At 70.1% G+C, this 112,905-nt stretch carries 105 protein-coding genes (1 of these 105 running past the window's edge); 60 read left to right on the top strand and 45 right to left on the bottom strand.

Features of this window, described 5'->3' with window-relative positions; translation table 11 throughout:
* The 7 genes from scpB to ACYVO6_RS02320 form a co-directional block, all read left to right on the top strand.
* Positions 1 to 326, top strand: the 3' portion of a protein-coding gene (scpB, locus tag ACYVO6_RS02350; RefSeq protein WP_033324012.1) for an SMC-Scp complex subunit ScpB. The gene continues 325 nt to the left of window position 1, outside the view; 326 of the gene's 651 nt are visible here — the last part of the coding sequence; the start codon falls outside the window, past its left edge; its stop codon occupies positions 324 to 326.
* Positions 326 to 1,399 carry a pseudouridine synthase gene (locus ACYVO6_RS02345; RefSeq protein ID WP_461056686.1) on the top strand — a complete coding sequence of 358 codons (1,074 nt, stop codon included), beginning with the start codon at positions 326 to 328 and terminating at the stop codon, positions 1,397 to 1,399. The genes scpB and ACYVO6_RS02345 overlap by 1 nt, the downstream gene beginning before the upstream one ends.
* Positions 1,400 to 1,516: 117 nt before the next feature.
* Positions 1,517 to 2,488: a sigma-70 family RNA polymerase sigma factor gene (locus ACYVO6_RS02340; protein ID WP_461056685.1), complete on the top strand. Its 972-nt coding sequence runs from the start codon at positions 1,517 to 1,519 to the stop codon at positions 2,486 to 2,488.
* Positions 2,485 to 3,039, top strand: coding sequence for a TIGR03086 family metal-binding protein (locus ACYVO6_RS02335; RefSeq protein WP_461056684.1), 555 nt, complete (start codon positions 2,485 to 2,487; stop codon positions 3,037 to 3,039). Before ACYVO6_RS02340 ends, ACYVO6_RS02335 begins: the two co-directional genes overlap by 4 nt.
* Positions 3,040 to 3,093: 54 nt before the next feature.
* Complete coding sequence (locus ACYVO6_RS02330; RefSeq protein ID WP_461056683.1) at positions 3,094 to 4,521, top strand: MFS transporter; 1,428 nt, start codon at positions 3,094 to 3,096, stop codon at positions 4,519 to 4,521.
* An 82-nt stretch (positions 4,522 to 4,603) separates the two neighbouring features.
* On the top strand, positions 4,604 to 5,356 hold the full coding sequence (locus ACYVO6_RS02325; protein WP_461056682.1) for an NUDIX hydrolase: 753 nt from the start codon (positions 4,604 to 4,606) through the stop codon (positions 5,354 to 5,356).
* Positions 5,353 to 6,372: an ADP-ribosylglycohydrolase family protein gene (locus ACYVO6_RS02320; protein WP_461056681.1), complete on the top strand. Its 1,020-nt coding sequence runs from the start codon at positions 5,353 to 5,355 to the stop codon at positions 6,370 to 6,372. The genes ACYVO6_RS02325 and ACYVO6_RS02320 overlap by 4 nt, the downstream gene beginning before the upstream one ends.
* Positions 6,373 to 6,796: 424 nt before the next feature.
* Here ACYVO6_RS02320 and ACYVO6_RS02315 read toward each other — a convergent pair whose 3' ends face one another.
* The 4 genes from ACYVO6_RS02315 to ACYVO6_RS02300 are packed head-to-tail and all read right to left on the bottom strand — an operon-like array spanning position 6,797 to position 9,257.
* On the bottom strand, positions 6,797 to 7,489 hold the full coding sequence (locus ACYVO6_RS02315) for a nucleotidyltransferase domain-containing protein (protein WP_461056680.1): 693 nt from the start codon (positions 7,487 to 7,489) through the stop codon (positions 6,797 to 6,799).
* 22 nt (positions 7,490 to 7,511) lie between these two features.
* A complete protein-coding gene (locus tag ACYVO6_RS02310; RefSeq protein WP_461056679.1) occupies positions 7,512 to 7,967 on the bottom strand; it encodes a Rieske (2Fe-2S) protein in 456 nt (151 codons plus the stop codon).
* Positions 7,964 to 8,545, bottom strand: a complete 582-nt coding sequence (locus ACYVO6_RS02305; RefSeq protein ID WP_033324025.1) for a DUF6529 family protein — start codon at positions 8,543 to 8,545, stop codon at positions 7,964 to 7,966. The genes ACYVO6_RS02310 and ACYVO6_RS02305 overlap by 4 nt, the downstream gene beginning before the upstream one ends.
* A 37-nt stretch (positions 8,546 to 8,582) precedes the next feature.
* Positions 8,583 to 9,257 carry a hypothetical protein gene (locus ACYVO6_RS02300; RefSeq protein WP_461056678.1) on the bottom strand — a complete coding sequence of 225 codons (675 nt, stop codon included), beginning with the start codon at positions 9,255 to 9,257 and terminating at the stop codon, positions 8,583 to 8,585.
* Between the two features lie 258 nt (positions 9,258 to 9,515).
* Between ACYVO6_RS02300 and aroH the strand changes: the two genes are divergently transcribed.
* The 5 genes from aroH (at position 9,516) to der (ending at position 13,988) form a co-directional block, all read left to right on the top strand.
* Positions 9,516 to 9,878: a chorismate mutase gene (aroH, locus tag ACYVO6_RS02295; protein WP_461056677.1), complete on the top strand. Its 363-nt coding sequence runs from the start codon at positions 9,516 to 9,518 to the stop codon at positions 9,876 to 9,878.
* Positions 9,875 to 10,960, top strand: coding sequence for a prephenate dehydrogenase (locus ACYVO6_RS02290; protein WP_461056676.1), 1,086 nt, complete (start codon positions 9,875 to 9,877; stop codon positions 10,958 to 10,960). The genes aroH and ACYVO6_RS02290 overlap by 4 nt, the downstream gene beginning before the upstream one ends.
* A 114-nt stretch (positions 10,961 to 11,074) precedes the next feature.
* Entirely contained in the window at positions 11,075 to 11,770 is a 696-nt protein-coding gene (cmk, locus tag ACYVO6_RS02285; RefSeq protein WP_461056675.1) for a (d)CMP kinase, read from the top strand.
* A gap of 53 nt (positions 11,771 to 11,823) precedes the next feature.
* A complete protein-coding gene (locus tag ACYVO6_RS02280) occupies positions 11,824 to 12,441 on the top strand; it encodes a lysophospholipid acyltransferase family protein (protein WP_461056728.1) in 618 nt (205 codons plus the stop codon).
* 77 nt (positions 12,442 to 12,518) lie between these two features.
* Positions 12,519 to 13,988, top strand: coding sequence for a ribosome biogenesis GTPase Der (gene der / locus ACYVO6_RS02275; protein ID WP_461056674.1), 1,470 nt, complete (start codon positions 12,519 to 12,521; stop codon positions 13,986 to 13,988).
* Between the two features lie 74 nt (positions 13,989 to 14,062).
* Here der and ACYVO6_RS02270 read toward each other — a convergent pair whose 3' ends face one another.
* Positions 14,063 to 14,386, bottom strand: coding sequence for a hypothetical protein (locus ACYVO6_RS02270; protein ID WP_461056673.1), 324 nt, complete (start codon positions 14,384 to 14,386; stop codon positions 14,063 to 14,065).
* Between the two features lie 88 nt (positions 14,387 to 14,474).
* Positions 14,475 to 15,269 (bottom strand): hypothetical protein, encoded by a 795-nt coding sequence (locus tag ACYVO6_RS02265; RefSeq protein ID WP_461056672.1) that lies wholly within the window; start codon positions 15,267 to 15,269, stop codon positions 14,475 to 14,477.
* A gap of 539 nt (positions 15,270 to 15,808) precedes the next feature.
* Here ACYVO6_RS02265 and ACYVO6_RS02260 point away from each other — a divergent pair.
* Both ACYVO6_RS02260 and ACYVO6_RS02255 read left to right on the top strand, forming a co-directional pair.
* Positions 15,809 to 16,429: a transglycosylase family protein gene (locus ACYVO6_RS02260; protein ID WP_461056671.1), complete on the top strand. Its 621-nt coding sequence runs from the start codon at positions 15,809 to 15,811 to the stop codon at positions 16,427 to 16,429.
* A 116-nt stretch (positions 16,430 to 16,545) separates the two neighbouring features.
* Positions 16,546 to 17,172 carry a transglycosylase family protein gene (locus ACYVO6_RS02255; RefSeq protein ID WP_461056670.1) on the top strand — a complete coding sequence of 209 codons (627 nt, stop codon included), beginning with the start codon at positions 16,546 to 16,548 and terminating at the stop codon, positions 17,170 to 17,172.
* Here the strand turns inward: ACYVO6_RS02255 and ACYVO6_RS02250 are convergent.
* Genes ACYVO6_RS02250 through ACYVO6_RS02240 form a run of 3 tightly spaced genes read right to left on the bottom strand, consistent with a single transcriptional unit; the run spans position 17,114 to position 21,236 of the window.
* On the bottom strand, positions 17,114 to 17,791 hold the full coding sequence (locus ACYVO6_RS02250) for an ATP-binding cassette domain-containing protein (protein ID WP_461056669.1): 678 nt from the start codon (positions 17,789 to 17,791) through the stop codon (positions 17,114 to 17,116). The genes ACYVO6_RS02255 and ACYVO6_RS02250 overlap by 59 nt on opposite strands.
* Positions 17,788 to 20,739 (bottom strand): ABC transporter permease subunit, encoded by a 2,952-nt coding sequence (locus ACYVO6_RS02245; protein ID WP_461056668.1) that lies wholly within the window; start codon positions 20,737 to 20,739, stop codon positions 17,788 to 17,790. The genes ACYVO6_RS02250 and ACYVO6_RS02245 overlap by 4 nt, the downstream gene beginning before the upstream one ends.
* A complete protein-coding gene (locus ACYVO6_RS02240) occupies positions 20,739 to 21,236 on the bottom strand; it encodes a hypothetical protein (protein ID WP_461056667.1) in 498 nt (165 codons plus the stop codon). The genes ACYVO6_RS02245 and ACYVO6_RS02240 overlap by 1 nt, the downstream gene beginning before the upstream one ends.
* A gap of 173 nt (positions 21,237 to 21,409) precedes the next feature.
* Here ACYVO6_RS02240 and ACYVO6_RS02235 point away from each other — a divergent pair, with 173 nt between their 5' ends.
* From ACYVO6_RS02235 to ACYVO6_RS02220, 4 genes are all read left to right on the top strand, one after another.
* Entirely contained in the window at positions 21,410 to 21,937 is a 528-nt protein-coding gene (locus tag ACYVO6_RS02235; RefSeq protein WP_461056666.1) for a hypothetical protein, read from the top strand.
* A complete protein-coding gene (locus ACYVO6_RS02230; protein ID WP_461056665.1) occupies positions 21,912 to 23,204 on the top strand; it encodes an ABC transporter substrate-binding protein in 1,293 nt (430 codons plus the stop codon). Before ACYVO6_RS02235 ends, ACYVO6_RS02230 begins: the two co-directional genes overlap by 26 nt.
* A 181-nt stretch (positions 23,205 to 23,385) precedes the next feature.
* The gene (locus tag ACYVO6_RS02225) at positions 23,386 to 24,651 is read left to right on the top strand and encodes a glycosyltransferase family 4 protein (protein WP_461056664.1); all 1,266 of its coding nucleotides are present in this window, start codon (positions 23,386 to 23,388) and stop codon (positions 24,649 to 24,651) included.
* Complete coding sequence (locus ACYVO6_RS02220) at positions 24,648 to 25,478, top strand: hypothetical protein (RefSeq protein WP_461056663.1); 831 nt, start codon at positions 24,648 to 24,650, stop codon at positions 25,476 to 25,478. The genes ACYVO6_RS02225 and ACYVO6_RS02220 overlap by 4 nt, the downstream gene beginning before the upstream one ends.
* Here the strand turns inward: ACYVO6_RS02220 and ctaD are convergent.
* The gene (ctaD, locus tag ACYVO6_RS02215) at positions 25,462 to 27,156 is read right to left on the bottom strand and encodes an aa3-type cytochrome oxidase subunit I (protein ID WP_461056662.1); all 1,695 of its coding nucleotides are present in this window, start codon (positions 27,154 to 27,156) and stop codon (positions 25,462 to 25,464) included. The two genes, ACYVO6_RS02220 and ctaD, sit on opposite strands and share 17 nt — an antisense overlap.
* Positions 27,157 to 27,569: 413 nt before the next feature.
* Between ctaD and ACYVO6_RS02210 the strand changes: the two genes are divergently transcribed.
* Positions 27,570 to 27,785 carry an I78 family peptidase inhibitor gene (locus ACYVO6_RS02210; RefSeq protein WP_461056661.1) on the top strand — a complete coding sequence of 72 codons (216 nt, stop codon included), beginning with the start codon at positions 27,570 to 27,572 and terminating at the stop codon, positions 27,783 to 27,785.
* A gap of 99 nt (positions 27,786 to 27,884) precedes the next feature.
* Here the strand turns inward: ACYVO6_RS02210 and ACYVO6_RS02205 are convergent, their stop codons facing one another.
* A complete protein-coding gene (locus ACYVO6_RS02205; RefSeq protein WP_461056660.1) occupies positions 27,885 to 28,979 on the bottom strand; it encodes a phosphatase PAP2 family protein in 1,095 nt (364 codons plus the stop codon).
* A 240-nt stretch (positions 28,980 to 29,219) separates the two neighbouring features.
* On the bottom strand, positions 29,220 to 30,548 hold the full coding sequence (locus ACYVO6_RS02200; protein ID WP_461056659.1) for a mannosyltransferase family protein: 1,329 nt from the start codon (positions 30,546 to 30,548) through the stop codon (positions 29,220 to 29,222).
* A gap of 260 nt (positions 30,549 to 30,808) precedes the next feature.
* Between ACYVO6_RS02200 and ACYVO6_RS02195 the strand changes: the two genes are divergently transcribed.
* On the top strand, positions 30,809 to 32,419 hold the full coding sequence (locus ACYVO6_RS02195; RefSeq protein ID WP_461056658.1) for an MFS transporter: 1,611 nt from the start codon (positions 30,809 to 30,811) through the stop codon (positions 32,417 to 32,419).
* Positions 32,420 to 32,654: 235 nt separating this feature from the next.
* Positions 32,655 to 33,845: an acyl-CoA dehydrogenase family protein gene (locus ACYVO6_RS02190; RefSeq protein WP_461056657.1), complete on the top strand. Its 1,191-nt coding sequence runs from the start codon at positions 32,655 to 32,657 to the stop codon at positions 33,843 to 33,845.
* A gap of 40 nt (positions 33,846 to 33,885) precedes the next feature.
* Here ACYVO6_RS02190 and ACYVO6_RS02185 read toward each other — a convergent pair whose 3' ends face one another.
* Complete coding sequence (locus tag ACYVO6_RS02185; protein WP_432954035.1) at positions 33,886 to 34,329, bottom strand: cell division protein SepF; 444 nt, start codon at positions 34,327 to 34,329, stop codon at positions 33,886 to 33,888.
* A 593-nt stretch (positions 34,330 to 34,922) separates the two neighbouring features.
* Between ACYVO6_RS02185 and ACYVO6_RS02180 the strand changes: the two genes are divergently transcribed.
* On the top strand, positions 34,923 to 35,825 hold the full coding sequence (locus ACYVO6_RS02180) for a S1 family peptidase (protein WP_461056656.1): 903 nt from the start codon (positions 34,923 to 34,925) through the stop codon (positions 35,823 to 35,825).
* Positions 35,826 to 35,921: 96 nt separating this feature from the next.
* Here the strand turns inward: ACYVO6_RS02180 and ACYVO6_RS02175 are convergent, their stop codons facing one another.
* Complete coding sequence (locus ACYVO6_RS02175; protein WP_461056655.1) at positions 35,922 to 36,797, bottom strand: alpha/beta fold hydrolase; 876 nt, start codon at positions 36,795 to 36,797, stop codon at positions 35,922 to 35,924.
* Between the two features lie 98 nt (positions 36,798 to 36,895).
* Between ACYVO6_RS02175 and ACYVO6_RS02170 the strand changes: the two genes are divergently transcribed.
* From ACYVO6_RS02170 to ACYVO6_RS02160, 3 genes are all read left to right on the top strand, one after another.
* On the top strand, positions 36,896 to 37,921 hold the full coding sequence (locus ACYVO6_RS02170) for a slipin family protein (protein WP_461056727.1): 1,026 nt from the start codon (positions 36,896 to 36,898) through the stop codon (positions 37,919 to 37,921).
* Positions 37,922 to 38,207: 286 nt separating this feature from the next.
* Complete coding sequence (locus ACYVO6_RS02165; protein WP_461056654.1) at positions 38,208 to 39,290, top strand: S1 family peptidase; 1,083 nt, start codon at positions 38,208 to 38,210, stop codon at positions 39,288 to 39,290.
* Positions 39,291 to 39,414: 124 nt separating this feature from the next.
* Positions 39,415 to 39,540 carry a hypothetical protein gene (locus ACYVO6_RS02160; RefSeq protein WP_461056653.1) on the top strand — a complete coding sequence of 42 codons (126 nt, stop codon included), beginning with the start codon at positions 39,415 to 39,417 and terminating at the stop codon, positions 39,538 to 39,540.
* A 17-nt stretch (positions 39,541 to 39,557) separates the two neighbouring features.
* Here the strand turns inward: ACYVO6_RS02160 and ACYVO6_RS02155 are convergent, their stop codons facing one another.
* Positions 39,558 to 39,932 (bottom strand): cupin domain-containing protein, encoded by a 375-nt coding sequence (locus tag ACYVO6_RS02155; RefSeq protein ID WP_461056652.1) that lies wholly within the window; start codon positions 39,930 to 39,932, stop codon positions 39,558 to 39,560.
* Between the two features lie 93 nt (positions 39,933 to 40,025).
* On the opposite strand from ACYVO6_RS02155, the gene ACYVO6_RS02150 reads away from it, so the two are divergent.
* Together ACYVO6_RS02150 and ACYVO6_RS02145 are read left to right on the top strand one after the other, a co-directional pair.
* The gene (locus ACYVO6_RS02150; RefSeq protein ID WP_461056651.1) at positions 40,026 to 40,472 is read left to right on the top strand and encodes a MarR family winged helix-turn-helix transcriptional regulator; all 447 of its coding nucleotides are present in this window, start codon (positions 40,026 to 40,028) and stop codon (positions 40,470 to 40,472) included.
* Positions 40,473 to 40,645: 173 nt separating this feature from the next.
* A complete protein-coding gene (locus ACYVO6_RS02145) occupies positions 40,646 to 41,506 on the top strand; it encodes an esterase/lipase family protein (protein ID WP_461056650.1) in 861 nt (286 codons plus the stop codon).
* A gap of 41 nt (positions 41,507 to 41,547) precedes the next feature.
* On the opposite strand, the gene ACYVO6_RS02140 is transcribed toward ACYVO6_RS02145, so the two are convergent.
* Positions 41,548 to 42,234 (bottom strand): response regulator, encoded by a 687-nt coding sequence (locus ACYVO6_RS02140; RefSeq protein ID WP_461056649.1) that lies wholly within the window; start codon positions 42,232 to 42,234, stop codon positions 41,548 to 41,550.
* 164 nt (positions 42,235 to 42,398) lie between these two features.
* Here ACYVO6_RS02140 and ACYVO6_RS02135 point away from each other — a divergent pair, with 164 nt between their 5' ends.
* From ACYVO6_RS02135 to ACYVO6_RS02120, 4 genes are read left to right on the top strand one after another with little or no spacing between them, the layout of a single operon-like run.
* Complete coding sequence (locus tag ACYVO6_RS02135) at positions 42,399 to 43,382, top strand: Bug family tripartite tricarboxylate transporter substrate binding protein (RefSeq protein WP_461056726.1); 984 nt, start codon at positions 42,399 to 42,401, stop codon at positions 43,380 to 43,382.
* Positions 43,379 to 43,915, top strand: coding sequence for a tripartite tricarboxylate transporter TctB family protein (locus ACYVO6_RS02130; RefSeq protein WP_461056648.1), 537 nt, complete (start codon positions 43,379 to 43,381; stop codon positions 43,913 to 43,915). Before ACYVO6_RS02135 ends, ACYVO6_RS02130 begins: the two co-directional genes overlap by 4 nt.
* A 1-nt stretch (position 43,916) precedes the next feature.
* Positions 43,917 to 45,413, top strand: a complete 1,497-nt coding sequence (locus tag ACYVO6_RS02125; protein ID WP_461056647.1) for a tripartite tricarboxylate transporter permease — start codon at positions 43,917 to 43,919, stop codon at positions 45,411 to 45,413.
* A 19-nt stretch (positions 45,414 to 45,432) separates the two neighbouring features.
* Positions 45,433 to 45,894, top strand: coding sequence for a GNAT family N-acetyltransferase (locus ACYVO6_RS02120; RefSeq protein WP_461056646.1), 462 nt, complete (start codon positions 45,433 to 45,435; stop codon positions 45,892 to 45,894).
* Positions 45,895 to 45,930: 36 nt separating this feature from the next.
* On the opposite strand, the gene ACYVO6_RS02115 is transcribed toward ACYVO6_RS02120, so the two are convergent.
* Positions 45,931 to 47,352 carry a GH39 family glycosyl hydrolase gene (locus ACYVO6_RS02115; protein ID WP_461056645.1) on the bottom strand — a complete coding sequence of 474 codons (1,422 nt, stop codon included), beginning with the start codon at positions 47,350 to 47,352 and terminating at the stop codon, positions 45,931 to 45,933.
* Positions 47,353 to 47,516: 164 nt separating this feature from the next.
* On the opposite strand from ACYVO6_RS02115, the gene ACYVO6_RS02110 reads away from it, so the two are divergent.
* Entirely contained in the window at positions 47,517 to 48,611 is a 1,095-nt protein-coding gene (locus tag ACYVO6_RS02110) for a DUF5925 domain-containing protein (protein ID WP_461056644.1), read from the top strand.
* Positions 48,612 to 48,663: 52 nt separating this feature from the next.
* Complete coding sequence (locus ACYVO6_RS02105) at positions 48,664 to 49,434, top strand: DUF72 domain-containing protein (protein ID WP_461056643.1); 771 nt, start codon at positions 48,664 to 48,666, stop codon at positions 49,432 to 49,434.
* A 436-nt stretch (positions 49,435 to 49,870) separates the two neighbouring features.
* On the opposite strand, the gene ACYVO6_RS02100 is transcribed toward ACYVO6_RS02105, so the two are convergent.
* Positions 49,871 to 50,251, bottom strand: a complete 381-nt coding sequence (locus tag ACYVO6_RS02100; protein WP_461056642.1) for a GntR family transcriptional regulator — start codon at positions 50,249 to 50,251, stop codon at positions 49,871 to 49,873.
* A 69-nt stretch (positions 50,252 to 50,320) separates the two neighbouring features.
* Here ACYVO6_RS02100 and ACYVO6_RS02095 point away from each other — a divergent pair, with 69 nt between their 5' ends.
* A complete protein-coding gene (locus ACYVO6_RS02095) occupies positions 50,321 to 51,241 on the top strand; it encodes a GNAT family N-acetyltransferase (protein ID WP_461056641.1) in 921 nt (306 codons plus the stop codon).
* Entirely contained in the window at positions 51,222 to 51,722 is a 501-nt protein-coding gene (locus ACYVO6_RS02090; protein ID WP_461056640.1) for a ribonuclease FAU-1 family protein, read from the top strand. The genes ACYVO6_RS02095 and ACYVO6_RS02090 overlap by 20 nt, the downstream gene beginning before the upstream one ends.
* 23 nt (positions 51,723 to 51,745) lie before the next feature.
* Here the strand turns inward: ACYVO6_RS02090 and ACYVO6_RS02085 are convergent, their stop codons facing one another.
* Positions 51,746 to 52,360, bottom strand: a complete 615-nt coding sequence (locus tag ACYVO6_RS02085; RefSeq protein ID WP_461056639.1) for a class I SAM-dependent methyltransferase — start codon at positions 52,358 to 52,360, stop codon at positions 51,746 to 51,748.
* Positions 52,361 to 52,533: 173 nt separating this feature from the next.
* Between ACYVO6_RS02085 and ACYVO6_RS02080 the strand changes: the two genes are divergently transcribed.
* On the top strand, positions 52,534 to 52,668 hold the full coding sequence (locus ACYVO6_RS02080; protein WP_106972494.1) for a hypothetical protein: 135 nt from the start codon (positions 52,534 to 52,536) through the stop codon (positions 52,666 to 52,668).
* Positions 52,669 to 52,740: 72 nt separating this feature from the next.
* Here the strand turns inward: ACYVO6_RS02080 and ACYVO6_RS02075 are convergent, their stop codons facing one another.
* The 7 genes from ACYVO6_RS02075 to ACYVO6_RS02045 form a co-directional block, all read right to left on the bottom strand.
* Entirely contained in the window at positions 52,741 to 56,694 is a 3,954-nt protein-coding gene (locus tag ACYVO6_RS02075) for a lipopolysaccharide biosynthesis protein (RefSeq protein WP_461056638.1), read from the bottom strand.
* Entirely contained in the window at positions 56,687 to 57,484 is a 798-nt protein-coding gene (locus ACYVO6_RS02070; RefSeq protein WP_461056637.1) for a polysaccharide deacetylase family protein, read from the bottom strand. Before ACYVO6_RS02070 ends, ACYVO6_RS02075 begins: the two co-directional genes overlap by 8 nt.
* Positions 57,481 to 58,470 carry a glycosyltransferase family 2 protein gene (locus ACYVO6_RS02065; protein WP_461056636.1) on the bottom strand — a complete coding sequence of 330 codons (990 nt, stop codon included), beginning with the start codon at positions 58,468 to 58,470 and terminating at the stop codon, positions 57,481 to 57,483. The genes ACYVO6_RS02070 and ACYVO6_RS02065 overlap by 4 nt, the downstream gene beginning before the upstream one ends.
* A complete protein-coding gene (locus tag ACYVO6_RS02060) occupies positions 58,467 to 59,282 on the bottom strand; it encodes a glycosyltransferase family 2 protein (RefSeq protein WP_461056635.1) in 816 nt (271 codons plus the stop codon). Before ACYVO6_RS02060 ends, ACYVO6_RS02065 begins: the two co-directional genes overlap by 4 nt.
* A gap of 341 nt (positions 59,283 to 59,623) precedes the next feature.
* A complete protein-coding gene (locus ACYVO6_RS02055; RefSeq protein WP_461056634.1) occupies positions 59,624 to 60,745 on the bottom strand; it encodes a GNAT family N-acetyltransferase in 1,122 nt (373 codons plus the stop codon).
* A 1-nt stretch (position 60,746) separates the two neighbouring features.
* Positions 60,747 to 61,097, bottom strand: coding sequence for a hypothetical protein (locus tag ACYVO6_RS02050; RefSeq protein WP_352374515.1), 351 nt, complete (start codon positions 61,095 to 61,097; stop codon positions 60,747 to 60,749).
* A gap of 238 nt (positions 61,098 to 61,335) precedes the next feature.
* The gene (locus tag ACYVO6_RS02045) at positions 61,336 to 62,544 is read right to left on the bottom strand and encodes a S8 family peptidase (protein WP_461056633.1); all 1,209 of its coding nucleotides are present in this window, start codon (positions 62,542 to 62,544) and stop codon (positions 61,336 to 61,338) included.
* 314 nt (positions 62,545 to 62,858) lie between these two features.
* Between ACYVO6_RS02045 and ACYVO6_RS02040 the strand changes: the two genes are divergently transcribed.
* Positions 62,859 to 63,668 (top strand): SGNH/GDSL hydrolase family protein, encoded by an 810-nt coding sequence (locus ACYVO6_RS02040; RefSeq protein ID WP_461056632.1) that lies wholly within the window; start codon positions 62,859 to 62,861, stop codon positions 63,666 to 63,668.
* A gap of 21 nt (positions 63,669 to 63,689) precedes the next feature.
* Here the strand turns inward: ACYVO6_RS02040 and ACYVO6_RS02035 are convergent, their stop codons facing one another.
* The 4 genes from ACYVO6_RS02035 to ACYVO6_RS02020 form a co-directional block, all read right to left on the bottom strand.
* Positions 63,690 to 65,336 (bottom strand): serine/threonine-protein kinase, encoded by a 1,647-nt coding sequence (locus ACYVO6_RS02035; RefSeq protein WP_461056725.1) that lies wholly within the window; start codon positions 65,334 to 65,336, stop codon positions 63,690 to 63,692.
* A gap of 31 nt (positions 65,337 to 65,367) precedes the next feature.
* Positions 65,368 to 67,137 (bottom strand): urease accessory protein UreH domain-containing protein, encoded by a 1,770-nt coding sequence (locus ACYVO6_RS02030; protein ID WP_461056724.1) that lies wholly within the window; start codon positions 67,135 to 67,137, stop codon positions 65,368 to 65,370.
* 83 nt (positions 67,138 to 67,220) lie between these two features.
* Positions 67,221 to 68,723: a tetratricopeptide repeat protein gene (locus tag ACYVO6_RS02025; protein WP_461056631.1), complete on the bottom strand. Its 1,503-nt coding sequence runs from the start codon at positions 68,721 to 68,723 to the stop codon at positions 67,221 to 67,223.
* Between the two features lie 239 nt (positions 68,724 to 68,962).
* On the bottom strand, positions 68,963 to 70,516 hold the full coding sequence (locus ACYVO6_RS02020) for a DUF4331 domain-containing protein (RefSeq protein ID WP_461056630.1): 1,554 nt from the start codon (positions 70,514 to 70,516) through the stop codon (positions 68,963 to 68,965).
* A 262-nt stretch (positions 70,517 to 70,778) separates the two neighbouring features.
* On the opposite strand from ACYVO6_RS02020, the gene ACYVO6_RS02015 reads away from it, so the two are divergent.
* The 4 genes from ACYVO6_RS02015 to ACYVO6_RS02000 all read left to right on the top strand — a co-directional run bounded on the left by ACYVO6_RS02015 (position 70,779) and on the right by ACYVO6_RS02000 (position 74,586).
* Positions 70,779 to 71,321 (top strand): sigma-70 family RNA polymerase sigma factor, encoded by a 543-nt coding sequence (locus ACYVO6_RS02015; RefSeq protein ID WP_461056629.1) that lies wholly within the window; start codon positions 70,779 to 70,781, stop codon positions 71,319 to 71,321.
* Positions 71,318 to 72,133 carry an anti-sigma factor gene (locus tag ACYVO6_RS02010; RefSeq protein WP_461056628.1) on the top strand — a complete coding sequence of 272 codons (816 nt, stop codon included), beginning with the start codon at positions 71,318 to 71,320 and terminating at the stop codon, positions 72,131 to 72,133. Before ACYVO6_RS02015 ends, ACYVO6_RS02010 begins: the two co-directional genes overlap by 4 nt.
* Positions 72,134 to 72,260: 127 nt before the next feature.
* Positions 72,261 to 72,527 carry a hypothetical protein gene (locus tag ACYVO6_RS02005; RefSeq protein ID WP_461056627.1) on the top strand — a complete coding sequence of 89 codons (267 nt, stop codon included), beginning with the start codon at positions 72,261 to 72,263 and terminating at the stop codon, positions 72,525 to 72,527.
* Between the two features lie 316 nt (positions 72,528 to 72,843).
* Positions 72,844 to 74,586 (top strand): amidohydrolase, encoded by a 1,743-nt coding sequence (locus tag ACYVO6_RS02000; protein ID WP_461056626.1) that lies wholly within the window; start codon positions 72,844 to 72,846, stop codon positions 74,584 to 74,586.
* 3 nt (positions 74,587 to 74,589) lie between these two features.
* On the opposite strand, the gene ACYVO6_RS01995 is transcribed toward ACYVO6_RS02000, so the two are convergent.
* The gene (locus ACYVO6_RS01995; protein ID WP_461056625.1) at positions 74,590 to 75,372 is read right to left on the bottom strand and encodes an ABC transporter permease; all 783 of its coding nucleotides are present in this window, start codon (positions 75,370 to 75,372) and stop codon (positions 74,590 to 74,592) included.
* Positions 75,369 to 76,325, bottom strand: a complete 957-nt coding sequence (locus ACYVO6_RS01990) for an ATP-binding cassette domain-containing protein (protein WP_461056624.1) — start codon at positions 76,323 to 76,325, stop codon at positions 75,369 to 75,371. The genes ACYVO6_RS01995 and ACYVO6_RS01990 overlap by 4 nt, the downstream gene beginning before the upstream one ends.
* A gap of 63 nt (positions 76,326 to 76,388) precedes the next feature.
* On the opposite strand from ACYVO6_RS01990, the gene ACYVO6_RS01985 reads away from it, so the two are divergent.
* Positions 76,389 to 77,102 carry a TetR/AcrR family transcriptional regulator C-terminal domain-containing protein gene (locus tag ACYVO6_RS01985; RefSeq protein WP_461056623.1) on the top strand — a complete coding sequence of 238 codons (714 nt, stop codon included), beginning with the start codon at positions 76,389 to 76,391 and terminating at the stop codon, positions 77,100 to 77,102.
* A gap of 22 nt (positions 77,103 to 77,124) precedes the next feature.
* Here ACYVO6_RS01985 and ACYVO6_RS01980 read toward each other — a convergent pair whose 3' ends face one another.
* From ACYVO6_RS01980 to hmgA, 3 genes are read right to left on the bottom strand one after another with little or no spacing between them, the layout of a single operon-like run.
* Positions 77,125 to 78,333, bottom strand: coding sequence for a type ISP restriction/modification enzyme (locus tag ACYVO6_RS01980; protein WP_461056622.1), 1,209 nt, complete (start codon positions 78,331 to 78,333; stop codon positions 77,125 to 77,127).
* A gap of 51 nt (positions 78,334 to 78,384) precedes the next feature.
* Positions 78,385 to 79,134, bottom strand: a complete 750-nt coding sequence (locus ACYVO6_RS01975) for a GntR family transcriptional regulator (RefSeq protein WP_461056621.1) — start codon at positions 79,132 to 79,134, stop codon at positions 78,385 to 78,387.
* Between the two features lie 28 nt (positions 79,135 to 79,162).
* Positions 79,163 to 80,479 (bottom strand): homogentisate 1,2-dioxygenase, encoded by a 1,317-nt coding sequence (hmgA, locus tag ACYVO6_RS01970; RefSeq protein ID WP_461056620.1) that lies wholly within the window; start codon positions 80,477 to 80,479, stop codon positions 79,163 to 79,165.
* A 197-nt stretch (positions 80,480 to 80,676) separates the two neighbouring features.
* On the opposite strand from hmgA, the gene ACYVO6_RS01965 reads away from it, so the two are divergent.
* From ACYVO6_RS01965 to ACYVO6_RS01925, 9 genes are all read left to right on the top strand, one after another.
* Complete coding sequence (locus tag ACYVO6_RS01965; RefSeq protein ID WP_461056619.1) at positions 80,677 to 81,291, top strand: hypothetical protein; 615 nt, start codon at positions 80,677 to 80,679, stop codon at positions 81,289 to 81,291.
* Positions 81,291 to 81,911 (top strand): TetR family transcriptional regulator, encoded by a 621-nt coding sequence (locus tag ACYVO6_RS01960; protein WP_461056723.1) that lies wholly within the window; start codon positions 81,291 to 81,293, stop codon positions 81,909 to 81,911. The genes ACYVO6_RS01965 and ACYVO6_RS01960 overlap by 1 nt, the downstream gene beginning before the upstream one ends.
* A gap of 256 nt (positions 81,912 to 82,167) precedes the next feature.
* Complete coding sequence (locus ACYVO6_RS01955; RefSeq protein ID WP_461056618.1) at positions 82,168 to 84,423, top strand: molybdopterin oxidoreductase family protein; 2,256 nt, start codon at positions 82,168 to 82,170, stop codon at positions 84,421 to 84,423.
* Between the two features lie 122 nt (positions 84,424 to 84,545).
* Positions 84,546 to 86,012 (top strand): CitMHS family transporter, encoded by a 1,467-nt coding sequence (locus tag ACYVO6_RS01950; protein WP_461056617.1) that lies wholly within the window; start codon positions 84,546 to 84,548, stop codon positions 86,010 to 86,012.
* A gap of 36 nt (positions 86,013 to 86,048) precedes the next feature.
* The gene (locus tag ACYVO6_RS01945; protein WP_461056616.1) at positions 86,049 to 87,284 is read left to right on the top strand and encodes an MFS transporter; all 1,236 of its coding nucleotides are present in this window, start codon (positions 86,049 to 86,051) and stop codon (positions 87,282 to 87,284) included.
* Positions 87,285 to 87,457: 173 nt separating this feature from the next.
* On the top strand, positions 87,458 to 88,795 hold the full coding sequence (locus ACYVO6_RS01940; RefSeq protein WP_461056615.1) for an ABC transporter ATP-binding protein: 1,338 nt from the start codon (positions 87,458 to 87,460) through the stop codon (positions 88,793 to 88,795).
* Between the two features lie 81 nt (positions 88,796 to 88,876).
* Complete coding sequence (locus ACYVO6_RS01935; protein ID WP_461056614.1) at positions 88,877 to 90,268, top strand: aldehyde dehydrogenase family protein; 1,392 nt, start codon at positions 88,877 to 88,879, stop codon at positions 90,266 to 90,268.
* Positions 90,269 to 90,288: 20 nt separating this feature from the next.
* A complete protein-coding gene (locus tag ACYVO6_RS01930; protein WP_461056722.1) occupies positions 90,289 to 91,368 on the top strand; it encodes a Zn-dependent alcohol dehydrogenase in 1,080 nt (359 codons plus the stop codon).
* A gap of 109 nt (positions 91,369 to 91,477) precedes the next feature.
* Positions 91,478 to 92,827 carry an MFS transporter gene (locus ACYVO6_RS01925; RefSeq protein WP_461056613.1) on the top strand — a complete coding sequence of 450 codons (1,350 nt, stop codon included), beginning with the start codon at positions 91,478 to 91,480 and terminating at the stop codon, positions 92,825 to 92,827.
* On the opposite strand, the gene ACYVO6_RS01920 is transcribed toward ACYVO6_RS01925, so the two are convergent.
* From ACYVO6_RS01920 to ACYVO6_RS01910, 3 genes are all read right to left on the bottom strand, one after another.
* On the bottom strand, positions 92,816 to 93,772 hold the full coding sequence (locus ACYVO6_RS01920) for a DMT family transporter (protein WP_461056721.1): 957 nt from the start codon (positions 93,770 to 93,772) through the stop codon (positions 92,816 to 92,818). The genes ACYVO6_RS01925 and ACYVO6_RS01920 overlap by 12 nt on opposite strands.
* Positions 93,773 to 93,847: 75 nt before the next feature.
* Positions 93,848 to 94,582 (bottom strand): ArsR/SmtB family transcription factor, encoded by a 735-nt coding sequence (locus ACYVO6_RS01915; protein WP_461056612.1) that lies wholly within the window; start codon positions 94,580 to 94,582, stop codon positions 93,848 to 93,850.
* Between the two features lie 67 nt (positions 94,583 to 94,649).
* Positions 94,650 to 95,291: a TetR/AcrR family transcriptional regulator gene (locus ACYVO6_RS01910; RefSeq protein ID WP_461056611.1), complete on the bottom strand. Its 642-nt coding sequence runs from the start codon at positions 95,289 to 95,291 to the stop codon at positions 94,650 to 94,652.
* A gap of 140 nt (positions 95,292 to 95,431) precedes the next feature.
* Here ACYVO6_RS01910 and ACYVO6_RS01905 point away from each other — a divergent pair, with 140 nt between their 5' ends.
* Positions 95,432 to 95,719, top strand: coding sequence for a YiaA/YiaB family inner membrane protein (locus ACYVO6_RS01905; protein WP_461056610.1), 288 nt, complete (start codon positions 95,432 to 95,434; stop codon positions 95,717 to 95,719).
* Positions 95,720 to 95,833: 114 nt separating this feature from the next.
* The gene (locus ACYVO6_RS01900; RefSeq protein ID WP_461056609.1) at positions 95,834 to 96,460 is read left to right on the top strand and encodes a TetR family transcriptional regulator; all 627 of its coding nucleotides are present in this window, start codon (positions 95,834 to 95,836) and stop codon (positions 96,458 to 96,460) included.
* A gap of 28 nt (positions 96,461 to 96,488) precedes the next feature.
* Here the strand turns inward: ACYVO6_RS01900 and ACYVO6_RS01895 are convergent, their stop codons facing one another.
* Complete coding sequence (locus tag ACYVO6_RS01895) at positions 96,489 to 96,950, bottom strand: MaoC family dehydratase (protein ID WP_461056608.1); 462 nt, start codon at positions 96,948 to 96,950, stop codon at positions 96,489 to 96,491.
* Between the two features lie 122 nt (positions 96,951 to 97,072).
* Between ACYVO6_RS01895 and soxR the strand changes: the two genes are divergently transcribed.
* On the top strand, positions 97,073 to 97,582 hold the full coding sequence (soxR, locus tag ACYVO6_RS01890) for a redox-sensitive transcriptional activator SoxR (RefSeq protein ID WP_461056607.1): 510 nt from the start codon (positions 97,073 to 97,075) through the stop codon (positions 97,580 to 97,582).
* Positions 97,583 to 97,718: 136 nt separating this feature from the next.
* On the opposite strand, the gene ACYVO6_RS01885 is transcribed toward soxR, so the two are convergent.
* Positions 97,719 to 98,321: a hypothetical protein gene (locus ACYVO6_RS01885; RefSeq protein WP_461056606.1), complete on the bottom strand. Its 603-nt coding sequence runs from the start codon at positions 98,319 to 98,321 to the stop codon at positions 97,719 to 97,721.
* A 285-nt stretch (positions 98,322 to 98,606) separates the two neighbouring features.
* Between ACYVO6_RS01885 and ACYVO6_RS01880 the strand changes: the two genes are divergently transcribed.
* A complete protein-coding gene (locus tag ACYVO6_RS01880; RefSeq protein WP_461056605.1) occupies positions 98,607 to 101,468 on the top strand; it encodes a penicillin acylase family protein in 2,862 nt (953 codons plus the stop codon).
* 89 nt (positions 101,469 to 101,557) lie between these two features.
* On the opposite strand, the gene ACYVO6_RS01875 is transcribed toward ACYVO6_RS01880, so the two are convergent.
* Positions 101,558 to 102,811, bottom strand: a complete 1,254-nt coding sequence (locus tag ACYVO6_RS01875; RefSeq protein ID WP_461056604.1) for an exo-beta-N-acetylmuramidase NamZ family protein — start codon at positions 102,809 to 102,811, stop codon at positions 101,558 to 101,560.
* A gap of 387 nt (positions 102,812 to 103,198) precedes the next feature.
* On the opposite strand from ACYVO6_RS01875, the gene ACYVO6_RS01870 reads away from it, so the two are divergent.
* Together ACYVO6_RS01870 and ACYVO6_RS01865 are read left to right on the top strand one after the other, a co-directional pair.
* Positions 103,199 to 103,963: an SDR family oxidoreductase gene (locus ACYVO6_RS01870; protein ID WP_461056603.1), complete on the top strand. Its 765-nt coding sequence runs from the start codon at positions 103,199 to 103,201 to the stop codon at positions 103,961 to 103,963.
* 199 nt (positions 103,964 to 104,162) lie between these two features.
* The gene (locus ACYVO6_RS01865) at positions 104,163 to 104,756 is read left to right on the top strand and encodes a TetR/AcrR family transcriptional regulator (protein WP_461056720.1); all 594 of its coding nucleotides are present in this window, start codon (positions 104,163 to 104,165) and stop codon (positions 104,754 to 104,756) included.
* Positions 104,757 to 104,761: 5 nt separating this feature from the next.
* Here the strand turns inward: ACYVO6_RS01865 and ACYVO6_RS01860 are convergent, their stop codons facing one another.
* From ACYVO6_RS01860 to ACYVO6_RS01845, 4 genes are all read right to left on the bottom strand, one after another.
* Positions 104,762 to 105,976: an acyl-CoA dehydrogenase family protein gene (locus ACYVO6_RS01860; protein ID WP_461056602.1), complete on the bottom strand. Its 1,215-nt coding sequence runs from the start codon at positions 105,974 to 105,976 to the stop codon at positions 104,762 to 104,764.
* A gap of 6 nt (positions 105,977 to 105,982) precedes the next feature.
* The gene (locus ACYVO6_RS01855) at positions 105,983 to 107,005 is read right to left on the bottom strand and encodes a phosphotransferase family protein (protein WP_461056601.1); all 1,023 of its coding nucleotides are present in this window, start codon (positions 107,003 to 107,005) and stop codon (positions 105,983 to 105,985) included.
* Between the two features lie 176 nt (positions 107,006 to 107,181).
* Positions 107,182 to 107,520, bottom strand: coding sequence for a DUF202 domain-containing protein (locus ACYVO6_RS01850; RefSeq protein WP_461056600.1), 339 nt, complete (start codon positions 107,518 to 107,520; stop codon positions 107,182 to 107,184).
* 7 nt (positions 107,521 to 107,527) lie between these two features.
* Complete coding sequence (locus ACYVO6_RS01845) at positions 107,528 to 107,920, bottom strand: YidH family protein (RefSeq protein ID WP_461056599.1); 393 nt, start codon at positions 107,918 to 107,920, stop codon at positions 107,528 to 107,530.
* A gap of 527 nt (positions 107,921 to 108,447) precedes the next feature.
* Here ACYVO6_RS01845 and ACYVO6_RS01840 point away from each other — a divergent pair.
* The 3 genes from ACYVO6_RS01840 to ACYVO6_RS01830 all read left to right on the top strand — a co-directional run.
* Positions 108,448 to 110,103: an FAD-binding dehydrogenase gene (locus ACYVO6_RS01840; RefSeq protein WP_461056598.1), complete on the top strand. Its 1,656-nt coding sequence runs from the start codon at positions 108,448 to 108,450 to the stop codon at positions 110,101 to 110,103.
* A gap of 366 nt (positions 110,104 to 110,469) precedes the next feature.
* Entirely contained in the window at positions 110,470 to 111,660 is a 1,191-nt protein-coding gene (locus ACYVO6_RS01835) for a glycosyltransferase family protein (RefSeq protein WP_461056597.1), read from the top strand.
* Positions 111,650 to 112,905, top strand: a 1,256-nt coding sequence (locus tag ACYVO6_RS01830) for a glycosyltransferase family 4 protein (protein WP_461056596.1), incomplete at its 3' end; no start/stop codon positions are given. The genes ACYVO6_RS01835 and ACYVO6_RS01830, both read left to right, overlap by 11 nt.

The following is a 112,905-nucleotide window of genomic DNA, read 5'->3' as shown; positions in this document are numbered from 1 at the left end:
CGCTCGCGGTCGTGGCGTACCGGCAGCCGGTCAGCCGTTCCCGCGTCTCGGCCGTACGAGGAGTGAACTGCGACGGCGTGATGCGCACCCTCCTGCAGCGCGGTCTGGTCGAGGAGGCGGGCGCGGAACCCGAAACAGGTGCGATCCTGTACAGGACGACGAACTACTTCCTGGAGCGGATGGGCCTGCGCGGCCTGGACGAGCTTCCGGAGCTCGCGCCCTTCCTCCCCGAGGCGGAGGCGATCGAGGCCGAGACGCAGGAAGGCGTACCGTCGTTCGATCCGGATGCACCGGACCCCGATGACGACACGACGACGGAACTTTGATGCGAAGCAGCGGCAGCGGCAAGAGCGGCGGGCGCGGTAACTACCGCGGCGCCGGCAACAGCAGGGACCAGAAGCAGGGGCAGGAGCAGGGCCGCCCTCGCAAGCCCCGCCCCGAGGAGCGCCGCTACGACGTGGGCCCTGACGCCACCAAGGACGGCCCCAAGTCCGGGCGTGGCAGCTCCGCGCGCGGCGGGGCCAAGGGCGGCCCGAAGAAGAGTCAGCAGGGCGGGCGCGGTCGTACGGCTCCCGCGCGCTCCCGCGAGTTCGAGACGCGGGTCGAGGAGCGCAACCGCGACCGGTACGCCGGCAAGAAGGACGTCAAGCCGCCTAAGACCTTCCCGGGCGCCGAGCAGGAGGGCGAACGGCTCCAGAAGGTGCTCGCGCGCGCGGGATACGGTTCGCGGCGCGCCTGCGAGGAGCTGATCGAGCAGGCCCGTGTCGAGGTCAACGGCGAGATCGTGCTCGAGCAGGGACTGCGTGTCGACCCGGAGAAGGACGAGATCAAGGTCGACGGGCTGACGGTCGCCACACAGGCGTACCAGTTCTTCGCGCTGAACAAGCCCGCCGGTGTCGTCTCGACGATGGAGGACCCGGAGGGGCGCCAGTGCCTCGGGGACTATGTCACCAACCGTGAGACGCGGCTCTTCCACGTGGGACGGCTCGACACCGAGACCGAGGGCGTCATCCTGCTCACCAACCACGGCGAGCTGGCCAACCGGCTGACCCACCCCAAGTACGGCGTCAAGAAGACCTACCTCGCACACATCGTGGGCCCGATCCCGCGTGACCTGGGCAAGCAGCTCAAGGACGGCATCCAGCTGGAGGACGGGTACGCGCGCGCGGACCACTTCCGCGTCGTTCAGCAGACCGGCAAGAACTACCTCGTAGAGGTCACTCTTCACGAGGGCCGCAAGCACATCGTGCGGCGCATGCTCGCCGAGGCGGGCTTCCCGGTCGACAAGCTCGTGCGCGTCGCCTTCGGCCCGATCACGCTCGGCGACCAGAAGTCGGGCTGGCTGCGACGGCTGTCCAACACGGAGGTCGGGATGCTGATGCAGGAGGTCGACCTCTAGGTCCTCGTCCTTGCCCGTACTCGCTACTCGTAGCGGCCGGTTCCGGAATTCGTCCGGGACCGGCCGATGCGTTTTCGCCGCTCCTCCGGTCTGTACCCGTGAACGAAGGGAGCGGGCATGGCTGTGACGACGGATCGCGACGAGTTCGTACGGCTGACGGGGATGTACCGGCGCGAGCTGCTGGCGCACTGCTACCGGATGCTCGGGTCGGTCGACGACGCCGAGGACCTGGTGCAGGAGACGTATCTGCGGGCCTGGCGGTCGTACGACGGATACGAGGGCCGTGCGTCCTTGCGGACCTGGCTCTACCGGATCGCCACCAATACGTGTCTGACGGCGCTGGAGGGACGTGAACGGCGTCCGCTGCCCTCCGGGCTCGGTGGGCCGTCAGACGCCCCCGAGGAGCCGCTGAGGACCCCTCCGACGGATATCCCGTGGCTCCAGCCGGTGCCCGACACGCTCGTGGACCCGGCGACCGTCGTCGCGGCGCGCGGCAGTCTGCGGCTCGCGCTCGTCGCGGCGCTGCAGAATCTGCCCGCGCGGCAGCGGACCGTACTCATCCTCAGGGACGTACTGGCCTGGCGGGCGCAGGAGGTGGCCGCCCTTCTCGGGACCACCACGGCGGCGGTGAAAAGCAGCCTCCAACGCGCGCGTGCCCGACTCGACGAGGTGGCGCCCGACGAGGATCTGCTGGCGGAGCCGGACAGCACGGGCGACCGCGAGCTGCTCGACCGGTATGTGGCCGCCTTCGAGGACGCCGACATGGACGCGCTCCTCGGGCTGCTCCAGGAAGGCGTTGAGCTGGAGATGCCGCCGTACCTGGAGTGGTTCAGCGGGAAGAAGGACGTCATGCGGTTCCTGGAGGCGCTCGAGCACGAGAAGGGGCATCTGCGGATGATCCCCACGCGGGCGAACGGGCAGCCGGCCGTGGTGGCGTACACACGCGGTGCGGACGGCGTGCACCGGGCGCACTCGGTGCAGGTGCTCACCATCGAGGGATCAGCCGAGGACCGGGAGATCGCGCGGATCACCGTCTTCCTGGAACCGGGGCTGGCCTGGCGCTTCGGGATGCCGGAGGTGTTGTCATGAACTCCGGGGAGCTGCTCGAGCGTTCGCTCGCGTACACCCTGGGAAGCGTCGCCGCCGTGGCACCTGGAAGTCTGCGGCGGTCCACGCCGTGCGCGCGGTGGGACCTGGGGGAGTTGCTCGGCCATCTCGACGACGGGCTCGACGCTCTGCACGAGGGGCTTACGGGCGGGCGGATCGGTCTCTTCCCGGCGGCGAGGGGCAGCGCGGATCCCGCGTGCGACTTCCGGCGGCGTGCCTGCGCGCTGCTCGGCGCCTGGATGGCCCTGCCCGGGGAGGGACGCTCCGTGACCGTGGGGGACCGGCCGCTGGACGTCCGTGTGATGGCCGCCACCGGCGCCGTCGAGATCGCCGTGCACGGCTGGGACGTGGCGCAGGCCTGCGGGCGGCCGCGGCCGATTCCGTCCGCGCTCGCGGCCGAGCTGCTGTCCGTCGCGCGATGCGTGGTCGGGGACGAGGACCGGGGAGTGCGCTTCGCCGAGCCGGTCGGCGTGCTGCCCCGGGCCGCTGCCTCCGACCGGCTCCTCGCGTTCCTCGGGCGCGATTCCTTTTAGGGGCGGGGCTGGTCTGCCTTCCGTGAGTGACTCTCACGGAAGGGCTTATCCCTCATGGCTGACATCGACATCGCAGAAACCCTGCTCGCCCCCACCCGCAAGCCACCGACCACTGCGCCCCCACGGCGCGCCTGGACGGTGGTTCTTGCCGGGCTGGGGGCGCTCCTGTGCGCGCTGGACGTGGTGGTCGTCGCCACCGCGCTGCCCGCGCTGCAGGCCGACTTCGGCGCGAGCCTGTCCCAGCTGGAGTGGACGATCAACGCGTACAACCTCGTCTTCGCCTGTCTGACCCTGACGGGCGCCGCGCTCGGCGACCGGTTCGGGCGGCGGCGGATGTACGTAGTCGGTCTCGCAGTCTTCACGCTGGCCTCCGCGTGGGCCGCGCTCGCCGGCGGCGCCGGTGAACTCATCGCCGCACGAGCGGTTCAGGGCGCCGGAGCGGCCGTACTGCTGCCCCTCACGCTGACCCTGATCAGCGAGGCGTTCCCGGCCGAGAAGCGGGGCGTGGCGATCGGCCTGTGGGGTGGGGTGAGCGGACTCGGGGTGGCCGCCGGGCCAGTACTCGGCGGGGCCGTCACGGATGGTCTGTCCTGGCAGTGGATCTTCTGGCTGAACGTGCCTCTGGGGCTCGTGATGCTTCCGCTCGCCGCGATGAAGCTGCGCGAGAGCTACGGTCCGCGGCCCCAACTGGACATCGTGGGGCTGGCGTTGGCGGCCGTGGGCCTGACCGGGCTCGCCTGGGCGCCGGTGCGGGCGCCGGAGGCCGGCTGGGGGAGTGCCGAGGTGCTGGGCGCCCTGGCCGTCGGGGTCGTGTTCGTGGCGGCCTTCCTCGGCTGGGAGCGGTCGGGGGCGAAGTACCCGATGCTGCCGCTCGCGCACTTCCGGCTGCGCGGCTTCTCCACCGCCAACGGTGCGGTCTTCCTGATGTTCATGTCGCTGCTCGGCGCGCTGTTCATGATCTCGCAGCTCTTCCAGGTCGGCCTGGGCAACTCCCCGTTGGAGGCGGGCCTGCGGATTCTGGTGTGGACCGGTACGCCGCTGCTCGTCGCGCCGGTCGCGGGCGCGCTCGCGGACCGGTTCGGGAACCGGCCCTTCATGCTGACGGGCCTCGTTCTCCAGGCGGTGGGGCTCGGGCTGATGGCCTGGCAGGTGGAACCCGGGGTCGGCTACGACCGCCTGGTCGTGCCGCTGATCGTCGCCGGAGTCGGCATCTCCATGGTCTTCCCCACCGTCGCGAACGCCGTGAGCTCGTCGGTGCCGCCCGCTGAGGTGGGCGTCGCGTCGGGCGTCAACAACGCGCTGCGTGAGCTGGGCGGGGTCTTCGGAGTCGCCGTCGCCGCGGCCGTGTTCGTCCAGTACGGGGGCTACGACTCGGCGGAGAGCTTCATCGACGGATGCGCGCCCGCGCTGTGGGTCTCGGCGGCGGTCTCGGCCGCCGGGGCGGTGGTGGCGTCGTTCGCGCCGTCCAAGCACGGGAGTTGAGGTCCAGGGACGGGAGTTGAGGGGTTGCCACAGCCCGCTCGCCTCTTTATAGTCTTAGTGACTATTAAGGAGGTGGGCGGGCGTGACCGCAGCAGAGGGCACTGCACCCGAGGCTCCCGACGGCTACGACAAGCACGCCTTCGAGCCCTTCGCCGTCACCGTCGATCTCGCGGTGTTCACGATTCGGACGGCCGTACTCCAGGTGCTGCTGATCGAGCGCGGGCAGGAGCCGTACGCGGGCCGCTGGGCACTGCCCGGTGGCTTCGTCCTGCCCGACGAGTCAGCGGAGACGGCCGCCCGGCGCGAACTCGCAGAGGAAACCGGTCTGTCGGACATCTCCGGGCTGCATCTGGAGCAGCTGCGGACGTACAGCGAACCGGACCGCGATCCCCGGATGCGGGTCGTCTCCGTCGCGTACACCGCGCTGCTGCCCGACGCTCCGGAGCCGCACGGCGGCGGAGACGCGGCACGCGCCCAGTGGCTCCCGTACGACGGGCTCGGGCCGCTCGCCTTCGACCACGACCGGATCCTCGCCGACGCCCACGAACGGGTCGGCGCCAAGCTCGAGTACACCTGTCTCGCCACGGCCTTCTGCCCGCCCGAGTTCACGCTCGGGGAGCTCCAGCAGGTTTACGAGACGGTGTGGGGGACGGTCCTGGACCGGCCCAACTTCCGGCGCAAGGTCCTCGCCACGCCCGGCTTCGTCGAACCGATCCCCGGCGCCGCGCGCCTGACCGGCGGGCGGGGCAAGCCCGCGGCGCTGTATCGCGCGGGCAGCGCCACCACCCTCCACCCGCCCCTGCTCCGCCCGACCCGGGAAGGACACCCCGCATGACCACCACCGTGAGGAAGCAAGCCGCCACCGGAGCGCTCAACGGTCTCGCGCTCGGGGACGCGCTCGGCTACCCGACCGAGTTCCGCGACGTGCCGTCGATCCTCGCCAAGTATGGGCCTTGGCGGGAGATGGAGCTGCCGACGCCGGCGCTCGTCACCGACGACACGCAGATGACGCTGGCGTTGGGGCGGGGGCTCAGGACGGCGACGGACCGCGGGGTGCTCGAACCCGAGGGGATGGCCGAGGCCGTACGGCATGAGTTCATCGCCTGGAACCGCTCCCCGGAGAACAACCGGGCCCCGGGCAACACCTGCCTCAGGGCGTGCGCCTTGCTGGAGCGGATGGACCGGCTCTGGCAGGACGCCAGCCAGATCGACTCCAAGGGCTGCGGCGCCAACATGCGCGTCGCGCCCATCGGCCTTGTCCCCGGTCTGAGCGACGAACAGCGCGCGGGCGCCGCCCAGTTGCAGGCCGCGCTCACGCACGGCCACCCCACGGCGCTGGCCGCGTCCGACCTCACCGCGCATGCGGTACGGCTGCTGGCGCAGGGCACCGAGCCGACGGGGCTCGTCGGTCTGCTGCGCTCGTACGCGTACGAGAACCGGGACCGGTACCACGAGCGGTGGCTCGGCGACCTGTGGACCCGAAGCCAGGATCCGACACCCGGGAATTTCATCGCGCGGGGCTGGGACGAGTGCCTGGCGATCCTGGACCGGCTTCAGGAGGCCGTACGGTCTCCGTCGCCCGAGACGGACCCATGCCTGGCCACCGGCGAGGGCTGGATCGCCGAAGAGGCCCTCGCCACCGGCCTGCTCTGCTTCCTGCTCTTCCTCGACGAGCCGCTCACAGCGCTGCGCCGAGCGGCCTGCACCTCGGGCGACTCCGACTCGATCGCCTGCCTGACGGGCGCGTTCGCCGGGGCATACATCGGGGCCGACGCATGGCCCTCGGAGTGGGCAGACAGGATCGAGTACCGGGGTGATCTCATGGCCCTGGGAGCACTCTGGGATTCCTGAGCCGCTTGCCTCCGGCGGTTGGGCAGGTTGCCTACGGGGGTGGTGGGTTCGTTTCGTTGGCGACTGCCGGTGCGTCGTGGCTGGTCGCGCAGTTCCCCGCCCCCCTAAAAAGCCTGCGGCTGCCCGCACCCCAGAAATCACAAGCCCGCGCTCGCCCAAACGCCCCGCCCAGGGAAAGCCCGCACCCCCAACTACCCGCTCCCTCCCCCCGGCGGGAGGGGCCGTGGGCCGGTGCGTCGTATGCCCGTCGCGTAGGTTCTGTCTCAGGCCACCCGCACCGTGTACCAGCAAAGGGCCGTACGCCCGGCCTGCGACGGGCTGACGCACCGGCCCACGGCCCCGACCCACCCACCGGACCCAAAGGGGCGCGGGGAACGGCGCGAGCAACCACCACGCACCCGCACCCGACAACGAACCCCACCGCTCAACCGCCGGAGGCAACGGCGCCGCCGCGTCGGACGCGGATCAAGAAGTCCTCGACCCGAGCCCGGTCCGGCTCGGGCGGGAGCGGGGTGCGGGCAACTGCCTCGTCCGCTTCCGTGGCGAGGCGGGCCATGCGGGACTCGATGGCCGGCCAGGAGACCTCGCCGCGTTTCACCGCGAGCAGGGGCTCTCGCTGGTCGCCGACGTCGAGGGTCAGGGTGCCCGTGCGGAGCAGGTCGCGGCAGCTCGTCAGGAGGCGCAGCAGGTGCATGGCGTGCTTCCAGCGGGGCGCGCCGTGGGTGCGGACGTCCGCTTCCAGCTTCTTGCGCTGGCCCAGTGCGTAGCGCGCGAAGGTGTCGTGCGCCTGGCGGGAGAGGAACGCCTCACGCAGGGCGAGGAGTTCGCGGCCCGTGTCGTCCGCGTGCGTGACGAGCGGGGAGTGCAGGCACTCCAGGATGTTCGGGTTGGCGCGCAGGGCGAGTGCGCAGAAGCGCTCCAGTTCCCAGCTGAACTGTTCGTCCGCGGGGCCGTCGACGTGCGTCGGCGGTTTCTCGAAGCGCCAGAAGAGCGGGGTGGGGGCCAGGAACACGCCCCGGACGTCTGTGTCACTGGTGTCCGTGGCCAGACCGAAGGCACGGGAGCCCATGACGCAGGAGTAGATCGTGTGATCGTTTACCAGGTCCTCGGGGCTCATGCGGACGAGCGTAAGGGCCGGTTCACGCCAGGCGAATCGAATTTCCCGTGACCGTGATCTTCTCCTCGGGGAGGGGTCTTGTCGCCGGGCCGTCGGCCACCGAGGCGTCGGCGACACGGAACTTGCTGCCGTGGCAGGTGCAGTTGATGGTGCCGTCCGAGACGTTGGCGACCGTGCAGCGCTGGTGTGTGCAGATGGCCGAGAAGGCCTTGAACTCGCCCTGTTCGGGCTGGGTGACGACGACCTGCTCGTCTTTGAAGATCTTGCCGCCGCCGACCGGGATGTCGGCAGTCTTGGCCAGTTCCTCACCGGCCGGGGCCTCGCCGGGGGACTCGCCGGACGTCGGCTCCTCCGGAGCCGGCGACTCCGCCTCGCCCCCGCCGTTCTCGTTCCCGTACTCGCTGCACCCCGCGAGCAGCGCAGCCGCGCCGGCCGCCCCCGCCGCGAGAACCGTGCGACGCGTCGAGCGGATCGTCATGTCGTCACTCCGAATGTGCGGAAGAACCAGAGGGCGGACGTCAGCCAGACCACCGTGAGCGCGGCGAAGACGAGCCCGCCGACGATGGGCAGCAGCCACCCGGGCAGTCGCTCCGAGCGAAGAAGCAGCATCTTGGCGCTGAAGGCACCGAAGAAGAAGCAACCCAGGAGCGAATGCCACAATACGCGCGGTTCGTATGTCTGGTAGCCCAATGCGTACAAACAGTGCACGGCGACCGGTACCGCGGCCAGGAACGCGACCCGCCCCGACCAGCGATGCAGCACCCCTGCCCAGCTGGGGCCCGGCAGCTTCCCGTACACCATGAGCGCCGAGACGAACTGCACCACCGCGAAGCCCATCGCCCCCGTGGCCAGCCAGGACTTGACGGCGCCCGTGCTGCTGAACCCGGCCAGGTTGAAGGCCGTGCCCGCCGGTTCGTGCACCTTGCCGTACGCGCCGAGGGCGAGGGCGACCGCCCCGGCGACCAGGGCCGGGACGAGGTAACGGGAGGCCTGTGGACGGCGGGCCGGTTCGGGCGAGGGGAAGTCCTGGGTGGCGGCGTTCGGGTCGACGGTCATGGTCGGCTGCTCCCTGCGGTCAGGGCTGAACGGAGGACTACGGCTGCACGGGCCGGGCGGTGAGCTGCTGTCCGTCGACCGTCACGGCGCCGGTCTCGGGGTCGATACGGGGCGCGGCCGAGGGTGTGCCGCCACGCTTGAGGATGCCGACCTGCTGACCGTCCGGCAGCACGATCCAGCCGCCGTCGATCTCGGCGCCGCGTACGGACTCGGTGGCCCGGTACAGCCCCGAGGGCTTGAGCGCCTTGTCGGCGGTGAACCCGTACTCCTGCTGACCCATGTCCACCGTGCCGCTGATCCGGCTGCCCTTCAGCTCGCCGTTCAGCACGCCGCCCTGCTGGCTGGTCAGGCGCATACTGCCGTCGGCCTTGACGTCGCCCTTCAGCCAGGACTCCTGGTCCCGGCCGTCGCAGAAGTACGCGATCGCCCTGCCGTCGCGCAGTGAGACCGCGACCGCGGAGGAATCGTCGTCCGTACGGCCCGCGTAGTCGGCGTTGCCCGGTGCGCTCGGCGACGGTGTGTTCTTCGACGGGCTCGGTGACGCGGTCGTCTTCGTCGGCTCGGGCGTCGGGCTGGGCGACACCTTCGTGGCGGGCGTCTCGCCCTCGCCCGACGAGGTGGTGCTCGTCCCTGTCGTCGCGTTGAGCGACAGCATCAACAGGGCCAGCAGGAGTCCCCCGAGAAGCGTGAAAAGTGGTCCGGAGCGCTTCATTTGTGCCTCCCCCGAGGCGTCGCGGACAGCATCCCCATGCAAGCGGACGCGCGGGGCAGCGTCCAGAGGCGGACCCGGACCGTTTCGCCCCAATTGGCGGGACCGTACGGTTCCGTGACATTGGCAGGGGCTGCGGCCGGGCCGTGACAGGGCGCTCATCGCTCGTCTCGGCAGGCGGGCGCCGCGTACCCGCGTACCGCGGGCTGACTACGCTGGATGTGCACAGAGCCGATACGTACATCAGCGAGGAGCGACACCGTGGCGGTACGAGCGGTCCGCGGCGCCGTCCAACTGGAGCGGGACGAAGCCGGGCACATGGACGAGCAGGTCAGCGAGCTGCTCACCGCCATCCTGGAGCGGAACGGCCTGACCACCGAGGACCTCATCAGCATCTGGTTCACGGCGACGCCCGACCTGCACAGCGACTTTCCGGCAGCCGCCGCGCGCAAGCTCGGCATCGCCGACGTACCGCTGATCTGCGCTCAGGAGCTGGACATCGAGGGCGCGATGCCCCGGGTCGTACGCGTCCTCGCGCACATCGAGTCCGATCTGCCGCGCTCCGACATCGCGCACGTCTACCTCGGCGCCGCGGCCGCGCTCCGCAAGGACATCGCCCAGTGAGGACCGCACTCGTCATCGGTACGGGGCTCATCGGCACATCGGCGGCGCTGGCCCTGGTGGGGCGTGGCGTCGTCGTGCACCTCGCCGACCACGACCCGGAGCAGGCCCGTACCGCCGCCGCGCTCGGCGCCGGCACGGACGAGGAGCCCGCGGGTCCCGTCGACCTCGCGATCGTGGCGGCGCCGCCCGCGCACGTGGCCGCGACGCTCGCCGACGCGATGCGGCGCAAGGTCGCGCGCGGCTACCTGGACGTGGCCAGCGTCAAGGGCGGGCCGCGTCGTGAGCTGGAGGCGCTGGGGCTCGACCTCTCCGCGTACATCGGTTCGCATCCCATGTCGGGCCGTGAGAAGTCGGGTCCCCTGGCCGCGACCGGGGACCTCTTCGAGGGGCGGCCCTGGGTGCTGACGCCGACCCGGGACACCGACACCGAAGTGCTCAACCTCGCCCTGGAGTTGGTGTCGCACTGCCGTGCCGTACCGGTCGTGATGGACGCCGACGCCCACGACCGCGCGGTGGCGCTGGTCTCCCACATGCCCCACCTGGTGTCCAGCATGGTCGCCGCGCGTCTGGAGCATGCCGAGGAGGCCGCCGTACGTCTCTGTGGCCAGGGCATCCGTGACGTGACCCGGATCGCGGCCTCCGAGCCCCGGATGTGGATCGACATCCTGTCCGCGAACCCGGGCCCGGTCGCCGACCTCCTCGCGGACGTCTCCGCCGACCTGGACGAAACGGTGCAGGCCCTGCGCGCCCTCCAGTCCTCCGACGAGGCCAAGCGCCGCGAGGGCGCCTCCGGCATCGAGGACGTCCTGCGCCGCGGCAACGCCGGCCAGGTCCGCGTCCCCGGCAAACACGGCGCCGCCCCCACGGTGTACGAGAGCGTCGTCGTCCTCATCAACGACCAGCCGGGCCAACTGGCCCGCATCTTCGCGGACGCGGGCCAGGCGGGCGTCAACATCGAGGACGTACGCATCGAGCACGCGACCGGGCAGCAGGCGGGCCTGGTGGAGCTGATGGTGAAGCCGACGGTGGCGCCTGTGCTCACGGCTGCGCTGCGGGAGCGGGGCTGGGCGATCCGGCAATAGGCGCGGGTCGGCCGGAGGCCAGTAATACCGGGCTCGGGGAGACAGTAACCTTGTGCGGGGCGCGATCGTGCCCGTCCCAGCCCACCACCCCGTACCAGGAAGGTGCCCGCACCCGTGGAAACCAGCGCCGCCCGGACCGCACCGGCAGTGATCGTCGCCATTGACGGCCCCTCCGGCACGGGCAAGTCGAGCACCTCGAAGGCCGTCGCGGCCCAGCTCGGTCTGAGCTACCTCGACACCGGCGCTCAGTACCGGGCGATCACGTGGTGGATGGTGAACAACGGCATAGACATCAGCGACCCCTCCGCGATCGCCGCCGTGGCCGCGAAGCCCGAGATCGTGTCCGGTACGGACCCCTCGGCGCCGACCATCACGGTGGACGGCACGGACGTCTCGGGCCCGATCCGCACCCAGGAGGTCACCTCCAAGGTGAGCGCGGTCAGTGCCGTGCCCGAGGTGCGCGCCCGGATCACCGAGCTGCAGCGTTCGGTCGCCGCGGCGGCCGAGCAGGGCATCGTCGTCGAGGGCCGGGACATCGGGACGACCGTGCTGCCCGATGCCGACCTGAAGATCTTCCTCACCGCGTCCCCGGAGGCCCGCGCCGCCCGCCGCAGCGGTGAGCTGAAGGGCGCCGACCTCCACACGACCCGCGAGGCCCTGCTGAAGCGGGACGCGGCCGACTCCACCCGTAAGACCTCGCCGCTCGCCAAGGCGGACGACGCGGTCGAGGTGGACACCTCCGACCTCACGCTCCAGCAGGTCATAGAGTGCGTCGTCACCCTTGTCGAGGAGAAGCGGGCAGCGAAGTGACGGCACCGTCGGAGCGGGGCGCGGAGGTCGGGCGGCGCATCGGCGTCGGCTTGATGTACGGGCTGTGGAAGCCGCGCGTGCTGGGCGCCTGGAAGGTCCCCACGACGGGCCCGGTGATCCTCGCTGTCAACCACTCCCACAACATCGACGGTCCGATGGTCATCGGCGTGGCGCCCCGACCGTCGCACTTCCTGGTCAAGAAGGAGGCGTTCGTCGGCCCGCTCGGCCCCTTCATGCGCGCCGTCGGCCAGCTGAAGGTGGACCGCTCGACCGCCGACCGGGCGGCGATCACCCAGGCGCTGGGCGTCCTGGCGGCCGGCGGTGTGCTCGGCATCTTCCCGGAGGGCAGCCGCGGCGAGGGCGACTTCGCCTCCCTGCGCGCCGGGCTCGCCTACTTCGCCGTACGCAGCGGAGCGCCGGTCGTTCCGGTCGCCGTGCTGGGAAGTACGGAGCGGCGCGGACGGTTGATAAAGGGGCTGCCTCCGCTGCGCAGCCGCGTCGACGTCGTCTTCGGCGACCCCTTCGAGGCGGGCGACGGCAGCGGGCGGCGTACGCGCAAGGCGCTCGACGAGGCGACCGGGCGCATCCAGAAGCAGCTCAGCGCGCACCTGGAAGATGCCAGGCGTCTCACGGGGCGCCTGGAAAACGCCGGGCGCCCCACCGGGCGCTAGGCGACACTTGAGTAGTGGATCACCCGATATCGGGGCGTTCCACCGATCACCACGATGAACGACGAGGTACGGACTTCATGAACGACCACATCCAGCCCGACGGCTCGGAGCACGAGCACGGGGCGCTTGGCGATGCCGAGTACGCGGAGTTCATGGAGCTCGCCGCGGAAGAGGGCTTCGACGTCGAGGACGTCGAAGGCGCGATCGAGGCGGCCGGACACGGCCCGCTCCCGGTCCTCGCCATCATCGGCCGCCCGAATGTCGGCAAGTCGACCCTGGTGAACCGCATCATCGGCCGCCGCGAGGCGGTCGTCGAGGACAAGCCCGGTGTCACCCGTGACCGCGTCACCTACGAGGCCGAGTGGGCGGGCCGCCGCTTCAAGGTCGTCGACACCGGCGGCTGGGAGCAGGACGTCCTCGGCATCGACGCGTCCGTGGCCGCGCAGGCCGAGTACGCGATCGACGCGGCCGACGCGGTCGTCTTCGTCGTGGACGCCAAGGTCGGCGCGACCGACACCGACGAGGCGGTCGTACGGCTGCTGCGCAAGGCGGGCAAGCCCGTCGTGCTGTGCGCCAACAAGGTCGACGGCCCGAGCGGCGAGGCCGACGCGGCGTACCTCTGGTCCCTCGGCCTCGGCGAGCCGCACCCCGTCTCCGCGCTGCACGGTCGCGGCACCGGCGACATGCTGGACGCCGTACTGGAGGCGCTGCCGGACGCCCCGGCGCAGACCTTCGGCGTCGGCGTCGGCGGACCGCGCCGTATCGCCCTGATCGGCCGCCCGAATGTCGGCAAGTCGTCTCTGCTCAACAAGGTGGCGGGCGAGGAGCGCGTGGTCGTCAACGAGGTCGCGGGCACCACCCGTGACCCGGTCGACGAACTCATCGAACTCGGCGGCATCACCTGGAAGTTCGTGGACACGGCGGGTATCCGCAAGCGTGTCCACCTCCAGCAGGGCGCCGACTACTACGCCTCGCTGCGCACGGCCGCCGCCGTCGAGAAGGCGGAGCTCGCGGTGATCCTCATCGACGCCTCCGAGTCCATCTCCGTCCAGGACCAGCGCATCGTGACGATGGCCGTGGAGGCCGGCCGTGCGATCGTCCTCGCCTTCAACAAGTGGGACACCCTCGACGAGGAGCGCCGCTACTACCTGGAGCGGGAGATCGAGACCGAGCTCGCCCAGGTGGCGTGGGCGCCGCGCGTGAACGTCTCGGCGCTCACGGGCCGCCACATGGAGAAGCTGGTCCCGGCCATCGAGACCGCACTGGCGAGCTGGGAGACCCGGGTCCCGACGGGCCGGCTGAACGCCTTCCTCGGTGAACTGGTCGCCTCGCATCCGCACCCGATCCGGGGCGGCAAGCAGCCGCGGATCCTGTTCGGTACGCAGGCGGGCACGAAGCCGCCGCGGTTCGTGCTCTTCGCGTCCGGCTTCATCGAGCACGGCTACCGGCGCTTCGTGGAGCGGCGCCTGCGCGAGCAGTTCGGCTTCGAGGGGACGCCGATCCATATCTCCGTACGCGTGCGCGAGAAGCGCGGCAAGAAGAAGTAACGGGCGCCGTCCGGGCGTTGGAGAGGGCCCCCTGCTGGTGCTGGGGGCCCTCTCCGTACGTACGAGCTGCCGCGTCAGCGTTCCTTGCGCGGCCGGGGCGGCTGCGCCGGGATCAGCCCCGAGGCGTGCTGCCGCGCGACCGGCTGCCAGGTGCCGGTGGTGGTGCGGCCGCGCGAGGCCGGGCGTCCGCTCGCGTGCTGCACGGTGCCGAAGGCGGTGAAGCCCAGCTCCTCCTCGCCGCTGCGATCGCCCGGCAGGGTCCGGAACGACCGGCGGAACTCCGCGTAGAGCGCGTCGTAGATCGGCGTGGCCGAATGACCGGAGGAGTCCTGCGCCGACCGCATGGCCGGGATCGGTGACGTGTACGGCAGGCGGCGAGGGGCGTCGTAGGTGTGCACGTACGTGCCAACGACCCCGGGCCTCAACGGATGCGCCCGACCTGGGCTGATGCCTGGGCCGGGCGCATTCGGGAACCGGTGCTCACCCTCAGGTTCCGGCCAGCGGCATCGCGCACGCCACCAGCTTGCCGTCGGCCGCCGCCTTGTCGAGGGCCTCGCGGAGCAGGTCCTCGCGGGGCTGGCGGCCGATCGAGCCGACAGGGGCCGCGAACAGCAGCACCTGCTGGTGCTTGTTGGCGGCCTGCCGCCAGCTGTCGGTGACATGGAGCGGCTGGTGGGCCTGCCACCAGGCGACGGGCGAGCCGCCGCCGGTGCCGGGCTGCAGGACCGCGTGCAGCTGGCCCATGGCGAGCAGCACGGACCAGCCGTGCAGCACGGGCGGCACCTCGGTCAGCTGGGGCAGCGGCATGAAGCCCTGCTCGATGAGGAGCGGCAGGAAGTCGTCACCGCCGTCTCCCGTCGTGCCGGGGCGCGCGATGGGCCCGGTCGGCTCGACGACGAGGGCGGGGTGCAACTCGTCGCCGAGCAGGACGAGTCCGCTGGTGACACCGAGGACGGCCTGCTCGGGCATGGCCTCGGTGAGGGGCTCGTGCCCGGTGGCCGACTCCTGGCCGGTGATCGAGCGGACGGCCCCCTGCAGCTGCTCCTCGGTGACCTGGACGACCTGCGAGGGCAGGCAGGTGGCGTGGGCGAAGGCGAGGACGGCGGTCTCCTCGCCGATGAACAGGACGGTGCTGGTGCGCTCCTGTTCCGAGTCGCCCGGGGTGCGGCAGGACGTGCAGTCGTAACTGCCCGGGGCGTTCTCTCCGGCGAGCAGCCGGTCGGCTTCTTCGTCGCCGATCTCGGCGCGTACGTCGTCGCTGACGTCGAGCATGCGCGGCACGGGTGGCTCCTCGGGATGTGGTGCGTGGCGTCGCCGGGCGGCTCCCGGCTCATGAACCGGGTGGGTTCCCGGTTCATGAAGAAGACAACGGGCGATCTGTGGCCGGAGTCACGCCCGGGAGCAAACGGAATCGAACCATCCTGCGCGCACGGTGAAATCCGATGCGGAATCTGCTACTCCATGCCAGCTTCTCGGATGTCCAAGGAAGTTGATCCGGTGAGGTGAGTCACAGATCGTCAGTGCGTCAGGTCGACAAATCATAATATCGGCGAATGAAGTGGGTGGCCGGAATTCGCCGATACTGCTGGTAACGGCGAACTGGCCTGGAATGACAAGCATTTGGTTGATATCGGACCGCGTGACTCCCTAGATTCCTCGGCCGTGTGCAACGAGCACCGCTCGGGTACGTCCGCCGGCCGCACCACAGCCAGCTCGAAGCACCACCGTCGGCGGACGGGGCGGACCGGAACGACCGCGGCCAAAGGGCGGCGAGTTCCGTCCCGCCTTGGGGGACCCCGAGTCCTTCGAGAGGGAAATACATGTCCGATTGTGCCGACAACACTCGCAAGGTTCGTACCACCGCGGTCTTCGCCGGGGCGGCACTGCTCGCCCCGCTCGGGCTGCTCGCCGCGAACGGCAACGCCGCAGCGGCGGACAGCGGAGTGTGGGATCGCATCGCCCAGTGCGAGAGCGGCGGCAACTGGCACATCAGCACCGGTAACGGCTACTACGGAGGACTCCAGTTCTCCGCGGCCACCTGGCGGGCGTACGGCGGCACGGCCTACGCGTCGACCGCCGACAAGGCCTCCAAGGCGCAGCAGATCGCTGTGGCCACCAAGGTGCAGCGCGCGCAGGGCTGGGGCGCCTGGCCCACCTGCTCCTCGCGTGCCGGCGCGTCCGGCAGCGCGCCCGCGGCGTCCACGCCCAGCACCAAGGCCGCCCCGTCCAAGCCCGCGAAGCCGTCGAAGACGCCGGCCCGCTCGACGAGCCACACCGGCCGCGACACGTCCCGCGGCGACTACACCGTCCGCACCGGCGACACGCTGAGCGGCATCGCCGCGCGACACGGGACCACCTGGGAGCGGATCTACGCCGCCAACAAGGCCGCCATCGGCGCCGATCCCAACATGATCGTCCCCGGGCAGCGGCTCAACCTCTGAGCCCTTACTCCTGCCCTCGGGCCTCGGGCCCCGTCCGGTCCTCCGACCGGGTGGGGCCCCACCCGTCTCAGGCGCGGCTCAACGGACCGCCGTGACGGCCTGCTTAGCGTGGCCCGATGCTGATCAAGCGCACGTGGTACGCGGCTGTCGTCGCCGTAGCCCTGACCCTGCTCGCCCCCGCCGAGGCTGCCCCGGCGCCACCGCCTCCGGCGCCCGGACCTCCCGGCGTGGCCCGGGCGGCGTACGACTGTGAGAAGGACCAGTGGCCCTGGGGCTGTCTCGCCCAGTGCGAGAGCAGTGGCCGCTGGGATGTGAACACCGGAAACGGTTACTACGGAGGGCTGCAGTTCCGGCAGTCCACCTGGGAGCTGTTCGGCGGGCTGAAGTACGCGCCGCGCGCGGATCTGGCCACCCGTCAGGAGCAGATCACCGTCGCCGAGGGGGTGCTGAGCGTCCAGGGATGGGAGGCGTGGCCCGTCTGCTCCAAGAGGTACGGGCTCAAGGGCCGGGCGCATGTGGTGAAGCCCGGCGAGACGCTCTCGTCGATCGCCCGCCGCTACAGGATCCAGGGCGGCTGGCAGGCGCTCTACCAGCTCAACAAGCAGATCGTCGGGAAGGATCCGAACCGGCTGACTACCGGCATGATGCTGAGCCTCCCCAGGGGAACCGCCTCCGGCCGGGCGATCACTCCCGCTCCGGTGCTGATGGGTCCGCCGCTGCCGGCTCCGCCGCCTCGCCGCTGAACACGACCTCGCCACGCCGGAGTTCGTACACGACTGCCGCCCTGCCGCCCAGGCCGGGCGGCAGTCGCTGTTCGGCCACGATCACACAGGCGTCGAGGCCGCCGAGCAGTTCGTACGTGCGGGCCGCGACCGGCGGTGACATGCCCTGCGCGGGTTCGTCGACGAGCACCACGCGCGCGCGTGCCAGGAGGGCGCGGGAGAGGGCGAGCATGCGTTGCTCGCCGCCGGAGAGGGTGCCGGCCTTTCTGGCGAGCAGGGGGCGCAGTGCGGGGTAGGCGTCGAGGGCGGGCTCGAAGTGGCCGCCGGTGGACGCGAGTTCCAGGTTCTCGCGGACGGTGAGCGAGCCGAAGACGGCCTGCCGCTCCGGCACCAGGCACAGTCCGCGGCGGGCCCGTTCATATGCGGGCATCCGCGTCACGTCGGTGCCGTCCCACACCACGGCGCCACGGGACAGGGGGACGGTTCCGGCGAGGGCGCGCAGTGCGGTCGTACGGCCCGAGCCGTTGCGGCCGAGCAGGACGGTGAGGCCGGGGGCGGGCGCGAGGAGGGTCACTCCGTGCAGGGCCTCCAGCGGGCCGTACCGCACGCGCGCGTGGCGCAGCGAAATGCCGGTGTTCATTGTTCGACCGCCGTGTCGAGTCCTTCGAGGTGGTCGAGTACGTGACCGGCGGGGCCGGAGGCCACGATGCGGCCCGCCGTCATGACGTGCACGGTGTGGGCCAGGTCGGCCACCAGGTCGAGGTCGTGCTCGACGACGAGCAGGGCCATGCCGTCGGCGGCGAGGGCCCGCAACACGCGGGTCAGCGCGGCCACTTCGCCCGTGTCGAGGCCCGCCGCGGGCTCGTCGAGGAGCAGGACACGCGGGCTGCCCGCCAGGGCCCGGGCGAGTTCGACACGCCGCAGGGTGCCAGTCGGCAGCCCCGCCGCGGGCAACGCCCGTACCGCCCCGTCGAGTCCGAGCAGCCGCGACACGCGCTCCACGGCGCCCGGATCCACGACGCGCCCCTGCTCGGCCCCGACCCGCACGTTCTCGGCCACCGTCAACGTCGGGAAGACGGCGAGCTGTTGAAACGTCCGCGCCACGCCGAGGCGCGTGTGGGCGTGCGCCGGAAACCGGGTGACATCCCACTCCCCGAACGTGACACGCCCCGCGTCCGGCCGCACGGTCCCGGCGAGACAGTGGAACAGGGTGCTCTTTCCGGCCCCGTTGGGGCCGACGACCGCGGTGACCGTGCCCGGGGGGAGATCGAGGTCGACACCGTCGAGGGCGGTGAAGCCGTCGTAGGTGACACGAAGTCCGCGGGCGCGGAGGAGACGCTCGGCCGGCGCACCCCGCGGTTTCGGGGGAGACGCAGGGCCGCGGCCGGTGGGGGTCCCGGCCGACTCGGACGCGGCGTTTCGGTCAGGTGCCGCGTGGTCGGGGCTGGGGGGCGTTGTGCCCGGGCGGGGCGTGCCTTCTGGGCCGCCTGCCCTGGCGGGGCCGGGTGTCCCTGCCGCCCCTGGCTCTTCGGTTCGGCCAGGTGCCGCGCGGCTCGGGCCGGCGGGTGTTCTGCCTGGCTCGCGCGTCCCGCTCGGGCCCTGGGCCGTGCCCTGACGGGGCGTGCCACCCGGGTGACTCGCCCCGGCGGGACCGCCTTCCCCGGCGGGACCGGGTGCCCCCGCCGAGACCCCCGTCGCCCCCACCGCCACCCGCGCCCTGCGCCACGCAGGCGGCTTCGGGCGGAGCCTTCTCCGTACGGCGGCCCCCAGCGGCGTGAGCGTCGCCTCGCGGCGCAGCCGGAGGCGGCCCGCCGCCAGACGCAGCGCCTCGTAGGGCCCGCCGGGGAAGCGGCCCACCAGCACCGCCAGGAAGCCGATCAGGGCGGCGGCCACGCCGCCGCGGGTGCCCGCGTCCAGGCCCACCAGGAGTGCCGCCGCGGCCAGTGCGCCCAGGACGCTGTCGGCGCCGAGGACGACGATCGCGGCGAACCAGAGGAGGCCGCGCACGGGGTCGTACGCGGCGGGGTCGAAGGCGCGCAGGCCCATGCCGAGCATGCCGCCGCCGAGGGCGGCCAGGGCCGCGCCCGCCACGAAGGCCGTCAGCTTCAGTGCGGGCACGCGGACGCCCGCCGCCGACGCGCCCGCCTCGTGGTCGCGCATCGCGGCCAGGGCGCGGCCGGTGCGGCCCCGGCGCAGTGCGTGCGCGGCGAGCAACGCGCCTGCCAGGAGGACGAGTTCGAGTACGTAGTACGCGCGGTCGTTCTCGAAGCCCGCCGGGCGGCCCAGCGTCAGGCCCGCCGTCGCGTACGGCTGCGCGAAGACGAAGCGACTCACGCCGACGCCCACAGCGAAGGTCGCCAGGGCGAGGGCCAGACCGTGCCGGCTGATGGCGGGCCAGCCGGTCAGCAGGCCGAGGGGAGCCACCAGCAGGACGGCGACGGCCAGCGCGGCCAGTTCGGGAAGCTCCGGCAGGCCCGGGAAGCGGCCCGCCGCCAGCAGTGCCGTGAAGAGGGCGCCGAGACCCGCGTACGCCGCCTGGCCGAGCGAGATCTGGCCGCCGCGACCCGTCACCACGACCAGCGAAAGCAGCACTACGCCCAGCGCCGGGACCTGCACGGACGTATGCAGATCCCGGCCCGCGAAGCCCAGGGGGATCAGGAAGAGGACCACGGCCACTATCCACGCGCCCGGCGGTGTCGCCACCCGCGCGGTCGCGGTGCGCGGCAGCGCGTCCCGGGCGCCGATCCCCGGCAGCACCAGCGCCGCGATCAGCAGGGCGACGACGAAGAGGTTCGCCCCCAGCGCCTGCACCAGCGGCTCGCGCCAGCCCGACGGGTGCAGCCGCGTCAGCTGGCTCTGGGCGACCCCGATGCCCAGCGCCACCACGACGGCCACGGGCAGGCTGCGCATCCGGGCGGCCACGGCGACCGCCACCACCTCCATGACCAGCAGCGGCAGGCCATACGGATCCAGCCGTACGTAGGGCGCCAGGAGCACCCCGGTCAGTCCCGCCGTGAACGAGCCGAAGGCCCAGCCCGCCGCGGCCACCCGGTCCGCGTCGATGCCGCCGAGCACGGCGAGCGAGCGGTCGTCGACGACGGCCCGCAGCTCCCGGCCGAAGCGCGTCCAACGGGTAAGCGCCCCCACACCCACGGCCAGCACCAGCGTCACGGCCAACTGCCCCCAGGGATCCGCCGATACGAGGGTCGGCGCGTCCGAGTGGGCGCCCGGCCCCCAGATCAGCGCCGCGCCGCCGACCAGCAGTACGAACACGCCGATGGAGGCGACCAGCGTCTGCGCCGGATCGCTGCCGAGGACGGACAGCGGACGGAAGACGAAGCGTTCCAGGGCCATGCCGATGCCCGGTGCCACCACGAGCAGGGTGAGGGCGGCGGCGAGCGGGAGCGGCCAGTCCCACTCGACCGTGAGCTGGCGCAGCAGATAGGCGCACACCATCGCGATCGCGCCGTGCGCGAAGTTGAGCACGCCTGTCGCCCGGTGGGTGACGATCAGCCCGATCCCGGTGAGCGCGGCGGCAGCGCCGACGGAGAGCCCGGCGAGCGTGAGGTCGTACGTCAGTGACGCCATCAGTCGCCTGCCTCGGACGACCGGTCGTCCGAGACGGCGGGCTCACAGATCGGGCAGGGATCCAGCTCCCCGCGCGCGAGGACCCGCGAGTCGACCGGCAGGGCGTCCGCCTTCCCGGCGACCAGCGGGCAGTCGGCCCGATGCCACAGTGTGCCGCCCGGCACCATCAGCAGCTCGCCGCTGACGGCGACGGGCGCGGCGGCGGCCTGCCCGGACTCGTCGGCGTCGGCGGGCTCGGCAGCCACCAGGAGCGCGTACAGCTCCTCCACGCGCGCCGCCGCGAGGGCGTTCCTGCCGTGGGTGAGCAGCACCGCACCCGCGATGATCAAGGCGGCACCGGGCACCGTGCAGGACGCGAGATAGGGCAGCTGCCGTTCGGCGAACCGCTCGCCCGAGATCCCGTACCAGCCGATGACGCACAGCACCGCTCCGGCAGCGAGCGCCGCCCACCCGGCCCAGAGGACGGGGTGCACAGTCCGCAGTCGAGCAGTCCGCATCGGAGCTCCCACGTCATGTGTCTGTCACGTATCTGTCCATGCCGACCAATGGCTTGCACTATGCCCTGTGGAAGCTGACCCTGAAAGAACCGGGCGTTGATGGCCCGGACCGACACCCGGTGGTGAGCCAGATGGTTCTCGGCAGCGACCTCAGGCGGGGGAGCGGCAGGCGGATGCGTGGTCCTGGACGGCGTACGGCGGCGTGGCTGGCAGCCGCGGTCCTGGTGGCGGGCGGCCCGGCCCTCACGGCCTGCGGGGACGACAGCGGCGGCGGCGACGCGGCGCCGCCCTCGCCCACGGTGGAGGAGCCCACCCGCGCTGAGGAGACTGCTACGGCGCCGGAGGACGCCGCGGCGGCGGAGCGGGAGATCAAGGAGAACTGGGTGAAGTTCTTCGACCCCGCCACCCCCCTGAAGGACAAGCAGGCCTACCTGGAGAACGGCGACCGGATGGCCCCGGTCCTGCAGGCCTTCAGCGGTGACGAGCGCGGCGGGCAGGTGCAGGCGGAGGTCAACAAGGTCGAGTTCACCTCGGCGACCGAGGCGAACGTGACGTACACACTCACCCTGAAGGGCGCCACGGTCATGCCCAACGCCACGGGGACGGCCGTAGAGCAGGACGACGTGTGGAAGGTCTCCGTCAAGACGCTGTGCGGCCTTGTCGGGCTGAGCGGCAATGCGTCGCCGCTTCCGGGCTGTTGAGGTCGCCGTCGCGGGCCTGCTGCTCCTGCTGAGCACGGCCTGCGGTAGCCGCCTCCCGGAGAGCGACTTCGAGAACCGGCCCGACGGCAACGCCCCCACACGGGCTGGCGGCGAGCCGATCCGCGTCGGCATCATCACCAGCGCCACCAGCCCGGTCGGCGGTGACGCGTTCACCGGCCCGCGCGACGGCGCGAAGGCCTACTTCGAGCGGCTGAACGCACGCGGCGGCATCGACGGCCGCCAGGTCGAGGTCCGTACGTGTGACGACGGCGGCAGCGGCGTCGGCAACAACGAGTGCGTGCACAAGCTCGTCGACGAGGAGAAGGTCGTCGCCCTCGTCGCCGGCTCGTCTCTCGACTACGCGGGCGCCTCCCGTGTCTCACGCGCGCGCGTGCCCGACATCGGCGGCCAGCCCATCGGCCCGGCGTACGACACGTATCCACACCTCTACAGCATCTACGGCAGCCTCGCGCCACGGGACGGAAAGCCCGGCTGGGACGGCAAGCTGTACGGCGGTACGGAGGTCTACCGCTACTTCAAGCGCGAGCAGGGGGCCCGTACGGCGGCAGTCGTCTCCTACAACCAGCCGGCGTCGGCCGCGTACGCGCGGCTCGTCACCCGGGGCCTGGAGGCCGAGGGCTACGAGGTGACCACCGAGCAGGTCGACTTCTCGCTGCCCAACTTCCGCGCCGTGGCGGCCGACCTGAAGGAGCAGGGCGCCGATCTGGTCTTCGACGCCATCGACTCCTACGGCAACGCCCAGCTGTGCAAGGCCATGGACGACGTGGGCGCCGAGGTCCTCGCCAAGGTCACCAACGTGCAGAACTGGACGTCCACCGTCCGCGAGGACTACAAGGACTCGCCGCGCTGCCGCAACGCCCTGTGGGCGACGGGCTCCAGCCGCAACTACGAGGACACGGACCACGAGGCCGTACGGGAATTCCGGGACGCCACGAAGGACTTGAAGACCCATTCCCAGTGGCAGCTGGAGGGCTGGGCGGCGGCGATGTGGTTCACGGACGCGGCCCAGTCCTGTGCGCGGACGGGCATCACGCGCGCGTGTGTCGACCGCTTCATGGCCGAGGGCAAGCCGTACACCGCCGACGGTCTGCTGCTGCCGGTCACCTACGAGCGCCTGTCCGAGCCCCCGAAGACCCGCAGGACCTGTGTGTCCGTGGCCCGTTGGGAGGACGCCGAGGGGTGGGTGAGCCAGGGCGACATGAACAGCAACTGTTTCGAGGTACCGCAGTTGTCTTACGAACCCTGAGACGGCACGACCCCTGCGAGGCCCTCTACTGGCCCGGATGCGTGAAAATTACGAAATGTTCCGTACATCAGTTATCAAAAGGGAAACTTTTCGGGAACAAGATGGTGATGGAGCCCAACCATCCCCCAGGGGCTCGGGTCTAACCACGCGGTAGCGGACGAGACAGGGGATTCGGGAACGCATGCATATTTCTTTCCTGATACACAACGCGTACGGGATCGGGGGGACGATCCGGACGACGTACAACCTCGCCGGTACCCTCGCCGAGCAGCACGACGTCGAGATCGTCTCGGTGTTCCGCCACCGAGACGAGCCGGTCTTCGCGCCCGACCCCCGCGTCCGCCTGCGCCACCTCGTCGACCTCCGCAAGGAGAGCCCGGGATACGAGGGCGAGGACCCCGAGAACAAGCGTCCGGCCCGGGTCTTCCCGCATGCGGAGGGCCGCTACGGCCAGTACAGCGCCCTCACGGACCGGCGTATCGCCTCGCACCTCTCGACGGTCGACGCCGATGTCGTGGTGGGCACCAGACCCGGCCTGAACGTGCATCTGGCCCGGGAGACCCGGCGCGGCCCGATCCGGGTCGGCCAGGAGCACCTCACGCTCGACAGCCACTCGACCGCCCTGCGCGAGGAGCTGCGCGGCGTCTACCCCAGGCTTGACGCGCTCACGACCACGACCGAGGCCGACGCCGGGGCGTACCGCAAGAAGATGCGGCTGCCCGGCGTACGCGTCGAGGCCGTGCCCAACTCCGTGCCCGCGCCCGGCATCCAGCCCGCGGACGGCTCCGGCAAGTGGGTCGTGGCAGCCGGGCGGCTCGCCCCGGTCAAGCGGTACGACCTGCTGATCAAGGCCTTCGACCGGGTACGCGACCAGCGGCCCGACTGGCGCCTGAGGATCTACGGCGGCGGCAAGCAGAAGGACAAGCTGCGCGCCCTCATCGACGACCTCGGCCTCTACAACCACGTGTATCTGATGGGCCCCGCCCACCCCATCGAACCCGAGTGGACCAAGGGCTCCATCGCCGCCGTCACCTCCAGCCTGGAGTCCTTCGGCATGACGATCGTCGAGGCCATGCGCTGCGGACTGCCCGTCGTCTCCACGGACTGCCCGCACGGCCCGCGGGAGATCATCGACAACGGCGTCGACGGACGCCTCGTCAAGGTCGGCAGCGTCAAGGCCATCGCCGACGGCCTCCTCGAACTGATCAACGACGACCCGCTCCGCCACGAGATGGCGAGCGCGGCCCTCAAGGACTCCGAGCGCTTCGACCCGGCCCGTATCGCCGAGCGCTACGAGTCGCTGTTCGCCGGGCTGGTCCCGCGCGGTGGCTCGGGGTTCGGGCGGATGCGCGGGTCACTGCACCGCACCCGGGGGGCGCTGCTCGGTGGCGCGTATGCCGTTCGGGATGCCGGATGCACGGTATTCAAGAAGGGGCACACCGCATGACGACGCTGGCTCCGCAGCCCGCGCCCCGGCACACCGACGAGGACGCCGCCATGCCCCCGCGCGCCGACTGCATCGCCGACTCCGCGGGCGGGCTCACCTTCGACATCACCCAGTCCGCTCAGGCCGGAGCCGCGTACCTGCTGCTGCGCCGCCGCGGCAGCGAAGACGAGGTCAGCCTGCCGCTCACGCCGGCCGCCGACGGCCGGCTGCGGGCCGCGCTGCCCAGCGGCGTCGAACTGCCCGAGGGCCGCTGGGACGCCTACGCCCAGTTGGCCGACGGCGAGCCGCAGCGCCTGATGCCCGGCGTCAACGACCTGCGCTCGCTCGTCGACCGCGTGCCCGACGCCGGCGGCGGCCATGTCGCCGTCCGTATCCCGTACGCCACCAAGCACGGCAACCTCACCGTCCGCAGCTGGCTGCGCGCCCCGCACGCCGAGGCGGGCGAACTGTACGTGAAGGAGGGGGAGTTGAGCCTGCGCGGCCGGCTGTACGGGGACACGCTCACACCGGACGCGTACGCCGAAGTACGCGCCCGTCACGCACCGGCGACCGCGCTGAGAGCCGACATCACCGCTGACGGGACGGAGTTCCGCTGCACGGTCGACTACGGCGCCCTGACGGAGGGCGTCTGGGACCTGTGGCTGCGCCCGGCGGGGGAGGCCGGGCCGCGCGTACGGATCGCCCGGCTGCTCGACGACATCGCCGACAAGAAGCCGATCTTCGCCTACCCGAAGGTCACGCTGAAGACGGAGCAGGGCCCGGCGCTGGCGGGACCGTACTACACGGCGGACAACGACCTGTCGGTGACGGTCACTGCGGTGAGCTGAAGCCACGCTCCTGACCTGACCGGGTCTGGGGCGGGGCGATCGCCGCGAACTGCGGGTGGTGGAGGTCGAAGGCCGGGGATTCGGAGCGGACCTTGGGCAGCGTGAGGAAGTTGTGCCGGGGCGGCGGGCAGGAGGTCGCCCACTCCAGGGAGCGGCCGAAGCCCCATGGGTCGTCGACCTCCACCTTCTCGCCGTACCTGGCCGTCTTCCAGACGTTGTAGAGGAACGGCAGCGTCGACAAGCCGAGCAGGAACGAGCCGATCGACGAGACGGTGTTGAGCGCCGTGAACCCGTCGGCGGCCAGATAGTCCGCGTACCGGCGCGGCATGCCCTCCGCGCCGAGCCAGTGCTGCACCAGGAACGTGACGTGGAAGCCGACGAAGAGCGTCCAGAAGTGGATCTTGCCGAGCCGCTCGTCGAGCAGTTTCCCGGTGAACTTCGGCCACCAGAAGTAGAAGCCGGCGAAGGTCGCGAAGACCACGGTGCCGAAGACCACGTAGTGGAAGTGCGCCACCACGAAGTAGGTGTCCGTGACGTGGAAGTCCAGCGGCGGTGACGCCAGGATCACGCCGCTCAGCCCACCGAACAGGAAGGTCACCAGGAAGCCGGTGGACCACAGCATGGGTGTCTCGAAGGACAGGGATCCCTTGAGCATCGTGCCGGTCCAGTTGAAGAACTTCACGCCCGTCGGTACCGCGATCAGGAACGACATGAACGAGAAGAACGGCAGCAGCACCGCGCCCGTCGCGAACATGTGGTGCGCCCACACGACCACCGACAGACCCGTGATGGCCATCGTCGCGGCCACCAGCGTCAGATAACCGAAGATCGGCTTCCGGCTGAACACCGGCAGGATCTCGGTGACGATGCCGAAGAACGGCAGGGCGATGATGTAGACCTCCGGATGCCCGAAGAACCAGAAGAGGTGCTGCCACAGCAGCGCCCCGCCGTTGGCCGAGGCGAAGACCTGCGAGCCGAACCGCCGGTCCGCCTCCAGGACCAGGAGCGCCGCGGCGAGCACCGGGAACGCCATCAGGATGAGGATCGAGGTGAACAGCGTGTTCCAGGTGAAGATCGGCATCCGGAACATCGTCATGCCGGGGGCGCGCATCCCGACGATGGTCGTCAGGAAGTTCACCGCACCGAGGATCGTGCCGAAACCGGCCAGCGCGAGCCCCATGATCCACATGTCGGCACCGATGCCGGGCGACCGTTCCAGGCTGTTGAGCGGGGCATAGGCGAACCAGCCGAAGTTGGCGGGCCCTTCCGGCACCAGCAGCGAGCCCAGCACGATCAGCCCGCCGAAGAGGAACAGCCAGTACGAGAGCATGTTCAGCCGGGGGAACGCCACGTCGGGTGCGCCGATCTGCAGCGGCATGATCTCGTTCGCGAAACCGGCGAAGGTGGGCGTCGCGAAGAGCAGCAGCATGATCGTGCCGTGCATGGTGAACATCTGGTTGAACTGGTTGTTGTCGATCAGCTGCGTGCCCGGACGGGCGAGCTCGGCCCGCATCAGCAGCGCCATCAGACCGCCGACCAGGAAGAACGCGAATGACGTGATCAGATAGAGATGGCCGATCTTCTTGTGATCGGTGGTGGTGAGCCAGTCGACGATCAACCGCCCGGGCTGCTTCACCACTACGCCCCGGACCGGTGCCTGCGCGGTATCAGTACCCATCGCTGCCCCCTCGCTCATCGCGCCCTGGGCCTCCCGAAGCTCACACCATGATGCTCACGTCGCGCGGCGCTCCGACAGGGGGCGTACGTCGGTTCTGTGCTTGAACCATGTATTTCCTGTGGTGTGTCACCTTTCGGGACGCACCGCTTATTCGGAACGGAAAGGCGTGCGCGTCGAGTACGCGCCACGCATTCCGCCGGGCCCCTCGGGCTTATTCGGATCGCCGTCAAGCTAGTCAGGAATTACGTTCGACAGTGCGCGAAACGCGTCGGGAACCGCCCGTTCGTGTGACGGAGTTCGGCCAAATCGAGTGTCGTGGTCCTGTGACAGAAGTGTGACCGGAGAGGTACCGGTGACGGATCGTGGCGGGTATCGGGCTTCCCCGTCCGCATTCCGGCGCCTAACGTGGCGGCATGGCACCGATTCCCACACCTTCCGCAGAGCCTCAGGACAATCCGGACGCGTACGTCGGTCTGGAGGCGAGTGGCGCGGAGCAGCGCGCGCGCGAGCACGGCTGGTCCACCGTGAGGTCGCTGCCGCCGGGCGCGATCATCACCATGGAGTACAAGAGCGGCCGCTTGAACTTCGAGGTCAGCGACGGCGTCGTGAAGCGCTGCTGGAAGGGCTGAACGTTCCCTGCTGTCCACTGCGAAGGCCCTCGGCTCCGGGAGCCGAGGGCCTTCGCATGCGAGGAGCCGTGTGTGCGTACCGGCCCCGCTGTCTGCTGCTCAGCCGCCCGTCACGGGGCGGGGCTGGTTGGTGTGGGAGGTGCCACGTGTCACTCGCTCCGAGTGCGGGGGTCTGCGGCTTCCGGCGGGCGTCACCGGCGTACGCTCCGCGCGGCTCGTGTGCGGGCCGGGCGCCAGGTAGAGAGGTGCGACGGGCGTCCGGGACGTGCGCGGCGCGCTGACCGGCTCGCGGGGCGCGGACGCCGGCTCCTCCTCGTCGACGGAGGCGGGAGAAGCCGGAGAGGCGGAGGCGGCGCTGTCGGCGGGCACCTCGTGCGGCGAGAGCATCGCGGGGGCGCCCATCGGGGCGGTGGCCGGCACCGGTGCCGTACCGGCGCGGCGGCTGCGCCAGGCGTCCCGCAGGGCGAAGATACGGGCCTCGGCGCGGGCGATCAGCGGCTCGAACCAGGGCAGCGCCAGCAGGATCAGCAGACCCGCGGCCCAGCCCAGGACGACATCGCTCAGCCAGTGCGTACCGATGTAGACGGTGGTCAGGCCGACGCCCAGGGAGATCACGGCGGAGACGGCCGACAGCCAGCGGCGGGCGCGCGGCGTCGAGGCCAGATAGGCGAGAATGCCCCAGGTCACGACGGCGTTGGCGGTGTGACCCGAAGGGAATATATCGCCGCCCAGCCACATCTCGTTCGAGCCGATCGTGGTCGCGTAGTGCGGGCCCAGCCGGCCCATGCCGATCTTGGCGGCGCCCACCGTGACGTTCAGCAGCAGCAGTGAGACGCCGAGCGCGAGCAGCGGGCGCAGTGTGTGCATCCGCCAGGAACGCCAGCCCAGCCAGGCCGTGACCATCACGGCGGTGGGGCCGCGCTGGCCGAGCACCACGTAGTAGTCGAGGAACGCGTGGATCTCCGGCCACTGCTGATAGGGCCGGAAGAACATGACCTGCCAGTCGAGCGTGACCAGCCAGGAGTTGATGATCACGGCCCACACGATGGCCGCGTAGAAGGCGAGTGTGGCCGCGAGGAGAACCACCCTGTGCCGGCTCATCCTGGGCACGTCGATATGGGCCGGTCGTTCCGGCTCACGGTCCAACCGGGCGAAGACCCGGTCCAGACGAGTCAGCTTTCGTTCGGTACGCACGTATTCGACGTTACAGCGAGTGAGCTGTGTGCAACGCCGGAGCGCGCTCTTTGTGATGACGATGTGATGTGGGATTCCTCTCAAGAGGGGGTTTATCGCCGGGGATTATGGATTCCTCGGGTGCGTCCTTCCTGTAATTCCATTGCTCCGTTCAGCGAGTTGTTTTTGGGCGCGTCTGAATTTGTTCACCAAAAGCTTGCACGCAATTCCCCGGCTGCTCACCGAGCGCCAGGCAGGCGGTCAGGGCGGACCGGAGCCGTTCAGCCAGAACGCGCCGTACACCGCCGACACCACCGTCACGCTCCCCAGCACCCACGCCGACCTGGGCGTTCGCAGCCGGGCCAGGGCCAGTGCCGGCGGCAGCAGCAGAGGGAAGGCGGGCAGCAGCAGGCGCGGTTTCGAGCCGAAGTAGCTCGACGCGCACAGGGCGAGCGCGGTGACGATCCCCGCGTACACCAGCAGCGGCAGCGGCTGACCCTGTCGTACGCAGATCACATACAGCCAGATCACCAGGGCGACCCCGACGATCAGCCCGACCCCGGCGAGGGCGGAGGGAAACGACGTGAACTTGTCGGCCACGAACCGGCCGAAGGCGTAACCGCCGTCGAAGCCGTTGCCCCACCCCGCCTGGACGTCGAGATAGCCCAGCGGGCCCATGCCCGTGTGCTGCCCGACCCACAGGACGTAACCGGCGGCGCCCAGGGGCGCGAGGAGCATGCCCAGGGCGCGTCGCCAGAGGGGCGCACTGTCCGATGCCAGAACACTCCGTTCCCGTACGGACGAATCACGTGCGGGCGACTTCCGTACGGACGAATCACGTGCGGGCGACTTCCGTACGGACGAATCACGTGCGGGCGACTTCCGTACGGACGAGTCCCGTACGTACGAGGCGATCGCCGCCACCCACACCGCGGCGACCACCGCGGCGCCCACCGGGCGGGTCAGGCCGGCGAACGAGGCGAGCAGGCCCGCCGTCAGCCAGCGGCCGGTCAGGACCGCGTACAGCGACCAGGCCGCGAGCGCCGTGAACAGCGACTCGCTGTACGCCATCGACTGCACGATCCCGACGGGCAGCACCGCCCACAGCAGCACCGCGCACACGCCTGCCCGGATCCCGCCCGTCTCCCGCCACCGCCCTTCCAAGGCCGCGCTTCGCGCCTTTTTTTCTGTGTAGACATGGTCCGCGACCGCGAAGATGCCCCAGGCCGCGGCGAGTGACGCCAGCGTGCTGATCAGCAGGCCCGCGTCCGCGTACGACAGCGGAGTCACCGCCGAGACCGCCCGCTCCAGCCACGGCAGCAGAGGGAAGAACGCGAGATTCGAGTGCACGTCGCCGTTGGGGAGACGTACCTCATAGCCGTAACCGAGCTCCGCGACCCGCGTGTACCAGAGCGAGTCCCAGCGTGCCGTGAGCAGCTGGTGCGGGCTCTTGTCGCGGGCGGCGCTCCACAGGGCGAGCGCCACCAGGCCCAGCGCACGGACCGCCGCGTACCCCAGCAGGGCAGGGGCGACGCGGCGCGGCCACGGTCCCGGACGGGCCGGCGCGACGGGCGTTTCAAGATCGGTCACGGGCTCGATTATGGGCCGGACCCGGAACCGGGCGGCCCGGCGGGGCGTGCTCGGTCACGTGGGAGCGTGGCGCACGCCACACGCTTTCTGAGAGTTACGTGAGAGGCCCGCCACTGGCCACCGGAGGGATCTCGCGTACTCTGGCGACTCACTCGCCTTTGTTGCGTGAGACCGGGACACCGCTCCTCCCGGCCGCAACCGCAGGGAGTCCCCACCCCGCGGATCCGCCGAACGCGAGGGAACATCTGGGAGGTACGTGCATGTCCGGGACGACCACGGCCGCTTCGCGTTGCCGTCGGGAGGCCGGGGCCGGTGCAAACCGATGGGTTGTCCTCGTCGTCCTCTGCGTCAGCCTGCTGCTGGTCGCCGTCGACGCCACCGTGCTGCATGTCGCGGTGCCCGCCGTCACCGAGGATCTCAGGCCCGGCGCGATCGAACTCCTCTGGATCGTCGACATCTATCCGCTGGTCTGCGCCTCGCTGCTGATCCTCTTCGGCACGCTGGGCGACCGGGTCGGCCGCAGACGGATCCTCCTGATCGGGTACGCCCTCTTCGGCGTCGCCTCCGCCCTGGCGGCCTGCGCCGACAGCGCGCACGTCCTGATCGCGGCGCGCGCCCTGCTCGGCGTCGGCGGCGCGATGATCATGCCCGCGACGCTCTCGATCCTGCGGCAGGTCTTTCCCGACCGGCGTGAGCGGGCCATGGCGATCGGCGTGTGGAGTGCGGTCGCCGCAGTGGGGGCGGCCGTCGGTCCGCTGCTCGGCGGGTTCCTGCTGGAGCACTTCTGGTGGGGTTCGGTCTTCCTCATCAACATCCCGCTGATGCTGGTCAGCCTGCCCGTCGGGCGGTTGCTGCTGCCCGAGTCGACCGGGGACGGCAAGGGGCCGTGGGACGTCGTCGGCGCACTGCTGGCCGCGGCCGGGCTCTTCGGTGTCGTCCTCGGCGTCAAACGGCTGGGCGCCGGGGAGATGCCGCTGAGCGTCTACACGGTGGCGCCGCTGCTCGTGGGAGCCGGGCTGCTCGTCGCCTTCGTACGGCGGCAGCGGCGGCGTAAGCATCCGCTCGTCGATCTGCGGCTGTTCGCCAGGCCCGCCTTCAGTACGTCCGTCGGGTGCATCGTGCTCGCCCTGCTCGCGCTGGTCGGTCTGGAACTGATCGCCGCGCAGTATCTCCAGCTCGTGCTGGAACTGTCGCCGCTTCAGACCGGGCTGCGGCTGGTGCCGCTCACCGTCGCCGCGATGGCCGCGGGTCTTGTCGGGGCGAAGCTGCTGCACCGCTTCGGACCGCGGACCATGGTCAGCCTCGGCTTCTGTCTCACCGCCGCCGCGGTCATCATGCTCACGGGAATGGGCCGCCACGACAACGCTCCGCTGCTGCTGACCGGGTTCGTGCTGCTCGGGTTCGGGCTCGAGGTGACGCTGTTCGGGGCGTACGAATCGATGCTCAGTGAGGCTCCGCAGTCGCAGGCGGGTGGGGCCGCCGCGATCGGGGAGACCTCGTACCAGCTGGGTGCGGGGATCGGGGTCGCGCTGCTCGGGAGCGTGATGAACGCGGCGTACGCGCCGGGGCTGGCCTCTGTGCGAGGGGTGCCCGCCGCGGATTCGGCTGCGGCGAGTCATTCGCTGGGCGAGGCGTACGAGGTCGCTGCGCGACTGGGCGGGGGGCCGGGGGAGGCGTTGCGGCATGCTGCCCGGGACTCGTTCGTGCACGGGCTGCATGTGACGTTGCTCGTCAGCGCCGGGCTGTTGCTGCTCGGGGCCGTTATGGCGTTGCGGTTGCCGCGGGCCATGGAGTGCGAGTCGCCTGCGGCGGGCTCGGCGGAGGTGCCTGCGCCTCGGGATACGCCGGTGCGTGCGGAGTCGTCCGTCTGATCGCGCGTTGTGGTTGCGGTCAGGCGCTTTTCCCACCCACGCACCGCCCGTTTCAACTTCGCTGACCTGTGCGGGTTTCCTGTGGGGGTGCAGCGCCGTGGGCGGCTGCGGGTTCGCGGTTCCGGTCCGAGGTTCGTGGGAGGGAACAGGCCCTCGACTTGCGTGACACTGCGTCGTAACGTCAGCCGTGCGTTGTGGTTAACAGTGCTAGTTTTCGTCGCCGGAGGCCCCCCCCATGTCCGTACCCTCGAAGCTGCCCCCCTTCGACCCCGCCGACCCCCTCGGCCTCGACGAGCTCCTCGAACCGGAGGATCTGGCGATCCGGGACACCGTGCGGGACTGGGCCGCGGATCGGGTGATGCCGTACATCGCCGAGTGGTACGAGTCGGGGGAGCTGCCCGGAATCCGGGAGCTGGCACGGGAGTTGGGGGAGATCGGGGCGCTGGGCATGTCGCTCAGCGGGTACGGGTGTGCCGGGGCGAGTGCTGTGCAGTACGGACTTGCCTGCCTGGAGTTGGAGGCCGCCGACACCGGGATCCGGTCGCTGGTGTCCGTGCAGGGGTCGCTCGCCATGTACGCGATCCACCGGTTCGGGTCCGAGGAGCAGAAGCAGCGGTGGCTGCCGCCGATGGCCGCCGGCGAGGTCATCGGGTGCTTCGGGCTGACCGAGCCCGATCACGGGTCCGACCCCGGGGCGATGCGTACGTACGCCAAGCGGGACGGGACCGACTGGGTCCTGAACGGGCGGAAGATGTGGATCACCAACGGCTCGGTCGCCCAGGTCGCCGTCGTCTGGGCGCAGACCGACGACGGGATCCGCGGCTTCGTCGTGCCCACCGACAGCCCGGGCTTCTCCGCGCCCGAGATCAAGCACAAGTGGTCCCTGCGGGCTTCGGTCACCAGTGAGCTCGTACTCGACGATGTACGGCTGCCCGCCGATGCCGTACTGCCCGAGGTCAGCGGGCTGAAGGGGCCGCTCAGCTGCCTCTCGCACGCCCGCTACGGGATCGTGTGGGGTGCGATGGGCGCCGCGCGGTCGAGTTTCGAGGCGGCGGTCGAATACGCGAAGACGCGTGAGCAGTTCGGGCGGCCCATCGGCGGTTTCCAGCTCACCCAGGCCAAGCTCGCCGACATGGCGGTCGAACTGCACAAGGGGATTCTGCTCGCCCACCATCTGGGGCGGCGGATGGACGCGGGACGGCTGCGTCCCGAACAGGTCAGTTTCGGCAAGCTCAACAACGTACGAGAAGCGATCGACATCTGCCGCACCGCGCGCACGATCCTGGGCGCCAACGGCATCTCGCTCGAATACCCCGTGATGCGGCACGCCACGAACCTGGAGTCGGTGCTGACCTACGAAGGCACTGTCGAGATGCACCAGCTGGTGCTGGGCAAGGCGCTCACCGGACTCGACGCCTTCCGGTAGCCCTCAGGCTCCGGAAGGCGGGGCCGGTGAGCGGCCTTGCCTAGCTCTGGTTGAAGAAACCGTCGGTCCGACGGCCCACCGGCTCCCCGCTGACGATCTCCGTGTCGGCGGGGGTCAGCAGGAAGACACGGTTCGACACGCGCTCGATCGAGCCGCGCAGGCCGAAGATCAGGCCGGCCGCGAAGTCGACCACGCGCTTGGCGTCGGCGGGCTCCATGGCCGTGAGGTTCATGATGACGGGGACGCCGTCCCGGAAGAGCTCGCCGATACCACGGGCGTCCCGGAAGCTGTCCGGGGTGACCGTGCCGATCCGGCGGCCCTTCTCCTCGGCCGCCTCCGACGCCACCTTCACACGCGGATCCGTGACCCAGGCATCCCGGGGCTCGGAACCTTCGGCGTAGTTGTCGTCGTCGTAGTAACGCTCGTCATCGTTGTTGTCGTCGACGAGGCCAAGCCAGGCACTCGCCTTGCGCACCGATCCCATGGACGCCTCCTCTCACAGCGGTCTTTCTGCTTTCCGCATCCCTATGGTCGTCCATGATGCGGATGTCGCGCCAAGGGGATAGACGCCGCGCGGGGGTTTCGTGACGGTACTGGTGCACAACGAATTAGTCGAGGGCCCACTTTCCCAAGGGCCTTGCTGTGTACGGCTGCTGACTATGAGTGAAATATGATTCTTCACGGCGCATGGGTGACGATCGGGGCGTACGGGTGAACGGGGTGGCCGATCCGGCTCCGTAACTCGACGTCTGACGGCGACTCAACGTCTGACGGTGACTCGGCGCCTGTCGGGGGTCTGTCTGACGGTGGGTTCCGAGGAATAACCTGGGCATGTCGATTGCCGCGGGGGAGCAGCAATCCATGCTCTGACCTGAGCAACCTTCGCGGAACGTACGCAAGTTGAACGCTGCACGGCCGAAAGGCACCCTTGCGCAGGTCGGCCGGGCGGTCGAATATTCCCTCCAGCGCCTGTCAGGGGCACAGCGTGTTCGGAATCCGGACGCCTGGCTTCTGGCTGCGCCTCACGGGCCCCGACCCCACGCGGGCCCCCGACTTCCCATGTGGAGGAACGTAAAAGTGAGGACCAAGCGCACCACCCCCCGCAGCGGTATAGCGAGACGCACCCGGCTGATCGCCATCGGTGCCGGACTCGTGGCCGCGGCCGCCGTCACCGTCCCCAACGCGAACGCGAGCGACGCACAGACCTTCAGCACGACCGAGCTCAAGAAGGCCGGCGCCTCGGTGCTCCAGGCCGATGTGCCGGGCACCGCCTGGGCGGTCGACTCGAAGACCGGCAAGGTCATGGTCACCGTCGACAGCACCGTCTCCGACGCGGAGATCGCGAAGATCAAGGAAGCGGCGGGCGGCAACGCCGACGCCCTTCAGATCAAGCACACCCCGGGCAAGTTCAACAAGCTCATCCAGGGCGGCGACGCCATCTATGCGAGTAGCTGGCGCTGCTCCCTCGGCTTCAACGTCCAGAACAGCAGCGGTGTGCAGTCCTTCCTGACCGCCGGTCACTGCACCGACGGCGCCGGCACCTGGTACTCCAACTCCGGTCGCACCACGGTCATCGGCTCGACCGCCGGCTCCAGCTTCCCGGGCAACGACTACGGCATCGTGCGGTACTCCGGGTCCGTCAGCAGGCCCGGCACCGCGAACGGCGTGGACATCACCCGCGCGGCCACGCCGAGCGTGGGCACCACCGTCATCCGTGACGGCTCCACCACCGGTACGCACAGCGGCCGGGTCACCGCCCTCAACGCGACCGTCAACTACGGCGGCGGCGACGTCGTCTCCGGTCTGATCCAGACCAACGTCTGCGCCGAGCCCGGCGACTCCGGCGGCTCGCTCTACGGCAGCAACGGCACCGCGTACGGCCTGACCTCAGGCGGCAGCGGCAACTGCTCCACCGGCGGCACCACGTTCTACCAGCCGGTCACCGAGGCCCTGAGCGCCTACGGGGTCAGCGTCTACTGATCGGCGCGCAAGGCACGAAGGTACGAAGCTCGTAAGAGCAGCCAGCAGTGGACGAGCCTCCGCATGCACGTGTGTGCGGAGGCTCGTCCTCCTCGTTCAGGCGGACGCTCGTGGAACCAGCCAGTCGAGTACGTCCGGAAGGGCCTCCAGGGCCGCGAAGTGACCGGCCTCCGGGTCCAGTACGGGCCGGGCGCGCGGGATGCGCTCGGCCAGCCACTCGAAGTGGCTCACCGGGGAGAGGGTGTCCTGGGCGCCGTGCCACAGCAGTACGGGCCGGGTGATCGCCGCCGGGTCGAAGCCCCAGTTGCTCAGCAGGGCGAGATCGTCGTCGATCCAGCCGTACGCCGAACTGCGCAGCGCCTCGCGGAAGGTGCGCAGCAGCATCTCGCTGATGGCTGGTTCGGCGATGATCCGCCGGTCTGAGTCGGTGAGGCCGTCGCGGATCGACACGAGGAGCTGGGCCGGGTCCTTGCGGATCGCGGCGGCCCGCGCGGAGAGACTCTCGGCGAAGTCCAGCGGGTCGGTCAGCGCCTGGGTGAACTCCTCGATGTTGGACTGGGCCATCCCGTCGAACCAGCGCAGCCCTTCGGCGTCCGGCGGGGCGAGACTCATCATCGCCGCCGCGCGCCGCACCCGGTTCGGCAGCAGCGCCGCGCAGGCCAGTGCGTGCGGGGCACCGCCCGAGCGGCCGAGCACCGCGAACCGGCCGAGCTTCAGCGCGTCGGCCACCGCGGCCACGTCCCGCGCCGCGTGCGCTACCCGGCGCCCCGGGCCACGGTCCGAATCCCCGTACCCCGGGCGGTCGTACGCGATGAACCGCACCCCGGGGCGCGCGTCCACCAGATCCCGCGGCACCGCCCCGGAGCGGCAGCCCGGTGTGCCGTGCAGTAGCACCACCGGCGTACCACCCGGGTCGCCCCACTCCTCGATCGCCAGCCACCGTCCGTCCCGCATCCGAATGCCGTTCGGCACCTGCGTCCTCCATCTCCCCTTCGCGTCCGCGCCGGAGTTACCGTCGAAGTACCTGAAGTACACACCTGATGCGCCCGATACGGACCCTGGGGGTCGTAATGATCGAGGAGCTGGTGACGGCCGGACTGACTCTCGGATCCGTCGGAGCGGTGTACGTGGCGGCGGCGGCCCGGGTCGTCAAACAGTACGAGCGGGGCGTGGTCCTCCGGCTCGGCAAGCTGCGATCCGAAGTACGCGGGCCCGGATTCACCATGATCGTGCCCTTCGTGGACCGGCTCCAGAAGGTCAACATGCAGATCGTGACGATGCCGGTGCCCGGGCAGGAGGGGATCACCCGGGACAACGTCACGGTGCGCGTGGACGCCGTCGTCTACTTCAAGGTGGTGTCCGCCGCCGACGCGGTGATCCGGGTCGAGGACTACCGGTTCGCGGTCGCGCAGATGGCGCAGACGTCGCTGCGCTCGATCATCGGCAAGAGCGATCTGGACGATCTGCTCTCCAACCGCGAAAAGCTCAACCAGGGCCTGGAGTTGATGATCGACAGCCCGGCCGTGGAGTGGGGCGTCACCATCGACCGGGTCGAGATCAAGGACGTATCGCTGCCGGAGACGATGAAGCGGTCCATGGCGCGGCAGGCGGAGGCCGACCGCGAGCGGCGGGCCCGGATCATCAACGCCGACGCCGAGTTGCAGGCCTCCAAGAAGCTGGCCGAGGCGGCCAAGGAGATGGCCGATACCCCCTCCGCCCTCCAACTGCGGCTGCTGCAGACCGTGGTGGCGGTCGCGGCCGAGAAGAACTCCACGCTCGTGCTGCCCTTCCCGGTGGAGCTGCTGCGCTTCCTGGAGCGTGCGCAGCAGCCGGCGCCGCCCTCCCAGGAGCAGCAGCCTTCGCTGCCCTCCCCGGAGTTGTTCGCCCAGCTTCAGAAGCTGTTGTCGCAGCCCCAGCAGCAGTTGGCCCAGGCGAAGGAGTCGTCGGCCGAGTCATCGCCCGCGCCTTCGTACGAGTCGGAGCGGTCGGTGCCGTCAGCGCCATCGATGGCGGAGCAATCGCTGCGGGAGCAACTCCCGCCGGTTCCCGAGCCGTTCGATCCGGACTCCGGAGGGGCGAAATCCGGACAGGTGTAGACCTCACGGAGCGCCGATAGTTACTCGCACGTAGTGTTTGCTACGGGAATTGACGTGGTGTTTATTCCGGACAGTCAACGCGCGTCAACCTGCGGGGGGCGCACGCTCGTTGCGGTATGCGCGTCCTGAAGTAGACCTTGTGTGCTCCCCGTAAGGATCGGAATAGTGGGTGGCGTCCGCTGGCGTGGACGTGGCTTTTGCTGTTTGTCGTGTCCATGCCCGTACGCCTTCCGGTCGCGACGGCCCCCACAGTCGCCGCGGCCGACCCCCCACAGGAGGACGTAAGTTGAAGCACCGACGCATACCCAAGCGGCGTGCCGCCGTGGCAGGTGCGGGCATCGCCGCACTCGTGGCCGCGGGAGTCACCTTCCAGTCCGCGAACGCGAGTGAGACCACGGCCGCACCCAAGCCCGAGACTCTCTCGGTCACCGCGGCCGGAAAGCTCGCCTCTACGCTCGGCAAGGACCTCGGTGCCGACGCGGCGGGAACGTACTACGACGCGAAGGCCAAGAACCTCGTCGTGAACGTGCTCGACAAGGCCGCGGCCGAAGCCGTCGAGTCGGCGGGAGCCAAGGCCAGAATCGTCGAGAATTCCCTCGCCGAGCTGAAGAGCGCCCGTACGACGCTGAAGCAGGACGCGACGATCCCCGGCACCGCGTGGGCGACCGACCCGGCCACCAACAAGATCGTCGTCACCGCTGACCGCACGGTCAAGGGCGCGAAGATGGCCCAGCTGACCAAGGTCGTCGAGAAGCTCGGCGCCAAGGCCGAACTCAAGACCACGAAGGGCGAGTTCAAGAAGTTCATCGCCGGCGGTGACGCCATCACCGGTGGCGGCAGCCGCTGTTCGCTCGGCTTCAATGTGCTCCAGGGCGGCGAGCCGGCCTTCCTGACCGCCGGGCACTGCACCGAGGCGATCACCAGCTGGTCGGACGCGGACGGCAACGTGATCGGTGAGAACGTCGAATCCAGCTTCCCGGGTGACGACTACGGCCTGGTCAAGTACACCGCGGACGTGGAGCACCCGAGCGAGGTGAACCTCTACGACGGCACCGCCCAGGAGATCACGGGCGCGGCCGAGGCCACCGTCGGCATGGAGGTCATCCGCAGCGGTTCCACGACCCAGGTGTCCGACGGCACGGTCACCGGCCTGGACGCCACCGTGAACTACGGCGGCGGCGACATCGTCGAGGGGCTCATCCAGACCAACGTCTGCGCCGAGCCCGGTGACAGCGGCGGTTCGCTCTTCTCGGGCACCAACGCGATCGGCCTCACCTCCGGCGGCAGCGGCGACTGCACCTCCGGCGGCGAGACCTTCTTCCAGCCGGTCACGGAGGCCCTTGAGGCCACCGGCACCGAGATCGGCTGACAGCTCCACACAGCTCCACCAACTCGCTCCATCGCCTCGAAGGGTCCCGTCCCCGCGCAGCTTCTGCGGGGGCGGGACCTTTCGCGTTTTCGGCGTTTGCGCGGGTGAGAGCGGAGCCGGGCCGATGTTCGCCTACATGGCCCTGTGCGGCACCAGGCCGGGAGAGACCCGCATAGAGGAGGTGGCGGACCAGGCGCGCGCGAAGGCCGGGCCGCGGGCGGCGATATCGGGGACGCCGGCCTTCGCGTAAGTCGCCTTGCGGAGCGGTCAGTTGGCCCAGGGCGGGGTGATCCGACTGCCGTCGGCCAGTACCGCCTCCAGGCCGATGGAGGTGGTGACCCAGGAGATCGCGGTCCGGTCGGTGGGGTTCTCGACGCGGAGGGTGGCGCCCGGGTTGATGATCACGGTGTCGCCCGTGGTGATGCGTTCGGTGTGGCCGTCGAGGGTGATGAGGAGTTCGCCTTCGAGCAGGTGGAAGATCTCCTCGCGGTTGACGGTGTGCGCGGGGGCTTTGGTCCCGGCGGGGATCTCGCCTCGCCAGGCGCAGAGTTCTTTGCTTCCGGTGCGGGGAGTGGCGTACGAGATGAATCGGGCGCCGTGGATCTCGTGGGTCATGGCTTCGGACGAGCGGACTACGGGCATGGCGGCCTCCGGCCAAGATGGTCAACCTGCTTGACTATTCGTCCTCATGGTCAAGGAGCTTGACCAGTCCGTCAAGGGTGTTTCAATGCAGGCGTGCAGAACTCCGAGGCCATGGCCCTGTCCGCCGCCCTGCTCGCCGTCGCGGGCGAGCTCACGCAGCGCATCCATGACGGGGTGGAGGCCCGCGGCTTCGAAGGGCTGCGGCCCGCGCACGGGTTCGCCTTCACCCGGCTCGCCCCGGACGGTGCGACGGTCACCGAGCTCGCCGCCCATCTGGGCGTGACCAAGCAGGCCGCGAGTCAACTCGTCGACGAGATCGTGCGCAAGGGATACGCCGAGCGGCGGCCCCATCCCGGTGACGCGCGCGCCCGGCTGGTTGTGCTGACCGAGCAGGGGTGGGCCTGTACGCGGGCCGCGGAAGAAGCGGCGGCGGAGGCCGTGCAGCCGTGGGTCGAGTTGCTCGGGGAGGGTGAAGTCCGGGCGCTGCGGGAGCGGTTGGTGCGTATCGCGCCCTACGGGCCCATCAAGCCCGTCTGGTGACGATTCGTCAGTACGCGTCCGTGTCGTCGTCGGCTATCACTGGAAGTTTTTGCTGACGCGTACTTCACAGTTGCACTACTCGATCGTAACTTGACAAGTGAACAGCATCCTCGTGATCCGGATCACAGGGCGTACGTCGTCGCAACTCCCTTGAGCCGCAAGGAGATCACTCGATGCTGCCCTGGAAGCGAGTGGCCAGATCCCTGGCCGCGCTGCTGCTGACCGCCGCCGTCCTCGTCACCCCTGCCGCCACCGCACAGGCAAAGGCCGTCCCCAGCTCGGGCTGGAACAACTACTCCTGCAAGCCCTCCGCCGCCCACCCCCGCCCCGTTGTCCTCGTCCACGGCACCTTCGGGAACTCCGTCGACAACTGGCCGGCCCTCGCTCCGTATCTGAAGAAGCGCGGCTACTGCGTCTTCTCGCTCGACTACGGCCAACTGCCCGGCGTCCCGCTCTTCCATGGCCTTGGCCCGATCGACAAGTCGGCAGAGCAACTCCGGGCCTTCGTCGACAAGGTGCTCGCCGCGACCGGCGCCGCCGAGACCGACCTCGTCGGCCACTCGCAGGGCGGCCTGATGCCCCGCTACTACCTCAAGTTCCTTGGCGGAGCCGCCAAGGTGAACGCCCTCGTCGGCCTCGGGCCCAGCAACCACGGCACCACGCTGAACGGTCTCACCAACCTGCTGCCGTACTTCCCCGGCGTGGGCGACCTGCTGTCCAAGGCCACGCCGTCCCTCGCCGAGCAGACGGCCGGCTCCGCCTTCCTGGCCAAGCTCAACGCGGGCGGCGACACGGTGCCGGGTGTCGACTACACGGTCATCGCCACCAAGTACGACGAGGTGGTCACGCCGTACCGTTCGCAGTTCCTCGACGGCCCGAACGTACGCAATGTCCTGCTCCAGGACCTGTGCGCGACCAACCTCTCCGAGCATGTGGCGCTCGGCCTCTTCGACCGCATCGCCCACCACGAGGTGGCCAACGCCCTCGATCCGGCACACGCCACCCCGACCACCTGCGCCTCCGCCTCGGGATAGCCGATCACCGACCGGGGCGGTGGCCCGTCGCTGCGATCAGGTCAGCCCACCCAGCGATAGCGCCGCTCCGGCCGCCCCGCCCCTCCGTACCGGAGTGTCACCTCGGCTCGGCCCGTGTCCGCGAAGTACTCGAGATAGCGGCGGGCGCTCACCCGCGACAAGGTGCCCTCCTGGGCGCACTCCGAGGCGGACAGGCCCTCCGGGTGGGCGCGCAGGGTGCGCTCGACCAGCTCCGCGGTGTGGGCGGCGAGGCCTTTGGGCAGCTCGCGGGAACCGGGCGGACGGGTGCCGAAGATCTGGTCGACGTCCTGCTGGCGGGCCTCGTCGAGCCCGTCCAGGCGGGCACGCAGCGCGGCGACGTGGCGCAACTGCTCCTGCAAAGCAGCCCGGTTGAACGGCTTGAGCAGATAGTGCAGGGCTCCCGCGCGCAGCGCCGCCCGCACGATCTCGGCGTCCCGGGCCGCCGTGATGAACAGGACGTCCACCGGCTCGCGTTCGGGATCGCGTTCCTCCGCGGCGCGCAGCTCGCGCAGTACGCCGATGCCGTCCATGTCGGGCAGATAGACGTCGAGGAGTACGAGATCGGGGCGCAGCCGCTCCACTGCGCGCAGCGCTTCGGCGCCGCTGTGCGCCACCCCGACGACCGTGAACCCGTCCGTCGCGGACACATACCGGCTGTGCAGCTTGGCGACCATGAAGTCGTCATCCACGACCAGCACCTTTGTCACGGCCGAAGGCTAAGCGCGCGACCACAAGGACCACAACGTTCCTTGGTTCCGGAAGGGAGACAGCTCGTTAACACACGGGCAACATGTGGGCCACCTCACATCCCCACAGGGCTCTGACGTACTGAACCGTACTCAAACCGACGTACCGACAGGTGGTGGCTCACGTGCGCCTGCGCACTCCCCTGGCCCTGCTCGGGGCCGCTGTTCTCCTGCTCGCGGGACCGCCGCTGCTCACCACGGGCAGCGGCGCCGAGACCGGCACCCAGATCCCGGGCCTGCGCTTCATGGTCCCCAACACGCCCGGCGGCGGCTACGACATCACGGCCCGTACCGCCGCCAAGAACGCCGAGGACGCCGGACTCACCCACAACATCGAGGTGTTCAACCTGCCCGGCGCCGGCGGCACCGTCGGCCTCACCCGGCTCGTCGGCGAGCACGGCAACGGAAAACTCGCCATGTCCATGGGCCTCGGCGTCGTCGGGGCCGCCCGCTCCAACGACGCGCCCAAGACCCTCGGCGACACCACCCCGATCGCCCGGCTCACCGAGGAGCAGGACGTCGTCGTGGTCGCCAAGGACTCCCCGTACAAGACCATCGACGAGCTGATCGAGGCCTGGAAGAACGACCCGGGCAAGCTGCCCGTCGGCGGCGGTTCCTCACCCGGCGGGCCCGACCATCTGGCGCCGATGCTGATGGCGCGCGCGGCCGGGATCGCTCCGAAGGACGTCAACTACGTGCCCTTCGACGGCGGTGGCGAGCTGCTCGCCTCGATCCTCGGCAACAAGGTCGCGTTCGGCGTCTCGGGCGTCGGCGAGTACCTCGACCAGATCAAGTCGGGAGAGCTGCGGCTGCTCGCGGTCACGGGACCCAAGAGGGTCGACGACCTCGACGCGCCCACGCTCAAAGAAGCCGGCTACGACGTGAACTTCACCAACTGGCGCGGCATCGTCGCCCCGCCCGGCCTCTCCGAGGCCGAGCGCGACAAACTCACCAGCCTGATCAGCGAACTGCACGACTCCCCGGAGTGGCAGGAGTCCCTGAAGAAGAACGGCTGGGACGACGCCTTCCTGACCGGCGACAAGTTCGGTGCGTTCCTGAACGCCGAGGACAAGCGCGTGGTGTCCGTACTGAAGGAGCTGGGGCTGTGACCGCCACCACCGAGACCAAGGAGACCGAGGCTCCGGAGCGCAGGTCCTGGCTGCGCGAACACTCCGAACTCGGCGTCTGCGTCCTGCTGCTGGCCCTCGGCGTGCTCGTCCTGACCGACGCGCTCACCATGGACGTCGACATCGCCCAGCGCGGCCCCATCGGACCCAAGACCGTACCGATCGTCGTCGGCATCGGCCTGCTGGTCATCGCCGCCCTGCTCGCCGTCGACGTACTGCGCGGCGGACGCGGCCAGGCCGAGACCGGCGAGGACATCGACCTCTCCGAACCCGCCGACTGGCGCACGGTGACGCTCCTGGCCGGGATCTTCCTCGCCACCGCCGTCCTCATCGAACCGCTCGGCTTCCCCATCGCGGGCGCCCTGCTCTTCTGGGGAGCCGCCTTCGCGCTCGGCAGTCGGCGCATCGACCGCGACCCGCTGATCGCCGCCGGACTCTCCTTCGTCACCTACGCCGTCTTCAACAACCTGCTCGGAGTGCCGCTGCCCGGCGGCCCCCTGATGGGAGTGCTGTGACATGGATGCCCTCAACTCCCTGCTGGACGGCTTCGGTACGGCCCTCACCCCGCTGAACCTGCTGTGGGCGGCCATCGGCGTGCTCCTCGGGACGGCCATCGGTGTGCTGCCGGGCATCGGGCCCGCGATGGCGGTCGCGCTGCTGCTTCCCGTGACGTACGGGCTCGAACCGATCGGCGCGTTCATCATGTTCGCGGGCATCTACTACGGCGCGATGTTCGGCGGCTCCACGACCTCCATCCTGCTCAACACCCCTGGTGAGAGCGCCGCCGTGGTCGCGGCCATGGAGGGCAACCCGATGGCCAAGTCGGGGCGCGGCGCACAGGCGCTCGCGGCCGCCGCCATCGGCCACTTCGCGGGCGGCATGATCGGCACGATCCTGCTGGTCGCGCTCGCCCCGACCGTCGCCGACCTCGCCGTCGACATCGGCGCGCCCGACTACTTCGCCATCATGGTCCTCGCGTTCATCGCCGTGACCTCCGTGCTCGGTTCATCGCGTATCCGCGGTCTCGCGTCCCTGCTGATCGGGCTCACCCTCGGCCTGGTCGGCCTGGACCAGATGACCGGACAGCAGCGCCTCACCTTCGGCTCGCTCCAACTCGCCGACGGCATCGACGTGGTGATCGTCGCGGTCGGACTCTTCGCGATCGGCGAGGCCCTGTGGGTGGCCGCCCACTTGCGGCGCAGGCCGCCCGAGCCGATCCCCGTGGGCCGTCCGTGGCTGGGGCGCGCCGATGTGAACCGCACCTGGAAGTCCTGGCTGCGCGGCCCGGCCATCGGCTTCCCGTTCGGCGCCATCCCGGCGGGTGGCGCAGAGATCCCCACCTTCCTCTCGTACGTCACCGAGAAGCGGCTGTCGAAGCACAAGGACGAGTGGGGCAAGGGCGCCATCGAGGGCGTCGCGGGACCGGAGTCGGCGGCATCGGCCTCGGCGGCGGGCACGCTGGTGTCGATGCTCACCCTCGGCCTGCCGACCACGGCGGTCGCGGCGGTGATGCTGGCCGCCTTCCAGCAGTACGGCATCCAGCCCGGGCCACTGCTCTTCGAGCGCGAACCCGACCTGGTGTGGGGCCTGATCGCCTCCCTGTTCGTCGGCATGGTGCTGCTGCTCGCGCTCAACCTGCCACTGGCTCCGGTGTGGGCGAAGCTGCTGCGCATCCCACGCCCGTACCTGTACGCGGGGATCATGTTCTTCGCGGCCGTCGGTGCGTACGCGGTCGGCGGCGAGGTCATCGATCTCGTCACCCTGCTGATCATCGGCCTCATCGGCTTCGGCATGCGGCGCTACGGCCTGCCGATCCTGCCCGCAGTCATCGGCGTCATCCTCGGCCCCAACGCCGAGCAACAGCTGCGCCGCGCCCTGCAGATCAGCGACGGCAGCGTCAGCGGACTGGTCAACACGCCCTTCGCGATCACGGTGTACGCCGTGATCCTGCTGATCCTCGGCTGGCCACTGCTGAGGAAACTGGTCGTACGGCGGCGTAGCGTTCAGGCATGACCGCAGGTATGACGCAGGTATGACCGCAGGCACGACTGACGACATCCGCCTCGCCGAAGCCGGCGACGAGCCCGCCGTGAAGGCCGTGATCGACGCGGCGTTCCAGCCCTACATCGAGCGCATCGGGGTCGTACCCGTGCCGATGGAGGCGGACCACGCGGCGAACATCGCGGCGAGGCGGGTGTACGTCACCGGGGATCCGATCGTGGGCCTCCTGGTCCTGGAGGCCCACGAGGATCATCTGTACCTCGACATCATCGCCGTCCACCCGGACGCCCACGGGCAGGGCGTCGGGCGGCGGCTGCTCGCGTTCGTGGACGCACGCGCGCGTGCGCTCGGCCTGGCAGAGGTCAGGCTCTATACGAACGCGATGATGTGGGAGAACCAAAAGCTCTATCCGAGGTACGGGTACGAGATCATGGAGCGTCGTGTGGAAGGGCCGTACGACCGGCTCCACTACCGCAAGCGGCTGGCGCCCTGACAGTTCTCATCGCTTCGGCGCTGGAGACCTGGTGGTTCAGCGGGTCAGCCACTTCACCTCGTACGCGCCCAGGTCGAACCGCTCGCCGTCGACCTCGGTACTGATCTTCCGGTCGAGAGTGTTCACCACGAGGACCGCCTTGTCGTCGGCGAGAACCCGTACGTCCGGCGCGCTGCCGACGGCGACGGACACCTGCTCGTACTCCGTGCCCGGCGGGAACTCCCTGTTGAAGCGGGAGACGAGGTCGAGCATCGGCAGGGCCTTGCCGCCGTCGGCGCTGTCGGTGGGCGTCCACAGGCAGCCGGCGCAGTCGGCGCCCTTCTCCTTCTCGGGGTTCCAGTAGAAGGCGGAGGTGGTGCCGCCGCGGGCCATCGCGATCATTCCGGAGGCCTGGACGGCGCCGCGGTGGGTCTCGGACCAGTCGTCCCGCTCGTCGTCGGCGTCGGACGGTTCGACGTAGTACTCGGCCCACCACAGCGGCAGATCGCCGGTCCGCTCGCGCACCCAGCGGCTGACGACGGTGAACTTGTCGGTGGCGGCGAACTCATCGGGCAGCAGCTCGTCGTCCCTGGTGTAACTGGAGCCGTCCACGACGACGAAGTCCGCGCCCGTCTTGTTCTTGTTCCAGTAGTCGAAGGCGTCGAGGACCCGCTGGTCCATGGCGCCCCACGGACCCTTCACCGTGGGCGAGGCATCTTCCGTCTGGCGCGGGTCGAGGCTGTCCATCACCAGGTACGGGCCGCCGACCTGGATGTCCTCGTTGACAGCCTTGAGCGCCTTGTAGACGAGGTTGTAGAGCTCGGTGTAACCCTCGTAGTCCCAGCGGGCCTCGGCGTCGTTCCAGAAGCCCTTGAACTCGTTCCAGACGATGAAGTGGCGTACGTCCGGATAGCGCTTGGCGACGGTCGCGGCGAGCGCGGCGTAGTCGTCGAAGTGCTCGGGCCGCGGGGCGGTCTCCAGGGCCTGCTGGCTCCAATTGGTGTTGTCGGTCCCTGACTTGCCGCCCTTCATCCAGTCCGGAGCACAGCACAGGGTGACCACCGGAGTGCCGCCCGACTCCCGGACGAAGTCGATGCGCCGGTCCATGTCCTCGAAGTCGTAACGTCCCTTGACCGGCTCGGGATTGTCGGCGCCCCAGCCCATGATGTGCTGGATCTGCGGCAGCGGCTGCTCCCCGAGGCGCTCCGCCACCCGCCGCGTGGCGGCGCCGCTGCCCTCGTCGGCGCTGAACTGGGTGTGGGTGAAGCCCCAGCCGACGTCCGGTCGCGTCTCCTCGGGAGGAACGGCGGGCGTGCCGTGCACCTTGTCGCCGTCACGGGTCGTACCGGCGGCGCTTCCACCGTCCCCGGGCAGCGTGTTGATCAAGGTCAGTACCAGAGCCAGTGCCGCCGCGCCCACACCGAGCAGCGCGGTGAGCCGCCACCGCCGTGCCCCCGAATTCCACCCATGACGTCCCATCAAGGACAACAGTAGTGGCGGGGATGGGTGGTTGGGATGGGTTCCGGTGCACAGCCTCGTAACAGGACGGAGGGGATACACGAGGAGGCCGGCGCACACCGGACACTCGGGGTCCTCCACGGAAACCGGGTGCATGGGACGCGCGCGTGACGGATCATGGCGACATGTCTGTGAACCCACACGACGCACTGCCGATCCGGCTCAACGTCGACGACAGCGACTCTCCGTCGGACGTCGTCGACGCGCTGTTCCTCGGCCGCTTCGCGACGGGCGAGCAGCCGCACTCGCACGCGGTGAACATCGACCGCGTACGGTCCGGGGCGACACTGTTGCCGCCGGGCGCCAAGGTGTTGCGGTCCGCCCGCGACGACGACCGCAGCGCGACGCTCGCCGAGGGCGACGGCTGGACGGTGCTCATCTCGCGCTGGAACCGCGGTGCCGATGTCACGGTCACCGCGACCAGCGAGGAGCTGGCCGCGAAGGTGCTCGGCCAGGCCACGGACGGTGCGGAGGACGAGCCCGAGCCGCAGCCGGAGAACGTGACGATGGGCTTCTGGTACGTCTCGCCCAGGCGCGGCCCGCACCGTACGACCCGGCAGATCTCGGCGGGTACGTGGGACGAGATCCGCCCGAACTACACGGCACCGGTCGCGGACGCAATGGATCACCTGATGAAGACGACCCCGGAGGACATCGCGGGCCGTCTGCTCCTGCTGCACGGCCCGCCCGGTACGGGCAAGACGTCGGCGCTGCGCACCCTGGCCCGCTCCTGGCGCGACTGGTGCCAGGTGGACTGCGTCCTCGACCCGGAGCGCCTCTTCTCCGACGTCGGCTATCTGATGGACATCGCGATCGGCGAGGACGACGGCACCGCCAAGGGCCGCTGGCGGCTTCTGCTGCTGGAGGACTGCGACGAGCTGATCCGCGGCGAGGCCAAGCACACCGCGGGCCAGGCGCTGTCGCGCCTGCTCAACCTCACGGACGGCCTGCTCGGTCAGGGCCGCAACGTCCTGGTCGGCGTGACGACGAACGAGGACCTGGAGCGCCTCCACCCGGCCGTCGTCCGCCCCGGCCGCTGCCTGGCCCGTATCGAGGTCGGCCCGCTGACCCACCGCGAGTCGGTGAACTGGCTGGGCACGGAGGAAGGGATCGGCCGCGAGGGCGCGACGCTGGCCGAGCTGTACGCCCTGCGCCGGGGCACGTCGCCGACATCGGTGCCGGGGGCGCGCGAGGGCGCGGACGCGGGCCTCTACCTGTAGGCCACATATTCAGGCCACGCACGGCTATCTCACCTGGTGCTTTGATGATGGTATGACTCTGTTCGTGGGCACGTCCGGCTGGCAGTACAAGGACTGGCGCGGAGTCCTGTACCCCGCCGGGCTGCCCACGCGGCTCTGGCTGGAGGAGTACGCGGCACGGTTCGCCACGCTCGAGATCAACAACGCCTTCTACCGGCTGCCGTCGCGGGAGACCTTCGAGTCCTGGCGCGACCGCACCCCGCCGGACTTCGTCATCTCCGTCAAGGCGAGCCGCTTCCTGACCCACATCAAGCGCCTACAGGACCCCGAGGAACCAGTACACCGCCTGATGACCCACGCCACCGGACTCGGCGACCGCCTGGGCCCGATCCTCCTCCAACTCCCACCCACACTGCACGCCGACCCGGCCCTCCTCGACACCTGCCTGGCCTGCTTCCCACCCGGTACCCGAGTAGCCGTCGAACCCCGCCACGACTCCTGGTGGACCCCCGAGACACGCGAGGTACTGGAGTCCAACCACGCCGCCCTCTGCTGGGCCGACGCCCTCTCCCGCCCGGTAACCCCGCTATGGCGCACCACAGACTGGGGCTACCTACGCTTCCACGTAGGCCGAGCCAGCCACTGGCCACACTACGGCCGCCGTTCCCTGGCGACCTGGACACACCGAATCGCAACCACCTGGCCCGACAACCAGCAGATCTACACGTACTTCAACAACGACCCCCACGCAGCAGCAGTCCAGGACGCCCTGCTTTTCGCCCGGTTGGCAAGGGCAACGGGCCTGACGGTAACGCGAACTCCGCAGCAACTGAGCGCCCAGTGAAGGGGTGCCCCAAGGGGGCGGGAATGACAGGTCGTGTCTCGGCTGCGGGTTGTGGGTGGCTGGTCGCGCCGTTCCCCGCGGGGTGCCTCCGGCGGTGGGGCGGGTGCGGGTTCGTTGTGGTTGCTCGCGCAGTTCCCCGCGCCCCTTTGGGGCCGGTGGGTGGGTCGGGGCCGTGGGCCGGTGCGTCAGCCCGTCGCAGGCCGGGCGTACGGCCCGGTGTTGGTACACGGTCCTGGTTCTCCGAGACCGAACCTAAGCGACGGGCATACGACGCACCGGCCCACGGCCCCTCCCGCCGGTGGGAGGGCGCGGGGTTCGTCGTGGCTGGTGAGCATGGTGGCCAGCGGTTCCGGGAGCGCCCCTTCAGGGGCGCGGGGAACTGCGCGACCAGCCACGATGGACCCGCAGCATACGAACCAGCCGACCCGCGGAGCGCCTACCCCCGGTCCCCGTAAACCGCACGCAGCGCATCCCGAACGGCATCGAGCGCCACCCCCTCGGCGAGCCCGAGGCGGCGGACCCGCTCGGCATAAGCCCGAGCAGCGGACGCCGCCTCGCGCTCAGCCGCCGAACCCGCGGACGCGACAAACGTTCCGTTGCGCCCCCGAGTCTCGATGACCCCGTCCGACTCGAGCGCCCGGTACGCCTTGGCGACCGTGTTCGCGGCGAGGCCGAGCGACTCGGCCAGCCCTCGCACGGTCGGCAACCGATACCCCACCGGCAGCACACCAGCCCGCGCCTGCTCGGAAATCTGGGCGCGCACCTGCTCGTAGGGCGCAACCCCCGCACCGTCATCGATGTCGATCTTCAACGTCACAAGCCGATTGTCCCGCACCTCACGAAAATAAGAGGCACCCAGCCACACCCCCCACGTAGCGTCAACGACATGACAGTGATCGTCCGCGACTTCCGCCCCGCAGACGCCGAGGGCTTCGCCCGGATCCGGCAGCTGGCCCTCCCCTTCATGCTCTGCACGGCGGAGTCCATCGCCTACGACGTCGCGCACGCCCATCCGGACGCCCACTTCCAGCCCCTGGTCGCCGAGCAGAACGGCGAACTCATCGGCACGGCCCAGGTGAGCCTCGTGTACGACAGCCCTCAGCCGGGCCAGGGCTCCCTGAACGTGTATGTGCACCCGGAGCGCGAGCGCCGAGGCGCCGGCTCCCTGCTCGTGCGCACGGCAGAGGAGCGCCTGACCGCCCTCGGCGCGACGAAGCTCTTCTCCTACGTAACGGACACCCCCGCGAACCGCACCTTCGCAGAGAAGCGCGGCTATCACCCAAGCCGCTCCGCGCACTTCCTCCGCCTGGACCTGGCGAACGGCACGCTGCCGCCCCTCCAGGAGACACCCGCGGACATCGAACTCCGCACGGGCGCGGACTTCGCAGACGACCCACGCCCCCTGTTCGACCTGGACGCCGAGACGCTGGCGGACGAACCGAGCGACATCACGCACGAGTTCACGGACTACGAGGCCTGGCTCCGCGAAACCTGGCACCACCCCCTCCTCAGCCACGAACTGACCTCGGTCGCCGTCGTCGACGGCCGCCCCGCCGCCTTCAGCGCGGCCCGCACGGACGGCGGCACCCGGTACGGCACCGTAATGACGGGTACCGCACGCGCCCACCGGGGCCGCGGCCTGGCCAAGCTCGCCAAGAACGACTCCCTGCACCGCGCCCGAGCCGTCGGCTGCACAGAAGCGTTCACGGGCAACGACACCGGCAACGGCCCGATGCTCGCGATCAACAAGTGGTTCGGCTACGAGATCTGCGCCACGGAGGTGCACCATGTCCGCGAACTCGGCTGAATCCACCGGCCACTTGGACATCGTCCTCGTCAAGGGCGGCCGTACGAAGATCCGTTACGCCGCCGAACTGCTCGCCGACGACGGCACCCGGATCACCGTCCGCGCCCCCTGGTTCGGCGGCGTCACCCGCGACTTCGGCTTCGTACGGTTCGAGTCCGGCGACATCTTCACCGAGTACTACTGGCGCGACCGGTGGTATGCGGTGAAGGAGGTTCGCGACTCCACAGGCACCCTCAAAGGCTGGTACACCGACATCACCCGCCCGGCCACACTCTCCGGCACCGAACTGGTCGTGGAAGACCTCGACCTGGACCTCTGGCGCTCCGCGGACGGCAGGACCGTACTGCGCCTGGACGAGGACGAATTCGCAGCGAGCGGCCTGACGCACACGGACCCCGAGGCCGCGTCCGCCGCCGTCGCCGCCCTGGACGAGCTGGAACTCCTGGCCCGCGAGGGCGACTTCGAGGCACTCCTCGCATAGCCGCAGGGCTCAACGCTCAGCACTCAGACGACCGCCACCACCGCATACCGCTCGTCCTCCACCTCCCGCCCCCACAGCAGCGCCTCGCCCGACAGCCGCTCCACACGAACGTCCCACACCAGGGGCACGAGTAACCCGGCCAGCCGGTCGGCGGGTATCCCCACCGGGCTCACCGTCCCCCACACACCCTCTATGAGGACGAGCCGTCCGCCGGGGCGGAGCAACCCGCGCCAGTGCCGCAGGACACGCTCGGGATCGGGCAACGCCCACAGCACATGCCGTACGAGCACGACGTCGAACCGCTGCTCGCCGACCGGCGGAGCGACCGCGTCGCCGACAAGGAAGACGGCATCGCGGCCGGCCAGCTTGGCGCGGGCCAGGTCGACCATGCGAGGCGAGAGGTCGACGCCGGTGACCCGATGGCGCTGCTCGGAGGCGAGAAGCGACAGGCTGCCGGTGCCGCAGCCCAGGTCCAGTACGTCGGACGGGCCGCGTGGCAGCCAGCCGCGCAGCCGGGCCGCCCATGCCTCGCGCACGGCGGGGTCGCGAAGCCCGTGGTCCGGCTCCTCGTCGAAGGTGGCGGACTCGGCGTCCCAGTCGACGCCGGCCCATGTCTCGCGCTCACTGTTGCTCGTCATGTGCTCAGAGTGACACCCACCACTGACAACGCCGGGCCCGAGCGTGACGACCGCCACGGACACCACGGGCCTCGGGGTGACCGCCGCCACAGACAGAGGGCCATCGATGAGTCACGCTCCCCGGAACGGTCTACCCATACAACCGCGATACCGGTAGACCCAAGGAGGCAGCCATGCGCCGCGTGACCTTGCAGAAGCCCCTCAAGAAGTCCGACTCCCGCCGCGTACGGGAAGAGGCCGACACGCGCCCCGCCGAGCGCCCGGAAGTCCGAAAGGACATCCAACGCACCTGGTGGCCGGACGGCTGACCCGCCCGGCCACCAAATCTCCAACGCTGAAGCAGCGCATGACATGCGTGTGGATGGACACGGCTCCAGCCCCTACGCCATCGTCAAGAACCGCTGCACCAGCGAAGCCAGCAGCACCGCCAGCAGCGGCAGGGAGAACCAGAAGCTGCTCTGCAGCCACTGCAGTTGCCGCACGCTCGGCCGGACGGCCACCCGTACCACCTCGCGCGTCGTCAGCAGCACGAGCAGTGCGATCGCCGCGAGTCCGCCCACGACCGACCAGGGTGTCCAGGTGACCTGAGGACCGATCGGTCCGGGATCGGCTTTCGGGACGTTGCTCTCCGGCTGCTCGCGCATCGCGTACACGGTCGCGTCCTTGTTGACGAAGACCTTCCGCAGTTCCTCGCGTTCGTCGAGGTTGCGGATGAGCCGGGTATCCCAGCTCGCCGAGTAGCCCACGTCCATCTGGAGGGAGATCACCTGGCTGCGGTTGATCATGAGGTACGAGTTCGGGCCCGCGTCCTTGAGCGACTTGACCAGCCCGGACACCAGCACGGGATCGGGCGGCGCGAGCGTCGGAACGTACTCCACCCGCTCCATGTCCCTCGCGCCCCAGGGCATCGCGGGCGTCACGGTGTTGACCGGGTCGTCGCTCAGCCACAGCAGTCGTGCGGTCGGCTTGTCGTGCTCGTACACGTACTCCATGGCCGCGATCTCGCCCGGCCGGACCCGCTCGAAGGGCTCGTTGCCCCAGCGGGCCACCAGGAAGCCGCCGACCAGGACGAGGCCCGCCATCAGGGCGGCGAGGGGGGCGAGGCTGAGCTGGTCGCGCTCGCGTTCCTTCGCGGTGACCCCGGTGCGCGGGAAGAGGGCGAGTCCGGCGAGCAGGGCAGCGCCCGGCAGGGCGAACATGAAGACGCGCAGGGCCATTTCGCCGCCGTACGACTGCATGCCGAAGCCCAGGAACGGTACGAAGGTGAGGACGAGCAGGGAGCGTTCGCGGTACTTGTGGTCGCGGCGCCGCCACCAGCCCCAGCAGGCGAGCGCCATGACCGAGCCGGCGAGCGCCACGCGCGCGTACAGCACGAGTTGGTGGGTCGAACTGCCGCCCTCGATACGGCCGGAGACCGACGACGACACATTGCCGCCGACGCCGCCGAGCCCGCCGAACAGCTCGTCGAAGTGTCCCCGCCAGTACGGCTCGGCGAGGAAGCCCACCCAGACGGCGACCATCACGGCGAACAGGATGGGCAGTCCGCGCAGTTCGGAGCGGCCCACCAGGACGAGGACCGCGAGGACGCCCAGCATCACGAACGGGGTGAGCTGGTGGGACGGGACCGTCGCCGCGAACAGGCCGATCAACACCATGAGCAGCACGGCCCGTTGGCGCCGGTCGGTCGGCTCGACCTCCAGCTCGCCGGGCCGCCGCTTGGTCCACAGCACGCGCGGCGCCCGGAACCACACCAGCAGGATCGCCACGAAGACGATGTAGAGCAGGTACGTGAAGCCCTGCGGGGAGAAGTAGTCCTGGCCGACCCAGCCGCTGAGCACGAAGATCCATACGCCGGTCCACTTGGCGCGCCAGCTCGCCCGCATATGGCGTACGAGGAGGAACATCGGGGCCAGATAGAGGAGTTGCATGGCCGTCGGCCACCAGCGGATGACCTCCGTGAGGTCGTCGACCCCGCAGGCCTTCGCGACGAACGCGGCGGCCGCGAAGAAGCCCGGCCAGCTCCAGCGTGCGTCCAGGTCGGGCACGGCCGAACCGGTCCGGTCGATGTACTCCAGGAACCCGAGGTGCTGCCAGGCCGTCGCGAACCGTGGCTCCGTCTCGATCACTGCGGGCAGCGCGTGCAGCGACACCACGGTGACCAGCAGGGTGACCAGGAGCAGCCCTCGGTGCTCGCGGCTGCGCCAGAGCAGCGAGGCGAACACCGTGACCAGCAGCGCGGCCCCGGCCAGCGTGGGCACGGGCAGGACGGACACCAGGCCGAGCCCGCCCATCCGGTCGAGATCCCGCTCGCCGAGGCCGAACACGGGTACCCAGTACAGGATGAGCGCAGCGGTCAGCAGACAGCTGAGGACGACGCCGACGCGGGTGGGCCGCAGCCGCTCCCACGGGGACGGGGTCGGGGTGGATGCCGGGGACGGTGGCGGTTCGGACGGCGCGCCGGTCCCGCGTTCCCGGCGTACGAGTGCGGATGTGCCGGAGGACGGTGCCTCGGCCTCCTGCTTGGACTCCGGCTTGGCGTCGGGCTCGGGTTCGGCCCTGGAGTCTGTGGCCTCCGGTTTGGCTTCGGCCGGGCCCAGGGAGGCCTCACTGCCCGGTTCGCGCTCCTCGACGGGCAGGCCCAACTCGGAGCGGGGCGCGGGGAGTTGGAGGGACGCCTTGAGAGCCCAGGTCGGCCGATGGTCCGGTTCGTCGTCGGGCCCGTGGTCCGGCCGTTGGTCCGGTGGAACGGGCCACTGCACCGCCGTCCCGGTGGGCGGTGTCCCCGGCCCGGGGCGTACGTCCGGCCGGCGCTCCTGGTGGTCGAAGTCGAGGTGCACGCCGAGCGCCAGGGTGTCCTGGTCGAGCCGTTGCGCCCAGACGGGGCCGCGGCCTTTCTTCGGCTCGCTCGTGCTCGGCGCGGGGACCTCGCGGGCGCCCAGGTCGGCCAGGTCGCCGTCGGGCGCCGCGTCCTCGGGCACGTCGGCCGGCGCGGTCCTGATGACCCGGTACAGCCTGGGTGAGGCGATCGCCACGATCACCGCGAGGGCGGCGACCTCCGCGACGCCCGCACCGGTGAGGCCCATGGTTGGAAGCAGAATCACCGTGAGACCGAGCACCAGCACGCACAACAGGCCCTGCAGCCATGCGAGTCCGGCGGTACGGCTCTGCGCGCGCAGCACCGCGAAGTACGTCTCCATGACGACCCGCAGCACCCCGCCGACCGCGAACCAGCGCAGCAACGGGGTCGCCGCGTCCGCGTACCCCTGGCCGAACACGCCCAGGACGAACGGCGCCCCGAAGAACAGGATCGCGCCCACCGGCAGCATGATCCGCGCCATCCGGACCAGCGCGGCCCGGGTGTTCGCGGCGAGCCGAGCCGGGTCGTGCGAGCCCTCCACGGTGAGCGAGGCGCCCATGTTGATGGCCAGCAGATTGACGGTGCCGCCGATGGTGATCGCGATGTAGAAGTACGCGTTGTCGGCGGAGCTGACCTGCGCGGCGACGATCACCGGGACGAGGTAGACCACGGCGAGCGAGAACAGTGAGCCGGTGTAGTCGCCCGCGAGGAAGCGGCCGATCTCCCTCAGCGTCGGCGGCTGGGCGTGCTCCTCGGTCGCCTTCACATGCCGGGGCACCAGCCGCCGGAACACCAGCCAGCCCAGCGGCAGCACGGACACCGCGATGGCCGCGACCCAGGACACGAACACGCCCATCGTGGGGATCGCGGCGGCGAACAGCACCAGCAGCATCAGCTTGACCGCCGAGAACACCGTGTTGCCCACCGGCACCCACACCGCGCTGCGCAGCCCCGTCAGCACCCCGTCCTGGAGGGTGAGCACCGACCAGGCGACCACCGCCAGCACGAACACCAGCGCGTGCAGGGGATCGTGCAGGAAGCGGTAGGAGGGCCCCCACAGACCCAGCGTCAGCAGGAACAGGCCTGCCGCCACCGCCACGACCAGTGAACTTCCCGCGTACGTACGGAAGATCAGGCGGCCGGTGTCACGTCCCGCGACCGGGATGAACCGGGCGAGGGCGCCCGTCAGCGTCACAGCCGTCAGGCCCGCGAGGAGCTTCATTGCGGCGATCGCGGCGGAGCCCTGGCCGACCGCGTCCTCGGTGTAATAGCGGGCGGCGGCCAGCCAGTAGCCGAGGCCGAGGACGGCGGAGATCCCGGTGTTGAGCATCAGGGCATAAGCGTTCCGGAACAGCGGGCTGCCTCCGGATCCCTTGGAACCCCTGCCCAGTCCGGGCAGCCTCAGCCGGCGGCCGGACTGCTTCTCGGGCGCCTCGGTCGTGGGCGTGTCGGGCTGGGCTGTGGTCGTGTCAGACACGGGAACGGATGGCCTTCCGGCGGATCTGGCGTGCTCTGCGGACCATGGCGTACCCCTTGGTGAGGGCATGGTCCCTGGCGAAGGTGCGGGCGATCGCCTGGCCTTCGACCAGCCGCTCGAACTCCTCGATGCGGGTGGCGCGGCGCACGGTGACGCGTTGCAGGGCGTACGGACCCTGGCGGCGGTTCGCCAGGCGGTTGCCGACCGCGAGGGACTGGGCGAAGCCCGCCTCGCGCACCGTGCGGCGCACCCGGCGGCTGGAGTAGCCGTAGGGGTACGCGAACGAGGCGGGGCGGGTGCCGAGTTCGTCGGCGATGATCTGCTTGCAGCGCAGCAGCTCGAACCACAGTGCCTCGTCCGTGAGCTGGTCGAGCTGTGGATGCGTATGGCTGTGGCCGCCGATCTCGACGTCCGCGCCCGCGAGTTCGCGCACCTGGTCCCAGTCGAGCATCGTGTCCAGGGCGCCTCCGCTGTCGTACGCGCCGCGCAGCCAGCCCGTCGAGACGAACAGCGTGGCCGCGAAGCCGTGCTTGGCGAGCACGGGCAACGCATGCCGGTGCACGCCTTCGTAACCGTCGTCGAAGGTGACGAGGACGGGACGCTTTGGCAGCGGGCTCCCGGAACGCCAACTGTCCGCCAGCTGTGCGGTGTTGACCGGCGTGAACCCGCGCTCGTCCAGCAGAGCCATCTGCTCGGCGAACGCCTCGGGCGCGACGGACAGCGCACGGGTCGCCTCGTTGGGCACGATGGAGACGGCGTGGTACATGAGGATGGGCACGGGAGTGCTCATACGGAACCACCCCCCTCTATCTCCACCACCGAAAACGTGGCGCCACCCCTGCGTGCCCGGATGCTGCCGAGTACGTACCCGCCCGCCGCCGTCACCACTCCGGCGACGATGGCGCCGGCGCGGCCCGCGCCGCCGGGGCGGGCGAGGAGGGCGTCGCGCAGGCCGCGGGCGACCCCGGCCGGCAGGACGCGTGTCGTGTAGCGGCGTTCGGACTCCAGGCCCTTGTCGGCGCCGACGCTTCGGGCGACCAGGGCCTTCGAGAGGCCTTCCGCGTACGTACGCGTGCGGAAGTACGCGAAGTGCTCGCGCACCTCGGGCACCCGGTGGTGGATCACCGCACGGTCGTCGATCAGCAGGATCGCGTCCGGCTGGGCGCGGGTGAGGCGGATGCACAGCTCCGTCTCCTCACAGCCCAGCGGACGCTTGTCGCCGTCACGCCCGATACCGGTCGCGAAGCCGCCCGCCACGTCGAAGGCGCTGCGGCGGAACGAGGCGTTGCCGCCCAGCACGTTCCGCACCTGTACGCGCCCCGGCGGCAGCCCCTTGTACGTACAGCCGACGACCCAGTCGAACTCCTCCGGGAACCACGCCGGGCGCCGGCCCGACGCCCAGATCGGAAAAGTCCGCCCGCCGACGGCCATCACCCGCGGATCCGTGTACGCCTCGGCGAAGTGATACAGCCAGTCGCGCTCGGCGACGGCGTCGTCGTCGAGGAACGCGATGACCTCACCGCGGGAGGCCGCGATGCCGGTGTTGCGGCCCGCGGACAGGCCGCGGGGGCCCGCGTTGGCGAGCACCCGCACCTCCCGCGTCTCTTTGTACTCCTTCGAAAGCCGGTCCAGGAGTGCCTGGTTGTGGTCCACGACCAGCAGCGTCTCCAGGGCGGGCCGGGACTGCGCCCGCACCGAGGAGACCGCCGCGAGGATGTCCTCCCAGCGGTCCTCGGTGTAGGCGCAGATCACCACCGAGATGTCGATCGTGCTCAAGACACCTCTCCTCGCGTGGAGTTGAGCGCGATCGCGTGCGCACGGCGTAGCGAACGCCGGTTGGAGCGCTCCTTGAGAATCACCTTGAGCACCCGCAGCCCGTCCCGTACGGCCCGCAGATTGCTCGCGCCGTGGATCCGCAGATACTCGTGGCTCGGTATCTCCTGCACCTTCAGCCCGGCCTTGACCACCCGGATGTTCATCAGGGTCTCCACCTCGAAGCCGGTGCAGTCGAGGTCGATCTTGTCGAGGCAGTGCCGCCAGAACGCGTTGTAGCCGTAGCACAGGTCGGTGTAGCGGGCGCCGAACTTGCGGTTGACGACCGTGCACAGCGCCCAGTTGCCCAGCTTGCGGATGGGCGTCATGTCGTCCGTGCCGCCGCCGTTGGCGAACCGCGAGCCCTTCGCGAAGTCCGCCCCGGAGACCAGCGCGGAGACATACGACACGATCTCGTTGCCGTCGGCCGAGCCGTCCGCGTCGACCATCACGATGATGTCGCCGGTGCAGGCCGCGAAGCCGGTGATCAGGGCATCCCCCTTGCCCTTTCCGATCTGCTTCACCACCTTGACGTCCGGCCACAGTTCGCGGGCCACTTCGACGGTGTTGTCGGTGGAATTGCCGTCGACGAGAACCACTTCGTGGATCCACGCCGGCAGTGTCTTGAACACGTAGGGGAGATTCTCCGCCTCGTTCATGGCGGGAATCACCACACTCACCGGAGGCGTGATCGCCAGGTGAGAAGAGATGGGCCGGTACTGACCGGCCGTGGACGGTTCCTGTCCCGAAACCGCTGGCTGCACAAAAGAACTCATGAGTCTGATCCCTCTCGTCCGGTGGACCGCCCGCCCCTGGGCAGTCCGGCTCTTTGTCCGGTTCGAAAGGGGGGTTCTCACTTACGGCATGCCGAAATAGAGCTCCGTACACGCCGGGTGAGCTGGCAAAGCTGGCCGACTGGAACAGCCGGTCGCGCGGCACGCGCCCCGGCACCACTTGTGGACACCGGGCACGGCACCCCCCTACCGCGCCCCGCTCCGGAACCATCGCGGTCCTTGAGCCCTCCCCTAGAGCCGCTTAGTGATGGAGACCGATGCGGGATGAAGACGTATGACGTTATTGACGATTGTGCGGCTATGGCAAGACCTGTAACGAGACCTCACGTTTTCGTTGGTTTGGCCGTTACCCGATTCCTCGAACGGATTTGTCCCATCCGCTTGAGGAGTTTGTCGGCCGGCTCGAACAACTCCGGCCGCGCCAGCACCGTGTTCCGCAGCGCCCGGACCGGAGCACGTCGCGCCCGGTGCCCGAGTGCCACCGGATGGCGGCGCGTCACCAGCCCTTCGGACACGAGGAGTTCCCGTGTCTTCAGGGAGTCCTTGTATTCCTTCTGCCCCCGGCCCAGATCCAGATAGGCGATACCGTCGGCGGCTGCCGCCTCGGCCATGCGCAGATGCAGGATGAGCCCGGGGGAGTATTTGGAGAATGCCGGATCGTACGCCGGGAACCAGCAGGCCAGCACACGCTCGGAACGCAGCCCGAAGTGCGCGGCGATCGGCTTGCCGTCCGCGTAGAGCACCGACAGGATCCCGGCGAACGACTCGGAGCGGCTGTGGAACAGCTGCCACACCAGCCGGGTGATCCAGTCATGCGCGAAGCGGTCGCTGCGTCCGGTCCTGCGGTACTGCGCCGACTTCCACGCCATCAGTGTGCGCAGCGCCGCGGGATCGCGCTCGTCGTGCACATAGCGCACCTCGCCGTGATCCCGGCCGAGCTTGCGCTCCTTGGCCAGCGTCGACTTCGTGAACTTCGGTGACTGGGCGCGCAGTTGGGTCAGATACGCCTCGTACCCCTGGTCTACGTCCATGACCGGGGACGGGAAGCTGCCGGTGGCCGCCGCCTCGAACGGCGTCTGGCCCTCGGCTAGGTGATCGAACTCCCACACCACGAGCCCGCAGGCCCGCAGCAACTCCCGGGCGTCCCAGCTGAACCCTGGCCGGTGCACCACGCCCTGGCAGTCCGAGACGCCGAGACCGATCGCCCGGCCGACGCCACTCGCGCCCCGCTGGAACGGGAAGAAGGCCGCGGGCTCCCCGTCCTCCCGGACCACCGCTATCCGTACACCCCGCCGGCAACGGCCCACCGCGAGCGCGAACTCCGGTGACAGGAACGGGTTCGCCAGTTCGGGCGAGCCGTTGAGATGGGCCTTCGACTGCAGAGCCGACCACGCCACCCGGTCGGCGGCGGTCAGTTCGCCGGGGCGGTACACGCGTATGTCCACGTCAGGAAGCCCGTCTTCTCACCGTACGGCCGCGCAGGCGCCGTACCACGACCAGCAGAAGCATGAGTGAGCTGAGCGCGGCAACGACCGCGATTCCGCCCCTGACCGACCACTGGTGCACCGCGAGCATGCCCTGGGCGACCAGGATGTTGACCGCTACCGCTGCGGACAAAGACGCCACGATGCGGCCGAACGGTTCCAGTCCACGCAAATTGGCGGCAACCGCGGTCCCGGGCGCGGCCAGCAGGAAGAACAGCGTGAACGGCGCGCGCAGCGGTGAGTCGATGTCGACGAGTGCCAGCACCGCACCGACCCCCGCGATCGCCGCGGCGGCCCCCGCGAGCAGCGGCAACAGGTCCCTCCCCGGATCCTGTTGCGGCGGCTCGTCTCTGCCTGTGGAAGATGCGCCTGATGAAGATGACTTGATACGCATGGTCTGCATTGGCGTCTTTGCCCCCCGAAGCGCCGGATGCCGGGCTTCAATGTCGCTCAGCGGGCATGGGGACGTCAAGATGCGGAAGCGTCAAGTACGAGTTCCCCGGAGGAATGGATCCTCCGGGGAACTGGCGATCATCTGGGGTGAGTTGGGGCTACGGGACGAGCTTCAGCAGCTTGTTGGGGGAGCCGCTGCCGGGGCTGGTGACCACGTTCGAGGTCGCGCCGGCCACCAGGGCCGAGGCCACCGTCGCGGGTGAGGCCGAGGTGTGGTTCGCCAGGTAGACCGCCGCGGCGCCCGCGACATGCGGGGTCGCCATGGACGTACCGGAGATGGTGTTGGTGGCGGTGTCGCTGGTGTTCCAGCCCGCGGTGATCGAGACGCCCGGCGCGAAGATGTCCAGCGAGGAGCCGAAGTTGGAGAAGCTGGCCTTGGCGTCCGTGTTGCTGGTCGCGCCGACGGTGATCGCCGAGGCGACGCGGGCGGGGGAGTACGAGGAGGCGTTGGCACCGGAGTTGCCGGCCGCGACCGCGTAGGTCACTCCGCTCGCGACGGAGTTCGCGACGGCCGTGTCCAGGGCGGTGGAGGCGCCGCCGCCGAGCGACATGTTGGCGACCGACGGGCCGCTGGCGTTCTCGGTGACCCACTCGATGCCGGCGACGACGCCCGCGGTGGTGCCGGAACCGGCGTTGTTGAGCACCCGCACCCCCACGATGTCCGCCTCCTTGGCGACGCCGTAGGTGGAGCCCGCGATGGTCGTGGCCACATGCGTGCCGTGACCGTTGCCGTCCTGCGCGGTGGTGTCGCCGTCCACGGCGTCGTAACCGTCCGCGGCGCGCCCGCTGAGTTCGGTGTGTGTGATCCGTACGCCGGTGTCGATGACGTACACGGTCACACCGCTGCCCGCCGAGTCCGGGTAGGTGTACGTGGTCGACAGCGGCAGCGCGGACTGGTCGATGCGGTCCAGGCCCCAGGGGGCGTTGGACTGCGTGGTGTCGGCGAGTTGCACCCGCTGGTTCTGCTCGACCGAGGCCACGGACGGATCGGCGGCGAGTCTCTTGGCCTCGGTCGCCGTGAGCGTCGCCGTGTAGCCGTTGAGCGCGGTGTCGAAGGTCTTCTTCACCGTGCCGCCGTACTCGTTGATCAGTTCCTTGCCCTGCGTGGAAGCGGCCTTGAGACCCGCGCTCTTCTTCAGCGTGACGATGTAGCTGCCCTTGATCGCGGTGGGGGAGTCCGCCGCGAGCACCCGGCCCTGAGCCGGAGCGGCCTGGGCGGGCAGAGCGGTGACCGCTGCCAGCAGGGCGGCGGTGGCGACCGTCGTGGTCGCGGCGATCCGGATCTTCTTGCTGCGCAGTTGTGCCATTACGAGGGAGTCCTCCTCTAGGCAGCGCGCGCCGGGGTGGGGCGCACGTCTGTGGGGGGTGCGCGCGTGATCGCGCGCACAACCAGGAGCGTTGCGTTCCGCTACCGGCTGAGACACCAGCGTGATCCCAACAGCCGTGCAGCTCAAGGGAGTTGAGGCTTTGTCATGTGTACGTCACGTGAAGGAAATGAAGCGCAGGGTGATGCGCGGTGTGACTCCCAGTAAGTCCGGGAAAGTATTGGCATGGACACTTCCCGTCAACTGTGTGCGGTGGTACGCAAGTTATGGCAGAGATCCTGCTAAAGGGAGGTTCCATGAGACGTTCCCGACTTACGGCATACGCCACCTCACTCCTCCTCGCCGCCGCTTTCGCCCTCACCGGGGCCACGGCGGCGCAGGCGTCGGAACAGGCCGCTGCGACCGGCTATGTGGCCCTCGGCGACTCCTACTCCTCCGGAGTCGGCGCGGGCAGCTACATCGGATCCAGCGGCGACTGCAAGCGCAGCACGAAGGCGTACCCGCACCTCTGGGCCGCCGCCAACTCACCCTCGTCGTTCCACTTCACGGCATGCTCGGGCGCTCGTACGGGTGATGTCGTGGCCAATCAGCTGGGCCCGCTCGGCTCCGGCACCGGTCTCGTCTCCATCACCATCGGAGGCAACGACGCCGGTTTCGCCGACGTCATGACGACCTGTGTGCTCCAGTCCGAGAGCGCCTGCGTCGCCCGCATCAACACGGCGAAGGCGTACGTCGACTCGACACTGCCCGGCAGGCTCGACTCCGTCTACTCGGCGATCAGCGCGAAGGCTCCGGAGGCCCATGTGGTCGTCCTGGGCTACCCCCGCTTCTACAAACTGGGCGGCAGCTGCGTGGCCGGCATGACCGAGGGCGAACGGTCCGCCATCAACAACGCCGCCGACTACCTGAACAGCGCCATAGCCAAGCGTGCCGCCGACCACGGCTTCACCTTCGGCGACGTCGTGCCCGCCTTCACCGGGCACGAGATCTGCTCCGGCAGCCCCTGGCTGCATAGCGTCAACTGGCTGAACATCGGCGAGTCGTACCACCCGAACGCGGCCGGACAGTCCGGCGGTTATCTGCCCGTGCTCAAGAGCGTGGCCTGACCGCCAAGTTGTGAGGCGCGCCTACGGCGTAGGGGAGGCCCCGTCCGTTGTCGGGGTCTCCGTCTCGCACGTCACCGAGAAGGCCACCGAGTCGGACGTCGTATGCACGGGGCTACGGACCTCGACACTCATCGCGTTCTCGTAGGTGCCGCCGTCGTTGTACGTCGTCTCCACATGATTGACCTGCTGGGACGTGTCGCCGCCGGAGAACGACAGCGTCTTCCAGCCCGGGTCCGAGGATTCCCCGCTCTGCGTCACCCAGCGGTAGTCGACCTCCGCCGGGGCCCGGCCCACCGTGATCGTCGCCGTGAACGTGGGCGCCTCGGCCTCCGGCAGCGGACAGGCGCCGCTGTACTGCGTGTTGGATCCCGACACCGATACGTCGACGGACTGAGGCGGAGGAGAACTCGTCTGGCCGCCGTCCGTCGAGCCACCGTTCGTGCCGTTCGTGCCCGAAGTCTCGCTGGTGGTCGTACCGCCGTCGTCGCCCCCTCCGCTCGTCCCGCCGTTGTCACCGCCGCCGTTGGTGGAGCCGCCATCGGCGGTTCCACCCGTGGTGCCACCGGTGGTGCTGCTGCTCTCTTCGCCCCCTCCGTTGTTATTGAGCAGGGCGTACGTCAGCCCCGCGAAGGCGAGCGCGAGGGCGACCAGGCCCGCGATCAGGACGACCGTGGCGCGCCGGGGGTGCGCGGGCTCCGCGGTGGTGGTCGTGGCGGTCGGGGCGCGGGACGGGATGGGAGCGGCGGGCGGGGTGTGCGGCGCGGGCGGGCCCGGCTGGGGGAGGGCGGCGACGGTCGGCGTGTAGGCGGCGGCTGTCGTACGAGGCGTGCCGCCCGCCGCGATGAGGCGCAGGTCCTCCTCGGCGGCCTCCCCCGAGAGCCGCTCGGCCGGGTCCTTGCGCAACAGGCCCTCGATGACCGGGGCCAGCGGGCCGGCACGGCGCGGCGGCGGCAGCTCCTCGTCGACGACCGCGCGCAGGGTGCTGAGCGGGGTGTCCTGGCGGAACGGCGAGTTGCCCTCGACCGCCGCGTACAGCATCACGCCCAGCGACCACAGGTCCGACTCGGGGCCCGGCGTGCGCCCCAGCGCCCGCTCCGGGGCAAGGAACTCCGGCGAGCCGATCACCTCGCCGGTCATGGTGAGCGCGGAGCTGCCCTCGACCATGGCGATGCCGAAGTCGGTGAGGACGATGCGGCCGTCGTTCGCCATCAGTACGTTGCCGGGCTTCACATCGCGGTGCAGCACCCCGGCCTCGTGCGCGGCGCGCAGGGCGGCCAGCACCTCGGCGCCGATGTGCGCGGTGCGCTGCGGCGCCAACGGGCCCTCGGCGTCCAGGAGATCGTAGAGGGAGATGCCGCGGACCAGTTCCATCACGATCCAGGGGCGGGCCTCCTCCATGGCCACGTCGTACACCGTCACCACGTTCCGGTGCGCGACCCGGGCTGCGGCCCAGGCCTCGCGCTCCAGGCGCGCGTACATCCGCTCCACCTCGGGGGTGGGCAGCCCGGCCGGGGCACGTACCTCCTTGACGGCGACCTCGCGGTGCAGCACTTCGTCACGGGCGCGCCAGACGGTCCCCATCCCGCCTTCGCCGAGCGGGGACAACAGACGGTAACGCCCCGCGATCACCCGTTCACTGCGTGCCTCATCCGACACGGACGCCCCCATTCGCAAACGCACCATTCTGAACAAAAGTAGCTCAACCCAGTGCGGTTGCCGCCCCCTGGAGCACCAATCCAGCCCCAAGGGCCACGACGAGGCACGCGGAACCGAGGGCGACGTTCCTGCGCACCAGCGCGGCCACCGGACCGCCGGTCCAGCGGGGGCCGTCGGCCAGCAGGCGGCTGACCCTGCTGCCCAGCTTGACCACGGCGACCGCGGCCGCCGTCAGAGTCAGGGCGAGTCCGACGCCGTACGCGAGGACGAGCAGGAACCCGAACCAGGCCTTGCCCAGCGCGGCGGCCCCCACCAGGACGACGACAGCCGAGGGGCTCGGCACCAATCCGCCCGCGAAGCCGAGCAGGATCGTGCCGCGCAGGGTGGGCGCGATCTCGTGGGTGTGGGTGAAGCCGCCGTGGGTGTGCGTGTGGGTGTGGTTGGCGTGGGCGTGCTTGTGATCGTGGCCGTGGGTGTGGTCGTGACCGTGGGTGTGTTGGTGATCGTGCTGCTCTGCGTGCGAGTGGGAGTGTCCGGTCGTGTGGGGTTCGCTGTGCGCGGGGGCTTCCAGGAGCGCCGCCGCACAGCCGTGCCCGGAGGTTCGGGCTTCGCCGGCCGCCTGGGCGTGTGCGAGTACGAGAGGGCGCTCGGGCTTCCCGGTGTGTTCGTGGGTGTCCCCGTGGTGATGGGCGTCGCCGTGCGCGTCCGTGTGTGGGTGGTCGTGCGGGCGCTCAGGTTCGTGGTCGTGATCGTGAGTGTGGCCGTGTTCGTGCCCGTGGTGGTGCTCATGGTCGGGCGTGGAAAGGTTCCCGTGCCCGTGCCCATGGGCCCGGTTCCGCCAGGCCTTTCGTACGAGTGTCAGGCCCGCCGCCGTCACCAGGACGCCGCTCGCGATGCCCAGCCACGTCACCACTGAGGGCGCGGCGGCCGAGCCGGCCGTGACCAGCAGGCCCAGCGCGACCACGCCCAGGGTGTGGGTGACCGTCACCGACGCGGCCAGGGGCAGTACGTCGCGCAGGCCGGCCCGGCCGCCGCGTGCCGCGGCCGTCGCGGCCATCAGTGTCTTGCCGTGACCCGGCGCGAGCGCGTGCATGGCGCCGAGGCCCACCGCGATGACCAGGGCCAGTGCCGCGAAGCCCGCGCTCAGGTCGTGGCGGGCCACCAGATCGTCCAGGGCGCGGGTGAACCGGTCGGCGCCGCGTGGGAGTACGGAGGAGGCGGGGGCGTCGGAGTTCTCCTCGGCGAGGGCGGGGCCGCCGGGGCGGGCCTTCAGGGACGCGGTCGCCGTGTCCTCCGGCGACTGCAGCAACTCCTCGGGGTAGCTGGTCAGTTCGCGGGACACGGACTTCGTGGGGACGTCCGAGGAGGTGAGGGTCATCCGGTCGCCTCGCGCGGTGACCTCGCGCCAGCCGGGGCCGTTGACGACGGAGGCGCGAAAGCCGACGGAGACCTCCCCCTCCGGCAGCGGCGCCGTCCAACGGCACTCCACCCGGAGCGTATCGAGCCCGGCCTGCCCGGGCCGCACACGTACGCGGCTCTCGCCGACCTTCAGCGCGACCTCGCGCCCGGCCACGGTCACCCGGCTCTTCCCGGCCGCCGTCGCGCACCGCTGGCGGGCCCAACTCTCTTTGCCCGCCTTGTCGATCTGAGGCTTGGCCTGGGTCGCCGGGATCTCCGCGAGGTCCTCCACGTGGTCGATCCGCAGCTTCTCGGGACCGATGACGAGTCCGTCGTATCGATTGACGGTGAAGTTCCCTAGCGGATGCGCGGCCGCCGTCCCTGTGGGGACGAGCAGCAGGGCGAGGGTGCCCATGAGAACGGCCACGCAGGCGGCGAACCGGCGACGGGGCAGGGGGTTCTTCAGGCCCTTGCGGCTCTTCCGGCCTGCGGCTGTGCTCACTTGGCACCGCCCAGCTCGTCCAGGGCCGTGCGGGCCGCTTTCGCGCCCACCGGGGAGAAGCCCGGGTTGAGTTCCAGCGCCGTCGACAGGCTGTCGCGGGCTTCCTTCTCGTTGCCGTTGGCGCTTTCGATCATGCCGCGGTGGTAGAGGAACGTGGCGTCGCGGTAGCCGGTGGCCGTGGCGCGGCGGGCGTAGGGGAGGGCTTCCTCGTCACGGCCGTTGACGTGGAGGGCCCAGGCGAGGGCGTCCGCGGTGTGCACGGTCTCGCGGCGGTCCCACTCCGCCCGCGCGGCGCGCAGGGCGGACTTGCGGTCGCCGTGGTCCGCCGCCGCGAGGGCCGTGTCGAGGTCGGCGTTGACGCCGTTCGCGCGGGCCAGCGCGGTCCACGCGTCGACCAGGGCGTACTGGTCGCGGGCCTTCGCCCGGTCACCCTCGCCGCCGCGCGCCTCGTACAACTCGCCGAGCGTGACCAGCGGGCCGGGCAGCGGAAAGCCGGCCACGACCTCCTCCATGCCGCGGATCGCCGCCGCCTGGTCGCCGTTCGCGGCCTGGGCCCGGGCGCGGCCCTCCAGGGCGGGGAGGTAGGTGCGGTCCGCTTGCAGCGCCCGCGCGTAGTGCTTCAGCGCGGTCTCGTACTCGCCCTCGCGCCAGGCGAGCTGGCCGAGCGAGGTCGCCACGTACGCCACGTCTCCGGGCGCCGTGGCACTGGTGAGCGCCTGCTCCAGGACGCGCCGCGCGGTGGGTACGTCGCCGCGCAGCTCGCGTACGTACGCGTACCGGGTGAAGACGGGGACGCCCGGGCGACGGGCGTCGGCCTCGTCGGAGGCCTTCAACGCCTCGTCGTAGCGGCCGAGTTCGACCAGGGCGTCGATCCGCGAGGACAATGCCCGCTCGTTATACGGGTTCTGCTCCAGCGCGTCGTCCGCGTACCGCAACGCCCCACGGAAGTCGTGCCGCGCCGCGGCCAGCGCCGCCCGGCCGGCGAGCGCGGGATCGTTGTCGGGCCGCAGCTTCAGCGAACGGTCCAGCGCACGCTGGGCCTGCGGATACCGCGACGGATCGCCGTTGGTGCGCGCCTGCTCGACGTACGCGACACCGAGCGTGGCCCACCCGTTGAAGTCCTTGGGCTGCGCCTTCAGATGCCCTTGAAGCGCGGAGATACTTTCGTTGAGACTGCCCCCGGCCAGCAACTCGGGCGCGGTCCCGGGCACGGAGGCCACGGCTCCCACCCCAGCGTCATCCCGAGACCCCATCACAACGGCCCCCGCGGTCATCGCCACAGCAAGAGCAACAGCACAAGCGGCCAGCCGCAGTGCCCGCGCCCGCCGCGATTCCGGCGCCGCCTCGGGGCGGCCCGGGGCAGTCGCGTCCTCGGCGGAATCCGGCGTGGGTTCCGTGGCTCGGGGCGTGTCCTCGCCCTCGGTGGGCGCGGGGGCGTCTGTGTGAGCCGTCTGCTGATCGGCCTCGGTGGCGCCGTCCTCGTTCTCGCGCGGGGACATGCCCTCTCCTCGATCTTCCGAAGGTGCGGTTGTGCGGGGTGAAGGCGCGGCCCGCGCCGTGGGGGGATGGGTGGTTGCGGGCCGCGCCAGTTTGTGGGTGGCTGAGCGGACTTGCCGAAGTCCGGGTGCGGTACCGCGCCCGTCAGGGGCGCGGGGCTGTATCCGATTTGCGGCTCCGCCGCGTGGGCGCGACCAGCCACAACGGACGCACAGCCTCGAACCGCATCTCCAGGGAGCGGCTAGTAATAGCCGCGAATCCGGCGGCGGCTGCGCCACCACATGAGGCCGGTGCCGATCAGCAGGAAGCCGGCCGCGCCCGACACCGCCGAGACGGCGATCAGCGTGGTGTCCTCCATGCCGGTGGTGCCGCTCGTGCCGGCCGGCGTCAGCGCGTCGCCGAGCTGGTTGCGTACGTCGCCCTTGGTGCCGTCCGTACCCTTGGCCAGCGGACCGCGCGAACCCGCCGTCGGCTGGGCCACGTACGGGAACGCCTTCTCGAACTCCTGGTCGTTCTTGTCGACCGCGTCGCCCAAGTCGTTCTTGGCGCCGAGCAGTTCACCCTCGACGACCTGAAGCGAGGCGTCGATCACGTCGTCGGTGAGCCGACGCCCGTTGGGGAAGCCCGCGTTGTCGCCGTCCAGCACACCGAGCCGCTTCGGCTCGGCCGCCGGCTTGATCGAGGTGTTGAGCCGCAGCATCTCCGAAGCCCGTACGTGCGGCGGCTGGTTGAGGTCAGGAACGCCCTTCAGGAAGACGTCCACGAGGTCGTTCCTGGGCTCGTCCGGCGCCGGGATCTTGTAGATCGCCTCGATGAGCTTCGGCAGCTCCGGTTCGGTCACGTTCTTCAGGAACTGGGCGTCGTCCCACGGCGCGGACGCGTTGAACGTGTCCTTGTCCTTGATCGGGTTGACGACCTCGTTCACCAGCGGGTTACCGAGCCGCGAGACCTGCCTGAAGTGCCCGTCCGCGCCCTTGCGGTTCGTCGTCGCCCAGACCCCGACGACCGGCTGCTTGGCCGACTCCTGGATCAGGTCGTTCGGCAGCTGCAGGGCGATGGAGTTGACGTTGTATTCCTTGAGGGTGTCGTTGCCGACCTCCGACAGGTTCCCGCCGTACAGCAGGTCGAAGACCCGCAGGTCCGCGAAGAACGGATCGTCCGCCTGACCCGCGAACGTCTTCGCCTCGTAACTCCCGAGCTCCTTGACCGCCTGGTCACGCAGCTTGGCGTAGTCCGGCATCGACGCCTTGCCGACGTTCGACGGCGCGACCGGCACATCGTCCGCGACGTACGTCCGCTTCACGAGCTTCTGGTCCTTCAGCTGCAGCAGCTGGAGGTCGTAGGTCTGCGTGATGTTCAGGTCGGGGTCGTCCAGGCTCTCGACCGGCCCCGTGTTGTACAGGAAGCTCTTGTCGTTCTTGACGTGCGTGTCGAACGTGTACCGGAAGAGCAGATCGCCCTGCGCGTCCCCGTCCTTGTCGATGTGGATGTCGTACTGGGCGTCCTCCGCGAACGTGTAGAAGTTCGGTCCGCCCGCCGGCTCCTCGAACGGGATCACGTTCGCCACGATCGTCGTCGTGTCCGGGGCGTCGGGGCTCACGAACGCGTACAGGTCCGTGTTGTCGAACTGCGGCGTCCCCGAGATCAGCGGGGCCTCCCGGTGGCTGGAGGCGGTCGCCTCTTCCGGTTCGAGCGCGGTCACGCCGGCGGCTGCTAGCCCCCCGGCAGCCAGCGCCCCACAGACGAGGGTCGTGAGGCTCCTGTGTCCCACGATCCTGCGGATGTTAGGTGTCATGCCGTCCGTCCTCTGTTGCAAGCTGCGTTCCCGCGGTTCTGGCGAGAGGCGACGGACGGTGTGGTCCGCTCGGTCCTGGCGCTCGTTGCCGCGTGTTTTGTTGCCTGACACACGCCATTCGGTGCCGTCGGGCGGGCGGATTGGTTTGAGTTTCACCCGCGTTTTTCGACGAGTTGATCTGACGACCCATCCGAACGGGCGTCCGCGCCGAATGCTTGACTGTCGGGACAGGCCGACACGCGGCCGGGAGAGGGGGTTACGGGTGCAGGCGGACGAACTTCTGGTGCTCGTGGCCAAAGGCGACCAGAAGGCTTTCGAGGATCTGTACGGACTGGTGTCCGGACCGGTCTTCGGTCTGGTGCGCCGCGTGGTGCGGGACCCGGCCCAGTCGGAAGAGGTGGCCCAGGAGGTGCTCCTCGAACTCTGGCGCTCCGCCGCACGCTACGACCCCGGCCGCGGCAGTGCCCTCGCCTGGGTCCTCACCCTCGCGCACCGCCGCGCCGTCGACCGGGTGCGCAGCGCCCGCGCGGCCGGCGAACGCGAGATGCGCGAGGCCCAGCGCGCGAACGGGCCCGCCTTCGACCAGGTCGCCGAGGAGGTCGAGGCCGGCCTCGAACGCGAATGGGTACGCCGCTGCCTGGACCGGCTCACCACACTGCAACGCCAGTCCGTCACCCTCGCCTACTACGACGGCTACACGTACCGTGAAGTGGCCGAGCGCCTCTCATTACCGCTCGGCACGGTCAAGACGCGCATGCGCGACGGACTCACGCGGCTGCGCGAATGCCTGGGAGGTGCCGTATGACCGTCCTCTTCAGGCGCAGCGAAATGCACTCGCTGGCCGCCCCGTACGCCCTCGACGCGCTGGAGCCCCGCGAACACCAGCGTTTCGAGAAGCACTTGAAGCGCTGCGACAGCTGCGCCGCCGAGGTGCGCCTCCTGCGCGAGGACGCGGTCCGCCTCGCCTGGAACACGGCCGCTCCGGCCCCGGCCGCGATGCGCGACCGGGTCCTCATGGCCGTACGGACGACACCCCAGGAGACTGCCCCGGGGCAGACCGCCCCACGGCCGCAGCCGCACCCGCGTGCCGCGGCACAGCCGCTGCCCGGGATGCGTGCACAGCGGCCGCGGCCCTCGCGGCTGCACGGTCTGTTGTCCCCCCTGGCCGCCACCACCGCCGCGGCGGCGCTCGTCGTCGCCGCGCTGTTCGGCGTCCAGGCTTCCCGCACCCAGGACCAGCTCGACCAGGAGCGGACCCAGGCACGTGAGATCGCCAACATTCTCGCGGCTCCGGACGCCGCCGCGAGCGCCGGACAGGTCGCGAACGGCCAGAGCATCAACGTCGTCGCGTCCGCCTCTGAGCGCGCCGCCGTGGTCACCCCCGCGGGCCTCGGCACACCTACGAACGGAAGGGTTCACCAACTGTGGCTGATGCGACCAGAGGTCCAACCGCGCTCCCTGGGCCTGTTCGACGGCGACACGCCCTTGCTCGCCACCGACTTGAATCCGGATGCGACCTCACTCGCCGTCACCGTCGAGCCACAGGGCGGCTCTCCACAGCCCACATCTGCCCCAGTTGTCCAACTCGCCCTGAATTCGGTTGGATTCGGAGAGTGATCGTCAGAGTAATCGTCAACGACCTTACGAAGAAGGTGAATCCTGCGCCCGGGATACACGAGTGTCATGAGGGAGAGATAGGGTTAACCTGCCCGGGCCGGGTGCCCTCGTATGGGTGGGGAGTGACATGGAACAGATAGTGCGTGGCAGGGCGCGAGTCCCTGCGATCACCTGCGGGAGCAGCGCGACCAGTTCGCGCCTCGACCGCCATCTCTCGGTGTTGGGTGGCCCCGCCATCCCGCAGGGAGAGACGACCGAGGCGACCTCACTGATGCGTGAGCTCACCGCACGTGACCACACGCAGGAGCGCAACAGCAGGCGCGCACGAGTGCGGCGGGTCTCGCTCTTCGCCCCCCTGCGCCGACTGCGCCGATCCCTGTTCGGCGGCCGCTGACCAGCGCCCCCGGTCGCTGACCGGCAACCGCCCCGAACAGAACCCCGACCCGCGCTCAGGCGGCCACACCGCCCCGGCGCAGCGCTGCGATCTCAACGACCGTCATCCCCACGGCACGCAGCGGCGCCCTGGTATGTACCCCGAGCGCGGGTAGGGCTTTCTCTGGCATCTCACCCCCCGCCCGCCGCGCGAGTTCTCGCGCGTAACAGCTTTGTCATGCACGGATGTTGAGGCGGCAATCTTCTGGGGCCAGGGTGGCTGATCGTTTACGCGATTCATTGGCTGCTACACCAAACCTCGCCCCCCGGAGGTGCGCGTGTGTGACCTGCACGATCAGCATGAACACGAGTCGACGACCACGAACGGCCAGACCCTGAGCCGCCGCCGCATCATGCAGCTGCTGGGCGCGGCAGGAGTGACGACCGCCGTCATGACGGCCGAGGCGGACCCCGTGATGGCCGCGTCGTCCGACGACACCTCGGCCGAGGACACCCCGGCCGCGTACGAGGCGCCCGAGGGCCTCGCGAAGGACAGCCCCGCCAAGACGGCCGCGCTGGACTGGATCAAGGACCACACCGACCGGATCACCGGTCTCAACGCCGAGATCTGGGAGAACGCCGAGCTGAGCCTGCGCGAGTGGAAGTCCTCGCTCGCCGAGGCCGGCTTCCTCGAAAAGGCCGGATTCGACGTCGAGTTCGGGACCGCCGGCTTCCCGACCGCGTTCACGGCGACTTTCTCGTATGGCACCGGCGGCCCCGTCCTCGGCTTCAGCGGCGAGTACGACGCGCTGCCCGGCCTCTCGCAGCACAAGGGCGTCGGCCACCACGACCCGCGCGAGTACATCCACGACCCCTTCGCGCCCACCTACGGCCCGGGCCACGGCTGCGGACACAGCGCCCTCGGTACGGCCGCCGCAGCCGCCGCGGCGGCGGTCGCGCAGGCCGCGAAGAAGCACAGGCTGCCGGTCACCGTGAAGTTCTTCGGCTCGACCGCCGAGGAGACCCTGATCGGCAAGACGTACGCGGTGAGCAGGGGCGTGTACGAAGGCCTCGACGCGTTCCTCGACTGGCACCCGTCGACGTCGAACGCCACCGGCTGGGGCACCAACTCCGCGATGACGGCCGTCACCTTCACCTTCCTCGGCGTCGCGGGCCACGGCGGCACTCCGCTCGGCAACAAGAGCGCCCTGGACGCCGCCGTGATGATGGCAACGATGTCCGAGTTCCTGCGCGAGGAGAACCTGGCGCCGTCCGGCCGCCTGCACTGGGTGATCAACAACGGCGGGGACATCCCGAACGTGACCCCGGAGATCGCGGAGATCTCGTACTACGTCCGCGAGGGCAGCCCGGCCCGCGTCCAGGTCCTCCTCGACAAGGTGATCGCCGTCTCCGAGGCCGCCGCCAAGGCCTCGCAGACGAGCGTGCGGCACCGCATCACGTCCGCCTGCTGGAACCAGCTCCCCTCCAAGTCCTTCGCCGAGCTGCTGCACGACAACATGAAGCAGCTCGGCCCGCCCCAGTTCACCGACGAGGCCCATCAGCTGGCGAAGGAACTCCAGGAGTCCCTAGGCCTGCCCCAGAAGGGCATGCACGCCGAGATCGCCGAACTGACCGCGCCCAACCCGGTGTTCATGGGCGGCGGTTCGACGGACGTCGCCGACATCAGCTGGAACGTGCCGACCGTCTCCATGGGCGCCGCGCTCGCCCCGATCGGCACCAAGATGCACACCTGGTCCACCGCCGCCTGCGCGGCCGCCGCGCCCGGTCAGGCAGCCGTGATCGCCGCCGCCCGGTATCTGGCGGCGACCGCGATCGACCTGCTCACCCAGCCCGAGCAACTCAAGGCGATCAAGGACGAGTTCAAGGAACGTACGAAGGACGTCGAGTGGAAGACGGCCATACCGGACGGCTATGAGCCGCCCATGTACGAGCCGCCGGACTGGTTCCTGAAGAAGACCGGCCAGAAGTGGCCGCCGGAGAACATCACCTGGCCGCCGAAGCGGGTGGTGTCCCAGGAGAAGTTCTCCTCGCTGGGGCCGGAACTGGCCCCACAGAAGTAGCGCTCACCGTTTGCCGGTCGCGTACCGGCGGACGGCGAGCGGCAGGAACACCGCGGTGATCACGGCACACCAGGCGAGCGACCCGGCGACGGGGTGTGTCACCGGCCAGGCCCCGTCGACGGGCACCGGCGCGTTGCCGAACAGGTCTCGCAGCGCCGTGGTCACCGCGCTGATGGGATTCCACTCGGCCACCGTCCGCAGCCAGTCCGGCAGATTGTCCGTCGGGATGTACGCGTTGGACAGCAGCGGCAGGATGAAGGTCGCGCCGCCCAACTGCCCTGCTGCCTCCTCACTCTGGGACGCGAGCCCGAGCAGGATCCCGATCCACGTCATCGCGAACCGGAAGAGCATCAGCAAGGCGACGGCCGCCACAGCCTCAGCCACTGTCCCCTCGATCCGCCAGCCCACCGCGAGCCCGACCAGCAGCAGCGGCACCATCCCCGCGGCGGTCAGCACCAGATCGGACGCCGCCTGGCCGAGCGGCACCGCGGCCCGGCTCATCGGCAGCGTACGGAAGCGGTCCATCACGCCCCGGTGCGAGTCCCGGGCCGCCTCGAACATCCCCGTCATGATCCCGTTCGCCGCGGTCGCCACCAAAAGCCCCGGCACCAGGAACGAGCGGTACTCGGCGCCCGGCATGGCGAGCGCGCTGCCGAAGACATAGCCGAAGAACAGCAGCATCGTGATCGGCATCGTCTGAGTGAGGATCAGCAACCCGGGATTGTGCCGGACCCGCTGAAGCTGCCGGCCGAGCATGGCCGTTGTGTCGTACGCGAGGGCGCTCATGCCACCAAGTCCTTACGGTCGGTCGGGCTGTCGGTCAGGCGCAGGAACACGTCGTCGAGGCTCGGCGGACGCAGGCTCGCGTCGAGCAACGGCACGCCCGCGGCGTCGAGTTCGCGTACCAGGCGGGGGAGTGTGAGCGTCGGATCGGTGGTGACGGAGCCGACGGCGTGCCGCTCGTGGTCGAAGTGTGGTTCGCCGCCGGTGAGTTGGTCGAGGACGACGGCCGCCTGGGGCATGGCGTCCGCGTGGGCGACGACAACTTCCGCGTACGAGCCGATGAGTGCTTTGAGCGTGGCGGGCGAGCCGCTGTGGGCGACCCTGCCCTCGTCCAGCAGCGCGATGTCGTCGGCCAGTTGATCGGCCTCCTCCAGGTACTGCGTGGTCAGCAGCACCGTCGTACCGTCCGCGGCGAGGTCACGTACCGCTTGCCAGATCTGGTTGCGGCTGGCGGGGTCGAGCCCGGTCGTCGGCTCGTCCAGGAAGAGCACCGCGGGCCGCGTGATCAGGCTTGCGGCCAGGTCGAGGCGGCGCCGCATGCCGCCCGAGTAGGTGGACGCGAGCCGGTCCGCGGCTTCGGTGAGCTCGAAGCGGTCGAGGAGGTCGTCGGCGCGGGCGTGCGCCTTCGGGGCGCGGCGCAGCTTCGCGAAGAGCCGCAGGTTCTCCCGACCCGTGAGGTCGCCGTCGACCGAGGCGAACTGGCCCGTCACGCCGATGGCGCGGCGGACCGCGTCCGGCTCCCGTACGAGGTCGTGCCCCGCGATCCGCGCGGACCCCGCGTCGGGTCGCAGCAGCGTGGTCAGGACCCGTAGGGCCGTGGTCTTGCCCGCCCCGTTCGGCCCGAGCATCCCGCAGACCGTGCCCTCGGCGACCGCGAGGTCCAGCCCTCGGAGGGCGTGGACCTCCCCGAAGCGCTTCTCGAGGCCTTCACTAAGTACAGCGTACGTAGAAGTCATGGGTCGACCATAGCGCACTACGTACGGTGTACGTAACTAAGATGGTCACGAGGTGATCGACCCATGGCAGGGCGCAAGGCCGTACCCGAAGTGATCTGGAACCGCCCCGAGCGCACGGGACGCGGCCCGCGTCCCGCGTACACCCGCGTGGACATCGCGGCCGCCGCGGTGCGGATCGCGGACGCGCAGGGGCTGGACGCGGTGTCGATGCGGCATGTGGCGGCCGAGTTGGGCTGCGGCACGATGTCGCTGTACAACTACGTGCCGCGCAAGGAGGACCTGTACGAGCTGATGATCGACGCCGTCGGCGCAGAGCACGACTTCAAGGAGCCCTCGGGCGACTGGCGCGCCGACATGCTCCGGAACGCCCATGAGACCCGCGTCATCATGCACCGCCACCCCTGGCTGCCGCGCCTGATGGCGGGGGTCTACGGCTTCAGCCCCAACACCCTGCGCTATCTGGAGCACTGCCTGGCCTGCCTCGAACCGCTCGACCTCCCGTACAGCACGAAGATGGAGCTGGTCGCCCTGCTCAACGGCGTCGTGACGACCTACACCGCGAACGAGCTCGCCACCGCCGAGCGCACCCGCTCCATGCCCTGGTCCGAGGAGGAGGAGAACGCGGTCCGTATCGCCTACCTCGGCAGTCAGGTGGCAACCGGCGCGTATCCGCGGCTGGCCGCGGCCTTCATGGAGGACTCCGGGCCGATAGACCTGGAGGCGGTGTTCGAGCGGGCGCTCGGCAGGGTCCTGGACGCGTTCGACCCGAAGCGTTGAGCGTGGGGCGCCAAGTGCCCCGTCAAAGCAGGGCGAACTGTCCTTCAGGGCCCTCTTCGTGATGGTCGAGTACGGAGGCGGGTTTGCGTGCCGCGTCCGGTACCGGGAGTACCCCCGCCTTCCGGAGCTCGGCCACGGTGATCGGGGATTGCAGAGTCAACTCCGCCTGTTGAGGCGCCAGTTCCGCCAGTAGCGCCAACACCGTGATCAGCTCGAGCAGTTCGGATGTCCAGGTCTGGGGCCACGTGGAAGGGCGGATCGCCTCCAGCGTGCCGGGCTCCGGGGGAGTGACCCGGGCGGTGAACCACTGGTCCAGGACCCGGGCGCCGCCCACCTCGAAGTCCCAAGCGGTGGGCGGTACAGGGGAGATGCGGCCCTCGTCGAGATGGAGGGTCTCCTCGTCGCGGTCGTAGTGGAGTTCGAGGGGGCGGGCGGGGAGCGGGGCGCGTACGTAGGGGCGCCGTCCGCCGGGGAGTTTGGGGCGGTCGCCGTCGCGGCGCATCAGCCAGAGCATGCGGTGCCCCAACTCGGTGCCGTACGCCCAGAGTTCGGGGGCGGCGGTGAGTGGGACGGCGCAACCGTCGGGGCCGGTCCGCGCCACCGCCACCGTCCAGGCGAGGACATCGAGCGGGGCGGGGGAGTGGCCCAGGCGTTTGGCCAGATGGTCCACGAGGCCGGGCGCGAGGTTCGGTTCGAGGCCGCCGGGGCGGCGGTACAGGGGGTGGATGCGGCCGGGGCGGGCCGCGGGGGCGTTCTTCGGCTGCCGCGGCTGCGGCGGGAGCACGGGCAGCACGGACGCGACGAGCAGCGTGGGTCCGTCCGGCGCGGGCGCCTGCTCGACGGCGAACACCTGCCGCTCGTCCGCCACCCGCCACAACTCCGGGCGGGCCGCGTCGATCAGCCGGTGGTCCGGGATCAGCCACTGCTCGTCGAACGGCCCGTGCAGCACGCGTACGGGCTCCGCGCAGGGCCCCGAAGCGTGGGCCAGCCGACCCGTTCCGGTGGACTGGCCCGGCAGCCCTGCCACCGCCGAGTGCAGGTTCCGCGCACGCGTGACGCCGAACAAGGCCTCCCGGTCGGGCCCTTCGGCCTTCACGAAGGCGTCCCAGCGTGCTTTCAGGGACGCCGCGTCGGGCGCCGTCGGCCACCCCCGGCCGAGCCGCGGCGGTGCGACGGACCACGGCATGAGGTCCGCGAGCAGCGGAGCGTCGTCGTGCGTCACGCTCGGCATCGTACGACGCCACCCAGTGACTGTGCCGGGGGTGGCACCGTCCGCCCGGCCCTACGTGGCGTCCAGGGTGACCGTGAACGAGAAGCGGTCGCCGCGGTAGTGGATGACCGCCACATCGAGGACCTGGCCGGACTCGTCGTGGGCGACGCCCGTGTAGCGCAGGATCGGGCTGAGCAGCGGCACCTCGAGGAGGCGAGCCGTTTCCGGGTCGGCCAGGCGTGCCTCGACGGTGTCCGTGATGCGGCTGATGCGTATGCCCACCACGTCCCGCAGCACCTTCGTCATCGGCCAGCGGGCCAGATCGTCCAGGTCGATGCGCTCGGCCAGTTCGGGCCGTACGTAGTTACGGGCGTGGTTCGTCGGCTCACCGGTCTTCTCGTCGCTGCGCAGCCGGTGATACGTCGCCACCTCGGCCAACTCCGGGAAGTACTCGGCGAGTTCGGCCGACACGGGCGCCGTGCCGTGGTCGAGCAGCTGAGTCGTCATGCCCGACTGCTGGGCCACGATCGCGTCCACCGAGCCCAACAGCCGTACGGGAGCGCCTCGTTGGGCGCTCGGCTCGATGAACGTGCCGCGCCGGCGATGGCGGGTGATCAGGCCCTCGTCCTCCAGTTCCTTGAGCGCCTGCCGCATCGTCAGCACGCTCACCCCGTAGTGCCCCGCCAGTTGTTCCTCGGTGGGTAGGCGCAGTGGGTCCTCCGGCGAGCGCCCGAGTATCGAGGCGCGCAGGGACTGCGAAACCTGATACCAGAGCGGCAGTTTGCGGTTCAGGACGATCGAGTCCGGGGCGAATGAGGTCACGAAGGTATCCGTACCGGTCAACGGGCGTTCAGTGCAACGGGCCGAAGTGACGTTCGAGGCCTTGCCATACATCGTCGTACGCCCGTTGCAGGTGTTCCGCCCGTGCCCCCTGTGCCGTGAGGGTCACCGGCCAGCGCGTCTCGAACATGAAGGCCAGGCCGTCGTCGACCTTCTGCGGTCGCAGCTCGGCGGCGCTCGCCCGGTCGAAGGTCTCCCGGTCGGGCCCGTGCGCCGACATCATGTTGTGCAGCGAACCCCCGCCCGGCACAAAGCCCTCGGCTTTCGCGTCGTACGCGCCCTCGATGAGCCCCATGTACTCGCTCATCACGTTCCGGTGGAAGTACGGCGGCCGGAACGTGTCCTCACCCACCAGCCAGCGCGGTGCGAAGACGACGAAGTCGACGCCCGCGAGGCCCGGCGTGTCCGTCGGCGAGGTCAGGACCGTGAAGATCGACGGGTCCGGGTGGTCGTAGCTGATGGAGCCGAGCACATTGAAACGGCGCAGGTCGTAGACGTACGGCAGATGGGTGCCGTGCCAGGCGACGACATCCAGCGGCGAGTGGTCGTACGTCGCGGTCCACAGGTTCCCGCAGAACTTGTTCACCACCTCCACCGGGCCCTCGACGTCCTCGTACGCGGCGACGGGCGCCCTGAAATCCCGTGCGTTGGCAAGGCCGTTGGCGCCGATCGGGCCGAGCTCGGGGAGCTGGAAGGGGGCTCCGTAGTTCTCGCACACGTAGCCACGCACTGACTCATCGAGCAGCTCCACGCGGAAGCGCACCCCGCGAGGAATCAGCACCACATGCCCGGGCTCGGCGTGCAGCAGTCCGAACTCGGTGCGCAGCAGCAGCCCGCCGTGCTCCGGCACGATCAGCAGCTCGCCGTCGGCGTCGCTGAACACGCGCCGCATCGAGGAGTTGGCGTGATAGAGGTGCACGGCCATGCCGGTGCGCTGCGTGGCGTCGCCGTTGCCGCCGAGGGTCCACAGGCCCCGTACGAAATCCGTGCCCGGCTCGGGCTCCGGCAGGGGGTTCCAGCGCAGCCGGTTCGGGTCGGGGGTCGTCTCCGTGAAGGGTGCCGTGCGGAGGGTGCCGTTGTCGGTGCGGGCGAAGGCCGGGTGGGCGGCGGACGGGCGGATCCGGTAGAGCCACGAGCGGCGGTTGTGTGCCCTCGGCTCCGTGAACGCCGAGCCGCTCAGCTGCTCCGCGTACAGCCCGAGCGGTGCGCGCTGCGGCGAGTTGCGGCCGATCGGCAGCGCGCCCGGCACCGCCTCCGAACTGTGCTCATTGCCGAAGCCCGAGAGGTACGTCAGTGCCTCGGCGGTCTTCTGCGCATCCCCGTTCATGGTCGCTCCCTTGCGCCCTCGCTCCTGATTCCTATGTAACACCGTAGGATTCAGGATTTCCGTTCGCAAGACGTGGGTGAGAGGTACGCAGGACGTGGGTGAGGCGAACGGCGTGATCACGCCAAGCCCGCTGTAGTACCCAAGAACCAGACTTCAGGGGGATCCGCCTGTCAGAGCGGTGCCCTAATGTCCCCGACATGTCGTGGACGCGTGCCTTCCTCGCCGCGCTCGCGGTCAGTGCCCTCCTCGTTGCCCTGGTCGCGGGAATCACGGGCTGCGACTCCGGCGGCGCGGGCGAGGGCGACGGGGCTAAGCCGTCGCCGGTGGGCAAGGTGCTGGAAGACACGGACGAAGAGGGGCGGAACTATCGTGAGGTCGACAAGAAGCGCGCACCCGAGGTCGGGATAGAAGTGCTGCCCGACACCCGCGAGGGCTGGAACGTCCGCCTGACCGTCGGCGACTTCCGCTTCTCACCGACCGGCACGAAGAAGGCGGCCGTTCAGGGGCGCGGCTATGCCCTCCTGCGGCTGGACGGCCGCCCCGTCGCCGAGCTCCGCGACCCCACCCACCACCTGCCCGGCAGCTCCGTCACCCGGGGCACGCACAAGATCACCGTGCGCCTCCACGCCGACGACGACACCGTGTGGGCCGTCGACGGCGAACCCGTTGAGCGCACCGCGGACATCACCGTCTCCGATCCCGGGCCGTCGGCCACGACGACTGCCTCCGCGCCGACCCCGCAGGTGAGCGGGCGAGGCGCCGACCGGCGTACTGGGGGGCGCGGTTCCCCGAACCCCGGCGGAAAGGCATGATGATGTCCGTGCCCCAAGCGACCTCGCTGCGCCGCGCTCCCGTTCAGCGCCGGAGCGCGGAACGACTGACCAGGATCCTCGACGCCTGCGCCGACCTCCTCGACGAGGTGGGCTACGACGCCCTCAGTACCCGAGCCGTCGCCGTGCGCGCCGGCGTCCCCATCGGCTCCGTCTACCGCTTCTTCGGCAATAAACGTGCCATGGCCGACGCGCTGGCCCAGCGGAACCTCGACCGCTACGCCGAACGCGTCACCCACCGCCTCGAAGCGGCGGGCGGGGAGGGTGGCTGGCGCTCGGCCATGGACGCCGTGCTCGAGGAGTACCTCGTCATGAAGCGCACCGCGCCCGGCTTCGCCCTCGTCGACTTCGGCAACCAGATCCCCGTAGGCACCCGCGACGCCGAACCCAACACCCGCGTCGCCGACCGCCTGACCGACATGCTCTCCGCCTACCTCGACCGCGAACCCGACGACGACCTCCGCCGCACCTTCCTGGTCGCCGTCGAGGCCGCAGACACCCTCGTCCAACTCGCCTTCCGCCTCAGCCCGTCGGGCGACGAGCGGATCATCGAGGAGACGCGGGAGCTGCTGCGGTCGTACCTGGCGCGCGTGCTCGACTAAGCGCTCCGCTGGAAGTGCAGTGATGAGGCTGCGGGCCGGTGGGGGCTGGTCGCGCAGTTCCCCGCGCCCCTTCGGGGCGCGGTACCGCGCCGGACTTCACCGAGGCTGCTTAGGCATGCTCGACTGAAGCCCGATCGGCGGCCGATCGGCACGGGAGTGTCCGACGCGACCCTCGCAGGGCCTCCCCACCCTGCATACCGGTCGGTATGCTCGGCGGCAGTCCGTGTGCCGACGTCGCCACCCTCCCGGAGGACCCGTGTCCACCACCACCGACTCCCGCACCGCCCTGCGCATCTGCCCCCTGTGCGAAGCCACCTGCGGTCTGAGCCTCACCATCGAGGGCACCCGGGTGACCGGCGCCCGAGGCGACCGCGCCGATGTGTTCAGTCAGGGGTTCATCTGCCCGAAGGGCGCCTCCTTCGGAGCCGTCGACGCGGACCCGGACCGGCTGCGTACGCCTCTGGTGCGCAAGGACGGTGAGCTGCGCGAGGCTACCTGGGACGAGGCGTTCGACGCGGTGGCGGCAGGGCTGCGGCCGGTCGTCGAGACGTACGGACCGCACGCCCTCGGCGTCGTCCTGGGCAACCCGAACGTCCACACCATGGCCGGCGCCCTCTATCCGCCCGTTCTGCTCACCGCCCTCGGCACCCGCAGCATCTTCACCGCGTCCACGCTCGACCAGATGCCCAAGCATGTCTCCAGCGGGCTCCTCTTCGGCGACGCGAACGCGATCCCCGTACCCGACCTCGACCGCACCGACCACCTCCTGTTGATCGGCGCCAACCCCCTGGAATCCAACGGAAGTCTGTGCACCGCACCCGACTTCCCCGGCAAGCTCAGGGCCCTCAAGGCACGCGGCGGCACCCTCACCGTGATCGACCCGCGCCGCACCCGTACCGCCAAACTCGCCGACCGCCACGTCCCGATCCGTCCCGGCACCGATGCGCTGCTGCTCGCGGCCATGGCGTACGTCCTCTTCGAAGAGAAGCTCACCGACCTCGGCGAACTCGCCGAACTGGTGCAGGGACTCGACGAACTCCCCGACGCGCTACGGGACTTCACTCCCGAAGCCGCCGCCGGAGCGTGCGATGTGGACGCCGCTACGATCCGTACGCTCGCCCGCGAACTGGCCGCCGCGCCCACCGCCGCCGTCTACGGCCGCATCGGCAGCTGCACCGTCCCGCACGGCACCCTGGCCAGCTGGCTCGTCGACGTGCTGAACATCCTCACCGGCAACCTCGACCGGCCAGGCGGCGCCCTCTTCCCGCAGGCCGCCACCGACAAGACGCCCCGGCCCGCCGGGCCCGGCCGCGGATTCGCGCTCGGCCGCTGGCACAGCAGGGTCAGCCGTCACCCGGAGGCCAAGGGCGAACTGCCCATCGCGGCGCTCGCCGAGGAGATCGACACCGCCACCGCCGAGGGCGCACCCGTCCGCGCCCTCATCGCCATCGCCGCGAACCCTGTGCTGTCCGCTCCCGACGGCGAACGCCTCGACAAGGCCCTCGGCTCGCTCGACTTCATGGTCAGCGTCGACCCGTACCTGAACGAGACCTCGCGCCACGCCCACGTCGTGCTGCCGCCGCCCCCGCCCTCACAGAGCCCGCACCACGACTTCGCGTTCAACACCCTCGCCGTACGCAACCAGGTCCGCTACACCCGCGCCGCCGTCCCCCTCGAACCCGGCCGTATGGCCGAGACCGAGATCCTCGCCCGGCTCGTCCTCGCCGCCACCGGCATGCACGGCGCCGACCCCTCCGCCGTGGACGCCATGGTCATCGACCAGACCCTCGGCAAGGCCGTCAAGGAACCGCACTCCCCGGTGTACGGCCGCGACCCCTGCGAGCTCGCCGCCGCGCTCACCGGCGACAACGGCCCCGAGCGACGGCTCGACATGATGCTGCGCCTCGGCCCGTACGGCGACGGATTCGGCGTACGACGGGAAGGGCTGAACCTGGACAAGCTGCTGGACCAGCCACACGGCATCGACCTCGGACCGCTCCAGCCACGCCTGCCACAGCCGCTCAAGACCCGCAGCGGACGCGTGGAACTGCTGCCGCAGCCGATCGCCGACGACCTGCCACGCCTCAGGGACGCTCTGCACCGGCACCCCGACGGCCTGGTCCTGGTCGGCCGCCGTCATCTGCGCTCCAACAACAGCTGGATGCACAACATCCCCGCCCTCACCGGCGGTACGAATCGCTGCACCGTCCACATGCATCCTGACGACGCCGCACGCCTCGGGATCGCGGACGGGGAAGCCGTACGGATCAAGGGCGCCGGGGGAGAGGTGACCGCTCCGGCCGAGGTCACCGACGGCATCCGGCACGGGGTCGTGAGCCTCCCGCACGGCTGGGGCCATGACCGGCCGGGCACCCGTATGAGCCACGCCGCCACCGAGCCCGGAGTCAACGTCAACCAGCTTCTCGACGGCTCGCTGCTTGACCCGTTGTCCGGCAATGCGGTCCTCAATGGCGTACCCGTCGAAGTCGCGCCAACAGGGACAACGCTGTGACCAGGAGTTTTGCGCTTATTGCTCGCGCGTCAACATCTTGTTAACGCTTGCACGAGCGCCCTAACGTCGCTCCAACCGCCGGCCCTGGTGGCTGTTCAAGGGCGAACGTTAGGTATCCACTCATGCTGACCATCCTCGGCTTCGCCATGATCGCGACCTTCCTGGTCCTGATCATGATGAAGAAGATGTCGCCGATCGCGGCGCTCGTACTGATCCCGGCACTCTTCTGTGTGTTCGTCGGAAAGGGTGCCCATCTCGGCGACTACGTCATCGAGGGAGTGGGCAACCTCGCGCCCACCGCCGCGATGCTGATGTTCGCCATCGTGTATTTCGGCGTCATGATCGACGTCGGGCTCTTCGATCCGATCGTGCGGGGCATCCTGCGCTTCTGCAAGGCCGACCCGCTGCGCATCGTCGTCGGCACAGCCCTGCTCGCCGCGATCGTCTCGCTCGACGGCGACGGCTCGACCACCTTCATGATCACGGTCTCGGCGATGTACCCGCTCTACAAGCGCCTCAAGATGAGCCTCGTCGTGATGACCGGCGTCGCCGCCACCGCCAACGGCGTCATGAACACCCTCCCCTGGGGCGGCCCCACCGCCCGCGCCGCCACCGCGCTCAAGCTCGACGCCGGCGACATCTTCGTCCCGATGATCCCGGCCCTCGGCGTCGGCCTGCTCTTCGTCTTCGCCCTCTCGTACGTACTCGGCCGCCGCGAGCGCAAGCGGCTCGGCGTGCTGAGCCTCGACGAGGTCCTGGAGTCGGAGAAGGTCATCCTGGAGAAGGAGGAGCAGCCGGAGACCGAGACGGTGCTGGTCGGCGCGGGTGCAGGTGCCGGCGGCTCTGGCTCCGGTGACGGGAAGGGCCGCACGGGCAAGGCCACCGGTGGCGCGGGCTCCGGGGCAGACGCCTCCGAGGCCGCGGAGGACGACGAGGACGACGTACGGCTCCAGGGCCTGGACCCCAACCGCCCGACGCTGCGCCCCAAGCTGTACTGGTTCAACGCGCTGCTCACAGTGACCCTCCTGACGGCCATGATCATGGAGTGGCTGCCGATCCCGGTCCTGTTCATCCTCGGTGCCGCGCTCGCCCTGACCGTGAACTTCCCGCACATGCCCGACCAGAAGGCCCGCCTCGGCGCCCACGCCGAGAACGTGCTCAACGTCTCCGGGATGGTCTTCGCCGCCGCCGTCTTCACGGGCGTCCTCCAGGGCACCGGCATGGTCGACTCCATGGCGAACTGGCTCGTCGACAGCATCCCCGAGGGCATGGGCCCGCACATGGCGCTCGTCACCGGCCTCCTGAGCCTGCCGCTCACGTACTTCATGTCGAACGACGGCTTCTACTTCGGCGTCCTGCCGGTGCTCGCCGAGGCCGGCGCCGCACACGGGGTCTCACCGCTGGAGATCGCCCGCGCCTCGCTCGTCGGCCAGCCGCTGCACATGTCCAGCCCGCTGGTGCCCGCCGTATACGTGCTCGTGGGTATGGCGAAGGTGGAGTTCGGCGACCACACCAAGTTCGTGGTCAAGTGGGCTGCGCTGACTTCCCTCGTGGTACTCGGTGCGGGAATCCTGTTCGGAATCATCTGATCCCCTTCTTCTGATCCCCATCTCTTGGAGGACACCGTGAGGCCCGGTGGGAACCGCGGCTGGCTGCTCCGCCTCGTCATCGCCTTCAGCTTCGCGCAGGGGGCGGTGTCGATGGCCCGGCCCGCCGTCTCCTACCGGGCCCTCGCGCTGGGTGCGGACGAGCGTGCGATCGGTGTGATCGCGGGCGTGTACGCGCTGTTGCCGCTGTTCGTCGCCGTACCGCTGGGCCGCAGGACCGACCAGGGCCGGTGCGCGCCCCTGCTGCCCATCGGCGTCGTACTGATCGCCGGCGGCTGCGCCCTCAGCGGCACAGCGAACTCGCTGCTCGCGATGGCGGCGTGGAGCGGGGTGATGGGGCTCGGTCACCTCTGCTTCGTGATCGGCGCGCAGTCGATTGTGGCCCGCCAGTCCGCCCCGCACGAACAGGACCGGAACTTCGGCCACTTCACCATCGGCGCCTCCCTCGGCCAACTGGTCGGACCGATCGCCGCGGGCGCCCTGATCGGCGGCCCCGACATGGCGGGCACCAGCGCACTGGCGCTGCTCGTCGCCGCCGCGGGAGCCGCGGTCGCGTTCACCTCGCTGTGGCGCATCGAGCACCGTACGCCGGCCAAGTCCCATACGCCGCAAGGGGAACGCGTCCCCGTACATCGCATCCTGCGCACCCGGGGCGTACCCGCGGGCATCTTCATCAGCCTCGCCGTCCTCTCGGCGACGGACATCCTCACCGCGTACCTTCCGGTGGTCGGCGAGCACCGTGGCATCCCGCCGTCCGTCATCGGCCTGCTGCTGAGTCTGCGCGCGGCGGCGACGATCGCGTGCCGCCTGGTGATCACGCCGATGCTGCGCCTGCTCGGCCGAGCCGCGCTGCTCGCCACGACCTGTCTGCTGGGGGCCGTGCTGTGCGCGGGCATCGCGCTGCCGGTCCCGGTCTGGGCGCTGGCCCTGATCCTCGCGGCACTCGGCTTCTGCCTCGGCGTCGGCCAGCCCCTGTCCATGACCACGGTCGTGCAGGCCGCTCCGGACGACGCCCGCTCCACGGCCCTCGCTCTGCGCCTGACGGGCAACCGCCTGGGCCAGGTCGCGGCACCGGCCGCGGCGGGTCTGGTGGCGGGAGTCGCGGGGGTGGCGGCGCCGTTCGTGATGCTCGGCGCGTTGCTGGTGATCGCGTCGGGGCTGGGGCTGCGACAGGGGCGTACGGCTGCCGAGTCCGAACCGGAAGAGGAGCGTGCCGGGCGTACGTCGTCCACGCCGCACCGTGAGAGACGCTGAACCGGCGCACAGTGAGCGCACCCTGCTGAAGAGGAACCTCCCCTTCCGCGTGGCCGATAACCGGCCTGTACCAATCCCTCCGATGCTCTTCCCCAGCGCATGCGCAGTCCGTTAGCTTCCGTGACTCTCACGACTTATTCGCGCAAGAGCACCGGAAGCCCCGGGGGCCCCGCATGACACGCGCCATTTCCCTGAAGAGTGTCAGCAAGTCGTACCTGCGCGGCAACCGCGCGGTGGAGCAGTTGTCGCTCGACATCAGGCCCGGCGAGTTCCTCGTCCTGCTCGGCCCTTCGGGCTGCGGCAAGTCGACCGTGCTGAGAATGATCGCCGGACTGGAGGAGCCCACCGAGGGCGAGGTGTACCTCGACGGCGAGTACGCCACCGACCTGCAGCCCAGCGAGCGCAACATGGCCATGGTCTTCCAGAACTTCGCCCTGTACCCGACCATGACGAGCCGCGGGAACATCGGCTTTCCGCTGCGCCTGGAGGCCCGTGGGGAGGACCCCGCCCCGCGCGTGGACGCCACGGCCCGGATGCTCGGCATCCAGGACCTGCTGGGCCGCTATCCCAGCCAGCTGTCCGGCGGCGAACGCCAGCGGGTCGCCATGGGCCGTGCCATCGTCCGGAATCCGTCCGCCTTTCTGATGGACGAGCCGCTGTCCAACCTCGACGCCAAGCTCCGCAACCACCTGCGGGCCGAAATCTCCAGGATCACCAGGGAGCTGGGCGCCACCACGGTGTACGTCACCCACGACCAGGCCGAGGCGATGTCACTCGGCGACCGGGTCGCGGTGCTGCGCGGTGGCATCCTCCAGCAGGTGGACACCCCGCGCAGGGTCTACGCGCTGCCCGTGAACGTCTTCGTCGCCGCGTTCATCGGCACCCCGCGGATCAACCTGCTGCGCGGCGTCGTCCGCGCGCCGCTCGACGGAGCGATGTCGATCAGCCTCGGCCGCCAGGCACTGCGGCTGCCCGAACCCCTGTGCCTGGACCACCAGTTGCTGCGGGTCCAGCAGGGCCGCGAGGTCATCGTCGGCCTGCGCTCGGAAGCCATACGCCTGGCCCCGCGCTCCGCAGCCGGACCCGGCGAGGTGCCGATCAGCGGCCTGGTGGAGCACGTCGAGTACCAGGGGCACGAGGTGCTGGTGCACTTCAACACCGGCTCGCAGCCCGCCGTCGTACCGGAACTGGAGGCGCCCCGCCCGCGGCAGCTCGGGCGCCGCCGCAGGGAGAGCCCGGCGGGCGTGCTCGGCCGGCTGAGGGAACGCGCGGGCTCCCTGCGGGCCGGACCCGTGGTCACCCTGGAACGCGACGGTGACGCGTACGCGCCCGCCGAGGAGCGATTGCCCACCCCCGCAGGTGATCTGGTGGTCCGCACCACCCCCGACCGTGACCTCCGTCACGGCATGCAGGTTCCCCTCCTGGTCGACATCGACCACCTCTTCGTCTTCGATCAGCACGGGGAGCGCATCTCCCCGGCTCCGGAGCACCTGCCGGACCTGGGGGAGTGAACTCCGCCGGGGGGCGCCTGGCGGAGAAAAACTAACATCGCTAGTTTGGGGGCGGACGACGGACCAGCCCGGGAGGAAGCCATGAAGGCCCACGACGGCATGTACATCGGCGGCGAGTGGCGCGACGGTGCCGGCACGGATACCGGCATCGCGGTGGTGAACCCCGCCGACGAGCAGCTCATCGCCACGGTCCCCGCGGGTACCGCCGAGGACATCGATACCGCCGTACGCGCCGCCCGTGCCGCACTCCCCGGCTGGGCGGCGACCGAGCCCGCCGAACGCGGGGCCCGCCTGGCGGCCCTGCGAGACGTCCTTGTCGCCCGCAAGGACGAGATCGCCGAAACCGTCACCGTCGAACTCGGTTCGCCGCTGCCGTTCTCGCAGAAGGTGCAGGTGGGGCTGCCGATCCTGGTGACGGGTTCGTACGCCGAACTGGCCGCCACGTACGCCTTCGAGGAAAAGGTCGGCAACTCGACCGTCTACCTGGAACCCGTCGGAGTGGTCGGCGCGATCACACCGTGGAACTACCCGCTGCACCAGATCGTCAACAAGGTCGCCCCCGCACTGGCCGCGGGCTGCACGATCGTCCTCAAGCCCGCCGAGGACACCCCGCTGACCGCCCAGCTCTTCGCCGAGGCGGTACACGAAGCGGGCGTACCGGCCGGGGTGTTCAACCTGGTCACCGGCCTCGGCCCGGTCGCGGGCCAAGCCCTCGCCGAGCACCCCGGTGTGGACCTGGTCTCCTTCACCGGCTCCACGGCGGTCGGCAGGCAGATCGGTGCGACCGCGGGTGCGGCCGTCAAACGGGTCGCCCTCGAACTCGGCGGCAAGTCCGCCAACGTCATCCTGCCGAGCGCCGACCTCGCCAAGGCGGTCAACGTCGGCGTGGCCAACGTGATGTCCAACTCCGGCCAGACCTGCAGCGCCTGGACCCGCATGCTGGTGCACGCCTCGCGATACGACGAGGCGGTCGAGCTGGCCGCCGACGCCGCCGCGAAGTACGGCGACCGCATCGGCCCGCTCGTCAACGCGGGGCAGCGGCAGCGCGTGCGCGGCTATATCGAGAAGGGCGTCGCGGAGGGCGCGCGGCTGGTCGCGGGCGGCCCCGAATCCCCACGCGAACAGGGCTACTTCGTCAGCCCGACCGTCTTCGCCGACGTGACTCCGGAGATGACGATCGCCCAGGAGGAGATCTTCGGACCCGTCCTGTCGATCCTCCGGTACGAGAACGAGGCGGACGCCCTGCGCATCGCCAACGGCACGGTGTACGGGCTCGCCGGCGCCGTATGGGCAGGCGACGAGTCCGAGGCGGTCGCCTTCGCACGTCAACTGGACACCGGGCAGGTGGACATCAACGGCGGACGGTTCAACCACCTTGCGCCGTTCGGCGGTTACAAGCAGTCGGGCGTGGGGCGGGAACTGGGCTCACACGGGCTCGCGGAGTACCTCCAGACCAAGTCCCTCCAGTTCTGAGGAGCGCCGACGTGGCTGACATGGTTCGTGCTGCCGTACTGCCCGCCGTCGGTGCTCCGCTGGAGATCACCGAGATCGAGCTGCCGGAGCCCGGCCCCGGGCAGGTGCGGGTGCGCCTCGCCGCCGCCGGGGTCTGCCACTCCGACCTGTCACTGTCCAACGGGACCATGAGGGTGCCGGTGCCCGCCGTGCTCGGTCACGAGGGCGCGGGCACGGTCGTCTCCGTCGGCGAGGGAGTCACGCATGTCGCGCCCGGCGCCGATGTCGTACTCAACTGGGCGCCGTCCTGCGGCAGTTGCCACGCCTGTTCGCTCGGGGAAGTGTGGCTGTGCGCGAACGCGCTGGCCGGCGCGGGGAACGTATACGCGCGGCGGGCCGACGGGAGCGACCTCCACCCCGGGCTGAACGTCGCGGCGTTCGCCGAGGAGACGGTCGTGGCCGCCGCGTGCGTGCTGCCCGCGCCGCCCGGTGTCCCCCTGGCCGACGCGGCCCTCCTCGGCTGCGCCGTGCTCACCGGATACGGCGCCGTGCATCACTCGGCGAAGGTCCGACCGGGGGAGACCGTCGCGGTGTTCGGGGCCGGCGGGGTCGGTCTCGCGACGGTGCAGGCCGCCCGGATCGCCGGCGCCTCGAAGATCGTCGCGGTCGATGTGTCCTCGGCGAAGGAGGAGCTGGCCCGTTCGGCAGGTGCCACCGAGTTCGTCGTCGCCTCCGAGAACACCGCACGCGAGATCCGTGGGCTCACCGGCAAACAGGGCGTCGACGTGGCCGTCGAGTGCGTGGGCCGCGCCGTCACGATCCGTACGGCCTGGGAGTCCACACGACGAGGCGGCCGTACGACGGTCATCGGCATCGGCGGCAAGGACCAGCAGGTCTCCTTCAACGCCCTGGAGATCTTCCACTGGGGCCGCACGCTGTCAGGTTGTGTGTACGGCAACTCCGACCCAGCACGGGACCTCCCGATCCTGGCCGACCACATCCGCGAGGGCCGCCTCGACCTGGGCTCGCTGGTCACGGAACGGATCGCTCTGGAGGGAATCCCGGCCGCCTTCGACAACATGGTGGCGGGGAAGGGCGGGCGGGCGTTGGTGGTGTTCTAAGGGCGAGGCGGCCCACGGGACAACCCGCGCGTGCACGACCGTTGACCCGCATACCGTCCGGTCGGTACGGTCCCTCGAACGTCCCCGCACCCACCGGAGTGTGCACGCAATGGACACCGCACCTTCCGCGCTCCCCGGCGCGACCACCAGCCCAGACACCAGACACCGCCGCAAGGTGGCGACTGCCGCCGCCCTCGCCTCCGCCGTCGAGTGGTACGACTACTTCGTCTTCGGGATCGCCGCGGCCCTCGTCCTCGGAGACCTGTACTTCCCCGCGGGCAGCCCCTCCGCAGGAGTCCTCGCCGCGTTCGCCACCTTCGCCGTGGGCTTCCTCGCCCGTCCGCTCGGCGGAGTCATCGCCGGCCACCTCGGCGACAAACGAGGCCGCAAGCCCATGCTCGTCCTGGCCCTGACCCTGATGGGCGTGGCCACCACCGGCATCGGCCTCCTCCCCACGTACGCCACGATCGGCATCGCCGCCCCCATACTCCTCGTCGTCCTGCGCGTGATGCAGGGCATCGCGGTCGGCGCGCAGTGGGGCGGCGCGATGCTCCTCGCCACGGAATACGCCCCCGAAGGCAAGCGCGGTGTCTACGGCAGCGTCGTCCAACTCGGCGTCCCCATCGGTGTGGTGACCGCCAACTCCGTCTTCCTGCTCGCCGGCGCCCTCACCAGCGAGAGCGCGTTCGCCGCCTGGGGCTGGCGGGTGCCGTTCCTGATCGGCCTGCTCGTCCTCGGACTCGCCTGGTACATCCACACGCGCGTCGAGGAGACCCCGGAGTTCCGCCAGGCCGAACGGGCCCTGGCCGAGAAGGAGAAGGGCGAGAAGAGCTCCCCGCTGCGCACGATCCTGCGCGACCACCTCGGCACGGTGCTCCTCGCGGGCGGCTCGTTCGCCGTGAACACCGCCACCTTCTACATCCTCATCACCGGCGTCCTCGACTACACCACCCGCGAACTCGACATGGAACGCAGCGCCGTCCTCACCGTCTCGCTCTGCGTCAGCCTCACCCAGCTCGTCCTGATCCCCGCGTCGGCCGCGCTCTCCGACCGCGTCGGACGCATCCGGATCTACGGGTTCGGCGCGGCCGGGATCGCCCTGTGGGCCGTACCGATGTTCCTGCTGATCGACACGGGCTCACTGCTGTGGCTGGCCGTCGGCACGTTCGTCGCCAGTTGCTTCCTCAGCATCATGTACGGCCCTCAAGCCGCCCTGTTCGCCGAGCTGTTCACGCCCGAGATGCGCTACACGGGTGCCTCGCTCGGCTATCAGATCGCGGCCGTGTTCGGCGGCGGACTCGCGCCGTTCGTGATGGTGCTCCTGCTGGAGGCCACGGACACGTCGATGTCGGTGTCCGCCTACATCATCGGGCTCGCCGTGATCGCGCTCGTGTCCATCAAGGTCCTTGCAGACAGGGCACGTTCGGCCTCGGCCGAGGCAGAGGGCTCAGAGGGCTGAGTCCGGGGCCCGCTCGGGTCGTGGCTCCGGAACCGCTCCCGGGGCCGCGACCTCGGCGGTCCGTGGCCGGGACCGCGACACCGCGACGCCCGCCAGACACACCAGCCCACCGACGAGAGTGATCCAGCCCGGCACCTCGTCGAGCACCAGCCAGGACATCAGCACCACCAGGGCGGGCACAGCGTACGTCGTCGCGCCCATCTTCCCGGCCGTCGTACGGGCCAGCGCGAACGCCCAGGTCGTGAACGCGAGCGCGGTCGGGAAGACGCCCAGATACAGCATGTTGAGCGTCGCGGACAGCGGGGCGTCACCGGCTTCGGACACCAGCTGACCGGCGAACGGCAGACAGGCCACCGCGCCGATCACACAGCCGTACGTCGTCACCTGGAGCACGGAACCATGTCGCAGGGCCGGCTTCTGGGCGACGACCCCGCCCGCGTACGCCACCGCCGCGAGCAGACAGAGCAAGACGCCGAGTACGGACGCGCCGCCCTCGCCCGACATCGACAGACCGACCACCGCCGCGCCCGCGAACGACACCGCCATCCCCGCCAGCAGCCGCGGCGGCAGCCCCTCCTTGAGCAGCCACCCCGCGAGCAGGGCCATGACCAGCGGGCCGACGTTCACCACCAGCGCGGCCGTGCCCGCGTCGACCTTCTGCTCACCCCAGTTGAGCACCACCATGTAGAGCCCGAACCAGAGCAGCCCGGAGACCACGATCCCCGGCCAGGCGGCACGCGGCGGCAGCCCCTCCCGGCGTACGAGACAGATGACCCCGAGCACCAGCGCCCCGGCCAGCAGCCGCCCGAGAGCCAACGCCCCTGGCGAGTACGCCGATCCCGCACTCCGAATCGACACGAACGCGGACGCCCACAACACGACGGTCACCGCCGCCGCACCGGCGGCGAGCAGGTCCGTACGGCGGGCGGACAGGGGCGGCTTCATCACGCTCCAGAGGCTAGATGGGTGGGGGAGGAAGGGCTCGCGAATTTCGGACGGGGTGCTGGGCGAACAGGGAAGTCAGTGGAGCGTCGCCGGCTCGATTCCCAGCAGCTCCGCGAAGACCCGCTCGCCCTTGTCCGTGACCTTCACGGCCCGCTCCGAGCCGATACGTACGCACCAACCCGAGTCCAGCGCGTGCCGGCACAGGGCGGCGCCCGCGACGCCCGCGAGGTGCGGGCGGCGTTCGGTCCAGTCGAGGCAGGCGCGGGCGAGAGGCCGCCGACCGGTGCGTACGAGCGGGATGCCCTGGTCCTCGAACCAGGCGAGCCCGTCGTCCGTGAGCGCGAACCCACCGTGCCGGCACAGCAGTTCAAGCCCGGTGAGGGCATCGGTGACCGCGATGCCGAGGCGCCCGGCGAGGTGGTCGTAGCAGGTGCGGCCACGCGCCATCGCGGAACCGGCACTGGACTCCCGCAAGCCGCGTGGCCGCTCGGTGCCCGGAGGTGCGATGTACGCGGCGAGGTCCTCGACGAGCTGCGCGACCCGGGCGTCGGCCAGTCGTACGTACCGGTGCCGCCCCTGCCGTTCCTCGGCGAGCAGCCCGCCCGCGACGAGCTTGCCCAGATGTTCGCTGGTCGTCGACGCGGCGACGCCCGCGTACCGCGCCAGCTCGCCGGCCGTCCAGGCCCGACCGTCGAACAGGGCCAGCAGGAAGGTGGCTCGTGTCTCGTCGGCGATCAGCCCGGCAAGCGTCGCGAGTCCCGGGGCCTGGGCAGTCCCGGGCCGCGTGCGGGGCGTGTTCCTGGTGCTCATGGGCCCAGCATGCGACACGGACGGTTCTGTGGCCGCCGAACCGTGACGTCGCCTCCGTGCGAGCGCGTTACACCGCTCGCGCCAGCTGCTCGTACTGCTGCGTCAGCCCGTCCAGCAGTGCCGTGAGCCCCGTCTCGAAGGCCCGCTCGTCGATCTTCTCCTGCTGCTCGGCGAGGAGATGGGCCTGCCCGAGATGCGGATAGTCGGCGGGGTCGTACGCGCTCTCGTCGTCCACGAAGCCCCCGGCGAAGGAGCCGAGCGCGGAGCCCATGATGAAGTACCGCATCAGCGCGCCGATGGACGTGGCCTGCGCGGGCGGCCAGCCCGCGTCGACCATCGCGCCGAAGACCGCGTCCGCCAGGCGGAGACCGGCCGGCCGGCGGCCGGGGCCACGGGCGAGGACCGGCACGATGTTCGGGTGGTCGCGCAGGGCCGACCGATAGGAGACGGCCCAGTCGTGCAACGCGGTGCGCCAGTCCCGGCCGTCCTCGAACATCGACAGATCGACCTGCGCGCTCACCGAGTCCGCGACCGCCTCCAGGATCTGGTCCTTCGTACGGAAGTGGTTGTAGAGCGAGGGCCCGCTCACTCCCAGTTCGGCGGCGAGCCGGCGCGTGGAAACGGCCGCGAGACCCTCCGCGTCGACGAGCGCCCGTGCCGTCGCGACGATGCGGTCGGTGCTGAGGAGGGGCTTGCGCGGTCGGGCCATGGCGCACATGGTATGGCTGCGCACGGAACCTGACAGTGCCAATCCCTGGGTGCCCGTAGTAGTGATTCAGCGGCTTCCTGAGTACGCGGCTGAGTATCCGAGCGGATGTGGTGCCCGCCACTTTCGCCGATTCTCTTCCCATGAGTGAGACACCTGTCAAGCAGCAGTCCACCGCGGCCTTCTACGGCCAGGCGGTTCTCGCGTTCGCCGTCGCCATGGCGGCCACGGCCATCGGCATCTTCAACCTGCAGGCCGACGCCTGGGTGCGTGGCTTCCTGGGGATCGCCGTCCTCTACCTCGTCACCTCGGCCTTCACGCTGGCCAAGGTGATCCGCGACCGGCAGGAGGCCGGGCAGATCGTCAGCCGGGTCGACCAGGCCCGGCTGGAGAAGCTGCTCGCGGAGCACGACCCCTTTGAGAAGCTCTGAACCGCTTGAAGCTCTGGGGCCCTGAGCGGGCACGCTAAGCGCTCGCTCAGGCTGCGAGGTATGGTGGTTCGTCCTGCCAGTGGAGAACTGACAGCGGAGAAGGGGCGAACAGCGATGAGTACGGCGGAGGAGACGGCCGGCGGCGAGGTGTCACCGTGGGCCGAGGTCACCCCGGACGCGGCCCGGCGGCTGCTCGTCGCCGCGGTGGAGGCCTTCGCCGAGCGCGGGTACCACGCGACGACGACCCGTGACATCGCGGGCCGCGCCGGCATGAGCCCGGCCGCGCTCTACATCCACTACAAGACCAAGGAAGAGCTGCTCCACCGGATCAGCAGAATCGGCCACGAGAAGGCCCTCGAGATCCTGCGGACGGCCGCCCAGGGCGAGGGCAGCGCGACCGAACGGCTCGCGGACGCCGTGAGGTCCTTCGTGCGCTGGCACGCCGGGGGGCGCACCACCGCACGGGTCGTGCAGTACGAACTGGACTCGCTCGGCCCGGCCGCCCGTGCCGAGATCATCGCGCTGCGCCGCCAGGTCGATGCCGAGGTACGCGGGATCATCGAGGACGGCGTGGCAAGCGGTGAGTTCGATGTGCTCGACGTGCCCGGCACCACACTCGCCGTGCTCTCGCTGTGCATCGACGTCGCCCGCTGGTTCAACGTGAACGGCCCCCGGACGCCGGACGAGGTCGGCGCGCTGAACGCCGACCTCGTGCTGCGGATGGTGGGAGCGAGGAAGTAACCCCGGGTCGCCGACGCCTTCGTACCGATCAGAAGTAGTAGCGCGACACCGACTCCGCCACGCACACCGGCTTGTCGCCGCCCTCGCGCTCCACGGTCACCGCGGCCGTGACCTGCACGCCGCCGCCCGCCTCCGTGACCTCCTTGAGCACCGCCGTGGCGCGCAGCCGCGACCCCACCGGCACCGGTGCAGGAAACCGCACCTTGTTGCTGCCGTAGTTGACGCCCATCTTCATCCCCTCGACTCGCATGACCTGCGGCACGAGCGCGGGCAACAGCGACAACGTCAGATACCCGTGCGCAATGGTCGTCCCGAAGGGACCCGTGGCCGCCTTCTCCGGGTCCACATGAATCCACTGGTGGTCACCCGTCGCGTCCGCGAACAGGTCGATCCGCTTCTGGTCGATCTCCAGCCAGTCGCTGTACCCCAGCTGCTCGCCCGCCGCTGCCTTCAGATCGTCGGCGGACGTGAAGATCCTCGGCTCTGCCATGTCCCTGGCCTCCCGCGTGGTCAATGTCTAAGCGACTGCTTAGCATGGTCGGGTACGGGGCCCCTGTCAACGGACCGAGAGGGTACGTACCGCAGTGTGACGAGGTAGGTAGGCTTTAAGGAATGCCCCAGATTTCAGAGAAGATCCATGAACTCACGGTCGGCCAGTTGTCGGCCCGCAGCGGCGTCGCCGTATCCGCCCTGCACTTCTACGAGTCCAAGGGCCTGATCAGCAGCCGCCGGACCACGGGCAACCAACGCCGCTACGCCCGTGACGCACTGCGCCGGGTCGCCTTTGTACGGGCCGCCCAGCGCGTCGGCATCCCGCTGGCCACGATCCGCGACGCGCTCGCCGAACTTCCTGAGGGGCGCACTCCGACGCGGGAGGACTGGGCCCGCCTCTCGGAGGCCTGGCGTTCCGAACTCGACGAGCGCATCAAGCAGTTGAGCCGTCTGCGTGACCACCTCACCGACTGTATCGGCTGCGGCTGTCTCTCCCTGGAGACCTGTGTGCTGTCCAACCCGGACGACGTCTTCGGCGAGAAGCGGAGCGGTTCGCGACTCATGGTGGAACGCAAAGACATGAAGCAGCGGCGGAACCAGCGAGAGAGGGAGCCCGAGAGCAGCTGCTGAAGCCACGCGCTCCGCTGGGGTAGCCGGACGACTGCGCTCGTTCGTGTTGCCTCGGCTTCGGTTGCACGGGCTTCACTCGCCCTGACCTTCACGTGCACGGGGGTGCGCCGCCGTGTAAGCCGCACCCCCGTCGTGCTTACACCGACACCAACAACCGCCCCCGCCTGGACTCCGCCAGGGCCTCGGGTGTCAGAACGGGACGCGGAACCACTATTCCGCAGTCCGTGCAGACCGGGCCCGAGGACGGTTCGTGGGCCAGGTCGTACTTCCATGTGAGGCGGTCGCCCGAGCACACCGGGCAGACCGAGCCGGGCTCGCGCTCCAGGGCCGCGATGAGCCGGCGCAGCACTTCCGCCAGCGGCTCATGGGGATGGACCCGGGGGTCGTCGCACCACGCGACGCCGCAACCGCCCCAGGTCAGCCGGTGCCAGTCGTCGACACTGCCCGGCCTGCGCAGCCCGTCGTGCTTTTCCTTCCTGCGGCGCTCGGCGAACGCGTCCTCGTAGGCGAGCCATACCGAGCGCGCCTCTTCGAGTTCGTCGAGCGCGGCCACCAGCCGAGCCGGATCGGGGGAGCGGTCCTCGGGACCGAACCCGGCCCGGGAGCACAAATGGTCCCAGGTGGCCCGATGTCCGTAAGGGGCAAACCTTTCAAGGCACTTGCGCAGTGAATAGCGCCGCAGTGCCAGGTCGCACCTCGGATCGCGCACCTGTCTCGCCAGACTCCGGAAACCGGCCATCGCCCTGCACCTCCGTCACACCTGCACCTGAACTTCGGTCACTTCGGCGTCGTCGTACGAACGTTGCCGAATAGACGTATCAACAGCCGATTCGGCTCCATCCGATTTCCGATGGCCGCCATCAACCCTCTGAGGAACGGCATTTCAGCCGCACACCGGCCTCCTTTCAGCCAATGCCGCCTCAGTGGCCCAGTCGCTGCGATGCAAAAAGGTGACTACTGCTCATCTTCAACTTCTGGGCTACCGGCGGTAACCTCCAGCTCATCCATGTCGGGAGGAGCACTAATGCGACGGCGCACCCCACGCACCACCCCCCACGGCCTGAGAACTCCCCGCAGATTCGCGGGGTTCCTGAAGGCCGCATCAGTGTTCGTTCTCACTGTCGGCCTGCTGTCACCGCTGCAACAGTCGGTGGCCGCCGATCCGCAACCGAAGGCAACCGACTACTGCGAGGGGCAGTGCGCGGACATCCTGCCGCCGGGTACCAACGGCAGTGCCACGCTCGCCGAGATCCTCGGCAATCAGCTGTTCGGTACGCAGCCGCCGCACGCGGACGATCAGCTCGGCCCGTACGACGCGCTGTCGTCCGGGTACCCGTCCCTGACCAACGACACCCTCAAGAATTTCTACGCCGACGCCTCCTTCGGCGTCCCCTCCGACCAGGTCGCCTCCGTCACCAAGCCCCGTGACGACGTGACGATCACGCGCGACAAGAAGTACGGCGTCCCGCACATCCAGGGCACCACGCGCTACGGCACCGAGTTCGGCGCGGGCTACGCGGCCGGCCAGGACCGGATGTGGCTCATCGACCTCTTCCGGCACATCGGACGCGGCGAGTTGACCCCGTTCGCGGGTGGCGCGGAATCCAACCAGGGCCTGGAGCAGCAGTTCTGGCCGCAGGCCCCGTACACGGAGGCCGACTTCCAGAAGCAGGTCGACTGGCTGCTCAACAACTCCGGAGAGCGCGGCAAGCAGGCCATGGAGGACGCGCAGGCCTATATCGACGGCCTCAACGCCTACCGGTTAGCCGCCAAGAACGGCCGCTACTTCCCCGGCGAGTACGTCCTCACCGGCAAGATCGACTCGATCACCAACGTGGGCGAGATCGAGCCCTTCAAGGTGACCGACATGATCGCGCTCGCCTCCGTCGTGGGCGCCCTCTTCGGCACTGGCGGCGGCGGAGAGGTCGAGTCCGCGATCTCCCTCCTCGAGGCCCAGCAGAAGTACGGCGTCGAGGAAGGCATCAAGGTCTGGGAGTCGTTCCGCGGACGCAACGACCCCGAGAGCGTACTCACCCTCCACGACGACAGCAGCTTCCCGTACGGGCAGAAACCCGAGAACCCGAAGGGCACCGCCCTGCCGGATCCGGGCTCCGTCGAGAAGGAGCAGCTGATCTACGACCGCACGGGCGCCGCCCAGTCGGGCGCGCAGAAGACCACGTCTTCGGTGAAGACGCCGAGCAAACTGAAGCCCCTGAAGGGAGCCTTCAACGAAGGAGTGCTCCCGGAGGACCTCTTCAGCGGCGGCGCGACCAAGAAGGGCATGTCGAACGCCCTGATGGTCTCCGGGAAGCACACCGCCAGCGGCAATCCGGTCGCCGTCTTCGGCCCGCAGACCGGCTACTTCGCACCGCAGTTGCTGATGATGCAGGAACTCCAGGGCCCCGGCATCAGCGCACGCGGCGTCTCCTTCGCGGGCGTCGGCATGTACGTACAGCTCGGTCGCGGCCAGGACTACTCCTGGTCGGCCACCTCGTCAACACAGGACATCACCGACTCGTACGCCCTTCAGCTGTGCGAGCAGGGCGGCGGCACGCCCACCAAGCAGTCCACGTCATACCTCTACCACGGCGTCTGCACCCCCATGGAGAAGATGGAGAAGACCAACGCCTGGAAGCCGTCGGTCGCCGACTCCACGGCCGCGGGCTCCTACCGCATGCAGGTCTTCAGAACGAACTACGGCATCGTCACGCACCGCGCGACCATCGACGGCAAACCCGTCGCGTACACCTCACTGCGCTCCACCTACCGTCACGAGGCCGACTCGGTCATCGGCTTCCAGATGATGAACGACCCCTCGTACGTGAAGGACGCCAAGTCCTTCCAGCAGGCGGCACAGCACATCTCGTACGCCTTCAACTGGTTCTACGCGGACTCCCGTGACACCGCCTACTACATGAGCGGCAGCCACCCCGTGCGCGCGGACGACGTCGACGCGTCCTTCCCGGTGAAGGCCGAGAAGGCATACGAGTGGAAGGACTTCGACCCGGAGCACAACACCACCGAGCTCGCGCCGCCCGCCGAGCATCCGCAGTCGGTCAACCAGGACTACTACATCTCCTGGAACAACAAGCAGGCCAAGGACTTCAGCTCCGCCAACTTCAGCCTGGGCGCGGTCCATCGTGGTGATCTCCTCGACGGGCGGGTCAAGGAACTCGTCGACAAGGGAGGTGTCACCAGGGCGTCCCTGACCAAGGCGATGGCGGAGGCCGCGGTCGTCGACCTGCGCGGCGAGCAGGTACTGCCGGAACTCCTCAAGGTCCTGCGGAGCAAGCCGATCAGCGATCCGGCGCAGGCCAAGGCGGTCGACCAGCTGGAGGCCTGGCTGAAAGCGGGCGCCCAGCGCAAGCAGACGTCCGCAAGCTCGAAGACGTACGGGCACACGGACGCGATCCGGGTCATGGACGCGTGGTGGCCACTGCTCGTCGAGGCCGAGTTCAAGCCGGGACTCGGGCAGGAACTGTGGGACGCGCTGACCGCGCAGCTCACGGTCGACGAGTCACCGTCCGCGGGCCACGGCCCGACCGGCTCGCACGCGGGCTCGTCCTTCCAGTACGGCTGGTGGGGCTACGTCGACAAGGACCTCCGTACGGTCCTGGGTGACCCGGTGGAGGGCAAGCTGGGCCGCACGTACTGTGGCGACGGCGACCTCGACGCCTGCCGGACAGCTCTGCTGACGAGCCTGGGCCAGGCCGCGGCCAAGTCCGCCACCGAGGTCTATCCGGGCGACGACGTCTGCTCGGCAGGCGACCAGTGGTGCTCGGACGCCATCGTCCAGCGAGCGGTCGGTGGCGTCACCCACCGGCCGATCCAGTGGCAGAACCGGCCTACCTATCAGCAGGTGGTGGAGTTCCCGGGGCATCGGTAGCGGTTCCCGGTAGTGGTCCTCTCCGGCGGTGGGGGCGGGGTTTTCCTCGTCCCCACCGCTGCTGCCTGTTGGCCGTACGTCCCGTCAGGTCATCGGTACAGCAGGTACTGCCGGCGCATGCGTCGGAACGCCGTCAGTTCGTCCTGCCAGGCCGCCACGATCTCGTCGGCGCTCGCTCCCGCGTCGATCATCGTGCGCACCCGCGTGGAGCCCGTGAGCTTGTCGATCCAGTTGTCGGGCCGCCAACTGAAGCCGTTCCAGACCTTCTTGGCGGTGACGAGGAGCGCGATTCCGGTACGTACGGGGTCGTATGCCGCCCGGTCGTGGACATGGATCTGCACGCCCCCGACCGTCTTGCCCTGGAACTTGGAGAACGTGGGAGCGAAGTACGCCTCCCTGAAGTGCACACCGGGCAGCCCGAGTTGATTGATCTCCAGGGCCCACCGTCTGTCGATGCCCTCCGCGCCGAGCAGTTCGAAGGGGCGGGTCGTGCCGCGCCCCTCCGAGAGATTCGTGCCCTCGAAGAGACAGGTCCCGGAGTACACCAGGGCGGTGTCGGGTGTCGGCATGTTCGGGCTCGGCGGCACCCAGGGGAGCCCGGAGCTGTCGTAGAACTCCGAGCGCTTCCACCCGCTCATCAGGACCGTCTCGAGTGGCACCGGATCGGTCAGGAACTCGCCGTTGAACAGCCGCGCCAGCTCCGCGACCGTCATGCCGTGCGCCTGCGAGACCGGCTGCCGGCCGACGAACGTCGCGAACTCCTTGTGCAGTACGGGGCCTTGGGCTGCGCGTCCGGTCACCGGGTTCGGGCGGTCGAGCACCATGACGCGCTTGCCCGCGAGTGCCGCCGCCTCCATGCAGTCGTACAGGGTCCAGATGTACGTGTAGAAGCGGGCGCCCACGTCCTGGATGTCGAAGAGGATCGTGTCGACGCCGGAGGTCGTGAAGATGTCGGCCAGGGGCTGGCCGCTCTTCAAGTACGTGTCGTAGACGGGCAGTCCGGTCGCGGGGTCGTCGTACCGGCCTTCGGAGCCGCCTGCTTGGGCGGTGCCGCGGAAGCCGTGTTCGGGGCCGAACACGGCGGTCAGGTTCACCCGGTCGTCGGCGTGCATGACGTCCACGATGTGGCGGGCGTCTCTGGTGATGCCTGTGGGGTTGGTGACGATACCGATGCGCTGGCCGCTGAGCTGGGCGTAGGCGTTTGTGGTGAGGTTCTCGAATCCTGTGCGTAGGTGCCTGCGGCGCTCGGCGGTGGAGGGCTCGGCGGTGGAGGGCTGGGAGGCCGTGGTGAGCGATGCTGCTGCCGTTGTCGCTGCGAGGAGAGCTCGTCTGGATAGGCGCATGGGGCGCACGGTAGCGCTCCGCTGGGTGCGGTTTGAAGCTGCGGGTGTGTGGCTGGTCGCGCAGTTCCCCGCGCCCCTTAGGTCCGGTGGGTGGGTCGGGGCCGTGGGCCGGTGCGTCAGCCCGTCGCAGGCCGGGCGTACGGCCCTGGCCTGGTACAGGGTCCTGGTTCTCCGAGACCGAACCTAAGCGACGGGCATACGACGCACCGGCCCACGGCCCCTCCCGCCGGTGGGCAAGTGACGGGTCCGTCGTAGCTGACGGCTCCAAGTGCGCCCCCATTTGGGGGCGGCAGGTGGCCTTCCCCGCAACATACCGACCGGTTAGTCTGACTGTAGGCGAGTGCTGCTGAGCCGATTCTTGTCGCGTCGTGTCGAAGGAGACCGAGGGTGGAAGCCGTGCGGGATGCCGGAGTGGTTGTCACCGGAGCGGGGGGTGGGATCGGGGCCGCGTTGGCTCGTCGGTTCGCTGCCGCGGGGGCTCGGGTTGTCGTCAATGATCTGGACGGTGTGAAGGCTCGGGTTGTTGCCGAGGAGATCGGTGGTTTTGCGGTGCCGGGGGATGCCTCCGCGATCGTGGCCGAGGCTCGGGACGTGCTCGGTGGCACGGTTGATGTCTACTGCGCCAATGCGGGGCTTGCCTCTGGGGGTACGGAGGCGGCCGATGAGAAGGTCTGGGCGTTGGCCTGGGATGTGAATGTCATGGCGCACGTGCGGGCGGCGCATGAGCTGATTCCTGAATGGCTGGAGCGCGGCAGTGGCCGTTTCGTTTCGACGGTTTCGGCGGCGGGGCTGCTCACGATGGTCGGTGCCGCGCCCTACAGCGTCACCAAGCATGGTGCGTACGCCTTCGCCGAGTGGCTGTCGCTGACGTACCGCCATCGTGGCGTGAAGGTGCACGCGATCTGCCCTCAGGGCGTGCGGACGGACATGCTGGCCAACACGGGCAGTGCGGGCGACCTTGTGCTCCAGCCGACCGCGATCGAGCCGGAGGCGGTCGCGGACGCGCTCTTCGCGGGGATCGAGGAGGACCGGTTCCTGATCCTGCCGCACCCGGAGGTCGCCGGGTACTACCAGGCAAGGGCCACCGACCCGGACCGCTGGCTGACCAACATGAACCACATCCAGCAGAAGTGGGAGGCGGACGGCCGGTGACGACTCGCTTGTACGCGGTCAAGTCGGACCCCGGCGCACTCGCCTCGTACCGCAGGGAGAGACTGGCCCCGTACACAACTGCGTGATCCTGCTCTCCTTGCCGGAAACAGGCAGTGAGAAGATCCTCCGCGGGTACGTGCTCGGACAGTGCGGGCGGCAGGGACAACGGTCGGTGACTTTCGGAAGGCAGGTGGCGGCGGTGCCCAGGACGATGGAAGGGGACGGTACGCCCGTCCCGAGGCGGCTGCTGGCGGCAGCCACCAGACTCTTCGCCGAGCAGGGATACGACCGCACCTCGGTGCAGGAGATCGTCGAGGCGGCGGGCGTCACCAAGGGCGCGCTGTACCACTACTTCGGTTCCAAGGACGATCTGCTGCATGAGGTGTACGCGCGCGTGCTGCGCCTCCAGCAGGAGCGGCTGGACGCTTTCGCGGACGCCGACGCACCCGTCGAGGAGCGGCTGCGGGGGGCCGCTGCGGACGTGGTGGTCACAACGATCGAGAACCTCGACGACGCGGCGATCTTCTGGCGCTCCATGCACCACCTCAGCCCCGAGAAGAACAAGCAGGTACGCGCCGAGCGCCGTAGCTACCACGAACGTTTCCGCGCCCTGATCGAGGAGGGCCAGGAATCGGGTGTCTTCTCCAAGGCGACGCCCGCCGACCTGGTGGTGGACTACCACTTCGGCTCCGTCCACCATTTGCCGACGTGGTACCGCCCCGACGGCCCGCTGAGCCCGCAGCAGGTCGCCGACCATCTCGCCGACCTGCTGCTACGGGCTCTGCGCCCCTGAGGGAACTACAGATACTGCTTGATCTCCTGGCGCGCCAGCGACCGCTGGTGCACCTCGTCCGGACCGTCGGCGAGCTTCAACGTGCGGGCGGTCGCCCAGAGTTCGGCCAGCGGGAAGTCCTGGCTGACGCCGCCCGCGCCGTGCAGCTGGACGGCCTTGTCGAGGATGTCGACGACCGTCCGCGGAGTCGCGATCTTGATCGCCTGGATCTCGGTGTGCGCACCGCGATTGCCGACGGTGTCCATCATCCAGGCCGTCTTCAGGACCAGCAGCCGCAGCTGCTCGACGGCGACGCGCGCGTCCGCGATCCAGTTCTGTACGACGCCCTGCTGGGCGAGCGGCTTGCCGAAGGCGGTGCGTGAGACGGCCCGCCGGCACATCAGCTCGATGGCCCGTTCCGCCATGCCGATCAGCCGCATGCAGTGGTGGATACGGCCCGGACCGAGCCTCGCCTGGGCGATGGCGAAGCCGCCGCCCTCCTCGCCGATCAGATTGCTCACGGGTACCCGCACCTGGTCGAAGACGACCTCCGCATGCCCGCCGTGGGAGTGGTCCTCGTAGCCGTAGACCTGCATCGCCCGGCGGATCTCGACGCCCGGGGTGTCGCGGGGCACCAGCACCATGGACTGCTGACGGCGGATGTCGGCCCCGTCCGGGTCCGTCTTGCCCATCACGATGAAGATCTTGCAGTCCGGGTTCATCGCCCCGGAGATGTACCACTTGCGGCCCGTGATGACGTACTCGTCGCCGTCGCGCTCGATGCGGGTGGTGATGTTCGTGGCGTCGGAGGAGGCCACATCGGGCTCCGTCATCGCGAAGGCCGAACGGATCTCACCCGCGAGCAGCGGCTCCAGCCACTGCTTCTTCTGCTGCTCGTCGCCGAACTGCGCGAGTACCTCCATGTTGCCGGTGTCGGGCGCCGCGCAGTTCGTCGCCGTCGGCGCCAACTGCGGGGAACGGCCGGTGATTTCGGCGAGCGGCGCGTACTGGAGGTTCGTCAGTCCGGCACCGTACTCGGTGTCGGGGAGAAAGAGGTTCCACAGGCCCTGCCGTCGCGCCTCGGTCTTCAACTCCTCTACGACAGCGGGGGTGTCCCACGGTGAGACGAGCCGGGCGTGCTGCTCGTGAGCGACGGCTTCCGCCGGATAGACGTACTCGTCCATGAAGGCGAGGAGCTTGCCGCGCAGTTCCTCGGTGCGTGCGTCGAAAGCGAAGTCCATGGCTGGTCAGCCTTCCTGAAGTGTGGTCAGGCCGTTCTCGACGAACACGGGCACCAGCTCGCCGATGCGGTCGAAGCCCGCGCCGACCGTCTGGCCGAGCGTGTAGCGGTAGTGGATGCCTTCGAGGATCACGGCCAGCTTGAACCAGGCGAAGGCCGTGTACCAGGCGACAGCGGACACGTCGCGCCCCGAGCGCGCGGCGTACCGCTCGATCAGCTCGGCGGGCTGAGGGTGCCCGGCGGCCGAAGCGGTGGTGGAAATGGGCGAGTCGGGCAGCGTCAGCGGGATGCTGTACATCACCAGCAGTCCCAGGTCCGTGAGCGGATCACCGAGCGTGGACATCTCCCAGTCGAGGATCGCCGTGATCCGGTCGCCCTCACCGATCAGTACGTTGTCGAGGCGGTAGTCGCCGTGCACGACCGTGGCCGTGGGGGAGTGCGGCAGCTCGCGACCGAGCGCGGCGTGCAGTTCGTCGATTCCGGCCAGCTCCCGATTGCGGGAGGCGTCCAACTGCTTGCCCCAGCGCCGCAGTTGCCGGTCCAGGAAACCCTCAGGCCGCCCGAAGTCCGCCAGTCCCACCTCGGCGGGGTCCACCGCGTGCAGTTCGACCAGCGTGTCGACGAGGCTCAGCATCGCGTCGCGGGTGCGCTCCGGGCCGAGCGGGGCGAGCTGCTCGGCCGTCCGGTACGGCGTGCCCTCCACGAAGTCCATGACGTAGAACGGCGCGCCCAGCACCTCCTTGTCCTCGCACAGCAGCACCGGACGCGGCACCGGCACGGCCGTCGGATACAGCGCGCTGATCACCCGGTGCTCGCGCTTCATGTCGTGCGCGGTGGCCAGTACATGGCCCAGCGGAGGCCGCCGGACGACCCACTTCGCGCTGCCGTCCGTCACGGCGTACGTGAGGTTCGACCGTCCGCCCTCGATCAGCCGGCCCGTCAGCGGGCCGTGGACCAGACCGGGCCGCTCTGCGTCGAGCAGGCCGCGCAGTCGGTCAAGATCGAGACCTGGCGGGTGGTCTGGGCTCATCGTGTTCCTCCGTACGCCGGTGTATGGGGTTCTCATCATGATGCCGACCGGTCGGTATGTCGTCCAGTGCGGCGGCGAAACGTGATCGGTCTCTCGTGGGTCTCGATCGCGCGGGGTCTGCTGTTGGCTACCCGGCCTGGGCGGATGTACGCGAACGGGGTCTGCCCCTCGGCTCTTCACAGGACGAGTGCCGCCGCGCAGAGGGCCAGGGCCACGGTGTACCCGGCGGCGGCGGTCGCGTGCTTCGGGGTGAGCGCCGCGGGGCCGCCGCTGTCGGCCGTCGTCAGGGTGCGGATGCGGTGATGGGCGACGGTGAGGAAGCCCAGCCAGAGCGCTGCGCACAGGGCGCAGGTGAGGACCCTTGCGGCCGTCGGGCCGCTTTGGAAGGCGGTTCTGGCGGCCAGTACGGCGACGACGGTGCCGGCGAGGGTCGTACGTCGCCATGCCAGCCGCGTACGTTCCGGCTGTAGGCCCGGGTCACGGGTGTCCTGCGGGTCTCGGTCGGGTACGGTCACGTCGCTGTCAGCCTTCCCAGCCGAAGAGCACGACCAGGACCATAGCGACGGCGACGATCGCGATCACGATGCTCAGCAGGGCCGGAAAGCGGGACACGGGCAGGTCCTCGCCTCTGCGCATCGCCCGCTCGCATCGCACCCAGTGGTTCACCGCCCGCAACGAACACAGCACGCCGGCGCCCAGCAGCCCGAGCGCCAGCCCTACGCGCCAGCCCCACCGCAGATCCGGCAGAAACTGATCCACCGCGAAGCCTCCGCCGATCAGGGCGAGCGCGGTGCGCAGCCAGGCGAGGAACGTGCGCTCGTTGGCGAGCGAGAACCGGTAGTCGGGCGTCGCGCCGTCCTCCCTGATCCGCCCGGGGGCGAACCACAGGCGGACGTTCCGCACGAATTCGATCACGTTGGGACCCTATACGTGCTCGGGGTGCCTACTGGGGTGGGGCCTTGGACTCTTGGGCGGCTGCGGGTGCGTCGTGGCTGGTCGCGCCCCGCGGCGGAGCCGCATATGTCACAGCCCCGCGCCCCTGACGGGGCGCTCCCGGAGCCGCCCGCCACCATGCTCACCAGCCACGACGTGCCCGCACCCTCCCTCCGGCGGGAGGGGCCGTGGGCCGGTGCGTCGTATGCCCGTCGCGTAGGTTCGGTCTCGGAGAACCAGGACCTTCTACCAGCCCAGGGCCGTATGCCCGGCCTGCGACGGGCTGACGCACCGGCCCACGGCCCCGACCCACCCACCACCCAGGGGCGCGGGGAACGGCGCGACCAGCCACAACGAACCCGCAGTCGCCAACGGACCGAACCCACCACCCCTGTAGGCGCCCCGCCCAACCGCCGGAGGCAACCCGCACCCGACAACAAACAGTTGACTCGGTCACGCCCTTGCCCAAGGATCTGACCGACCAGTAACAAACCGAGGAGGACCTGCTCATGGCGTACGACGCAGATGTGATCGTGATCGGGGCGGGCCTCGCCGGCCTGGCGGCGACCGCGGAGCTCGTCGACGCGGGCCGCAAGGTGATCCTTCTCGACCAGGAGCCGGAGCAGTCGATCGGCGGTCAGGCGCACTGGTCGTTCGGGGGACTGTTCTTCGTGAACTCGCCCGAGCAGCGCCGTCTGCGGATCAAGGACAGCCATGCGCTGGCGCTCCAGGACTGGATGGGCACTGCTGCCTTCGACCGTTCCGAGGACCACTGGCCGCGGAAGTGGGCAGAGGCGTATGTCGACTTCGCGGCCGGTGAGAAGCGGTCCTGGCTGCATGGTCAGGGCGTGCGGTTCTTCCCGGTGGTGGGCTGGGCCGAGCGCGGTGGCTACGACGCGAACGGGCACGGCAACTCCGTTCCGCGCTTCCACATCACCTGGGGCACCGGCCCCGGACTCGTCGCGCCCTTCGAGCGGCGGGTGCGGGCAGGGGTGGCCCGCGGGCTCGTCCAGCTGAAGTTCCGGCACCGCGTTACCGGGCTGTCGCGCAGCGCGGGCACCGTCGACACCGTCAGCGGCGAGATCCTGGAGGCCTCGGACATCCAGCGGGGCCAGGCCAGCAGCCGTGCGGTCACCGGTGCCTTCGAGCTGCGGGCCCAGGCGGTGATCGTCACCTCGGGCGGTATCGGCGGCAACCACGATCTCGTACGGGCCAACTGGCCCCAGCGCCTTGGCAGTCCGCCGGAGCGGATGATCTCCGGCGTACCCGCGCACGTCGACGGCAAGATGCTGGCCATCGCCGAGGACGCGGGCGCGCGCCTCATCAACCGCGACCGCATGTGGCACTACACCGAGGGCATCCAGAACTGGAACCCCATCTGGGACAACCACGGCATCCGCATCCTGCCCGGCCCGTCGTCGTTGTGGCTGGACGCGCGGGGCAAGCGGCTGCCGGTGCCGCTCTTCCCGGGCTTCGACACGCTCGGCACGCTGGAGCACATCATGAAGAGCGGCTACGACTACACGTGGTTCGTGCTCAACCAGCGGATCATCGGCAAGGAGTTCGCGCTCTCGGGTTCGGAGCAGAACCCCGATCTGACCGGCAAGTCCGTCAGGGACGTCTTCGTACGTGCGCGGGCGGACGTGCCCGGTCCGGTGAAGGCCTTCATGGACAGCGGAGTCGACTTCGTCGTCGAGAAGGACCTGAGCGCGCTCGTCCGCGGTATGAACGCGCTCACGAAGGAGCCGCTCGTCGAAGAGGCCGCCCTGCGCCGCGAGATCACCGCGCGCGACCGGGAGATCGCGAACCCGTTCACCAAGGACCTCCAGGTCACAGCGATCCGCGGGGCCCGGAAGTTCCTCGGGGACAAGCTGATCCGTACGGCCTCCCCGCACCGCATTCTCGACCCCAAGGCCGGCCCGCTGATCGCCGTACGCCTGAACATCCTCACCCGCAAGACCCTCGGCGGCCTGGAGACGGACCTCTCCTCGCGGGTGCTGACGGAGGGCGGGGATCCGCTGTCCGGTGTGTACGCGGCGGGGGAGGCAGCCGGCTTCGGCGGCGGCGGCGTCCACGGCTACCGCTCCCTGGAGGGCACGTTCCTCGGCGGCTGCCTGTTCTCCGGCCGCACAGCGGGCCGAGCGGCGGCAAAGGCTGTGAACTGAGTCCCGGGCTGCGGCCGACGGTGAAGCCCGTGGGCCGCAGCCTGAAGCTGCAATTGGTGGCGAAGCCTGTGGGCTGGGGCCTGAGGCTGGGTGTGGTGGTGGAGGCCGTGGCCGGAGGCCTGGGCTGTAGTCGGTGAGCGGAGGCCGTGGGCCGGGGGTCTGAGGCTGTGGTCGGTGGCGAAGCCTGTGGGCCGGCCTGACGGCTGACGGAGGCCGACGTGACGGTACCCGGCTCGGCACGGGTGAGCGTGCACGGCACGCGGGCACCCCACAGACCGACGTCCCACCAGCCCGGATGGGTGAAGCTGTGCGCGTTCGGCTGTAGCCGCCTCGCCACATCCGGGCGCGCGCCGACATGGTTGTCGCATGAGCACATGGATGCCGACGACCGCGGTGAACGAGCGGGTTGTCCTGTACGGACACGACACGATGGGCCTTGGCCACGTCCGCCGGAACCTTGCCCTCGCGGCGGCCCTGCGCCGCGGCCCGTCTGCCCCGCGCGTGCTCGTCCTCACCGGCTCGGCGGAGGCCGGCCGGTTCCCGCTGCCCGACGGGGTGGATCTGCTGGTGCTGCCCGGTGTCGCCAAGGACGGGTCGGGGGAGTACCACAGCCGCAGGCTCGATGTCCCGCTGGCCGACATCGTGGCGCTGCGCAGCGGCATCCTGGCCTCCGCGCTGACGTCGTTCGCGCCGCACCTGCTGGTGGTCGACAAGGTGGCCCGCGGCTTCGCCGGCGAACTGGATCCCGTCCTCCCGGCCCTGCGTGACGCCGGCACCCGCATCGTGCTCGGCTTGCGCGACGTCCTCGACGCGCCCGCCGCGGCCGTCGACGAGTGGCGCAGGCTGCGGACCACCGAGGCGCTGCGCCAGTACTACGACGAGGTCTGGGTCTATGGCGACCGGCGGGTCAGCGACCTGGCCGCCGATTGCCGCCTGCCCCCGTCGGTGCGCCACCTGCTGCGCTACACCGGCTTCCTCGCCGACGGTCGCCCGAGCGGCCCGGCCGGGCCCGCGCCCGTCGACGGCGGCAAGCCTTACGTGCTGGGCCTGCTCGGCGGCGGCCAGGATGGCGCCGAGCTCGCCGAGGCGTTCGTCGCCGCGCCCCGCCCCACGGGTGTCGCGGGCGTGCTGGTGACCGGGCCCTACCTGCCTGCCACCACGCGGGCCGGGCTGCACGCCGCCGCGGCCGCCGATCCGGGCCTGCGCGTCGTGGATTTCTGCGACGACCCGGTGTCCTGGACGCGGCGCGCGTCCGCGGTCGTGTGCATGGGCGGTTACAACACCGTCTCCGAGGTCCTGTCCACCGATACGCCCGCGCTGCTTGTGCCGCGCGTCGAGCCGCGAACCGAGCAACTCGTCCGTGCCCGGCGCCTGTCGGAGCTCGGTCTCATCGACGACGTGCACCCGGGCGACCTCACCCCCGCGCTGCTCGGCCGCTGGACGGCCGAGGCCACCACCCGGCCGCGCCGACCGCGCGGCGGCATCGACCTCGGCGGCATGGACGCCGTCCGCCGCTTCGCAGAAAACCACTTCGAGGAGGCTCGCCGTGCTGCCTGAGACCGGTCCCTCCGACCGTGTGGGGTATGTGCTCAAGCGCTACCCCCGCCTGTCGGAGACCTTCATCGTCACCGAGTTGCTGGCCCGCGAGGCCGCCGGCGAGGACATCGCGATCGCAAGCCTGCACGCCGCGGGTGACTCGCGCTTCCACGCGGCGATCGCCGCGGTCCGCGCCCCCATCACCTGGATACCGGAGGTTCACGACGCGCCGGCGCTGTGGGAGGCCCTGCGCACCGCCCACCGCGATCTGCCCGGTCTGCCCGCGGTGCTTCCCGAAGTGCTGGCCCTGCCGGACACCGACGCCGCGCAGGTTCTCCACGTGGCCCGCTGGGTGCGCGCCAACGGCATCACCCATCTGCACGCGCACTTCGCGAACCAGGCCACGACCGTCGCCCGGCTGGCCGCCGCGATCACCCACGTGCCCTACTCGTTCACCGCGCACGCCAAGGACATCTTCCACGCCTCGGTCGACCACGCCGCGCTGCGCGCGATGCTCGCCGATGCCCACCACGTCGTCACCGTCAGCGAGTACAACGTGCGATGGCTGCGCGAGCGGTTCGGCGACGCGGCGGTCCGGGTGCGCCGCGTCTACAACGGACTCGACGTCGCCGGGCTGCCGTTCAGTGAGCCGCGGTTGCGCAACGGCCGCATCGCGTTCGTCGGCCGGCTGGTGGAGAAGAAAGGTTTGCCCGACCTGATCGACGCGGTCGCGCTGCTGCGGGAGCGGGGCAAGCCGGTACCGCTCGATGTCGTCGGGGGCGGGGTGCTCGAGGCCGCGCTGCGTACCCAGGTGCGTGTACTGGGCCTCGACGAGCTCGTCACCTTCCACGGGCCGCTGCCCGCTGACCGGGTGCTGCGGGTGCTGCGGGATGCCAGTGTGTTCGCCGCACCGTGCGTCCACGCCGCCGACGGCGACCGCGACGGCCTGCCGACGGTGCTGCTCGAAGCCATGGCCGTCGGCACGCCGTGTGTGTCCACGCCGGTCACCGGAATTCCCGAGGCGGTCGTCCACGGCCGCACCGGGCTGCTCGTCGGCGAGCGCGAGCCGGACGCACTGGCCGACGCCATCGACCGGCTGCTCGCCGATGCCGGGCTGCGCGTGCGGCTCGCCACCGCCGGGCGCGCCCACCTCGAGGACCGCTTCGACCGCCGTGTGCAGGCGGCGGAGCTCGCCCGGCTGCGGCGGGGCCCGGTGCACTGGGCGCCCGCCTCCGCGGCGACACCCGCCACGGCCCGGGACGGCGT

It is taken from the genome of Streptomyces pseudoechinosporeus, from assembly GCF_054783935.1.
The sequence above is the reverse complement of the archived record's forward strand: the minus strand, read 5'-3'. Positions and strand labels throughout refer to the sequence as shown.

Bases quoted from the DNA above. Each gene is read 5' to 3' on its own strand.
- ACYVO6_RS02345 (WP_461056686.1), top strand. From the start codon at position 326: ATGCGAAGCAGCGGCAGCGGCAAGAGCGGCGGGCGCGGTAACTACCGC.
- ACYVO6_RS02340 (WP_461056685.1), top strand. From the start codon at position 1,517: ATGGCTGTGACGACGGATCGCGACGAGTTCGTACGGCTGACGGGGATG.
- ACYVO6_RS02335 (WP_461056684.1), top strand. From the start codon at position 2,485: ATGAACTCCGGGGAGCTGCTCGAGCGTTCGCTCGCGTACACCCTGGGA.
- ACYVO6_RS02330 (WP_461056683.1), top strand. From the start codon at position 3,094: ATGGCTGACATCGACATCGCAGAAACCCTGCTCGCCCCCACCCGCAAG.
- ACYVO6_RS02320 (WP_461056681.1), top strand. From the start codon at position 5,353: ATGACCACCACCGTGAGGAAGCAAGCCGCCACCGGAGCGCTCAACGGT.
- ACYVO6_RS02315 (WP_461056680.1), bottom strand. From the start codon at position 7,489: ATGAGCCCCGAGGACCTGGTAAACGATCACACGATCTACTCCTGCGTC.
- ACYVO6_RS02310 (WP_461056679.1), bottom strand. From the start codon at position 7,967: ATGACGATCCGCTCGACGCGTCGCACGGTTCTCGCGGCGGGGGCGGCC.
- ACYVO6_RS02305 (WP_033324025.1), bottom strand. From the start codon at position 8,545: ATGACCGTCGACCCGAACGCCGCCACCCAGGACTTCCCCTCGCCCGAA.
- ACYVO6_RS02300 (WP_461056678.1), bottom strand. From the start codon at position 9,257: ATGAAGCGCTCCGGACCACTTTTCACGCTTCTCGGGGGACTCCTGCTG.
- ACYVO6_RS02280 (WP_461056728.1), top strand. From the start codon at position 11,824: ATGTACGGGCTGTGGAAGCCGCGCGTGCTGGGCGCCTGGAAGGTCCCC.
- der (WP_461056674.1), top strand. From the start codon at position 12,519: ATGAACGACCACATCCAGCCCGACGGCTCGGAGCACGAGCACGGGGCG.
- ACYVO6_RS02260 (WP_461056671.1), top strand. From the start codon at position 15,809: ATGTCCGATTGTGCCGACAACACTCGCAAGGTTCGTACCACCGCGGTC.
- ACYVO6_RS02255 (WP_461056670.1), top strand. From the start codon at position 16,546: ATGCTGATCAAGCGCACGTGGTACGCGGCTGTCGTCGCCGTAGCCCTG.
- ACYVO6_RS02250 (WP_461056669.1), bottom strand. From the start codon at position 17,791: ATGAACACCGGCATTTCGCTGCGCCACGCGCGCGTGCGGTACGGCCCG.
- ACYVO6_RS02245 (WP_461056668.1), bottom strand. From the start codon at position 20,739: ATGGCGTCACTGACGTACGACCTCACGCTCGCCGGGCTCTCCGTCGGC.
- ACYVO6_RS02240 (WP_461056667.1), bottom strand. From the start codon at position 21,236: ATGCGGACTGCTCGACTGCGGACTGTGCACCCCGTCCTCTGGGCCGGG.
- ACYVO6_RS02235 (WP_461056666.1), top strand. From the start codon at position 21,410: ATGCGTGGTCCTGGACGGCGTACGGCGGCGTGGCTGGCAGCCGCGGTC.
- ACYVO6_RS02230 (WP_461056665.1), top strand. From the start codon at position 21,912: ATGCGTCGCCGCTTCCGGGCTGTTGAGGTCGCCGTCGCGGGCCTGCTG.
- ACYVO6_RS02225 (WP_461056664.1), top strand. From the start codon at position 23,386: ATGCATATTTCTTTCCTGATACACAACGCGTACGGGATCGGGGGGACG.
- ACYVO6_RS02220 (WP_461056663.1), top strand. From the start codon at position 24,648: ATGACGACGCTGGCTCCGCAGCCCGCGCCCCGGCACACCGACGAGGAC.
- ctaD (WP_461056662.1), bottom strand. From the start codon at position 27,156: ATGGGTACTGATACCGCGCAGGCACCGGTCCGGGGCGTAGTGGTGAAG.
- ACYVO6_RS02210 (WP_461056661.1), top strand. From the start codon at position 27,570: ATGGCACCGATTCCCACACCTTCCGCAGAGCCTCAGGACAATCCGGAC.
- ACYVO6_RS02195 (WP_461056658.1), top strand. From the start codon at position 30,809: ATGTCCGGGACGACCACGGCCGCTTCGCGTTGCCGTCGGGAGGCCGGG.
- ACYVO6_RS02190 (WP_461056657.1), top strand. From the start codon at position 32,655: ATGTCCGTACCCTCGAAGCTGCCCCCCTTCGACCCCGCCGACCCCCTC.
- ACYVO6_RS02185 (WP_432954035.1), bottom strand. From the start codon at position 34,329: ATGGGATCGGTGCGCAAGGCGAGTGCCTGGCTTGGCCTCGTCGACGAC.
- ACYVO6_RS02170 (WP_461056727.1), top strand. From the start codon at position 36,896: ATGATCGAGGAGCTGGTGACGGCCGGACTGACTCTCGGATCCGTCGGA.
- ACYVO6_RS02160 (WP_461056653.1), top strand. From the start codon at position 39,415: ATGTTCGCCTACATGGCCCTGTGCGGCACCAGGCCGGGAGAGACCCGC.
- ACYVO6_RS02155 (WP_461056652.1), bottom strand. From the start codon at position 39,932: ATGCCCGTAGTCCGCTCGTCCGAAGCCATGACCCACGAGATCCACGGC.
- ACYVO6_RS02145 (WP_461056650.1), top strand. From the start codon at position 40,646: ATGCTGCCCTGGAAGCGAGTGGCCAGATCCCTGGCCGCGCTGCTGCTG.
- ACYVO6_RS02125 (WP_461056647.1), top strand. From the start codon at position 43,917: ATGGATGCCCTCAACTCCCTGCTGGACGGCTTCGGTACGGCCCTCACC.
- ACYVO6_RS02120 (WP_461056646.1), top strand. From the start codon at position 45,433: ATGACCGCAGGCACGACTGACGACATCCGCCTCGCCGAAGCCGGCGAC.
- ACYVO6_RS02115 (WP_461056645.1), bottom strand. From the start codon at position 47,352: ATGGGACGTCATGGGTGGAATTCGGGGGCACGGCGGTGGCGGCTCACC.
- ACYVO6_RS02110 (WP_461056644.1), top strand. From the start codon at position 47,517: ATGTCTGTGAACCCACACGACGCACTGCCGATCCGGCTCAACGTCGAC.
- ACYVO6_RS02105 (WP_461056643.1), top strand. From the start codon at position 48,664: ATGACTCTGTTCGTGGGCACGTCCGGCTGGCAGTACAAGGACTGGCGC.
- ACYVO6_RS02095 (WP_461056641.1), top strand. From the start codon at position 50,321: ATGACAGTGATCGTCCGCGACTTCCGCCCCGCAGACGCCGAGGGCTTC.
- ACYVO6_RS02090 (WP_461056640.1), top strand. From the start codon at position 51,222: ATGTCCGCGAACTCGGCTGAATCCACCGGCCACTTGGACATCGTCCTC.
- ACYVO6_RS02085 (WP_461056639.1), bottom strand. From the start codon at position 52,360: ATGACGAGCAACAGTGAGCGCGAGACATGGGCCGGCGTCGACTGGGAC.
- ACYVO6_RS02080 (WP_106972494.1), top strand. From the start codon at position 52,534: ATGCGCCGCGTGACCTTGCAGAAGCCCCTCAAGAAGTCCGACTCCCGC.
- ACYVO6_RS02070 (WP_461056637.1), bottom strand. From the start codon at position 57,484: ATGAGCACTCCCGTGCCCATCCTCATGTACCACGCCGTCTCCATCGTG.
- ACYVO6_RS02060 (WP_461056635.1), bottom strand. From the start codon at position 59,282: ATGAGTTCTTTTGTGCAGCCAGCGGTTTCGGGACAGGAACCGTCCACG.
- ACYVO6_RS02045 (WP_461056633.1), bottom strand. From the start codon at position 62,544: ATGGCACAACTGCGCAGCAAGAAGATCCGGATCGCCGCGACCACGACG.
- ACYVO6_RS02040 (WP_461056632.1), top strand. From the start codon at position 62,859: ATGAGACGTTCCCGACTTACGGCATACGCCACCTCACTCCTCCTCGCC.
- ACYVO6_RS02035 (WP_461056725.1), bottom strand. From the start codon at position 65,336: ATGGGGGCGTCCGTGTCGGATGAGGCACGCAGTGAACGGGTGATCGCG.
- ACYVO6_RS02030 (WP_461056724.1), bottom strand. From the start codon at position 67,137: ATGGGCACCCTCGCCCTGCTGCTCGTCCCCACAGGGACGGCGGCCGCG.
- ACYVO6_RS02025 (WP_461056631.1), bottom strand. From the start codon at position 68,723: ATGTCCCCGCGCGAGAACGAGGACGGCGCCACCGAGGCCGATCAGCAG.
- ACYVO6_RS02020 (WP_461056630.1), bottom strand. From the start codon at position 70,516: ATGACACCTAACATCCGCAGGATCGTGGGACACAGGAGCCTCACGACC.
- ACYVO6_RS02010 (WP_461056628.1), top strand. From the start codon at position 71,318: ATGACCGTCCTCTTCAGGCGCAGCGAAATGCACTCGCTGGCCGCCCCG.
- ACYVO6_RS02005 (WP_461056627.1), top strand. From the start codon at position 72,261: ATGGAACAGATAGTGCGTGGCAGGGCGCGAGTCCCTGCGATCACCTGC.
- ACYVO6_RS01995 (WP_461056625.1), bottom strand. From the start codon at position 75,372: ATGAGCGCCCTCGCGTACGACACAACGGCCATGCTCGGCCGGCAGCTT.
- ACYVO6_RS01990 (WP_461056624.1), bottom strand. From the start codon at position 76,325: ATGACTTCTACGTACGCTGTACTTAGTGAAGGCCTCGAGAAGCGCTTC.
- ACYVO6_RS01985 (WP_461056623.1), top strand. From the start codon at position 76,389: ATGGCAGGGCGCAAGGCCGTACCCGAAGTGATCTGGAACCGCCCCGAG.
- ACYVO6_RS01980 (WP_461056622.1), bottom strand. From the start codon at position 78,333: ATGCCGAGCGTGACGCACGACGACGCTCCGCTGCTCGCGGACCTCATG.
- hmgA (WP_461056620.1), bottom strand. From the start codon at position 80,479: ATGAACGGGGATGCGCAGAAGACCGCCGAGGCACTGACGTACCTCTCG.
- ACYVO6_RS01965 (WP_461056619.1), top strand. From the start codon at position 80,677: ATGTCGTGGACGCGTGCCTTCCTCGCCGCGCTCGCGGTCAGTGCCCTC.
- ACYVO6_RS01960 (WP_461056723.1), top strand. From the start codon at position 81,291: ATGATGTCCGTGCCCCAAGCGACCTCGCTGCGCCGCGCTCCCGTTCAG.
- ACYVO6_RS01950 (WP_461056617.1), top strand. From the start codon at position 84,546: ATGCTGACCATCCTCGGCTTCGCCATGATCGCGACCTTCCTGGTCCTG.
- ACYVO6_RS01940 (WP_461056615.1), top strand. From the start codon at position 87,458: ATGACACGCGCCATTTCCCTGAAGAGTGTCAGCAAGTCGTACCTGCGC.
- ACYVO6_RS01935 (WP_461056614.1), top strand. From the start codon at position 88,877: ATGAAGGCCCACGACGGCATGTACATCGGCGGCGAGTGGCGCGACGGT.
- ACYVO6_RS01930 (WP_461056722.1), top strand. From the start codon at position 90,289: ATGGTTCGTGCTGCCGTACTGCCCGCCGTCGGTGCTCCGCTGGAGATC.
- ACYVO6_RS01925 (WP_461056613.1), top strand. From the start codon at position 91,478: ATGGACACCGCACCTTCCGCGCTCCCCGGCGCGACCACCAGCCCAGAC.
- ACYVO6_RS01920 (WP_461056721.1), bottom strand. From the start codon at position 93,772: ATGAAGCCGCCCCTGTCCGCCCGCCGTACGGACCTGCTCGCCGCCGGT.
- ACYVO6_RS01915 (WP_461056612.1), bottom strand. From the start codon at position 94,582: ATGAGCACCAGGAACACGCCCCGCACGCGGCCCGGGACTGCCCAGGCC.
- ACYVO6_RS01910 (WP_461056611.1), bottom strand. From the start codon at position 95,291: ATGGCCCGACCGCGCAAGCCCCTCCTCAGCACCGACCGCATCGTCGCG.
- ACYVO6_RS01905 (WP_461056610.1), top strand. From the start codon at position 95,432: ATGAGTGAGACACCTGTCAAGCAGCAGTCCACCGCGGCCTTCTACGGC.
- ACYVO6_RS01900 (WP_461056609.1), top strand. From the start codon at position 95,834: ATGAGTACGGCGGAGGAGACGGCCGGCGGCGAGGTGTCACCGTGGGCC.
- ACYVO6_RS01895 (WP_461056608.1), bottom strand. From the start codon at position 96,950: ATGGCAGAGCCGAGGATCTTCACGTCCGCCGACGATCTGAAGGCAGCG.
- soxR (WP_461056607.1), top strand. From the start codon at position 97,073: ATGCCCCAGATTTCAGAGAAGATCCATGAACTCACGGTCGGCCAGTTG.
- ACYVO6_RS01885 (WP_461056606.1), bottom strand. From the start codon at position 98,321: ATGGCCGGTTTCCGGAGTCTGGCGAGACAGGTGCGCGATCCGAGGTGC.
- ACYVO6_RS01880 (WP_461056605.1), top strand. From the start codon at position 98,607: ATGCGACGGCGCACCCCACGCACCACCCCCCACGGCCTGAGAACTCCC.
- ACYVO6_RS01875 (WP_461056604.1), bottom strand. From the start codon at position 102,811: ATGCGCCTATCCAGACGAGCTCTCCTCGCAGCGACAACGGCAGCAGCA.
- ACYVO6_RS01860 (WP_461056602.1), bottom strand. From the start codon at position 105,976: ATGGACTTCGCTTTCGACGCACGCACCGAGGAACTGCGCGGCAAGCTC.
- ACYVO6_RS01855 (WP_461056601.1), bottom strand. From the start codon at position 107,005: ATGAGCCCAGACCACCCGCCAGGTCTCGATCTTGACCGACTGCGCGGC.
- ACYVO6_RS01840 (WP_461056598.1), top strand. From the start codon at position 108,448: ATGGCGTACGACGCAGATGTGATCGTGATCGGGGCGGGCCTCGCCGGC.
- ACYVO6_RS01835 (WP_461056597.1), top strand. From the start codon at position 110,470: ATGAGCACATGGATGCCGACGACCGCGGTGAACGAGCGGGTTGTCCTG.